At 37.4% G+C, this 105679-nt stretch carries 102 protein-coding genes, 4 pseudogenes and 1 riboswitch (1 of these 107 running past the window's edge); of the genes and pseudogenes, 27 read left to right on the top strand and 79 right to left on the bottom strand.

Annotated features, from left to right (window positions below; all coding sequences use genetic code 11):
* Window positions 1-120: 120 nt before the first annotated feature.
* The 4 genes from AC3WR0_RS08975 to AC3WR0_RS08960 form a co-directional block, all read right to left on the bottom strand.
* Window positions 121-1140 carry an STAS domain-containing protein gene (locus AC3WR0_RS08975; protein ID WP_492551984.1) on the bottom strand — a complete coding sequence of 340 codons (1020 nt, stop codon included), beginning with the start codon at window positions 1138-1140 and terminating at the stop codon, window positions 121-123.
* A gap of 146 nt (window positions 1141-1286) precedes the next feature.
* A complete protein-coding gene (locus AC3WR0_RS08970; protein ID WP_492551983.1) occupies window positions 1287-1496 on the bottom strand; it encodes a hypothetical protein in 210 nt (69 codons plus the stop codon).
* A 321-nt stretch (window positions 1497-1817) separates the two neighbouring features.
* Window positions 1818-3410, bottom strand: coding sequence for a long-chain-fatty-acid--CoA ligase (locus tag AC3WR0_RS08965; RefSeq protein WP_492551982.1), 1593 nt, complete (start codon window positions 3408-3410; stop codon window positions 1818-1820).
* Between the two features lie 650 nt (window positions 3411-4060).
* Window positions 4061-5620, bottom strand: a complete 1560-nt coding sequence (locus AC3WR0_RS08960) for an acetate--CoA ligase (RefSeq protein ID WP_492551981.1) — start codon at window positions 5618-5620, stop codon at window positions 4061-4063.
* A 559-nt stretch (window positions 5621-6179) separates the two neighbouring features.
* On the opposite strand from AC3WR0_RS08960, the gene AC3WR0_RS08955 reads away from it, so the two are divergent.
* Window positions 6180-6716: a GNAT family N-acetyltransferase gene (locus AC3WR0_RS08955; RefSeq protein ID WP_492551980.1), complete on the top strand. Its 537-nt coding sequence runs from the start codon at window positions 6180-6182 to the stop codon at window positions 6714-6716.
* Window positions 6717-6838: 122 nt separating this feature from the next.
* On the top strand, window positions 6839-7636 hold the full coding sequence (locus AC3WR0_RS08950) for a DUF2935 domain-containing protein (protein ID WP_492551979.1): 798 nt from the start codon (window positions 6839-6841) through the stop codon (window positions 7634-7636).
* A gap of 45 nt (window positions 7637-7681) precedes the next feature.
* Here AC3WR0_RS08950 and AC3WR0_RS08945 read toward each other — a convergent pair whose 3' ends face one another.
* Window positions 7682-8563, bottom strand: coding sequence for a sulfite exporter TauE/SafE family protein (locus AC3WR0_RS08945; protein ID WP_492551978.1), 882 nt, complete (start codon window positions 8561-8563; stop codon window positions 7682-7684).
* 170 nt (window positions 8564-8733) lie between these two features.
* On the opposite strand from AC3WR0_RS08945, the gene AC3WR0_RS08940 reads away from it, so the two are divergent.
* Window positions 8734-9153, top strand: a complete 420-nt coding sequence (locus AC3WR0_RS08940; RefSeq protein ID WP_492551977.1) for an RrF2 family transcriptional regulator — start codon at window positions 8734-8736, stop codon at window positions 9151-9153.
* Window positions 9154-9189: 36 nt separating this feature from the next.
* On the opposite strand, the gene AC3WR0_RS08935 is transcribed toward AC3WR0_RS08940, so the two are convergent.
* Together AC3WR0_RS08935 and AC3WR0_RS08930 are read right to left on the bottom strand one after the other, a co-directional pair.
* Entirely contained in the window at window positions 9190-10302 is a 1113-nt protein-coding gene (locus tag AC3WR0_RS08935; RefSeq protein ID WP_492551976.1) for a DUF4179 domain-containing protein, read from the bottom strand.
* An 11-nt stretch (window positions 10303-10313) separates the two neighbouring features.
* The gene (locus tag AC3WR0_RS08930) at window positions 10314-10826 is read right to left on the bottom strand and encodes an RNA polymerase sigma factor (protein WP_492551975.1); all 513 of its coding nucleotides are present in this window, start codon (window positions 10824-10826) and stop codon (window positions 10314-10316) included.
* A 178-nt stretch (window positions 10827-11004) separates the two neighbouring features.
* Between AC3WR0_RS08930 and AC3WR0_RS08925 the strand changes: the two genes are divergently transcribed.
* Entirely contained in the window at window positions 11005-11220 is a 216-nt protein-coding gene (locus AC3WR0_RS08925; protein ID WP_492551974.1) for a hypothetical protein, read from the top strand.
* A 96-nt stretch (window positions 11221-11316) separates the two neighbouring features.
* On the opposite strand, the gene AC3WR0_RS08920 is transcribed toward AC3WR0_RS08925, so the two are convergent.
* The 3 genes from AC3WR0_RS08920 to AC3WR0_RS08910 all read right to left on the bottom strand — a co-directional run bounded on the left by AC3WR0_RS08920 (window position 11317) and on the right by AC3WR0_RS08910 (window position 13798).
* Window positions 11317-12465 (bottom strand): cation:proton antiporter, encoded by a 1149-nt coding sequence (locus tag AC3WR0_RS08920; RefSeq protein ID WP_492551973.1) that lies wholly within the window; start codon window positions 12463-12465, stop codon window positions 11317-11319.
* Window positions 12466-12977: 512 nt separating this feature from the next.
* The gene (locus AC3WR0_RS08915) at window positions 12978-13334 is read right to left on the bottom strand and encodes a hypothetical protein (protein ID WP_492551972.1); all 357 of its coding nucleotides are present in this window, start codon (window positions 13332-13334) and stop codon (window positions 12978-12980) included.
* A 140-nt stretch (window positions 13335-13474) separates the two neighbouring features.
* Window positions 13475-13798, bottom strand: coding sequence for a hypothetical protein (locus AC3WR0_RS08910; protein WP_492551971.1), 324 nt, complete (start codon window positions 13796-13798; stop codon window positions 13475-13477).
* Between the two features lie 162 nt (window positions 13799-13960).
* Between AC3WR0_RS08910 and AC3WR0_RS08905 the strand changes: the two genes are divergently transcribed.
* Window positions 13961-14440, top strand: coding sequence for a CBO0543 family protein (locus AC3WR0_RS08905; RefSeq protein ID WP_492551970.1), 480 nt, complete (start codon window positions 13961-13963; stop codon window positions 14438-14440).
* A gap of 8 nt (window positions 14441-14448) precedes the next feature.
* Here AC3WR0_RS08905 and AC3WR0_RS08900 read toward each other — a convergent pair whose 3' ends face one another.
* From AC3WR0_RS08900 to AC3WR0_RS08885, 4 genes are all read right to left on the bottom strand, one after another.
* The gene (locus AC3WR0_RS08900; protein WP_492551969.1) at window positions 14449-14760 is read right to left on the bottom strand and encodes a hypothetical protein; all 312 of its coding nucleotides are present in this window, start codon (window positions 14758-14760) and stop codon (window positions 14449-14451) included.
* 350 nt (window positions 14761-15110) lie between these two features.
* The gene (locus tag AC3WR0_RS08895) at window positions 15111-16076 is read right to left on the bottom strand and encodes a phosphotransferase enzyme family protein (protein WP_492551968.1); all 966 of its coding nucleotides are present in this window, start codon (window positions 16074-16076) and stop codon (window positions 15111-15113) included.
* Window positions 16077-16426: 350 nt separating this feature from the next.
* Window positions 16427-17236, bottom strand: a complete 810-nt coding sequence (locus AC3WR0_RS08890) for a phosphotransferase (RefSeq protein ID WP_492551967.1) — start codon at window positions 17234-17236, stop codon at window positions 16427-16429.
* A gap of 162 nt (window positions 17237-17398) precedes the next feature.
* The gene (locus AC3WR0_RS08885) at window positions 17399-17641 is read right to left on the bottom strand and encodes a hypothetical protein (protein WP_492551966.1); all 243 of its coding nucleotides are present in this window, start codon (window positions 17639-17641) and stop codon (window positions 17399-17401) included.
* Between the two features lie 244 nt (window positions 17642-17885).
* On the opposite strand from AC3WR0_RS08885, the gene AC3WR0_RS08880 reads away from it, so the two are divergent.
* Window positions 17886-18077, top strand: coding sequence for a hypothetical protein (locus AC3WR0_RS08880; protein ID WP_492551965.1), 192 nt, complete (start codon window positions 17886-17888; stop codon window positions 18075-18077).
* Here the strand turns inward: AC3WR0_RS08880 and AC3WR0_RS08875 are convergent.
* A complete protein-coding gene (locus tag AC3WR0_RS08875; RefSeq protein WP_492551964.1) occupies window positions 18074-18463 on the bottom strand; it encodes a hypothetical protein in 390 nt (129 codons plus the stop codon). The two genes, AC3WR0_RS08880 and AC3WR0_RS08875, sit on opposite strands and share 4 nt — an antisense overlap.
* Window positions 18464-18580: 117 nt before the next feature.
* Window positions 18581-18665, bottom strand: a riboswitch (cyclic di-GMP riboswitch).
* Window positions 18666-18995: 330 nt separating this feature from the next.
* Between AC3WR0_RS08875 and AC3WR0_RS08870 the strand changes: the two genes are divergently transcribed.
* Window positions 18996-21497 carry a hypothetical protein gene (locus AC3WR0_RS08870; protein ID WP_492551963.1) on the top strand — a complete coding sequence of 834 codons (2502 nt, stop codon included), beginning with the start codon at window positions 18996-18998 and terminating at the stop codon, window positions 21495-21497.
* Window positions 21498-22385: 888 nt separating this feature from the next.
* Window positions 22386-23246 (top strand): DUF3231 family protein, encoded by an 861-nt coding sequence (locus AC3WR0_RS08865; protein WP_492551962.1) that lies wholly within the window; start codon window positions 22386-22388, stop codon window positions 23244-23246.
* Window positions 23247-23331: 85 nt separating this feature from the next.
* On the opposite strand, the gene AC3WR0_RS08860 is transcribed toward AC3WR0_RS08865, so the two are convergent.
* Together AC3WR0_RS08860 and AC3WR0_RS08855 are read right to left on the bottom strand one after the other, a co-directional pair.
* Entirely contained in the window at window positions 23332-24309 is a 978-nt protein-coding gene (locus tag AC3WR0_RS08860; protein ID WP_492551961.1) for an alpha/beta hydrolase, read from the bottom strand.
* Between the two features lie 76 nt (window positions 24310-24385).
* Window positions 24386-24508, bottom strand: a complete 123-nt coding sequence (locus AC3WR0_RS08855) for a hypothetical protein (RefSeq protein ID WP_275940693.1) — start codon at window positions 24506-24508, stop codon at window positions 24386-24388.
* A gap of 401 nt (window positions 24509-24909) precedes the next feature.
* On the opposite strand from AC3WR0_RS08855, the gene AC3WR0_RS08850 reads away from it, so the two are divergent.
* Entirely contained in the window at window positions 24910-26391 is a 1482-nt protein-coding gene (locus AC3WR0_RS08850) for a M1 family metallopeptidase (protein WP_492551960.1), read from the top strand.
* 33 nt (window positions 26392-26424) lie between these two features.
* Here AC3WR0_RS08850 and AC3WR0_RS08845 read toward each other — a convergent pair whose 3' ends face one another.
* On the bottom strand, window positions 26425-26967 hold the full coding sequence (locus AC3WR0_RS08845; RefSeq protein WP_492551959.1) for a GNAT family N-acetyltransferase: 543 nt from the start codon (window positions 26965-26967) through the stop codon (window positions 26425-26427).
* Window positions 26968-27293: 326 nt separating this feature from the next.
* Between AC3WR0_RS08845 and AC3WR0_RS08840 the strand changes: the two genes are divergently transcribed.
* From AC3WR0_RS08840 to AC3WR0_RS08830, 3 genes are all read left to right on the top strand, one after another.
* Window positions 27294-27407: a peroxiredoxin family protein gene (locus AC3WR0_RS08840; RefSeq protein WP_492551958.1), complete on the top strand. Its 114-nt coding sequence runs from the start codon at window positions 27294-27296 to the stop codon at window positions 27405-27407.
* A 15-nt stretch (window positions 27408-27422) separates the two neighbouring features.
* A complete protein-coding gene (locus tag AC3WR0_RS08835; protein WP_492551991.1) occupies window positions 27423-28067 on the top strand; it encodes a thioredoxin family protein in 645 nt (214 codons plus the stop codon).
* Between the two features lie 398 nt (window positions 28068-28465).
* Window positions 28466-28648 carry a YolD-like family protein gene (locus AC3WR0_RS08830; RefSeq protein ID WP_492551957.1) on the top strand — a complete coding sequence of 61 codons (183 nt, stop codon included), beginning with the start codon at window positions 28466-28468 and terminating at the stop codon, window positions 28646-28648.
* 481 nt (window positions 28649-29129) lie between these two features.
* On the opposite strand, the gene AC3WR0_RS08825 is transcribed toward AC3WR0_RS08830, so the two are convergent.
* Complete coding sequence (locus AC3WR0_RS08825) at window positions 29130-29258, bottom strand: FbpB family small basic protein (protein WP_492551956.1); 129 nt, start codon at window positions 29256-29258, stop codon at window positions 29130-29132.
* A 224-nt stretch (window positions 29259-29482) separates the two neighbouring features.
* Between AC3WR0_RS08825 and AC3WR0_RS08820 the strand changes: the two genes are divergently transcribed.
* The 3 genes from AC3WR0_RS08820 (at window position 29483) to AC3WR0_RS08810 (ending at window position 32948) form a co-directional block, all read left to right on the top strand.
* Window positions 29483-30007: a CBO0543 family protein gene (locus tag AC3WR0_RS08820; protein ID WP_492551955.1), complete on the top strand. Its 525-nt coding sequence runs from the start codon at window positions 29483-29485 to the stop codon at window positions 30005-30007.
* Between the two features lie 91 nt (window positions 30008-30098).
* Window positions 30099-30647 carry a DUF3231 family protein gene (locus AC3WR0_RS08815; protein WP_492551954.1) on the top strand — a complete coding sequence of 183 codons (549 nt, stop codon included), beginning with the start codon at window positions 30099-30101 and terminating at the stop codon, window positions 30645-30647.
* A gap of 627 nt (window positions 30648-31274) precedes the next feature.
* The gene (locus AC3WR0_RS08810; RefSeq protein WP_492551953.1) at window positions 31275-32948 is read left to right on the top strand and encodes a ribonuclease J; all 1674 of its coding nucleotides are present in this window, start codon (window positions 31275-31277) and stop codon (window positions 32946-32948) included.
* Between the two features lie 349 nt (window positions 32949-33297).
* Here the strand turns inward: AC3WR0_RS08810 and AC3WR0_RS08805 are convergent, their stop codons facing one another.
* Window positions 33298-33441, bottom strand: coding sequence for a hypothetical protein (locus AC3WR0_RS08805; protein WP_492551952.1), 144 nt, complete (start codon window positions 33439-33441; stop codon window positions 33298-33300).
* A 154-nt stretch (window positions 33442-33595) separates the two neighbouring features.
* On the opposite strand from AC3WR0_RS08805, the gene AC3WR0_RS08800 reads away from it, so the two are divergent.
* Complete coding sequence (locus AC3WR0_RS08800; RefSeq protein ID WP_492551951.1) at window positions 33596-34450, top strand: STAS domain-containing protein; 855 nt, start codon at window positions 33596-33598, stop codon at window positions 34448-34450.
* Between the two features lie 36 nt (window positions 34451-34486).
* Here AC3WR0_RS08800 and AC3WR0_RS08795 read toward each other — a convergent pair whose 3' ends face one another.
* From AC3WR0_RS08795 to AC3WR0_RS08765, 7 genes are all read right to left on the bottom strand, one after another.
* The gene (locus AC3WR0_RS08795; RefSeq protein WP_492551950.1) at window positions 34487-37411 is read right to left on the bottom strand and encodes an EAL domain-containing protein; all 2925 of its coding nucleotides are present in this window, start codon (window positions 37409-37411) and stop codon (window positions 34487-34489) included.
* Window positions 37412-37710: 299 nt separating this feature from the next.
* Complete coding sequence (locus AC3WR0_RS08790) at window positions 37711-37848, bottom strand: hypothetical protein (RefSeq protein ID WP_492551949.1); 138 nt, start codon at window positions 37846-37848, stop codon at window positions 37711-37713.
* 11 nt (window positions 37849-37859) lie between these two features.
* Complete coding sequence (locus tag AC3WR0_RS08785; RefSeq protein WP_492551948.1) at window positions 37860-38093, bottom strand: hypothetical protein; 234 nt, start codon at window positions 38091-38093, stop codon at window positions 37860-37862.
* Between the two features lie 90 nt (window positions 38094-38183).
* Window positions 38184-38474 (bottom strand): DUF5316 domain-containing protein, encoded by a 291-nt coding sequence (locus tag AC3WR0_RS08780; protein WP_492551947.1) that lies wholly within the window; start codon window positions 38472-38474, stop codon window positions 38184-38186.
* Window positions 38475-38773: 299 nt separating this feature from the next.
* Window positions 38774-40282 carry an ATP-binding protein gene (locus AC3WR0_RS08775; RefSeq protein WP_492551946.1) on the bottom strand — a complete coding sequence of 503 codons (1509 nt, stop codon included), beginning with the start codon at window positions 40280-40282 and terminating at the stop codon, window positions 38774-38776.
* Window positions 40283-40620: 338 nt separating this feature from the next.
* Window positions 40621-40950 carry a hypothetical protein gene (locus AC3WR0_RS08770; protein ID WP_492551945.1) on the bottom strand — a complete coding sequence of 110 codons (330 nt, stop codon included), beginning with the start codon at window positions 40948-40950 and terminating at the stop codon, window positions 40621-40623.
* A 172-nt stretch (window positions 40951-41122) separates the two neighbouring features.
* Window positions 41123-42079, bottom strand: a complete 957-nt coding sequence (locus tag AC3WR0_RS08765; protein ID WP_492551944.1) for an acetamidase/formamidase family protein — start codon at window positions 42077-42079, stop codon at window positions 41123-41125.
* A gap of 317 nt (window positions 42080-42396) precedes the next feature.
* Between AC3WR0_RS08765 and AC3WR0_RS08760 the strand changes: the two are divergent.
* Window positions 42397-43077: pseudogene (locus tag AC3WR0_RS08760) on the top strand (ABC transporter permease); the annotation flags it as partial.
* A 138-nt stretch (window positions 43078-43215) separates the two neighbouring features.
* Here AC3WR0_RS08760 and AC3WR0_RS08755 read toward each other — a convergent pair.
* Both AC3WR0_RS08755 and AC3WR0_RS08750 read right to left on the bottom strand, forming a co-directional pair.
* Window positions 43216-44568, bottom strand: coding sequence for a sensor histidine kinase (locus AC3WR0_RS08755; RefSeq protein ID WP_492551943.1), 1353 nt, complete (start codon window positions 44566-44568; stop codon window positions 43216-43218).
* Window positions 44546-45259, bottom strand: a complete 714-nt coding sequence (locus AC3WR0_RS08750) for a response regulator transcription factor (RefSeq protein WP_492551942.1) — start codon at window positions 45257-45259, stop codon at window positions 44546-44548. The genes AC3WR0_RS08755 and AC3WR0_RS08750 overlap by 23 nt, the downstream gene beginning before the upstream one ends.
* 262 nt (window positions 45260-45521) lie before the next feature.
* On the opposite strand from AC3WR0_RS08750, the gene AC3WR0_RS08745 reads away from it, so the two are divergent.
* Window positions 45522-48641: an efflux RND transporter permease subunit gene (locus AC3WR0_RS08745; protein WP_492551941.1), complete on the top strand. Its 3120-nt coding sequence runs from the start codon at window positions 45522-45524 to the stop codon at window positions 48639-48641.
* A gap of 34 nt (window positions 48642-48675) precedes the next feature.
* On the opposite strand, the gene AC3WR0_RS08740 is transcribed toward AC3WR0_RS08745, so the two are convergent.
* The 11 genes from AC3WR0_RS08740 to AC3WR0_RS08690 form a co-directional block, all read right to left on the bottom strand.
* Complete coding sequence (locus AC3WR0_RS08740) at window positions 48676-49173, bottom strand: CBO0543 family protein (RefSeq protein ID WP_492551940.1); 498 nt, start codon at window positions 49171-49173, stop codon at window positions 48676-48678.
* A gap of 122 nt (window positions 49174-49295) precedes the next feature.
* Complete coding sequence (locus AC3WR0_RS08735; protein WP_081679936.1) at window positions 49296-49448, bottom strand: DUF3934 family protein; 153 nt, start codon at window positions 49446-49448, stop codon at window positions 49296-49298.
* Between the two features lie 633 nt (window positions 49449-50081).
* A complete protein-coding gene (locus tag AC3WR0_RS08730) occupies window positions 50082-50651 on the bottom strand; it encodes a nucleotidyltransferase family protein (protein WP_492551939.1) in 570 nt (189 codons plus the stop codon).
* A gap of 64 nt (window positions 50652-50715) precedes the next feature.
* Complete coding sequence (locus AC3WR0_RS08725; protein WP_492551938.1) at window positions 50716-52539, bottom strand: APC family permease; 1824 nt, start codon at window positions 52537-52539, stop codon at window positions 50716-50718.
* 219 nt (window positions 52540-52758) lie between these two features.
* Entirely contained in the window at window positions 52759-53235 is a 477-nt protein-coding gene (locus tag AC3WR0_RS08720) for a spore coat protein (protein ID WP_492551937.1), read from the bottom strand.
* Between the two features lie 48 nt (window positions 53236-53283).
* Complete coding sequence (locus AC3WR0_RS08715; protein ID WP_492551936.1) at window positions 53284-53574, bottom strand: hypothetical protein; 291 nt, start codon at window positions 53572-53574, stop codon at window positions 53284-53286.
* A 218-nt stretch (window positions 53575-53792) separates the two neighbouring features.
* Complete coding sequence (locus AC3WR0_RS08710) at window positions 53793-54815, bottom strand: DUF3231 family protein (RefSeq protein ID WP_492551935.1); 1023 nt, start codon at window positions 54813-54815, stop codon at window positions 53793-53795.
* A 330-nt stretch (window positions 54816-55145) separates the two neighbouring features.
* Window positions 55146-55454, bottom strand: a complete 309-nt coding sequence (locus AC3WR0_RS08705; protein ID WP_492551990.1) for a hypothetical protein — start codon at window positions 55452-55454, stop codon at window positions 55146-55148.
* 193 nt (window positions 55455-55647) lie between these two features.
* Window positions 55648-57054, bottom strand: a complete 1407-nt coding sequence (locus AC3WR0_RS08700) for a S8 family peptidase (RefSeq protein ID WP_492551934.1) — start codon at window positions 57052-57054, stop codon at window positions 55648-55650.
* Between the two features lie 99 nt (window positions 57055-57153).
* Complete coding sequence (locus AC3WR0_RS08695; RefSeq protein ID WP_492551933.1) at window positions 57154-57987, bottom strand: hypothetical protein; 834 nt, start codon at window positions 57985-57987, stop codon at window positions 57154-57156.
* A 300-nt stretch (window positions 57988-58287) separates the two neighbouring features.
* Window positions 58288-58473 carry a type Z 30S ribosomal protein S14 gene (locus AC3WR0_RS08690; RefSeq protein ID WP_027319881.1) on the bottom strand — a complete coding sequence of 62 codons (186 nt, stop codon included), beginning with the start codon at window positions 58471-58473 and terminating at the stop codon, window positions 58288-58290.
* Window positions 58474-58693: 220 nt separating this feature from the next.
* Here AC3WR0_RS08690 and AC3WR0_RS08685 point away from each other — a divergent pair, with 220 nt between their 5' ends.
* The gene (locus AC3WR0_RS08685; protein ID WP_492551932.1) at window positions 58694-58837 is read left to right on the top strand and encodes a hypothetical protein; all 144 of its coding nucleotides are present in this window, start codon (window positions 58694-58696) and stop codon (window positions 58835-58837) included.
* Window positions 58838-58878: 41 nt separating this feature from the next.
* Here AC3WR0_RS08685 and AC3WR0_RS08680 read toward each other — a convergent pair whose 3' ends face one another.
* From AC3WR0_RS08680 to AC3WR0_RS08670, 3 genes and pseudogenes are all read right to left on the bottom strand, one after another.
* Window positions 58879-59457: a GNAT family N-acetyltransferase gene (locus AC3WR0_RS08680; protein WP_492551931.1), complete on the bottom strand. Its 579-nt coding sequence runs from the start codon at window positions 59455-59457 to the stop codon at window positions 58879-58881.
* Between the two features lie 81 nt (window positions 59458-59538).
* Window positions 59539-60018, bottom strand: coding sequence for a hypothetical protein (locus tag AC3WR0_RS08675; protein ID WP_492551930.1), 480 nt, complete (start codon window positions 60016-60018; stop codon window positions 59539-59541).
* A gap of 107 nt (window positions 60019-60125) precedes the next feature.
* Window positions 60126-60407 (bottom strand): annotated as a pseudogene (locus AC3WR0_RS08670) (BCCT family transporter); the annotation flags it as partial.
* A gap of 134 nt (window positions 60408-60541) precedes the next feature.
* Here AC3WR0_RS08670 and AC3WR0_RS08665 point away from each other — a divergent pair.
* Entirely contained in the window at window positions 60542-61324 is a 783-nt protein-coding gene (locus tag AC3WR0_RS08665; protein ID WP_492551929.1) for an aldo/keto reductase, read from the top strand.
* A gap of 326 nt (window positions 61325-61650) precedes the next feature.
* Window positions 61651-61782, top strand: a complete 132-nt coding sequence (locus tag AC3WR0_RS08660; protein ID WP_492551928.1) for a hypothetical protein — start codon at window positions 61651-61653, stop codon at window positions 61780-61782.
* A gap of 70 nt (window positions 61783-61852) precedes the next feature.
* On the opposite strand, the gene AC3WR0_RS08655 is transcribed toward AC3WR0_RS08660, so the two are convergent.
* Window positions 61853-62335 carry a PaaI family thioesterase gene (locus tag AC3WR0_RS08655; protein WP_492551927.1) on the bottom strand — a complete coding sequence of 161 codons (483 nt, stop codon included), beginning with the start codon at window positions 62333-62335 and terminating at the stop codon, window positions 61853-61855.
* Window positions 62336-62729: 394 nt separating this feature from the next.
* Here AC3WR0_RS08655 and AC3WR0_RS08650 point away from each other — a divergent pair, with 394 nt between their 5' ends.
* Entirely contained in the window at window positions 62730-64421 is a 1692-nt protein-coding gene (locus AC3WR0_RS08650; protein ID WP_492551926.1) for a M4 family metallopeptidase, read from the top strand.
* Between the two features lie 69 nt (window positions 64422-64490).
* On the opposite strand, the gene AC3WR0_RS08645 is transcribed toward AC3WR0_RS08650, so the two are convergent.
* On the bottom strand, window positions 64491-65201 hold the full coding sequence (locus AC3WR0_RS08645; RefSeq protein WP_492551925.1) for a nucleotidyltransferase domain-containing protein: 711 nt from the start codon (window positions 65199-65201) through the stop codon (window positions 64491-64493).
* A gap of 455 nt (window positions 65202-65656) precedes the next feature.
* Between AC3WR0_RS08645 and AC3WR0_RS08640 the strand changes: the two genes are divergently transcribed.
* Complete coding sequence (locus tag AC3WR0_RS08640) at window positions 65657-66139, top strand: DUF2231 domain-containing protein (RefSeq protein WP_492551924.1); 483 nt, start codon at window positions 65657-65659, stop codon at window positions 66137-66139.
* A 101-nt stretch (window positions 66140-66240) separates the two neighbouring features.
* Here the strand turns inward: AC3WR0_RS08640 and AC3WR0_RS08635 are convergent, their stop codons facing one another.
* The 19 genes and pseudogenes from AC3WR0_RS08635 to AC3WR0_RS08545 form a co-directional block, all read right to left on the bottom strand.
* On the bottom strand, window positions 66241-67164 hold the full coding sequence (locus AC3WR0_RS08635; RefSeq protein ID WP_492551923.1) for an AEC family transporter: 924 nt from the start codon (window positions 67162-67164) through the stop codon (window positions 66241-66243).
* A 63-nt stretch (window positions 67165-67227) separates the two neighbouring features.
* Window positions 67228-68139 (bottom strand): annotated as a pseudogene (locus tag AC3WR0_RS08630) (citrate:proton symporter); the annotation flags it as partial.
* A 20-nt stretch (window positions 68140-68159) separates the two neighbouring features.
* Window positions 68160-68840: a response regulator gene (locus AC3WR0_RS08625; protein ID WP_492551922.1), complete on the bottom strand. Its 681-nt coding sequence runs from the start codon at window positions 68838-68840 to the stop codon at window positions 68160-68162.
* Window positions 68806-70341 carry an ATP-binding protein gene (locus AC3WR0_RS08620; protein ID WP_492551921.1) on the bottom strand — a complete coding sequence of 512 codons (1536 nt, stop codon included), beginning with the start codon at window positions 70339-70341 and terminating at the stop codon, window positions 68806-68808. Before AC3WR0_RS08620 ends, AC3WR0_RS08625 begins: the two co-directional genes overlap by 35 nt.
* Before the next feature lie 481 nt (window positions 70342-70822).
* Window positions 70823-71611 carry a hypothetical protein gene (locus tag AC3WR0_RS08615; RefSeq protein WP_492551920.1) on the bottom strand — a complete coding sequence of 263 codons (789 nt, stop codon included), beginning with the start codon at window positions 71609-71611 and terminating at the stop codon, window positions 70823-70825.
* Window positions 71612-71842: 231 nt separating this feature from the next.
* Entirely contained in the window at window positions 71843-72025 is a 183-nt protein-coding gene (locus AC3WR0_RS08610; protein ID WP_492551989.1) for a Dabb family protein, read from the bottom strand.
* Window positions 72009-73310 carry a flavin-dependent oxidoreductase gene (locus AC3WR0_RS08605; protein ID WP_492551919.1) on the bottom strand — a complete coding sequence of 434 codons (1302 nt, stop codon included), beginning with the start codon at window positions 73308-73310 and terminating at the stop codon, window positions 72009-72011. Before AC3WR0_RS08605 ends, AC3WR0_RS08610 begins: the two co-directional genes overlap by 17 nt.
* Window positions 73311-73512: 202 nt before the next feature.
* A complete protein-coding gene (locus tag AC3WR0_RS08600) occupies window positions 73513-75213 on the bottom strand; it encodes an NAD-dependent malic enzyme (RefSeq protein WP_492551918.1) in 1701 nt (566 codons plus the stop codon).
* Window positions 75214-75455: 242 nt separating this feature from the next.
* Window positions 75456-76781, bottom strand: coding sequence for a 2-hydroxycarboxylate transporter family protein (locus tag AC3WR0_RS08595; protein ID WP_492551988.1), 1326 nt, complete (start codon window positions 76779-76781; stop codon window positions 75456-75458).
* 139 nt (window positions 76782-76920) lie between these two features.
* On the bottom strand, window positions 76921-77628 hold the full coding sequence (locus AC3WR0_RS08590; protein WP_492551917.1) for a response regulator: 708 nt from the start codon (window positions 77626-77628) through the stop codon (window positions 76921-76923).
* Complete coding sequence (dcuS, locus tag AC3WR0_RS08585; protein ID WP_492551916.1) at window positions 77625-79226, bottom strand: DcuS/MalK family sensor histidine kinase; 1602 nt, start codon at window positions 79224-79226, stop codon at window positions 77625-77627. Before dcuS ends, AC3WR0_RS08590 begins: the two co-directional genes overlap by 4 nt.
* A 190-nt stretch (window positions 79227-79416) precedes the next feature.
* The gene (locus AC3WR0_RS08580; protein WP_492551915.1) at window positions 79417-80169 is read right to left on the bottom strand and encodes a sulfite exporter TauE/SafE family protein; all 753 of its coding nucleotides are present in this window, start codon (window positions 80167-80169) and stop codon (window positions 79417-79419) included.
* A gap of 186 nt (window positions 80170-80355) precedes the next feature.
* Entirely contained in the window at window positions 80356-81231 is an 876-nt protein-coding gene (locus AC3WR0_RS08575) for an RnfABCDGE type electron transport complex subunit D (protein WP_492551914.1), read from the bottom strand.
* A complete protein-coding gene (locus AC3WR0_RS08570; RefSeq protein WP_492551913.1) occupies window positions 81218-82156 on the bottom strand; it encodes an FAD:protein FMN transferase in 939 nt (312 codons plus the stop codon). The genes AC3WR0_RS08575 and AC3WR0_RS08570 overlap by 14 nt, the downstream gene beginning before the upstream one ends.
* Before the next feature lie 16 nt (window positions 82157-82172).
* Window positions 82173-82637 carry an FMN-binding protein gene (locus tag AC3WR0_RS08565; protein WP_492551912.1) on the bottom strand — a complete coding sequence of 155 codons (465 nt, stop codon included), beginning with the start codon at window positions 82635-82637 and terminating at the stop codon, window positions 82173-82175.
* 119 nt (window positions 82638-82756) lie between these two features.
* Window positions 82757-84022 carry a sensor histidine kinase gene (locus tag AC3WR0_RS08560; protein ID WP_492551911.1) on the bottom strand — a complete coding sequence of 422 codons (1266 nt, stop codon included), beginning with the start codon at window positions 84020-84022 and terminating at the stop codon, window positions 82757-82759.
* A complete protein-coding gene (locus AC3WR0_RS08555; protein ID WP_492551910.1) occupies window positions 84006-84698 on the bottom strand; it encodes a response regulator transcription factor in 693 nt (230 codons plus the stop codon). The genes AC3WR0_RS08560 and AC3WR0_RS08555 overlap by 17 nt, the downstream gene beginning before the upstream one ends.
* A gap of 144 nt (window positions 84699-84842) precedes the next feature.
* Window positions 84843-86078 carry an MFS transporter gene (locus AC3WR0_RS08550; RefSeq protein ID WP_492551909.1) on the bottom strand — a complete coding sequence of 412 codons (1236 nt, stop codon included), beginning with the start codon at window positions 86076-86078 and terminating at the stop codon, window positions 84843-84845.
* Window positions 86079-86383: 305 nt separating this feature from the next.
* Complete coding sequence (locus AC3WR0_RS08545) at window positions 86384-88786, bottom strand: beta-glucosidase (RefSeq protein WP_492551908.1); 2403 nt, start codon at window positions 88784-88786, stop codon at window positions 86384-86386.
* Window positions 88787-89095: 309 nt separating this feature from the next.
* On the opposite strand from AC3WR0_RS08545, the gene AC3WR0_RS08540 reads away from it, so the two are divergent.
* Window positions 89096-89272, top strand: coding sequence for a hypothetical protein (locus AC3WR0_RS08540; protein WP_492551907.1), 177 nt, complete (start codon window positions 89096-89098; stop codon window positions 89270-89272).
* Window positions 89273-89750: 478 nt separating this feature from the next.
* Here the strand turns inward: AC3WR0_RS08540 and AC3WR0_RS08535 are convergent, their stop codons facing one another.
* The 14 genes and pseudogenes from AC3WR0_RS08535 to AC3WR0_RS08470 all read right to left on the bottom strand — a co-directional run bounded on the left by AC3WR0_RS08535 (window position 89751) and on the right by AC3WR0_RS08470 (window position 102203).
* The gene (locus AC3WR0_RS08535) at window positions 89751-90584 is read right to left on the bottom strand and encodes a halocarboxylic acid dehydrogenase DehI family protein (protein ID WP_492551906.1); all 834 of its coding nucleotides are present in this window, start codon (window positions 90582-90584) and stop codon (window positions 89751-89753) included.
* 87 nt (window positions 90585-90671) lie between these two features.
* On the bottom strand, window positions 90672-91253 hold the full coding sequence (locus AC3WR0_RS08530; RefSeq protein WP_492551905.1) for a YitT family protein: 582 nt from the start codon (window positions 91251-91253) through the stop codon (window positions 90672-90674).
* Between the two features lie 65 nt (window positions 91254-91318).
* Window positions 91319-92149 (bottom strand): hypothetical protein, encoded by an 831-nt coding sequence (locus tag AC3WR0_RS08525; RefSeq protein ID WP_492551904.1) that lies wholly within the window; start codon window positions 92147-92149, stop codon window positions 91319-91321.
* A 249-nt stretch (window positions 92150-92398) separates the two neighbouring features.
* On the bottom strand, window positions 92399-92542 hold the full coding sequence (locus tag AC3WR0_RS08520; protein WP_492551903.1) for a hypothetical protein: 144 nt from the start codon (window positions 92540-92542) through the stop codon (window positions 92399-92401).
* Between the two features lie 402 nt (window positions 92543-92944).
* A complete protein-coding gene (locus AC3WR0_RS08515) occupies window positions 92945-94084 on the bottom strand; it encodes a DUF2515 domain-containing protein (protein WP_492551902.1) in 1140 nt (379 codons plus the stop codon).
* 181 nt (window positions 94085-94265) lie between these two features.
* Window positions 94266-94748 carry a CBO0543 family protein gene (locus AC3WR0_RS08510; RefSeq protein ID WP_492551901.1) on the bottom strand — a complete coding sequence of 161 codons (483 nt, stop codon included), beginning with the start codon at window positions 94746-94748 and terminating at the stop codon, window positions 94266-94268.
* Complete coding sequence (locus AC3WR0_RS08505; protein ID WP_492551900.1) at window positions 94735-95022, bottom strand: hypothetical protein; 288 nt, start codon at window positions 95020-95022, stop codon at window positions 94735-94737. Before AC3WR0_RS08505 ends, AC3WR0_RS08510 begins: the two co-directional genes overlap by 14 nt.
* Before the next feature lie 376 nt (window positions 95023-95398).
* Window positions 95399-95677 (bottom strand): annotated as a pseudogene (locus tag AC3WR0_RS08500) (YjiH family protein); the annotation flags it as partial.
* Window positions 95678-95684: 7 nt separating this feature from the next.
* Complete coding sequence (locus AC3WR0_RS08495) at window positions 95685-96674, bottom strand: agmatinase family protein (RefSeq protein WP_492551899.1); 990 nt, start codon at window positions 96672-96674, stop codon at window positions 95685-95687.
* Window positions 96616-97944 (bottom strand): imidazolonepropionase, encoded by a 1329-nt coding sequence (gene hutI, locus AC3WR0_RS08490; RefSeq protein WP_492551898.1) that lies wholly within the window; start codon window positions 97942-97944, stop codon window positions 96616-96618. The genes AC3WR0_RS08495 and hutI overlap by 59 nt, the downstream gene beginning before the upstream one ends.
* A gap of 15 nt (window positions 97945-97959) precedes the next feature.
* Entirely contained in the window at window positions 97960-99630 is a 1671-nt protein-coding gene (gene hutU / locus AC3WR0_RS08485; RefSeq protein WP_492551897.1) for a urocanate hydratase, read from the bottom strand.
* A 276-nt stretch (window positions 99631-99906) separates the two neighbouring features.
* On the bottom strand, window positions 99907-100194 hold the full coding sequence (locus tag AC3WR0_RS08480; protein ID WP_492551896.1) for a YciI family protein: 288 nt from the start codon (window positions 100192-100194) through the stop codon (window positions 99907-99909).
* Window positions 100195-100223: 29 nt separating this feature from the next.
* Window positions 100224-100457: a hypothetical protein gene (locus AC3WR0_RS08475; protein ID WP_492551895.1), complete on the bottom strand. Its 234-nt coding sequence runs from the start codon at window positions 100455-100457 to the stop codon at window positions 100224-100226.
* A gap of 231 nt (window positions 100458-100688) precedes the next feature.
* Window positions 100689-102203 carry a helix-turn-helix domain-containing protein gene (locus AC3WR0_RS08470; protein WP_492551894.1) on the bottom strand — a complete coding sequence of 505 codons (1515 nt, stop codon included), beginning with the start codon at window positions 102201-102203 and terminating at the stop codon, window positions 100689-100691.
* A gap of 388 nt (window positions 102204-102591) precedes the next feature.
* On the opposite strand from AC3WR0_RS08470, the gene AC3WR0_RS08465 reads away from it, so the two are divergent.
* Entirely contained in the window at window positions 102592-103317 is a 726-nt protein-coding gene (locus tag AC3WR0_RS08465; protein ID WP_492551893.1) for a ZIP family metal transporter, read from the top strand.
* A gap of 130 nt (window positions 103318-103447) precedes the next feature.
* Here AC3WR0_RS08465 and AC3WR0_RS08460 read toward each other — a convergent pair whose 3' ends face one another.
* Window positions 103448-103690 (bottom strand): hypothetical protein, encoded by a 243-nt coding sequence (locus AC3WR0_RS08460; protein WP_027319908.1) that lies wholly within the window; start codon window positions 103688-103690, stop codon window positions 103448-103450.
* A gap of 293 nt (window positions 103691-103983) precedes the next feature.
* Here AC3WR0_RS08460 and AC3WR0_RS08455 point away from each other — a divergent pair, with 293 nt between their 5' ends.
* Both AC3WR0_RS08455 and AC3WR0_RS08450 read left to right on the top strand, forming a co-directional pair.
* Entirely contained in the window at window positions 103984-104415 is a 432-nt protein-coding gene (locus AC3WR0_RS08455; protein WP_492551892.1) for a MerR family transcriptional regulator, read from the top strand.
* 12 nt (window positions 104416-104427) lie between these two features.
* A protein-coding gene (locus AC3WR0_RS08450; protein ID WP_492551891.1) for a vWA domain-containing protein crosses the window boundary here: on the top strand, window positions 104428-105679 show its 5' portion. It continues 11 nt past the right edge of the window; the window shows 1252 of its 1263 coding nt (coding positions 1-1252); its start codon is at window positions 104428-104430; its stop codon lies beyond the right edge, outside the window.

Genomic DNA, 105679 nt, shown 5'->3' with positions numbered 1-105679 from the left:
CTGGACACCTCGTATCATACCAAGGGGGCTTTTTTTGTTCAAACCTCATTTTGCTTTAATACAGGAATGCTTTCTTAACCATTAAATAAGGTGCCCCTTCTTAAAGGGCACCTTTGTTTTTTATATGATTGCCTTGCCTTCTTGTGCTAGTGCATGATGAATTCCATGCTGCAAATTCTGAAACGTTTCGAAGCGCGAAAGATTTATATTTGATTGCGTAAGGATTATTCCCAGTTCTGCTGAAATCCCCACCAAAATGGTTTGTGTGCCAATCAGTGAGGCCGCAGCGCCGATTTTTTCAATTAGGTTAACAGTATGATGATTAACATCTTTATCTATCCCGGTAAGGTCCAGGACCAGAAAATTCGCCTTATGTTTAGGCAAGTTATTTAGTGTGTTAACAATTAACTCTTCTGAACGATCTTCATCATACTTTCCGATTAGAGGAACCACAACAATTCCTTCAAGAACAGGGATCATAGGGGATGATAGCCTTTTAACCAACTCCACAAGTTCCTTTGTCTTGTTTTCAACCATCTCTTCAAGCTGCCTGATTTGTTCGGATTCTTTTTTTCGGGATAATTCATGGATATTGTTTGAAGCAGTTATATCCGAAGGAAAGTATTCAATTATGCTGTATTCATGGCCATCTAATTGGTGCTGTATAATCTTGTACCAGATATTTGTACCAAAAAGACCGCTAAATACCCCGGCGTAATGAGCTGGAAGATAAGTGGTACCTTTTTTCTTCCTTTGAGCCACGTTAATTTTGTGCTCCCAACTGTCCTTAATATACGCAATGAGTGTTTTTGTTTCAAAATTAAGTTCCTTTATCTCCGTTTTTCCCCAGCCTGCTGAGGCATAAGTGTTTGTTATCATATTGGCAGCTTCGGCTACATCAACATCTTTCATCTTCTCAAAATATTCCCCCACAACGAAACCCTGACGGTAACCAGTAGACTCAAATACTAGGCTGGAAGCTTCTTCCCCTGAAATCTCCTCAATCGTATCAAAAAATGTTTTCATTGCTGAAGTTATCCAAAACAACACAGCATCCTGCTCTTCGAAAAGGAACTTCCCATTCTCCAGGTCCCAAGCGAAATTAAGACCACCCACATTGATATTTTTATTTATGCTCATTATTAATCACCTACGTATTTTATTTATCTTTTTCTATTTCCCATTATTCATAAAGTAACCTTTATTTTCAGTAGGTACCTCTTCTTTATTTTTATTAAGATTATGTTTTTATTTCCCAAACCAAAAGCCCGCCATTTTCGGCAGGCTTAAAATTTATTATTAAGTTGCCTAATCCTTTTTTCTAAACGTGAAATTTCATCTGGTAGTGTTTCTAGCAGCTGATAATATAACTCTGGATTACAGGGGACATCAGGATAAATTTCACGCATAGAACTAATACCCTTTTCCTTTAAGGAAGCCATTCTCTGGCGTGTTTGGGTTAAAGAGGATGTCAAATTTTCTAATAGTGTTGCCACAATTGTTCCTCCTTAATTGCTATCTAAATAACCTTATACCCCTATTTTTATTTTCCTAAACCATTATTTTTTCATTTTTATTTAAATTATTTTTAAGCAGTAATAAGAACAGTGCAAACGCCCGTTCCGCGGAGCAACTACTACCTGAGTAACGGCTTCTCTGAATAGACGACATGCAGCTTTGCTACGGGCTGAACATAAGCTTCTTTGTTCGAACGGTGACGCTGGAGCTAGACAATTTAAAAGGTAAAACTATATCTTATCCATTAAAAAAAGCTGCGCAGATGGCAGCTAGAAAATAGACCTGGTAACATATTCCCTTTAATTAACTCTCTTAGGACCGCTCCAGTACATTTCTCTTAAACGATATTTTTGAAGTTTACCTGTTGCAGTCTTTGGTAAAGATTCAGCAAATTCCACCGCTTTTGGTGCTTTGAAGTGTGCCATTTCCGAGCGGCAAAACTGTATAATCTCTTCTTCTGTAGCATTTAAACCCGATTTTAACACAATGATAGCCAGTGGTACCTCGCCCCATTTTTCATCAGGAATCGCAATGACCGCAGTTTCCAAAACAGCTGGGTGCTTATAAAGAACTCCTTCTACCTCTGTTGAGGAAATATTTTCCCCTCCAGATATAATTAGATCCTTTGCACGATCCCGTATTTCAATAAACCCGTCCGGATGAGTAACTGCCAAATCTCCGGTATGGAACCAGCCATCCCTGATGGCCGCCGCTGTCGTAACGGGGTCCTTATAATAACCTGCCATTACCACATTACCACGTGTAATGATTTCACCAAGTTCTTCCCCGTTCCAAGCTACTTCATCTCCATCCTGATGAACAACCTTTGTTTCTCCATTGAAAGCAAGCTCGATTCCCTGTCTTGCCTTAATAGCTGCTTGTTCTTCTGGTGATTTAGTATTAAATTCAACCTTCCACTCGCAATAAAGAATAAATGGTGAGGTTTCTGTCAGTCCATAAACGTGCATCATATTTAAACCAAGGAGATCCTGCGCTTTTTGAATTAATGCAGCTGCAGGTGGAGCACCAGCGGTTGCCATACGAGGATTTGTCTTAATTTCCATTTCCTTTGCCTTCGGTTCGTTTACCAGCATATTAACGACCGTAGGCGCTCCGCATAAAAGAGAAATGTTCTTCATTTCAAATAGTTCCAAAATAAGAGGAGGATCCACTTTCCTCAAACAAACGTGAGTGCCGCCTGATGCCGTTAACGCCCAAACCCCGCCCCAGCCATTCGCATGAAACATAGGCAAAGTATGAAGATATACATCATCATGATTGACTCCCAAATGATACATGAAATTAGCTGCATTTAAATAATTACTGCGATGAGTCAGCATAACCCCCTTTGGTTTAGAGGTTGTCCCGCTCGTATAATTTAACGTGAGAAGCTGATTTTCATCAATTTCTACCTCAGGCAATTTAACAGTTGCCGGAGTATGCTGAAGAAAGTCTTCGTAGTTTACACCGCTCAAAGTGGTTTTCTGTCCCGGGACTGGGACAATAATAATTTGTTCAAGGGAAATGTTATCCACAATATTTTCTATAGGATCACAAAATTCCTCATCAACGATTAACATCTTTGCATCACTGTGCCGGATGATATACTCCAAATCTCCTGCTGATAGTCGGTAATTCAAAGGTACCATAACCGCTCCCAGCTGGCCGATGCCATAAAAACACTCCAGCATATAATGCGTGTTAGGCAGCATGACAGCTACATGCTCTCCCTTTCCTATTCCAGCATGAAATAAAGCAGCTGAAAGTTGGTCCACTCTCTTTCCAAACTCTTTATATGTAAATTCTTCTTCTCCATCAATAACAGCAATTTTATTCGGGTAATACTTTAGGGCGCGGCGTTTCCAGTCTAAAGGGGTTAATGGGGATAACATATAACCAGCTCCTCTTTATTAGATAATCTCTCATTATTGGTCCTAAACATATTGCTTTTTTTAACGAGGTATTTTCATAAATATTGGCTATGATGTTAAAGCTCATTGTTGGATATGGCTAATTTAAGCGGATTATGCGAGAATCTAGCAGGAAAAGCGGGTCAAGGAAACACCCACAAGTGCAAAACGCTGAGGTTAAGGAAGAATGTTTTAGCCTTGTTCAGCCCTGACAAGCGCAGTCTGGCGCCACCGGTACTAGCTATTCCTGTGCGGTGTAAGGGACTGAGGTGGAAGTCGTTCTTTATTTCAACCTCGCGACTGAAACGTCCTCAAGGGCCCAGGCGCGGAAGTTTGACAGGCTCCCGAACCCTTGAAGAAAGCGCCGGCCTCGGAAATAAACAGGCACAATTAACAGCTCCTAAATAAAATAGTATACTTTCCTTTTTCCTCCTTTTTTTGATAGGTTTTCATTCTGCCATGCTGAGAATCCTGAACAGTATAACAGTCAAACAATGACTTTTCCCTACCACCTTGTATCCAAAAGAACATATATAATTATATATTGACAGAAAATTTTAAAAAGTACAATTCCAATTCTATTTAAAAAAATAAGAGAGCCATTCAGCCCTCTTATTTGTGCATCTATATAATTAAAGGTTGCGTAAATCAATGCGTTTTATTTTTCCGGAATCTGTTTTTGGAAGAGCTTCGATAAATTCAATGATTCTTGGATATTTATATGGAGCAGTTAGTTTTTTAACAAATTGCTGGATCTCTTTAACCAAATGATCATTTCCTGTTATACCATCTTTTAATACCACAAAGGCCTTAACAAGATTACCCCTGACTGGATCTGGAGCAGCTACTACGGCACATTCTTTGACTGCATTATGTTTCATTAATGCTTCTTCTACCTCGAATGGCCCGATGGTATACCCCGAACTAATGATAACATCATCATTTCTGCCCTGGAACCAAAAGTAATTATCCTTATCCTTGGAGGCTCTGTCTCCTGTTAAAAAGAAGTTACCAACATATGCCTCATTCGTCTTTTCTGTATTTTTATAATACAGCTTAAAAAGAGCAGGGAAATCCTTTCGAATCGCGATTGTTCCAATTTCATTAACAGGAAGAGGATTTCCTTCCTGATCAACTACCTCTATAAAGTCTTTTAGCAACGGCTGTCCCATGGAACCAATCTTTTCGGGATCCACATTTAAATTCGCAATAAGCAGTGTGCTTTCTGTCTGTCCATAGCCATCACGAATCTGAATATCAAAAACATTCTTAAAGACATCTATAACCTCCCTGTTCAATGCTTCACCGGCCGAAACAGCCGAATGTAAATTTGAAAGATCAAAGTCTTTAATTTCTTCTAATTTAGCCATCATCCGATACTCAGTGGGTGTACAGCATAGTACATTAATTTTGTTGTTCTGCAGGAGCTGCAAATATTTACGAGGGCTGAACCTTCCATTATAAAGATAGCCCGTTGCACCGGATCCCAGAATGGATAGGAACGGACTCCAGACCCATTTTTGCCAGCCTGGTGCGGCAGTTGCCCAAACGGTATCATCCTCGCTAATATTCAGCCATTTTGAAGCAGCCGTTCTTAAGTGAGCATATCCCCAGCCATGGCTGTGTACCACACCTTTTGGCATTCCGGTTGTTCCTGAAGTATATGCTAGAAAAGCATAATCTTCTTTAGAAGTATCAACGGTATCGAAGGTTTCGGATTTCCCTTCTATAATATCTTCCATTAGCTGCCAGCCTGGAACCACTTCACCAAAAGTAATCTTATGCTCGAGAAATGGCGTTTCTTCTTCTATGTTTTCAAATTCAGTTACAAATGGATGGTAAGCAATAACCGCTCTGGCCTCTGAGTGATTAAGCCTGTAGCTCAAATCCTTAGCACGGAGTAATTCAGAAGCAGCACTGATAACCAACCCTGCTTTTAAGCACGCCAAATAAATGAAATAGGATTCTATGAGGCGGGTTGTCATAACGACTACCCGATCCCCTTTCTTTAGCCCAAGCTCTGTTAATCCATTTGCAAACTGATTGGCCTTTTTAATTAGTTCAGAATATGTAATGGTTAATTTTACTCCTGTGTCAGTTTCAAGAATTAAAGCAGTCTTTTCTGAAAAATAACGATCAATCTCATTTGCAATATTATACTGTTCAGGTGCAATTAAAGTATGTAATTCCAAGTTTGTCATCCTTCTTTTCCTTGAATTTAAATATATTGGTTTCTAAGAGGTGTCCTACTTTATATTTTGTGTAAGAATCCTCAAAGTTAATCCTATTTTAACAGTATAACATCTAGTATTAATACTTGGTACTAATTTGATTTTCGTCTTTCCTATCCCTTCTTATTATTAATAAGAACATAATACTTTGTTCATTCTTTGTTCATAAATATCCTTTAATATTAGTTTTGTTGCTAGGACACAAGCAATGCTTAATCATTTTCCCCCTTTTTTTATATAAAGAGCTAGGCACCTTCTTTGAGGGTGCCTAGTTTTTTGTCCAGATTTGTTAAGCCACGGTTCATTTTACAGAATTCGCTCCCTTTCAGAGGTCTAACTGCCAAGCCTCCTCGCTCTTTTCCCACTGCAGGGTCTTGAAAGTTGTTTTCCGCCAAAAATCACCAGACGAAGTGGAGTTGAACGACTTTCGAGTAGTCTCACTCATTCAAGCCTTTTTCTGAAAAAATTAATCTAGATAGATAAGGAATTTTTCAATAGAATGTTAATTAAAGGAGTAGTGATGAATATGGATTTAAAATATGAAATTATTTCTGACGAGGAAATTGAATCCTGCAGAGATTTGTGCAACGAACTCATGGCTTTTCAAAAGTCAAAGGCATACATAACACCCGAACGTTTTGACAGCATGAATTTTGAATCACGGATGGTACCTTCTGTTAAAAGTGCCCTGCAAAATTACATTGTTATTGTAAAAGATGGGGAGAAAGTAGTTGCTTATGTTTATTCCAATATTTCTCCAAAAGAGGCGTATTCAAATGATTTCGCTACATTTTTTGACCTTTCTTCTGTCAGTAACAACAATGTAGGTTGTTTATCTCAATTTTATATAAAAGATGAGTACAGAAAATATGGAATTGGATCTAAGCTTTTCAACATGTCCATGGATTGGCTGAAGGAATATGATGATGTCGATGATTATTTTATTTTCGTATCAAATGGGAACACAAACGCTCTCGAATTCTATAAAGCAAAAGGCTTTCATGTTAGCCATAATATTTTGGATGGTTTTATCACGGTTTTACGGAAAAAGGCCTAGTGAAGTCCTATCCCTCTTTTAAGAAAATCTATATGAACCTCTCTGTTGTTTGTTCATAAGCAATATGAAAATGTCATAAACATTAGAAGGCTATGTTTTTTTTCAATGAAGGGAGCATAAAAGTGAATGATGTTTTTGAGACAGCTGCAAGAAATGAACATCTTTTCTGGCTTCAAATATTAGGTGATCATTCCCGGTTTATTCTAGAGGCTTTAGCACCCGTTCAGCAGGAGGAGATTAAAAAGGCTTCGATGTTTATCCAGGTATTTGATACCCTTCTCGATCAGGCAAAAACAATGAATCCCATGCAAATAGCGGCATCAGCAGAAGATCAGGTCATAAATCTTAGAGAATTTAAACTTGAATTATTAAGGAAACATCTTGCCGGAAAGATAAAAATTCACCTTTCTCCCACCTTTATCAATCATATGGTAAATGAATTAGAGGAATATGTAAGAATTATCAACTATTTAAAATCCGGGCAAGTTCCCCCTATTTACCATGAACTGCATCATCATCTTCTTTGGCTTATGGACGCTGCTGGTCATTCGGATGCCATTTCAGCCAATTTAGATGCTGTAGAAAAGAGATTAAGAACCAACAGTGATTTATTTACGAAGCAATTTGAGAATTTTTATCTTAAAGCTGTTGAAATGGCAGGTTATTTAAGAACTAATCTGACTGCCTTTCCCGCTTTGGCAAAATTCAATTCGGACATCCAGCTAGAAATAAAGTTATTCCAAAATTTTTTAAATGAAATAGAAGAACTAAGGCTTAGCAAGCAAGCGTTGGGAACATTCGCTCCGTTAATGGCTGACCATATGTTTCGGGAAGAATGTTATTATTTAACGAAGTTAGCACAATCCTCGAATATAGAGATGCCAAACTGTGATCCTTCAAAACCCCGATTACAAGAATAATGAATAAAAGTGCTGGGGACACAAATCCTCAGCACTTGGTTCGTTTTATTCTCCTAAAGGAATACTCTTCATATTTCCTTTTCGTAGCTTTATTACAACATTTACGATCGCAGCCACCCATAGAAGAGATAGGAAGAGATACGTATAAATGCTTGCGGTGTGGGAAATGTTCATTGTGCCAAGAAGTGTTCTTAAATTAGTGATAATAATAATCCCTCCAACCAAAACGCCTAAAAGTTTGGTTGGAATAATCCGGACAAGCCATGCTGCGATTGGAGCAGCGATTATACCGCCGATCATTAACGCAAGCACCCACTGGATATTTATTTCTGACCATCCTAATGTGATAAGGAAGCCTAATGTAGAGGATACTGCAACTGCGAATTCACTCGTATCAACCGACCCGATTACTTTTCGAGGCTCCATGCTGTTGCTCGTAAGTAAGACAGGTGTAGCGATTGGTCCCCAGCCTCCACCTCCAGTTGAATCCATGAAACCTGCAATGAAACCAAGAGGCAGCAGCTGTTTTGCCGAGATGTTTTTTTGAGTCGAAGCAGTTTGTTTGAAAATAAGAAAACGGTAAATGACATAGAAGCCTAATAAAAGGAGAAAAAAAGAAATATAAGGTTTTATCAGGTTCCCCGGTATACTTCCTAAAAAGCAGGCCCCTAGAAAAGCTCCAATGGAACCAGGCAAAATTAATCTTAAAACTACTTGTTTATCAACATTTTTAAATCGCAAATGTGAAACTCCAGACGCCGCAGTTGTAACTACCTCGGCCATATGAACAGATGCTGAAACCACAGCGGGTGCAATCCCATACATAAGCAAAAGCGAGGACGAAGTAACCCCATATGCCATTCCTAAAGAACCATCCACTAACTGTGCCGCGAGGCCAATCAGCGCCAGGACAACCAACCTTCTCAAAGCAAACACTCCTTTTTTATTTACACTTGAATAGAATAGATAAAAGGATTTTTTATATCTGATTGTTGACTAATCTAATCAAGTTTTTAACCTAAATTATGTAAAAAAGGTTGAGTGGGTTCTTTATAACAGTGAAAATAGGCAGTTACCTATATTCCAGGGGGGTTCAAATGAAAATCTCAACTAGAGGAGAGTATGCCTTAAGGGCTTTAATTTATCTCGGCACACGCAAAGAAACCCTTACATCCATTGGAGAAATATCGGAAAAAACTTTGGTTCCTATTCCATACTTAGAACAAATTCTTTTACAGCTTAAGAGAAATAGTTATGTTGAAACCAAGAGAGGTGTAGGTGGAGGGTATAAACTAAGCAAAGAAAATAACGAGGTTGTTATCGGTGAAGTAATCAGGAAATTGGATGGTCCACTTGCACCTATGGGCTGCGTAAGTATTACCTCTTATGAAAGCTGCCCTTTAGAAGCCGCATGTATGCTAAAACCCTTGTGGGCCTTAGTAAGAGATACCATTGCAGAAATGCTGGATCGAACCACCTTAGAGGATTTGATTAAGGGCAGGATAAAGCAGGAATAAACAAAAGGCTGCCAATCCAGGCAGCGTTCCGTTTTTCTACTTATATAGTGGTATCTTTAAATCTTCTCCAACTTCCAATACACAGTCCTTACTGTTTTTTACTGGTTCGAATGTCATGATATATTCGTCTTCTCCACCCTTCACTTCACTCTTACTGAAGATGGGTAGGGCTTTTTCACCGGCCGATCTCACTAGAATACCGGATTTTTTTTCATCAAACGTATAACCATTTTCTTTACTAAATTTCCTAGCAGTTAGGTATTTATTTTCTAATCTGCTCATCACCTTGTACTTCATTCCATTTTCATCCTTAAACATTTTAGTGTCGGAGGCTGTTACAACCACTCTTGTTTCAAGCGGAGAAAACTCTGCCTTTTTTATCGTGTAAGTAATATTTTCAAAATTAAAAGTTTTATTTAATTCTATAGATTCTCTATCTGCCACTGCAGATTGATCCAGAGTAAAACTAACTGGCCACAGTGCTGCCATTCCCTGGGATTTATTTTTTTCATATATAGTTAGGTTTTTTATTTCAAGATGAACATTTTTTCCGGCTAGAGATTTTATTGATTCAAAAGATAAAGCTTCAGAGACTTTGTTTTCTTGAGGGTCATAATGTCTGCTTCCCCAGCCAACACACTTTAATTTCTTATAGCCATCTAAATTAATTGAAGTTTTGCCTTCAAAAATATCCAGATAATAATTTTTTAAATTTGTTTTTTTGCTTTGATAGGTTACTAAGAGCTTAGTTTCCTTATCATCTGTTAAAACACTCTCAAAATGCACCGTAATATCATGGTTTTTATCATAGTACGTCTGATCCAAAGTCTGCCCCAGACCATCACTAAGTGCTGTTTTTAATCCCGTATCGTCAATTTGATCGCTTAAAAATACCTTATTGTATAAATCCCGTATAGATGCCAGCGCCGGAGTAAAGGTAAAGGTACAAACCACAATCAGGCAAACCGCAGCCGCAGCATAAAATCTCCTAAATGTTTTTCTTTTTTGAGGCAGAGGGATTACCCTAGTTGGATAGATACTCTTTGACTTATCTACTTGATGGATTTTACTTTGAATATTATCCCAGACATCCGGCACTTGTACCTCAAAAGCATTATTCAAATGCTTCAATATTTTCTCTTTCTCCATGTGAACCCTCCTTACCTTAGACTTTTCCTTAGTTTTTTCAGAGCACCGTTAAACTTCCAAAGAACTGTTCCTAATGGCATTTCCATGAGTTTTGCAATTTCTCTGTGTTTCATCCCTGAAATCTCTTTTAAAATGACGATCTGTCTCTCCTCACTATTAAGCACTTCTAAATATTTTGAAAAGATCATTTTGTCCAAAGGATCCTCTAAAATATAGTGCACATGCTCAAAGTAGCTATCATCAAATCCTGTAATTTCACACTTCTTTTTTCGATAAAGGTCTAATGCCGTGTTTCTGGATACACTGATCAGCCATGCTTTTATATTAGTGATTTCATGATGCTCCATATGCTGGAAAAGCTTTATAAACACTTCCTGTAATACATCCTCGGCTAATTCAAAATCCCTAAGGATTGATAACGCCATCGCAAACACATGCTTCTTATGTTCGCTGAATATTTTTTTAAACTCTGTTAAGTCATCATTGTATCTTTCATTTGAGTGTTGCAAACTAGTTTGATTCATTTTTCGCCTCCTTCACTAAGTAGACGGCTAAATATCCGTTTTTATTGGTAAAAATTTTATTTTTTCCCAAATAATATTTTAACTTTTAAAAAAACACTATTTCAAATGGAATAGTGTTTCTTTGCTTAGGAATAAAAAACGATTTTAATCAAATCCTATCTTATTGGGAGGTGATAATATGGAAAACCAACAAAACCGTAACCAGCAGGACAACCAAGTGACCGAGGGCATTAAAGAAACGGCAGGTGCCGCTTTCCATGCTGTTCATAGTGCTTTAGAAACAACAGAGAATGTAGCAATGAATACAGTGGATGCTACGGCTAAGGCAGTAAACGCTGCCACTGAAGGTGTGAAAAACATGGTTCCTGATAACTCAAACGATAAAAACGAATAATAATTCTCCTAAAAGGCCGTTTTTAGGCGTTTTTTTTAGGACGATTATTGATCGATACTCCAAAATTAACCACAGGAATTTCCTGTGGTTTCTCTATTAATGATTTATTACTTTCTGCAATTTTGATTGAAAAAATATTTTCATCATTGGAGGAGTAACAATCGTAGTCACTAGCACCACAACGATGATGACAGCAAACAGTTCCTCGCTCAAAAGATTTGATTCTAGGCCAATAGCTGAGATGATTAGAGCAACTTCACCGCGGGAAATCATGGCTGAACCTATCCCAAGAGAACTATTCCACGAGAAACCCGCCGTCTTCGCTCCCAAAGAAGCCCCGATCAGTTTGGTTAATATCGCCAAAATACTTAATAAGACAATAAGTCCTAAGTTTTCCTTAATTCCAGCAAACTCCGCTGTCACTCCAATAGAAGTGAAGAATACCGGAACAAAAATTGAATAACTGATCGTTTCAACCTTTTCGAAAACTTCATGTTTAAACTCCGTTAAACTTATAGCAACACCAGCAATATATGCACCTATTATTGCTGCAACTCCTGTATACTCTGCCAGATAGGCATATATAAAACAGATAATTAATGCTGAAGAAATGACCGTTTCCGAAACCTTTAAAATAGCAAACCTTCTTAAAAACAAAGGTACCAATTTCCATCCAACTACTATAGCTCCAGCAAAAAATAAAAACTTTTTAATAATAACTGTGCTTAAATTGACATCTCCACCAGCAAAACTCATTAAAAATGCCAGGGCAATTACCACCACTACATCATCAATTACAGCAGCACCGAGAATTGTTGTCCCTTCACGGGTTTTAAGCTGATTCATCTCCTTTAGCGCCTGGACACTGATACTTACACTTGTTGCCGAAAGCAATAAACCTAGGAACCAAGACTGAATATCAGACAGGCCTAACATAATTCCAGAGAAATACCCCAGAACCAGCGGTACTATAATACCTCCAAATCCCACCAAGGCTGCTCCTTTTCCTGTATGTTTATATTCACCGATATCAGTCTCTAGCCCAGCGATAAACATTAGCAGTATTACGCCAATTTGACTAAACTCCTCCAGGGTTTTTGTTTCATTAACCAATCCTAATAAAGATGGACCCAGTAAAATGCCAATAAGAAGTTTCCCCAGTACCGATGGCTGCCCAAGTCTTACACTTAAACTCCCTGATATTTTTGAAGCAATTAAAATAATGGCTAATTGAAGTATTATCACGTTAAATATCCTCTCCTTTTTTATTTTTTTGGCTTTGTTAATCTTTTGCCTATTGATTTCCGCTATCGTCGCCCGCTTTCCGCGGGCGTTCAAGCTACTGACTGCAGGAAAAATCAACAATTAGCTTTAACAGACACTACTGTAAAAAAACAAAAAAAACCTGAACACCAAAAGGGCATAAATTCCCCTTGGTGACAGGCTCCTCCGCTTCTTACAATAAATTAAATTTATATTTCTGTTTTAGCATTAGCTTCATTTACGTACAAAAATTAAAAAGGTTTCATAAAAGTAAGAAAAGCGCAAGCGCCCGTTCAGCGACGTATGGACTGGGGCCCGCTTCGACTGAGATAAAGGATACACGAAATGTATAGCATTTCGATGTTGACTTATCGTAGGGAGAAGCGGGATGGACACTAGGCGCTGGGCGCTGGAGCTAGACAAATTAAAAGGTAAAACATTATGCTTTATTAACAAGCAAAAAGAGCTGCCTCTGCAGCCCTCTTAATTTCTTATTAAAACTCACCGTCAAATGGTTGAAATGGAATATTTAATCTGTTTTCAACTGCACGCAAACGTTGATTCACTCTTTGCAGGCGGCGTTCGATCCGTTCAATTTCTCTTGATTGGCGCTCATTTTCTTTTTCCAGCTGATTGACTCTGCGGTTAAGCTGCTGCCATTGCGGTAATTGAAATAGTTGAGATAATTGTTGCTGTCTGTTTGGGTCATACTGTTCTGGCTGTACGAATGAAGTTAAATCATATTGTTGTCCTGGCTGTCCATATGCGTTGTAGCCATATTGCTCAGGCTGAACATATGGGTTAAAGTCAAATTGACCTGTCGGTATCTGATAATTTCCATAGGGATACATCTGGCATCTCTCCTTTTGGGTTAATACCCTATAGATTATGTGCCACTATGGAGTAGGAAACGGCTAATGCCTATTTGTTCACCACTACTCACACTTCCAACGAAAAAAAAGCATCCTTTTAGGACGCCGGTTTAGTTTCATTACTGTTTCTCTTTTATTTGTTCTCGGATCTTTTCAAGCTCTTTCAATGACAATTCACCTAGGGACTTTTTTATCTCTTCCTCGATATGTTTGCGGTTGCTTTCCCGGTATCGGTCCCACCAGTCCCGAAGACCCTCTGTCTTATCCAAAATGTACTCGATATCTATCTCAACTACTTCTTCATCTGATAGATAATTTAATACTGCTCCTAACATGCGTTGGAGATTCTCTTCTCCATTATTATTCTTTTTTTCATTATCAGGAAACAGTTCCTTTACTTTTTCTTCCGAAGTTTCCTCATCTGGGGTATTTTTACGCGGCATTAAACTCCTCCTTACCGAAAATTCCTTTAACTATTCTTTTAGTATTTCCTGAAGATATTTTTGATAACTATATCAGCATAATGGCAATTTAAGGGCAAATAAAAAGTTATTTTTTCAAGGAAACAGGTCAAACTAATGGAAACTGTTTGTGGAGGACTTAAAATGGGGAAAAAGTTTGAAAAAAATATATTAAAATTCCTTTATATACTTGGTATTGCTTTGTTTATAAATTTGATCAGAAAACCCCCTATTAAAGACTGGTTACTTGTATTTTTATTAAAAAGTTTCTATGCTTCATTCCTAGATAATGTTCTAGTTAAAAAGGGATATTTAAAATACCCTGTTAATTTATTTAAAACCTTTGACATAAGTGTTTTATTTAGTTACCTTTTGTTTCCTGTAAGTTGTATCTATTATAATCAAGTAACAAAAAATTCGGGTGTGCCTGGAATTATTTTTAAAGGCCTTCTTTTTAGTGGCCCCTCCGCCATTGTTGAATATTGGATCGAAAAAAACACTAAATTAATTAAATATAAAAGATCCTGGACCTCTATACACAGTTTTATTTCAATCTTCTCCTCTTTCTTAGTGGTCAGAAGTATTATGGCTTTAGTAAGAAAATTGGCAGTAAGACAAGGATGATGATTTTATTATGTTGTTTTTAAAAGGATAAGAACCCGATCATTCTTCAAGGGCATACTGGATAAATTCACAATAAAAAAAGAAATTAAAATAATGATTGTTCCTGCGATCACAAACGGATCTTGATCATTCCTTTTATTTCCATTCTCAAATTCCTGATGAAGCTTCTGGTGTAAAAGTTCATCAGATGGAATCTCAGGTGATTGAGAACCGACAATTCCTCTTCCTCCAAAATAAATTAATTTATGAAGAGGCAAAGCAACTAAGAGTAGTAAAAAGCCAGACAGTAATCCCCATTCACCAATGAAATCAGTATCCATTTTTGTAAGAATCAAAAAAGACAAAATGGTAAGAAAAAATTAAGTACCAAGAATTAAAATAACGCCTAACTTCCACTTTTTTAACATTGTTTTCCCCTCTTGCTCTTCTAAATTTTGCTCATTTAGTCACAGTCTCCCGAATCACCTGAGGATTGGGAATGGATCAGATCACCGACATCAGCTCATCGTAAAGCTGTAAGTAGCCGTATACAGATGCTTATCGAAGTTATTTACAGGCAGTAGCTTTATCGCCCGCGAAAAGAGGGTCTATTTTTACTTTTAAAAACAACAAAGTTTACGAAAAGAGCCTTTACCAAAATCAAAAAAGGAATTGTTTAAGCAATCCCTGTCTAAAACTTGGATGCATCATCTTCTAATTGAGCTGCAAAATGATCTATATTTTTCTGATTTATCCAATTCCTCCCCCAAAGGTCATCATTTTTTAATAAGGTTGCCATAAACCATATTCTTCTTAGAGCAATAAACTTAATTAATACGTCTATATTTTCGCTATTCATACTTCTTTCAGTAAAATAACCATTTAAAAACTTATCCCAGCACTGATTCTCTAAGCTAGGATAGTTCTGTTTCAGGTTCCACCAGAACACTGCAATATCATATGACCGGTACCCAATACCGCAGCAATCAAAGTCGAATGCCTCTATCTTTTGTTCCTCGATATGCATATTAAAATTATGAAAATCGCCATGACAAAATCCGTAATCGAGAGTTTTTATATTGGATAACTCTGCATTAAGATTCGCTTGAAGCCGATTTAAGAAAGACCCTTTTTCCTTCAAAAATGGCTCTAAACGAGAATTTATCAAAGTGAACGGCTGATTTAATAAATGGTCCAGATTTAATTCGAAATTCCTTTTATTATTTGAGCTAAAGGAATCACTAGCTTTATGGATTCTCCCTAAAGCCTTTCCGATTAAAAAACAATTGTCTTCATTAATCTCTGGCCTATCTCCCTTTGAGAAGGTAAACACCACGCCATACCTTGTCCCTTCAGGAGCAGGAATTTCTGTTAACCACTCACCCTCTTTTTTCCTTATAGGTTTAGAAACTGAGAATCCAGATTGAGATAAGTGATTAATGGCATCTAGTTCAAATAAAATATCCGACTTATCCCGCCAGTTATTTCTATAAATACGGAAGATAAATTTATTATTTTCCGTTTCAATGATGTATGTATCATTTAATCCTCTCGTTAAAAACTCACATTTGAGGTTTTTTCCAATCTCATATGAATGCAATAAATCTTCGATTGTATTATTTGTAAATAAGGAGTGTCTTACTTCTATAGTTTTCATCTTTTCCTCCATAAGCTTTAAGTTCTTTTAGTCTTCTAGACGAATACTCTAAATTCCTGCATATTTCATAAGAAGGAAGTGCTGCCCATGACACTGCTCATTCTAGTATCCATGAACTGTTGTTAGCTGGTTATACATGTAAGTAGTTAATACAAAATGGGGAAATAAAGGCGACCACATTACGGGATATACGGGGATTTTGAGATGGCATTAAACTTTCAACAACGTCCAAATTTCAATTAAATTCCATAAGATTGCATATAATTTTTTCATAAATCTACTTTTATCCCAAGATTCACTTATGAAACTAACAAAAAAACACCTTCTCAAAAGGAGGCGTTTACTTTGATTTAACTTTTAATCTCTCTCCGGATTTTTTCTAAAAGGAATTGTTTTTCCTGATCCGGAACTCCTTCAACTAGTCTTGCTGCCATTACCGGAAGCATCCATTCACGTATACTTTTTTCTGAAGTGTTGGTGGCTTTTTTATAAGAGTTTAAATAGGAGCGGGCAAATGCTTTTCTTACCGTTCGAATAATAAGCTTTGTCACTTTTGGCATATCTGGTGGCAAATAAGAATAACGCAAAATCATTAGGGTTCTTGCGACATCTCCACAGGGATTTCCAGAAGCACCGGTCATCCAGTCAAGTATCTTTGGCTTTCCATCCATCAAAATAATATTTTCCGTATGATAATCTCCATGACAGACTTTATGGTCGTCCGGCAGCTGTTTCAAATACTTTAAAATTTCTTCCTTTTCTTTATCGGTTAAAAGGTTGGTGCCAAGGATGTTCCGGGACAGGTATTCCTTTTGCTGTGGTAAATTATTGGTGGCAATAGTATGGTAAGAGGCTTGTAATTCAGCAAAGAGAGCTGCATTTTTCTTTAAAAACAATGGCCGTGAAGATAGAAGTTGTGTAAAACCCTTGCCGGACATTTTTTCATATAAAATGCCCCATTTTTGATTGAATTCGATTAATTCTCCAATTCCAGGAGAAGGTATACCAAGCTGATGGATTACACTGCTGGTTTCATATTCTCTTTTAATAATATCAAAAGGTATCTTTTCATAAAAAAGCTTTAATACCTTATCCCCTTCATCTCTCCATTCATATACTTCTGCAGTATTCCCTCTCCCAATAAGTTTTCCTGCGGACATTTAATTATCTCCCTCTATACTTTTTCACAAGCAAAAAGCGAAGTTCTGTGATTTAATATATTCCTTTAAATTATCACGATTCCTTCAAATGCATCCTAGTAAAAAATAAAAAAAGAGCGACTTTTTTTGGCCACTCTTTCATAACTTATCTATAAGACAGGTTTAAGCTAATACAAGTAATTCCTCAAGCTTTTCACTAGATATTCTTAAAAATGCACTTTTCAGGTTACTCAAACACTCTTGTTTTATATGATCATTACAGACAAAATCAAAACACAGATCATCCAGTAAAATTTGGTAAGCTTCTTTTAAAGAGCCGTTAAAACTTCCAGCTGCCTTCGATTTTTCCAGGGTATTCAATAATTCTCTTTCAAAATATTCTACTGAACCAAATAAAAAAGTCATTAATCTCTTCCTTCCGTTGCTAAGGTTTGGAGAGGATAGGCTTTCTCACTTTGTATAACCAAAACTTTAGTTAGTCAAAGTCAAAATACCTTTCTCTTCAACCTTAATTCTATTTTTGATTTTATTTCGACATTTACTTACAAAAAAATTGTTTATTAGGTTTAGAACATTAATTATCTGGGTAAAACATACCGTTAGTCACTCAGTGTATAAACATCAAAAGATCTTTGGGGGTCATTTTTGTATGAGCAGAAAAGATAAAAGAAGGTATACCGTCACACTAGGCGGGAAAAGCCAAATACAGCAGGCAGTGATCATCGCTTCAAATGAAAAAGACATGTTAAAAATTCTTAGAAAATATTACAATCACTTAATCACTGATGAAAAAGGAAAAGAGACAGGTAACATTTCCTTTTTAGAATCACCATTAGCTTAAATATCTGCCTTTTTTACCGGATTGATTATTGAACCCATGGATTCCAACAAAATCTTTGCATCTGAATTCAAATAACGTAACGCTTCTTTTTTGATCAGCAGTTTTCCTTTATTCTTTATATAAACCTTTAATCCTCTTATATCAAATCTTGTAGCATATGTGTTAATAACGTTTATTTCTCCTAATTCCTGCCGCGTGAGTGTTTCAAAGTCATTATCCATATTGGTTACTAAAAACTCGAATAATTCCCTCGCGTTTCTTTTAAGCTTACTTAAATGCTGATGAAGATTAGGCATATTTGCTTCAATTAGCTTTCTAGCAGTGACAAAATCTGCTTCATCAGCACTTTTATTTATTTTTTCAATTACTTCCATCAAATGGAACATTTAACTCCCCCTCTACACCTGGTCCAAAAGACCTAAATTTATATTTCCAAAAAAAGTCTACCAAAAAGTTTTGGCAGACTGAGAGGTTAAAAAACAGAAGTTTCTTGTCCCGAACTTTTTGGCGGCCCGACGATCATAGTAAGAATACCTTAGACTCGTGGCTTTGCGTCCTTGCCTTTCAACAAGTTTGCCTTTTACAAATATATAATTTCATCATAAAACTTTCTTCCCAAAAATTCAACAATTTTTGACAAATTTCAAATAATTATTTAAATTAATGGAAAAATTTTAATCTATGTAAATAGAACTTATTATTCTTTTCCTATTTCTTCGCTTTGTTCTCTCTTCTTTTTATATAAAATCCCCCTCACTTATACGGACTAAAGTCCCAATTATTTTGTTTTCCTAATATTACGGAAGTCGAAAAAAATTTTTCCAGCTTATCATTATCTGACATAATTTTCAGTTAACAACATATTATAATTCCCCTGTAATCCTTTATATGAGCAAATTAGTTCACAGGGGGAAAAATATGAAGAAGAAAAATCGCAATAAACGAAGCAAAGTAAAACAAATGATACTGGCTGGAGCTCTAGTCACCTCGACTGTATATACAGGATTTGGCGGAAGCCTTATCTCTCCCTTTTCTGCAAAAGCAGAAACAAAAAATGTCCATCCCAGGGATCGCGTTGAACAGGTCAACCATCCTTATAATGTAATGAAAGGAAATCCTGCCCCTCAGGCAACTGGGTCTAACCTTCGTTGGTCTCCACTTGGGCCCGGTCCAATTAATGAACCTTTCCATGGGAAGGTTTTAGCTGATTCTGGACGAGTTGCAAGCATAGCTATCTCGGAAACTTCGGCAGGGAAAACCCTTTATCTTGGCTCGGCTGGCGGTGGTGTTTGGTCCTCAACAAATAATGGAAAAGAATGGAGCCCACTTACAGATAACCAGGCCTCGCTGGCAACTGGAAGTGTTGCTGTAGATCCCAATAACCCAAGTGTTATCTATGCTGGTACGGGTGAACAGCACTTTAGCGGAGATTCACGTTATGGAAAAGGAATTTTGAAGTCAGTAAATAGCGGTAAAACGTGGACGCTTTTTGGAACAGATACTTTCGGGACACAGCATATCGGAAAAGTTGCTGTAGATCCAAGCAATTCTTCTAATGTATGGGTCGCAGCTGATAATGGTCTGTATTTATCAACAGATAACGGCCATAATTATAAAAAAGTTTTTGGCGGTAGTACTACCTCCACTGGAATTGTTCAAAGAGTTACTGATGTTGTTTTGGATGCGAATTCTGCTGGTACTATTTATGTTAGTATGGGACGTTCAGGATTATGGAAGAGCACAGATGGAGGTGCTACATTTAAACAGCTTGGATCACAAACGGATGGCACCGGCCTTCCTAACTGGAACCCTGCTAATGATATGTACTCTGCCTCCATTGCAGTAGTAGAAGGAAAGGATTCTGCTTCAGATACTATCTATACTTCTTATACGAATGGTCCTGGTGCATTGATGGGTCTGTTTGTAAGCCGAGATGGTGGTGCAAATTGGTCGAAAATTAATAATGTACCAGACTATTTTGATAGTAATGTTTCTTACTATGGCTTGCCGAAGACAGGGTCAGGACAGGGCTGGTATGATAACGCCATCGCTGTAGATCCAACAAATCCTAAACATATCATTTTAGGTGGTATTACTCTAGTAGAAACAACTGATGGTGGACAAACCTGGACACAGCTTGATACATTCTTTACAAATAATTATGTGAACAGTACTCACCCGGACCAGCACAGTATTGTTTTTGACTCAAAGGGAAATGCATATATTGGAAACGATGGAGGAATTTTCGAGAAAACCGCCTCAGGAGAATTCTTAGATCTTAATACCAATCTCAGTACAGCCATGTTCTATCCAGGAATGTCGGTTGCCAATGGCGGAAACCTTATTTTAGGGGGAGCGCAGGACAATGGGACAAGCTTATTTACCGGCACAGCAGGAGCTTGGTCTCAAGTAAGAGGCGGTGACGGTGGTGTGGCCTTTATTGACCCAAGAAATACGAGTGTCATGTATTCGGAAACACAATTGGGCAGCATTGCCAAATCAACAGACGGTGGTAAGCTTTGGTATGGCGCTAGACCAACCTACATTGATGAGGCTGAAAAAGAAGATAACGATATAAATGATGAAGATATTGATAGCGATGAAATTTCACTTGTGGATGACACAAAACTCGAGGATGAGGGTGGCGGTATAGAAGATGAGGACGGGGCCTATGTTCCTTTCGTTACTCCTTATGTAGTTTCCTTGGATGCGAACAATTATAGCACCATGCTCATTGGCGCTGATCGTGTTTATAAAAGTGCATCAATTTTAGCTACACAAAACGGAATAGCAAGAAGTTCATTCAACGCAATTAGTCCTGAATTCAAGATAAAACTAAACGGAACCAATATACCTGACGCAATCAATACAATCAGCCAATCAAAAACCAATTCTAAGGTTATTTACGTTGGAACTGCTCATGGACAGGTTTTTGCTACATTTGATGGAGGTGCAAATTGGAGTCCAATCACACCTTATTCTGAAGATACAATGAATAAGCCCGACACAAACGGAAAGGTTTTTGGCATAGCAATAAATCCAGCTAATGATAAAGAAATCACTGTTGTTTACGGAGCCAACGGCTATTATGCTCCTGCAGAAGGCCTTAACAATCACGTATACTTTACATCAGATGCTTCTGAGGCAATTCCTTCTTGGAAAAACCTATCCGCAAAGCTGCCAATCTCCTTTGTAGATTCTGTAGCTTATGTTGGAAACTCAGTAATTATCGGAACTGAGCTAGGAGTTTACATTGCAAAACCTGGAAGCGATAATTGGTTTAATCTTGGACAAGGACTGCCAAACGTACCAGTCACTACAATTGCCGACGCAGGTCAAGGGAAAATAGTAGTTGGAACTTACGGTCGTGGTGCCTACAGTTTACAGCTTCCAAATGATCTTGGAAGTCTATTAAAATAACTTTTATAAATTAATTTGTTTTATGAGGCCAAAATTTGAGGATTTTGGCCTTTCCTTTATTATATCGAAACAAATAAATCTACCCTGCACTTTCCCACAGGATTTTCGGCTGAATTGTTCAAATTAAATTCTCAGTTATTGCGATATAATCAACCTTCATTCCTTCTCCCCTTTTGACCTCATTGTGCAGATCCACAAAATGATTAAAGTAATTTATTTTGAAATTTTGAAAGTTCAATCTCAATATAAAGGAATCCCTTTCCTATTAAACCGTTGATACAGCAATGACTAATGCATCCACTAATTTTTCCGTTAAAAAATGTTTGAATTAGCTGCCCTCCGCCTTCCAGCTAAAATAAAGGTATGAAATTCTCCTGAATAGCCTGTACCTCTGTCAAAAAAAAGAAAAGAGAGCATAAAAAATGCCCTCCTTCATTAATATAACTTCTTAAACTGCCGATGGAGCTGTTAGCATTTCACTAAGTCGAGAGAGTATTCGTTGGAATTCACGAATAAAGTTCATCAATCTGTATAACCTATGCTGGAAATTTAGTTTGTATACAATTAGCTCGATGATCCTTAGAAGTTCCATAACCCTTCACTCCCCATTGAAGTTATATTAGGTGTTATTAACCACCACTCTTTATTCTTCTTTGTTCGTTAAAATATATACTTTTGTCCAGCATAATACATAAAAAAGAAAAGACTTGTAAAAATTACTCTTAGTAAAAAGTTATTTACAGGGAGTGGCAGGAATGACAGAAAAGCCCGCACTATCTGCAAGTGAGCTTGCAACATTATGGATGACTTTTCCAAGAGAAAACCTTTATTTTACGGTTTTTAGAATATCTTATTCCTAATGCAGATGATGAAAAATCCTTAAAGATTTTGACTAAATTATATGGTCACCTTGATAAGTACATAGAGAAAGTAACCACCCTTTTTGAAAATGAAGGCGCTGCTTTACCGATTGCTTTTTCTTCGAAAGATGTTAATGTAAATTCTCCAAAATTATTTGAAAATGGCCTTGATATAATGCTCCTTCGAGAAATAAAACAAATAAGTATGGGCTTATATACGTTAAATATGGGAATGTCCTTCCGGGAAGATATTATTGATATATATAAGGATTTAACTTCAATCACACAGGGATGCTATAAGGATTGCACCCAATATTTATTGGAAAAAGGTATACTTACCAGACCGCCGCACATTCCTATGCCTACTAATTATGAATTTGTGAATGATTTGAATTATTTAAGCGGGTATAATCTGCTTAAAAAAGCAAGACAGATTGATGCTATCGAACTTGCGAACATCCATCACAATATGGAAAGCAATAACGTTGGAATGACTTTAATGTTTGCATTCTCCCAGGTTGCCCTTGATGCGGAAATTAAAAAGTATTTTCATAAAGGAATGGAATTATCGAGGAAAGTATTAAAAGCAAATACGGAATTTCTATTAGAAGACAATATTTCACCAACAGTAACTTCGATAGGAAACGCTACAAATTCAAAGGATAGTCCCTTCTCTGATCGCCTAATGATGTATTTTAATTATATGTTAGGCAATTTTACGCTTGGTGCAAATTCCTTTAGCTTTGCCTTTACATTAAGAAGTGACCTAAAAGTAGAATTTGCCTTACTCGCAAAAGATGTTGTTGATTATATTGATGAGGGTATTAAGCTAATGATTAAGAACAGCTGGTTTGAGAAACCCCCTCAAATTAGTTTATCTGATTCCTAAAAAGGAGAGGTTGTCCATTAACAGACAACCTCTCCTTTTTCAAATTGATTTATAAAAGAAAAAAGACCAATTTGACCTTTTAGTTTTATTTCAATGATTTTTCTAGGGCATGGTCCAGGAATGCCTTCAGCTTCTTCTGATACTCCGCTTCTGAGATTGTGTAAGCCTCCGTATGTCCTGCTCCGTGGACAATCCAAATCTCTTTATAGCTAGAGGTGGCTGCGTCGTAAATTTCGTGTGCCATCTCTGTTGGAACAAGATCATCCTTATCTCCATGAATAATAAACAATGGTAATTTGTTTTTCTTTACACTTGTCAGCGCAGAAGCTTCTCCAAAAGTATATCCTGCTCTTATTTTTGTAATGACGCTTGTGACATCCATAATCGGAAATGCTGGAAGATGATACAGGTATTTTAATTGGTGAGATAATTCAGCCTTAACTGTCGTATAACCGCTATCTTCTATAATACCTTTTACCTCAGGCGGAAGCTTTTCTCCGCTCGTCATAAGGACTGTTGCCGCTCCCATTGAAAAACCATGAAGGAAGATGGCATTTTCTTTTTTTTCATTTATTAAAAAATGAATCCAATTAACATAATCTTTACGTTCATGCCAGCCATAACCAATATAATCTCCTTCACTCATTCCGTGGCCCCTGGCATCTGGTTTTAAAACATCATATCCCAGGTCATAGTAATATTTCGTAATTCCTGGCATTTGTTCGCTGCTGCCTTTATATCCATGCGCTAAGATTACTGCTTTCCCATTCGAATTTTTGTTCTTCAAAAAGCGGGCTTTTAATTTTAATCCATCAAAAGTTTTTATTTCGGCGATTTCAAACTTCTGCTGCCCGGTCCATTTCATAAGTTCTGCCATTTTAACTTGCTCTTCTTCAGTTCCGAGCACACTAGCTGCCACTGCGCTGCTGCCGCCGCCATGCAGCTCTGGTCCCTCCTGGCTTCGGTTGATTGCTATATTATAAAAGTAATTGCCGCCAACTCCAAGGCCAATGACAGCTACTAATACCACAGCGATGCCAGATTTTATCAGTCTCTTTTTCAATTTCATTCCCCTTTGTCTACTTTTCTATCAGATTTAACTCATTTAAAGAATTAGGAACGAAAAAACAGAAGTAAAATTACTTCTGTTCCTGAAGCTCCATTTTTTTAATTAAAAACTCGATCGCTTGCATTTCTTCTCTAGTCAGGTGCTGCCCTATTTCTGGATTCATTAAAATTGTTTTTGCTTGTTCAATAGTCACTTAAATCTCTCCTGTCTTTATATTTCCTATTTTCTATCGGCATAAGTTATCTAATTTTGAGTGTAATTCATCCATTGGCTGTTTAGGTGTCTATTAAGAGAGCGCTTTCAGCTTGTTAGATACTTTTTCAAACTTCTCATTCCTAATACCACTATGTAATTAGCCTTTATTTACTATCACTTCTCCTCTAAAACTCAGTAAATCTAAAATCCTATTTATTTTAACACAACTAATTACTATTTTCGACAATAAATTGCAAATTTCTTACCAGACAAAGGGACTTTCCCCCTAAAAAATAAAGTATTTTGTTGAAACTATTTTTAGAAAAAAGAGCAGATTTTACCAAGGGAATTTATTCCTTTCACCTAATTATTAAGAGAAATGAAAAAGGAGGAAAGATAATGAAAATGAAAAAGCTCTCAAAAATCGCTGCGTCCATAGCCCTTACAGGAAGTTTAGTATTACCGGCCGCTGTTTCAGCTAAGACCATTCCCTTAAACATGTCTAATTTACAAAGCTATGACACAAGCGGTACTATATTTAAAACAAGTGATTCGAGCCTATCAAAAGTAAGCAAAGAAAGAGGTCCGGCAAATCCACAATACAAAATGAATGTTTCTTATGATTCGAGCAAACACCAAGTAACCGGCTCATTAAATGTTGCCTTTGAAAACAATTTGAAAATCGATTTAGATGAGTTATATTTCAATTTATGGGGCAATGCTGACATGTTTACTGAAAATGGCGGAGGAATGGAAGTATCCAATATCAAAGTAAACGGTCAGGAGGCAACCTTTAAAACTAATGGAACAGCCTTACATATTACTGGTGTTTCGGTTAAGAGAGCAGCTCATTCGGATGTTAGTATGGATTTTACTGTAACTCTTCCAAATCAGCAGGACCGTTTTGGATGGTATAAAAACACTGTTTCTCTCGGAAACTGGTTCCCAATTTTATCAGTCTATGATAATGAAGGCTGGAATGTAGATCCTTATTATCCATACGGGGAATCCTTTTATTCCTTAACAGGAGATTTTGATGTCACCGTAACTACTGACAAAAATCAGATCATAGCAGCTTCCGGGACTGAGATAGGCGAGGCAAAGCTGACTGGAAATCTGGCAACACACAGATACAAAGCACATGAGGTTCGTGATTTTGCCATGCAGATGGATCCCGGCTATCATGTTAAATCAGCGAATGTCAACAATACTAAAATCAATGTCTATTATACGGATGAACAGGCTAAATACGCTGATTCCATGCTTGAATCCGGGATTGACAGCGTTTCATTGTTCAGTGGAAAGTTTGGTGAATACCCATGGCCGGAACTAGATATCACTGGAATGGAAGGCTGGTTTGGCGGGATGGAGTATCCTCAATTGGTCATGATTAGTATTCCTAGCTCCAGCCCAAGATCACAAAACTGGGTTAAATCTGTTACCGCACATGAAATCGGCCACCAATGGTTCTACGGTATAATTGGAGATAATGAGTATGATGAGCCTTGGCTTGATGAATCCTTCGCAAGCTTTTCGGCAGCCTTATATGACGGCACACTGGAGCAGCTAAAAACAGCACCGGCAAGTAATCCTTATTATCACTTGTCTTCCCCTGTTTCCGCATTTACCGCCAAGGCCAATGAGGGAGGTATCAACTATTATTATGGAATGATTTATGGATATGGCTCAAGAACCCTTAACGATTTAAGATTAGAACTGGGTGATGAGCAATTCTATCAATCTATGAAGGCTTATTTTCAGGAAATGAAGTTTGGCGTTTCCACAACAGCTGATTTCATGAGAGTCATGCAAGAAACTTCCGGCAAAGACCTAAGTGCGTTCTTTGAAAGCCATCGGGTTTTTGTAAGTGACCAGGAATAATCATGTATTGGCCCCAGTATTTTTACTGGGGCTTTAAATAACATCGTTGACCTTTACTTTCCATATCATATGGTCATACCCTTCGCCCCAATAATCTTTTAACAAATAATCAGGTTCCCCGAATTTCTTTTTCCAAATTTTTTGGGCTTTACGGTATCCGCTATCTAAACAAAACTCCTCGATTCCCTTTTTCTTTAAAGCAAGGAAAATTTCCCTCAATAATAAATTACTTAACCCGTTCCTTTGATAGTCTGGATGAACAAAAACCGTTCCGATCTCTGGGAAACCCCTTAATTCATTATGAGTACAATTCTTAATTAAATTACTTGCTGGTCCATATTCAATGGAACCAATGATAATATCCCCTTCTAAAGCAATCAAAAAATACCGGTTATCCCCTTTACTATTAAAATCACTTTCCAAGTAAGCTTTCTTCGTCTCAATCTCTCCCGCTAAATCTTCCAGATTATCTCCTATTCCTTCTTTAATAAATGTATCGGTTATCACTATTCTAAAAAATTTATTTAATTTTTTAAAATCTGCCATACTTGGTCTTCTGATCTCTATATTTAACACTCCACTTCCCCCTTTAAAACTTAAATATCCTATTTACCAACGTATCTAAGAGATAATATAAAATTGATAAACCCACAACAAAATAAATGAACTTTAGAAGATGACTCCTCCATTTCGTTTTGTCCTCTAAATAAACTTGGAGGAGTGTTAAACAGCCTATAATGAAAATGAAAAAATAGTTAGAGATATCCCCAAGCCTCCATCCTGATTTTTTATCTTTACCATCCGTATTTCTCTATTGAAAGATAAGAACCCTTCCTTATTTAAAGTATTAGATATTTGAAAATTCTAAACTCTGCCTTTAGACTATTACTAGGAGGGATTATATGCTATTAACTAAGATGAAAGATTTTTCTTTTACCAACTTAAATGGAGATATTGTATCTATTAGTGACTTTGAAGGCAAAAACACCTTAATTTTTATGTGGGCTTCCTGGTGACGCTGTCGTGCTCAACTGCCAGGCTGGCAGGATTTTTATGAAAAATATCAGGACCAAGATTTCGAGATTTTGTCCGTTTCCTCTGATTTGCAAGGCGCTGAAGTTGTAAAACCTTATGCAGCGGATACATCATTTACTACTGTTATTGATAAGGATAATTCTCTAGCCAATTATTTTGGATTTAAAATTGTACCAAATGGAATCTTCATCGACAAAGATGGGGTTATACGGTTAATTAAACAAGGGTTCCATGTTACTAACCCCGAACATCTTACAGCTGTGGAGAAATTAATAAACGGGACCGAAGAGACGGTCGTTTTGGACGATGAGTATTATAGTCCTGCTAATCTCGTTATTGACATAGAAAAACAACTAGCAGAAACCAAATTTAAGCTGGGAATGGAATATGTCAATAATGGAAAGAAGGAAGAAGCATTAAAAGAATTAGATGAGGCTCTTCTCCTAGATACCGATAATTTTCTAATTCGAAAGCAGCGATGGTATATCCGTCACCCGGAAAAATTCTCCCCTGCAATTGATATAGAGTGGCAGCAGGAACAAATTAAAAAAGAAAAAGAACAAGAATCCCTTTTAAAGGATGGGTTAATTTGTGGTCCGGAAGGCTGCCTTATTCCCGGAACAAATACTGAGGTCAAATAAAGCAAATATTAATTCAGATGAGCTAAAAAACTATTCCCCAAAATGTGGAATAGTTTTTTAATTATTCTTTGCTCAAATCGATTACCGGAATGATCTTTATAAATCGCATAACGTCCTGGAGGAATATCTATTGGTTCCTTTATAAATCTCAAATTTTTTATATTAGAAAGCTGATATGACTACAGGTGCGATTTATCTTCTCTTTGGTTTACATATCCAACCTTTATGAAGTAATAAGTCTCTAAAATAAAATCATGAACAGATGTTTGAAGATGGGTGAAACGTGGAACATCTGTTCATTAAAGAACTATTTATAAAACTTTTACATTCTCTTCACTTTGACTTAAAAAACTTCCTTTATAATGACATTGTTGAATAAGTATCTTAGGGGGATTTGTATGTACTTAAGAAAGCTAACTAAAGACAGGTATATAACTATTGATTGCTACTCAGATGGTATCTTTCAAACATTTAAAGGCCGCGTACACCAGCTTAATTCCATTGACCAGATTCTTTCGCTAAAAGATGAGAATCATAGGGTGTTTTCAATCCCGCTATCCGGAATTAGAGATATATATTAAGAATTACCCCTTATACTATTCCCACACATACATCCTCTATTTCCTTCCAGCAAAAGCAGCTTAAAATTGAACCAATAAACCCTCCCAATGAATAGGGAGGGTTAAATTTTTATATAGGTTAGCGCTGTTCAAACTTCAATGCACAACAGCCAGGAATGGTATACCCTATACCAGCTGCCCGCGATAAGGAAGTTTGAACAACAGTATTTATTTTATGTTTTTCTTTTAAAAATACAATGAACAAATTAAGAACATTTCTTTAAAAATTATTTCTAAATTATAAATTTGGCTTTTTACCAGGAACTGAAGAGAGAAGATGATTCTTCTACCGCCATTTCCTGTTTTTCTGTTGCTATTAAGATAGTCATTCGCCCTTGAAATATGTAAAGTTTCCTCAATTGATAGGATACCTTGTTAGGGTTCAGCCATTTGAAACCCCTTGAATGGATGCTGCTACATTTTGAACTGATTGAGGAATTTATTATAATGCCTTTTTGGCTATATTTTCTTCAATTTTTCGTTCAATCTTTTCTAACGCCTTTTTATCATTTTCTAAATGAATTTTATTAGCATTTATTAATTCTTTAAAAGTTAAATTACGTTTTCTCATATCGATCCCCTCCTCGTTTCAATTATATAAAAGTAATTTAGTGTAAAGCTTATTAAATGGTTACAATTATTTGAACATTTAGAAAATAAATTCCCTTTCAATATAAAATTTTATTTAATTCGTTTAAATTAAATTCTTTCCTTTATTGTTTAAACCCTTACTGATAATAACAAAATAAAAAGAATTAATAATGGGGGGAATTAAAAATAAATCATACTCCTGGAATGAAAAAATCTTTTTGGAATTTTCAGCATGCTTTTCACCACCGCACAGAGGCTTGGAAACAAGAGGTTTTATTTACCTGGGAATGGTGGCTCGGCATTCTAATATCAGTTCTTCCGTGGCTGCTTTGGTTTTTATTCAGAAAAAAAGATAGTACGGACAGGCTATTATATGCAGGATTATTTGTCGCGCTCATTTCATTAACCCTTGATAATATTGGTGTACAAGTATCCGCCTGGAATTATCTTAAACCCGTTACTCCGGCCATTCCGTCTTATCTCCCGTATGACTTTACTTTATTACCAGTAACAATAATGTTTTTAATTCAGTTTTTTCATAACCGTAATCCCTGGATTATTGGATTTATATTTAGCTTGTTAACTGCTTTTGTGGGGGAGCCTATTTTTAAATGGCTGGGATTCTATTATCCAGTTCATTGGCAAAATTTCTATTCTGTCCCTTTTTACATCGTTATTTATTACTTTGCTTTCAAATTGGCAAAAAGGAAAAAATTTAATGAGCTTTAAATCAGGATATACTTCCTAAAAATTATCTTGCGAATTAAAAGTCCATATTGGGAAATGACTATAAATAATTGATTATTTTAGGAGGGTAAATATGACAAGTGCCTTCGAAGCCATTACTGCGATTTTTAAAAACTTTGTCGATGAAGAACCTAAACCCCCATTACATGTGGGTGAGGTGATGGATTTATGGACAGCTTATACGGCATTTAATGAAGCACATGTACTTTATCAGGTTGGAATCAATACCACCACCGATACTGATTTAAAAAACGCTTTAAAGGATGCCTTTACTTCGAGTGATGATGATACAAAAAAGATTGAAGCATTTCTTATTAAAGAAGGAGTTCCCCTTCCTGCTGTTAGCTCTCCTAAACCACTTTCAGAGTCAGAAGCCATTCCTGAGGGAGTGAAGCTAACAGATATAGAAATTGCTAATTTAATTTCTGTTAAAATAGCGACTTCTATCGAATTTTGTGCACAGGCTATGAGTAAAACAGTAAGGGCGGATGTAGGACTAATGTTCATGGGAGTCCAAATCAATTTATTGAAATATGGTGCTCCTTTTAAGAATCTTATGAAACAACGTGGCTGGTTGAAAATGCCTCCCCCTTATATACCGCCAGGATTACCGGAAAGTTGATCTTTCCGGCTTCTTTGTGCGAAAATACAGAAAACCTGTCTAAAAATGAAGATAAATAATAGAGGGTTTTGTCGCTATTTGCGCTTCCCCCGGAAATAATTTTTTTTAGAAGGAAATAAACCTCATATCCTTCTTTCTGCAGAAACGAATGATAGCATATCTTAAAGTTTTTTATTTTCAAGGTCTTGAGAGACAAAACATCATTCATTCATCAAGAAAGTAGAAAAGATTTATATAAAAAAGCCTTTTTTAAAAGAAAAATATGATTTTTTCACTTAAATATTATAGATTCAGCAAAAATGATTACCTTTTCAAAAGAATTTTCCGCCTTTTTATTGTTTTTGTATGACTTTTTCAACTTAATACACGATTTCTCAAACTAAATGCACGTTTTCTCCAACTAAATGCAAGTTTTCTTTAACTAAATGCACGTTTTTCCTAACTTAATGCACGATTTTTACCAGAAATGCACGAGTCTAGTGCCTTATACCCGTCTTAGAGCGCAATGAGTTTTATGCTTCCCTTTTCTAGGTATATTAAGATCAAACATCTTTAGTCATGGAAGGAATAAACACAATTTCCAAAAGAGATACTAAACCTATCTATTTGGATTTGGGAGGTATTACATTGAGTACCCATGAAAGAACTTTATCGATATTTGCTCTTGGCGGTATAAATGAAATAGGAAAAAATATGTACGTTGTTCAATATGCAGATGATATTTTCATTATTGATTGTGGAGGTAAGTTCCCGGATGAAAGCCTGTTGGGCATTGACTTGATCATTCCGGACATTGCTTACCTTGAGGAAAATCAGGATAAAATACGCGCCCTCATTGTTACTCATGGACACGAAGATCATATCGGGGGCATTCCTTACTTTTTAAAAAAATTAAATGTTCCTATTTATGCTACCCGCTTCACACTCGGTTTAATAGAACTTAAATTAGAAGAGCATAGGCTTACTAGAGATACAAAGTTAATTACCATTAATTCCGAATCAGATCTTGAGTTTGGCCAGATCAAAGTTTCTTTTTTCAAAGTAAGCCATAGTATCCCAGACTGCCTTGGAATTGTTTTCCACACACCTGAGGGAAAGGTTGTTCATACAGGTGACTTTAAATTTGATTTAACACCGGCAAATGACCAATATTCTGATATTCACAAAATGGCTGAGATTGGCAAACAAGGTGTGCTAGCCTTAATATCTGAAAGTACCAACGCTGAGCGTAAAGGTCTCACCCCTTCAGAGCGAATGGTTGGAGACCATGTATACGAGGCATTTGTGAAAGCTGAAGGTAAAATCTTTATCTCTACTTTTGCTTCCAATGTAAATAGAGTACAGCAGGTTGTAGATGCAACGATTAAAACCAACCGGAAACTGGCCCTGCTGGGAAGAAGTATGGTGAATGTAGTTGGAGTCGCTATGGAACGAGGCTATATTAATATTCCTGAAGGTATGCTAATAGATAGCCGAGAAGCAGATAAGCTTCCTCCTGAAAAGGTTGTAATTCTTTGTACAGGAAGCCAGGGAGAGCCAATGGCTGCCCTTTCCCGCCTATCTACCGGAAACTTTCGCGATGTAAACATTTATCCAGGTGATACCGTTATCCTGGCGGCATCCCCAATACCAGGGAATGAACAGGATGTTTCCCGTATCATCGATAACCTTTTCCGCCTCGGTGCCAATGTGATCTATGGATCAGGAAGCACTACTGGAATGCATGTTTCCGGACATGGCTATCAGGAGGACTTAAAGCTGATGCTTACATTTATGCAGCCTAAGTATTTTATTCCGATCCACGGGGAATATCGGATGCTCCACCATCACCAGCTTTTAGCAGAGTCCGTGGGCGTAGAAAAAGGAAACACCTTTATAATTAAAAATGGCGATGTGGTTGATTTTGAAAATGGAAGTGCCCACCAGACACGAAGCATTCCGGCCGGAGACACCTATGTTGACGGAATGGGTGTTGGAGATGTCGGAGAAATTGTTCTGCGTGACCGCAAACAGCTTTCTGAAGATGGAATGGTTGTCATTGTCCTCACATTAAGTAAAAATGACAGAAGAATAATACAAGGACCGGACACCATCACAAGAGGGTTTGTATATGTAAAGGATTCGGAAAATCTAATAAATGATATCAACCGACTGGTTAAGAAAACGGTTAATGACCTTGGAGCAGAGAATGTTCGCCAGTGGAATGTCATCAAGCAAAACATTAAAAAGTCAGTTGGACAATATTTATTTGCCCAAACGAAGAGAAAACCGATGATTCTGCCCATCATCATAGAAATATAAGAAATCGAGTCAGGCATGAAATAAAATGCCTGACTCTTTTCGTATTTATTATTTTGGTGCCACTAAAATTTCTTACCACTAAAACGGATGTAGTCATTCATCTACATCCATCCACTATTTCTACAATAAAAAGATAAAAAAAATCAACCTGACTTTTGAGGTTAAGATCCTCTTCACTATTGATTTCCGCTCACGCCCGCTTTCCACTACAAACAACCTAGCTCAAAATCAATAATGAGCTTTAAAACAGCCAAACAAATAAGACTCCCCTTATGGGAAGTCTTTTATTTTTGCTGAAGGTTCCTAATTTTGAACTCCAGACGATCTATTTCTTGTGGTAAAGATTCAATCAGGCTGTGATATATTTGTCGAGCATCCAAGGATACATCCGGTTAATGAGTTTAACCGCATCAGGACCTCGTTCTTCTAATAGCTTAAGACGCTGTGTCGTTTCCTCAAGTGCTATTTTTAAATTTTCTAATAGGCTTGCCATTGATATATTCCTCCGATTTCACTTCTTTATTATAGAGGCAACTCTACTCTTACATCAATAACAAAAGGCTTCCAATTACCATTTTAATATTAAAAATTAAACATTTTGCCTAAAAAAAGGTTTAACCTCTCCCTCTCCTGGGTACATAGATATGTTGGAAGGAGAAGGTGTAGTTGAAATGTTTAATTTTAGCGAAGTAACGAAAATAATAGAAACCAAAAAAGTAGAATTGGCCGAAAATATTACAAATCTACAACTCATGAAATATCCAGATAAGCTGGGCCCCATTTCTGATATCCTGAAAGAAGAACGTATTAAAGTCATAGGTTTATACGAGGAAATTCTTTTAGATGATCTAGATACTGCCTTAAATAAAATTACACAGTGGGGACAAAATACTGGTGCTTTATGTGCTGAACTTGGAATGTCCATTGACATGGCTCTTGATGAACTTAATTATTATAGAGAAGAAATGTCAAATATGATTTTTGAGGTAACCCAAAAAGATGACATTGACATTAAATCCTATCATCAGGCACAGTTAACCCTTCAGAAATTAATCGATCAGTCAGCTCAAAGCTTCAGTATCGCCTTTGTAGAACATCATAATGAAATGATGAAAAAAGCACGTCAGGAAATTGAGGAATTATCTGTTCCAGTTGTTCCGCTGGAAAAAAAGGTAGCCGTACTCCCTCTGATCGGGACAATTGATACTTACAGAGCAAAGCTACTAATGCAGGAATCATTAGAAAAAAGTTCTAAATTGGGAATTTCTTATTTTATTTTAGATCTTTCTGGGGTTCCTATTGTAGATACGATGGTGGCCAACCAAGTATTTCAGGTAATAGATGCATTAAAATTATTAGGTATAAAGGCAGTTATAAGCGGGATACGCCCAGAAATAGCACAAACCATGGTGGCTCTGGGAATTGATTTTAAAAACATTCAAACCTATTCAACTTTGGAACAAGCATTGCACGAATATAGACGGAATGAAAAAACTTTCTAATGACAAAAGCCAAAGGAAATAATCCTTTGGCTAATTTTAATTTCCTTTGGTGGTTCCGGACTTCAAGTATTTATATCGATCAGCAGTAATCGTATGACATCCTTTTACAGTAGGATGATGGCGTAATTGCAACGATAATTTATTAAGGATAACCGATAAGGCTTGTCTTTCTCCTTCAGTTATCATAAACCGAAGTCCATATTGGTAGATCTTATCTTTAATTTCTTTTACCCATACAACAATTCCATTTACTATTATGATTTCTTCCATAATCTCTGCCTGAAATTGTAGAATGATATCATCACTGGTTGTCAGCCTTATATTCGAAAGGAATCTTAAACCTCCCGGTCCCATATCCTCAATCAGTACTTCAGTATGTCCAAGGTTCATATTTTTCCCTTTAAAAAGAGTAATGGTCATCATGGCACTTAAAGGGTAGGGAAATGGAATACGGAAATATTCCCTTCTATTTATTACTTCATTGTGATTTTCTCCAGCATCACTTATTTCTATATTCCCCTTATTCAACAGCCCTTCAAAAACTGCTATTGGCAGAGGCTTGCTAAATAAATAACCCTGGATTTGGTCACAATTAAACTTTGATAAAACAGCTAATTGCTCCCTCGTCTCAACACCCTCTGCGACCACCTTTAACTTCATTTGGTGAGCTAGCTGGATAATTGTCTGTGCAATTAAGGCATCTTCGGAGCTGCTGGTTATATCCTGGATAAATTGCCTGTCCACTTTTAAGGTGTCTATTTTGTTTTTGAACCTCTTTAGGTAGGATAACGAAGAGTAGCCCTGCCCAAAGTCATCTAATGAAATCTGTACCCCTATTTCTTTAAGCCTATCAAGTGATTCTGAAACAACCTGTTCATTTTGCAAAAGAGAAGTTTCAGTTATTTCAATTTCAAGCCAGTGAGGTTCAAGCTCTGAAGCTAAAATGGATCGTTGAATATTCTCAATAAAATCTGTGTCCATAAACCGTATAGCAGAAACATTAACTGAAATGGGGATCTTTAAAAAGCCGTTTTGATGCCAAAACTTCATTTGTTTACAGACAGTCTCAGGAACCCATTGTTCAATTCTTTTGATAAATCCTGTTTGCTCAGCTAAAGGCAAAAATTCATCCGGGGGTATCAGTCCCCATTCCGGATGGTTCCAGCGAATTAGTGCTTCTGCCCCCAAAATATTTCCTTTTTTATTAACCTTTGGCTGATAGTAAAGCTCTAATTCGTTGTTTTCAATTGCTTTCCTTAAGTCTTTTTCAAGTGAGTAAAGTTTATAAGTATCTATATTTATGGTTGGTGTGTAAATTTGGACATTATTTTTCCCTACCGATTTTGCACGATATAAAGCACCATCTGCTTTACGGAGCAAAGTGATTCTATCGTCCCCATCTTCGGGATAGACACTTATACCAATACTAGCTGTAATATTGATTTCATATTCACTGACATTAAAGGGTTTTTCAAGATTTTCAATTATAAGTTTTCCAGTTTCAACTGCAGCCGCTGGAGGAATGTTGTGGATAAGCAAGATAAATTCATCACCCGCTATACGAGCAATAAAATCAGTTGGCTTAACCGTGCTCTTTAATCTTTCTGCAACATTTTTCAACAGTAAATCACCGATATGGTGACCCAGTGAATCATTGATATATTTGAAACGGTCTAAATCCAGATACAACACGGCAAAATTTAGATTTAAAACCTTTGATAATACAATTAGCTTATCAAGCTTATCCTCTAAAGAGCGAAGATTTGATAAGGAAGTAAGATGATCATGGTAAGCTAGGTAGGCGTTTTGATCCGCAATTAGTTTCTTTTCGGTAATGTCTACAAAAGTACCGATATATGAAACTTTCCCATTTATCTGCGTTCGTGTTCCATGAATTTCGAGGTCGATTGTGGTTCTATAATCTTTAATAAATTTTGCTACAAAGTTCTGTGCCTGACCATTCATCGAAGGTTTCGAAAGCTTTTCATGAACAAATTCAACATCTCCAGGATGAATGACTTCCCATATACTTCTTCCTTCTAAATTTGAATTTCCAAGAATTTTTTTTGCCTCTGGATTGGCATAGATCATTAATTCATCCTGAACAATAAATGCTCCAGCTACAGAGTCCTCCACCAGATGGCGAAATTTAGACTCTGCTTCAATCATTAGAGTTTTTGCCCTGTTTTCTTCTGTTATGTCTTTAGCAATACCGTAAACACCAACCACTGTCCCGTCGATGATAATCGGAAATTTCATTGCTGAAAGCTCCATCAAATCTCCTTTTTTAGTAATGGCAGTAATGTTATATCGTTGAGTCGACCCATTTTTTGCCTCTCTAAAACGGAATATCGCCTCGTTTTTATGAGGTTCATAAATTAAATCTAAAAATGGCTTCGATAATAATTCCTCTTTAGAATAACCAGTTAAATTTGAAAGAGCATAATTACAGTCTGTAAAGTTTCCATCTAAATCGAATGAATAAATCATATCAGGATTAAAATCAAATAGAGATTTATATTGTTGATCCTGAATCTCTAATTCTCTTGATTCAGTTAAATCCTGTATGGTTCCTATTAGTTTAATAGGTTCACCCAAACTATCTACAAGAAAGCGGGCTTTTACCTGGACATATCTAATATCCCCACCTGTAAGGACGATTCGGTAATTCATATTAAAGGGGCGTATTTTCAAACAGAAATCTTGAAATTGATTTAAATATTGCGGCACGTCTTCGGTATGTATAAAAGTAGCAATATATTCATCATGCGTATGTGGTGCTTTGTCGGTTTTAAATATACGGAAAGTTTGTTTCGACCAATAAAGTTTATTATCATTTAAATCAAAATACCAGCTTCCCATATTGCCAACTTCCTGAGCTAAATCCAAACTCTCTGTACTTTTCAGAAGCCCCTCGATTGCCCGCATATCCTCATCATTAGAGAGAATGAATCTTTTCAATTTTTTGCACCTGCCAATTTCCATTAATTTCTTTTAATCTTATCAAATTATTTATTATAGTAAAATAGAAGCTGCAAAAAATTACTTTTGACCTATTTCTATTTTATTAAACACTTATTATGGATTTATAGTTTGGCACTCCTAATAAGAAACTATAGCAATAAACGATTTGTGGGATTTTTCCATAAAAAAATGCACCTAAAAGGTGCGTTTTCAAAATTATTTTTTTATAAGATAAACACCTTTATAGGGAAAGATCTTCCGACAATAATAAGTGATGGAAAACTGATGATATATTTTCATTTAAAAACAACATACAGAATGATTGCCCCTATAACAAGGATACCTCCAATTGTAGGATTCCCATACCAGGTTCGATTCCATCCATCATCCGTATTAATTTGGCTTTTTTCATTGGGTTCCTTTAATTTTGTCATTATTCCCACCCTTATTTTTCATTTATACAAGTTGTGAAGGTAATCAGAAACAAACCAAAAGCAGATAATACCCCACCTCCAACTAAAAAGTTATTTATATAACTTTTAATAATGACTTGATAAAGTGATGGGTCTTCTCTGTTTGCTAACCAAGTTTCAGCAAAAGAAGTTCCAAATGATACGCTGTTAAAAATCATATAAATCCTATAAGTACCTCTATCACGCCTATAAAAATAATCATCCAAAAATGTTCTCTAACCATCAAACACCTCCACCGTGGTCAATAGCTACTATTAGAAATTTTTAGTTTTAGAAAGTAAGGCTGTTTTATCTGTTTATTTTATTAGAAAATAACTAATTGCTGCCATTAAAATACTGGGCAGTCCTATTAATAATATGGAATTCGTTACGAAATATCTTTTGTTTCTATCTTCCACTGATTCAGAATTTAGATTTCTTCCCATCCTATCACCATCAACAAATGCACCCGAAAATAAAGCTCCGATTATGAGACACAATCCTGCAACCGCCCCGGTGATTTTATACAATAAGGTAAAATCGCTTAGAAGCACCGATATAAGAACAGCTGCAACAACTATAGATATCCCAATAAATAGCTTCTTCATCCTCAACACATCCTTATTTTCAATTACATTAAATAAGTCTGATACCTACATCCGCCCTGTTATATTGACCACTTTAAGTTCCTAGTGCTGATTTATTCACACATTTACAAAATGTTCCATTTTATTATATCATCGTCACAATTTTTTGAATACTTTTTCCGCTAAAAAAGGCCCCAAAGCGAGGTCCTAAAAAACTTTTATTCTCCATCCTAATCACTCACCTTGCACCCTTTCTAGGACTAAAGGAAATACCAACTCAAAAAAAGGACAAAAAAATCCTTTAAAATGATTTTAAAGGATTAATTTAATCGATTTGATAGATTTTCAAATGAAAGGATAAATGTTGTTCCCCGATTTGGCTCACTTATAACGTTTATCGTTCCTTTATGATTTTGGATAATCTTAAGACTGACCATCAGCCCTAACCCATTTCCAGTTGGTTTTGTCGTAAAAAATGGTTCTCCCAATTTTTTTACCTGTTCTTCTGTCATTCCAACACCACTATCTTTAATCGTGACATGTATGTTTTGGAATGTTTTCTCAACTGAAATTTGAATTTTTCCGCCTTCTGGCATCGCTTCGATAGCATTTTTTATTAAATTTAAAAATACTTGCTTTAATTGATTTTTTTCTCCAGAAATTATGACTTCTTCTTCAGGAATCTGATATTCGATTGTGACTTTCTTAAGCAGGGCCTCTGGATCAAGGAATTTTATGACACTTCTTAAAATACTTTTTATATCGCAATCACTATAGTAAATGGTATGGGGTTTGGCAAATACCATGAATTCACTTACGATAAAGTTGATTCTTTCAATTTCATCTAATATAGTAGTTGCATATTTATTTCCGTTTTCATCCTCTGATAAAAGCTGCATAAATCCTCGAATGGTGGTTAACGGGTTTCGTATTTCATGTGCAATTCCGGCAGCAAGTTCTCCAATCATGGAAAGTTGCTCTGTTTTTCGCAAGGTATCTTCCGTTTTCTTTTTTTCAGTTATATCATACTGTATGGAAACGTGCCTATAGCGTTTTCCGTTTGCATCCATAAAGGGAACAATAGTTGTATCAAGCCAGTACTTTGTTCCGTCCTTTGCCTGATTGAGGATTTCCCCTTTCCACACTTCTCCCGCTTCTATGATCTGCCAAATTTTTCGAAAAAAGGAAGGCGGATGATAGCCGGTATCGAATAAATCATGTTTTTTTCCAATTAATTCTTCCCGGGTATACTTATATAAATTGCAAAAATTATCATTTACATATGAAATTCTGTCCTCACGGTCTGTAAAGGCAAATATGGTGGCTTCATTTAAAACTCTATCCAAGTCCGCCAATTCTTTAAGTGTCATTTGTAAATTCTGTTTTGATTCATCTAAAGCAAACTTGGTAAATGACAATTCTTCGTTGTAATAATTCATAAGTGTTTTCGAAATCAGCTGGTACAGGTATTCAATTACCTTAATGGTATCAAAAAGGTCACTTATTGATATTCTATTTTCTCGTGCTTCTCTCTCCAACAGATCCATAATGGATTTGCGGGTTAAATAAACAAAATTGATGGATTCTTCAAGGGTCGCGTTGGAATTGATTAAATTAACTCCCAAAAGATCTGAAAAGGTAATCAGATTATTTTTGTTTTTTTCATTTTGGTTAATTAAAAATTCTCCTATAAAGAAAAAGAGATTTTCTCTTGAAAGCCGGAGAGAATCCATTCGGTTATAAATGTTTTTGTCATTAATTGACTGTTTTAGTAAGACACCGCTTAACTCTTTTATTTTCCTGCCAATATACTCTATTTGATCACTCATTTTAGCCCTCGTTCAGTTATCTTTTATTTAACCTATATTAGACAATTTTCACTCTATCTCCTTCTTTTTTCCTAATATTTTAACTTAATGATAAAAAAGTCATCAATTAGAAATATTAACTGAAATGACTTTAGTACAAAAGAAAAAACGCAGCTTTATAACCTTGTTATATACTGCGTACAGAATTATGCGGCCGGCAGAGCCGCTGTCCCCTAATGTCAACAACACCGATGAATATAGCATTTCATTCCAACTTACTTGCTTATAAAACTTTTCCTACTATATCAAGTCAGACACTATCATCCAGGTAACTTACTCACTTTGCTTTTATGATATTTTTAAAAGGGAAAAATAGTTGTATTATGAATCTGAAAATTTAAATACAATGCGCTTGGCGGTGAGATTGCGGAACGTGCATTCATTCCTAAATCTGTGCATTTCTTCCTAAAACCGTGCATTCCGTCTTTGAAAACGTGCATTTCTTCCTTGAAATCGTGCATTTCTTCCTTGAAATCGTGCATTTCTTCCTTGAAACCGTGCATTTCTTTCTCGAAATCGTGCATTTCTTCCTTGAAATCGTGCATTTCCTCTTTGAAATCGTGCATTTCTCTCTCGAAGTCTTGCATTTCTTCATAAAAAGGTGAATTTCCCATTCGTAATTGTTTCAATTCCCCCAAAAGTGTCTTTCTCAAGGGAAGGACTAAGGGAAATATACGATTTTGGGCGTAATTTTTGCTTTTTTTTGTAAAACCTGACGACATTCCTATCCTTTTACTGAGTCTTCCTTCCGTATACAAAAAGAGCCTGAGAAATCTCAAACTCTAAATAAATGAATCTATTTTATTTTTCCTCAATGGAATGTTTTATGGCATCATGTGGCAGAATGGCATGAACACCTTTTACCCTGTTTACCACCTGAGTGATTCTGAGGTCGACGCACACACTTGCCAATGCAGTAGCTTCCGTTTTTTCAAGCTGATACAACTCTTGAATCAGCTCTACCATTCCTTCCAAAGCCGTCGCAGTTGCAATATTTAAATCCTCATCAAAGCCGAATGTAATCCATCCTGCAGGAGTGTTAGCACGTGGCATTTTTAAGGGCAAATCCTCCCTGACAGTTAGTGTCAAATTTACTGTGTCAAAAGGGGCTTCAATCGCCTGTCCAGATACCTCTCCATCGCCTTGTGCAGCATGGCCGTCACCGGCTGAGAATAATCCGCCTTCCACCACAATTGGCAGGTACAGGACACTTCCTTCCACTAGTTCTTTACAATCAATGTTTCCGCCGCAATATCTGGGAGGAATGGTAGAATGGACACCTGGTTCAGCGGGGACAGTCGCCATAACACCCAAAAAAGGGCTAAGCTTAACAGTGAATTGTTGGTCCCGAATCTTTGCTGTTCCAGTCTGGCTTTCCCCATTCAGCTGCCAATTAAGCTTTGTTTCCGCATGTTCTGAAATACCGAGCACATTATTTTGCCAATTGGTTTTTCCGCCAGAACAATTCCAGCCATACCAGCCAGTTTTTAATTCGTTCATTTTCACCTCTAGAGTTAATCCTGGTTTGGCACCCTCGACATAAAAAGGACCAACAACAGGATGACCCCATACTTCTTCTTTCTCTCTTGATTCGTATCTGATTCTTTCGCCATTCTCACTGTTATAGCCCCAACCTATGTCAGTTGTATTAAAAACCACTGAATCACCTGACTGAATAGTGAGGATGGGCTGGTAATCCCGGCTAAATGATCCATGAAGATGCTCATTGCTAATAGTAAATTGATGTGTTTTTGGCATAACAGGCTCCTTAGATTATGTATTGGCTATTCTTTTAATGAATATGTAATAATAATTCTTCAAAAATTGCTATTTTCCTTTTTATTATTTTAGTATATTAGCTGCTAATAAGCTTGAATTTGTGATAAGAAAACTATTAATAATGTTAGTTAAAAATAATATGATTATGTAAACTCTATTTGATTCCTAAACTAGGTTAGTGTCAATCAATTTTGAGGCAGACTGCTTAAGCTTTTCTATAGTAAGCCACTTGATAAAAGATCGAAAATATATCTAACTCACCCTTTTCTCCTTCTCATGTACAAGTATGGGCCAATCACCCTTTAGGGAATGACAGTTCAGGACGAGATAATTTTGCACGCCTATTATATGGTGGACGGATATCCCTGATTGTAGGATTTAGTGCTATGTTATTTACCTTGGTTATTGGCGTCACACTAGGGTCAATAGCTGGATATTATGGAGGAAAAATCAATGCTATTATTATGCGTACAGCGGATATGATTCTTGTTCTTCCATTCCTCGTTCTTGTTCTGACTGTAGTCCCCATTCTGGAAAAGATCAATATTGGAATTTTTGTCTCCATTATTGCGCTTACCTCTTGGCCCAATCTCACCAGGATTATACGGGGAACTTATTTATCACTGAGGGAACAGGAATTTGTACTCGGTGCGCGGGCAATTGGTGCGAGCGATTTCCGTATCATTTTTAAACATTTTATACCGAATGCAATCGGTCCAATTGTTGTAAATGCCTCGCTAATGATGGCCATGTATATTATAGTAGAATCTGCATTAAGCTTTATCGGGTTCGGTATTCCTCAGCCTACAGCCACGTGGGGAAATATGATTTCAGAAGCACAGAGCCTTCGTATTTTGCGTAACAGTCCTGCTGCCTGGATTCCTCCTGGTATGGCTATCCTGCTGACAGTATTGTGTATCAACTTTATCGGTGACGGTCTTCGCGATGCACTTGATCCAAAAAGCAATAAACGATAAACCATAAACCTGCTGAAACCCTCAGCAGGCTTATTTTTATGATAAGCATTGCTTTAATGTTCCAAAATAAACAATGCGCTTTAACATAGACTTGTTATAAAAAACCAATAAAAGAAGAAAGTTTCTCTTAGGCTTATATTATCTTATTGGAAGAAAAAGTTTAACAGTAGTCCCTTCTCCTTCTTTACTGTCTATTCTTATTTCACCTTTGTGCAGATTCATTATACTTTTGGCAATATGCAGTCCCAGCCCCGTCCCACCGGTTTCCCTGCTTCTTGCCTTATCCACACGGTAAAAACGCTCAAAGGTATTATTGATCTCGTCCTCCGGTATTCCAATCCCGTAATCCTTCACAGAAATAGATACATATTGTTCGTTCTTTTCAAGTAAAACATCTATTTTGTCAGTGCTATATTTCATGGCATTGTCTAATAATATGATAATAACCTGTTTGAGCTTTAATTCATCAGCATTGATTATCATTGGAGTATATTCAAAATGAAGGCTTATTTCCCTTCTGTACACATTTTTTAGCTGCTTTAAGATATTCTCGCATAGAGATACCACATTGATTTCCTTTAATTCCAATTCGGTATCTTTCTCCAAAGTAGCTAAGTCAAGAAATGTTTCCGTCATTTTTTGAATTCTCGTTGCTTCTGAATAAATCGCTTCGATTGCTTCGTTTGCCATCTCTTTATCTTCTACGCCATGCCTTCTGAGCAGGTTGGCGTAGCTCTTAATAACAGTAAGCGGTGTTTTTAACTCATGTGATGCATCCGAAACAAATTGTGATTGTCTCGCCATATTTTCCTGAAGCCTATCAATCATATTATTGAATGTTTCAGCCATTGTTTGAAGCTCGTCCTTTGTTTCGTTTTGAATGTTTATCTTTTTAGGGACTCCACTCTTTTGTATTTCTTCCATGGTATTAATCATGCTTGAAATCGGCCTCATTATGATGTTTGCCAGCCATCTTCCTCCTAGAAGAGAAAAAATAGCCGCTAAAATGGTACAAAAACCTAAAATGGCACGAAGCATTTCTTTTCTTGTTTCAAGTCCAGTTAATCGTTCACCAATTTCGAGACTGCTCTTTCCATTTTTCATGGGAATACGAACAACTAAAACTTCCTCCTCCCCCTTTTCTGCAGTAATCAAGCGGGATTGTGATTGTTTTGTTTCCGTGTATTTACCTTTTATTTTTTTTGATAATAATGAATCATTTGATACTTCTAAGGTCTTTTTGTTCCCTGGTTCCATTATTCGAATATAGGAATGAATAGTTAGGTAATCTCTAATTTCTCCCTTCACTTCATCCGAAGCTAGAGCGGCAGGAAGTTCTTTTAAAATATCTGCAGCTTTCTGATATTGCATATCTTCTTCCATATTTAGAGTGGTTTTCATAAACAATAAGAAAACAACAGTATTTATTACAATCATAATGCAGAGCATCCAAACAGTAGTTAAAAGATTAATTTTTGTGGTGATCTTCATCCTGCTTCTCCTTTATTGTAAAACCAATACCTCTTACCGTTGTGATTAATTGAGTGGAAAATCCCTCATCAACTTTTTTTCTTAGGTGTCTTATAAAGACATCTATAACATTAGTTTCTCCTTCATACTCGAATCCCCAAACATTGACTATAATACTTTCTCTTGTCACTACTTTATTTTTATTGATGATTAAATAAACCAGCAGATCATATTCCTTTGGTGTTAACGTAATAGATACCCCGTCTCTTTTCACTTCCCTTGAATCCATGTTTATCATTAAATCCTGAACTGTTAAAAGAGACTCTTCTGCTTGGTGTCCTTCAGTTTTAGATTGATTTCGAATAGCAGCACGAATACGGGCTAGCAGTTCTTCAATTTCAAAGGGCTTTGTTACATAGTCATTCGCCCCATGATCCAGTCCTGCTACTTTATCAAAAGTACTATTACGGGCGGTTAATAGAATGACTGGAGTAACTTTATCTTCTCTTCTTAGCCTTCTCAATACTTCGATACCATTTAACTCAGGAAGCATAACATCCAATAATATAACATCTATTTGTGAATTTAAAGCGGTTTCCAATCCCGCTTTTCCATTATGTTCTACGGAAACCTGGTATCCCTCATACTCTAATTCCACTTTTAGCACCCGAGCTATTTGTACTTCATCCTCGATAACAAGAATATGTGTCATTCCAGCGTTAGCTCCTTCCAAAACTCTATAAAAAGTTTAAACTGTATATCTTTCAATTGAACTCTCTTCAATTTAACACTTTTTAAAATAAAATTTTCCATCTTAATGAATTATTAATCCTTTATTAAGAAAACAAACAAGATGCTTGTATATATTTAGATTACCCAGTTGGGATTGCGTTATCAAACAGCAACTCATAGCTGGCCACCACTATTTAAATGAATGCAACGATTTTAAGTTTTTTAATTTAGGGAGGCACAAAATGAAAAGATTAGTTGAAGGAACCATGCAAAGAGCCATACTTATGATAGTGTGTGTTGTTATTATCCTTGCATGGGGCGGAATTTCCGCATTCCAAATGCAGCGTGACTATTTGCCGGGGATTAACAATACGACCCTTTCTGTTAGTATGAGGGTGCCTGGATATCAGGCTGCTCAAGTAAAGCAGCAGGTAACTGATAATCTTCAAAGTGCCGTTAAAGCAGTAGATGGTTTATCGAATGTTGAAACCACTTCATACGATGGCGGATTATTTATGAGTTTGTATTTTCCGATGAATACAGACATGAAACAAGCAGAGGATCAGGTTAATAAAGCACTTGCCAATGCCGACCTTCCTCAGACGATTACAAGTACTCCTTCTGTAACACGATTAACAACAAGTTCATTTCCAATTTTAACTTATAGTATTTCAAGTAAGAAATTAGATGAACAAACGCTTCGTTCGAATGCCCAGCAGGAAATCGTAAGGCAATTAAAAACAGTTCCTGGTGTAGCTGATGTATCCGTGTTTGGCGGTGCCAAAGATGGTTATGTTTTAACGATTCGTATGAAAGATCTCTTGAAAAATGGATTGACACTTGATGACGTAAATAAATCGTTCTCTTTATCCGTACCATCCATGCCGCAGGGGAATATCATAAACAACCAATTAGCAATTCCTGTTTCATTTGATGGATTAAAGTTAACCCAGCAGCAGATGGAAAACGCAACGATTAAGAATAAAGAAGGTAAAGCGATACCTCTTTCTGCGTTTGGAACCATTACTCATTCTCTAAATGATGTTAAAACCGTTTCCCGGACTAACGGAGCACCTAGTGTCCAATTAAATGTAATTAAAACTCCTTCTGCTAATATTACTGATGTAGCAGAACAGGTAAAAGATCGTGTTTCTCATCTTCATTTAGATACTGTAAATCCTAAAGATGTTTCATTCCAAGTATTGTTAGACCGTGAGAAAGAATTAAACAGTTCACTTTTTGGATTAGTTCGTGAAGGTTTACTCGGCTGTTTATTCTCAATGATATGTGTGTTCTTCTTCTTCCGTAATGTAAGGTCCACACTATTAATTGCAATTTCACTGCCAATTTCACTTCTCGCAACTACAGCCGTTTTAAAAGCTATGGGTATTACCTTAAATATCTTAACTGTTTCAGGCTTGATTGTTGCAATGGGACGTATTGTGGATGACTCAATTGTTATTTTGGACAATATGTACCGCAGACGGGAAGAATCAAAAGGAAAATCAACGCTTTCGCTTCTTGCTTCATCTGTAATCGAAATGATTCCAGCAATATTAGGCTCTACTTTAACCACAATTGCGGTTTATATTCCAATTGCATTCGTGGGAGGCGTAATCAGTGCTTCATACAGCGGTTTTGCCTGGTCTGTTGTTATTGCATTAATCATTTCCTTCTTTGTGGCGATGCTGGTCATCCCTGCTCTTGCTTTTATGGGGTGGAATGGCAGCAATACTACTAAAAAGACTGTCAGACTTGATTCTGCAATGAAGCCAGTTTTGCAATCAGCGTTTAAGCACAAGAAAGCTATGATTATTGTTTCTATTCTGGTATTTTTAGCTGCAGGAATTTATTCTGCTTTTCTTCCAATAAGCTTACTGCCTAGCGGAAAAATTGGACAAATTGCCATAAAGGCTGAATTGCCTAAGGGTAGTACTTTAATTCAAGTGGATTCTGAAGTACAAAAAATTGAAAAAACCTTAAAGGATAATCCTAAGGTAGAGGCGTACTCCTCGAATTTTGGTTCGACCATGACACCGCAAAGTGATGATGTTTTTGACCAGGGTGGCGGCTTTATAACCTACCCAAATGTGGCGAATCTTTCAGTTGTATTGAAAAATGAAAAGGATGCTGATCCTGTAATTAAAGTACTGCAAAAACAGCTTCCTTCGATATCCAAAAACGTTATTTATACTGTTACAAGCCAGAATATTTCGGGTGACGATTCTCAAATGCGCATTTTATTCACTGGTTCAGACCAGGATACATTGGATAAAACGGCACAGCAGGCAAGAAATAAACTATCGAAAATTGCTGATTTAAGCGTAGACGGAAAAGTCGATTTAACAAATGGTTCACCTAAATACAAGGTAACATTTGACCAAAATGCAATCCAGGACAAAGGTGTTAAAGTTCCTGACATTTTAGCAGTGGTTAATCGCTATATATCCCAATCTAAGGATGCAACCATCACGGTTGACCATAAAGCATTACCTGTGGATCAATATTTAGACCAAATTGCTACTGGAACAAATTCTACTATTACTTTAGAGGCAACTGCAAAGGATGTTTTAGGTTCACTTGCAGCTGAAACTTTTAAAGGAAATAATGGAGAAATAGTTCGATTCGATCAACTAGCTAAAATTTCAAAGGATACTTCCCCTTCCACTATTAGTGAAAGAGACGGACAGCCTTTCTCTCTTGTGACAGCTCAGATTACATCTAACGATATTAGCAAAGTATCGAACCAAGCGGACAACGCTTTGAGCAGCATGAAGCTTCCAAAGGATGTAACTTACTCATTAGGCGGAATCTCAGAGCAAGTAAAACAAATGATTTTTGATATGTCTATTGCCGTAGCATTCTCAATTTTATTAGTTTTGCTTATAACTTCTTCTATTTTCAAAGGATGGAGAGCTCCACTTGCTGTTCTGCTAAGCATTCCTCTTGCTTTAAGTGGTGTCATAATTGCACTAATATTATTCCATGGAGAATGGAACCTGGCGGCATTGATCGGAATTCTGATGCTTACAGGAATAGTAGTAACAAATGGTATTGTGTTAATTGATAAAATCGAAAGAAATCGAAAAGAAGGAATGCCTGTTAAAGAAGCTCTATTATCTGGCAGTCTATCAAGGATCAGGCCAATTTTAATGACAGCCGCAGCAACCATTCTAACTCTGTTACCATTAGCTTTTTCCCATAGTGCCGATACCGTCATTTCACAAACGCTTGGTATCGTCGTCATTGGCGGTATGATAACATCTACGATAAATAGCTTTATTATTATCCCAATTATTTACGAGTGGCTGCATAGAAAATATGAAACAAAAGAATTTGATTCCATCAATAGCGCAAGCTAAAAAATGGGCCTGGAGATATTCTCCGGGCCATTTTTTATTTATGTAACTCACTATTCTTTCGTCTTCTTCTGATTAGTTCTATAAACAATCGTGTTATCAGCGACTTAATCGTCAGACTAAGAAAAGAATGATATCCCTTCCATCCGTTTTGCCATTTAATTAAATTTGTTTTTTGTACTGCCCATATTTCAAAAAAGTACATCGGAATAGTAAAGAAAAGCAATTTATAAAGTATTAAAAAAGGTCTGTCCTTTAGGGTATTTTGATTAAAATACACAGTAAATAACGGATAAACCAGGAAATCGAATAGTACATTAATCTTCGTTTTCTGTGAAAATAAGCGTATCGGGTATTTAATTATTTTATACCTTGTGAGAATTTCATCTAAAATGCCATTTGTAATAGCATCAAATAAATAAACAAAAATCCAATCCTTAATGGGACGTTTCCATAAGAAACTCGGTAAGAAAAATATTAACTGGAGGAAAAGTACAGCACTTAGAAAGTATTTTTCAAAATATCCTTTCTTCACCAGAAAAGCCCCCTCTTTTCCTTATGTTCCCCTCTTTTCATGCCGTTTTATGTATAATTCCATCTATTTTATGCATGAGAAAAAAAGCCGCCTATATGGCAGCTTCAATCTCGCTTCGTTATTTAATTGGAATCTTCCTGTCCTGCCGATTGTTTTACTCTTTTACTTACATAAGGTTTCGCACTCTTAGCCTTGTTCGCACCCGTCTTCCAGCGATTCCAGCCCTTTTTTCCAGTTCCTCTGCCCGTTCCGCCTTTACCCTTTGCCGCACTCATATAATACCTCCGTTTATCTATATGTTTTTCTTCAGAAAAATTTGATCACCATATGGGACCTAAATGATAAGATAAGAGAAAAATCTCCATTTAGCCCCTCCGTATACGGAATACTTTTTAGATAACACTCCAATTTGGATTATTCTCTATTATATTTCCAGTAATAACATTTCCTGAATCTAATACTCAGCTCTTTTTTCATTAATGTGGATACCGAACGTTAACATAAATTTGATGCTAGCCAAAACTGAAGCAACTAATTATTTTCACTTTATTTTGCATTACTGCAAAAAGCACCTGCCAGCATTCTGGAAGCTGCCATACCCTTATTCCAAATTTAACTTTGCATATTTTCAGAACGAGTCTATGGATTTATTTATAAAAAGCAGTCTGAAATCCTAAGAAGCTTTCCAGCACCCAACACTTTTGAAATGTCTGTTTTTATATCATACATTCTTTCATAAATATTTACACTGATATTTTAATATGTATTTTTTAAAACCAATAATTCATTATGTTTTTAGCCAGATATTCTGGGGCTCTATGTTCACCAAATATATCCTAAATAAAAAATAGAAAAGGATTCCCCATTTTTCTGGAATCCCTTTTTGTGCAATTTAAGTTGTAAAAATTTTAATCGTGATATACCTTTATCCTTTCCCAAATAGAGCTCCAATCTTTACTTTCAACCCGATTTTCATAAAGTTTCATGCCTTCTATAGTTCCTGAAAAAGATGGAGTGGGTCTCACTTTTAAATGAATGACGTCCCTTATTCCCCAAGGAGCCGCTAAAACAAGATTATCTTTTTCATCGAGATTTACACCTAAAGCTGTAGCAGTCTCCGGAAATTTCGATATCCCATCTACAGAGGAGGAATAGGGTTCCCTATTGTTTATTACATGCATCCTCGCCTGGTTCTTTACCGACCAAGGGACATTGGGAGAAATATTTTTCAACTTCCTCTCCCACTCCTTTTCAGTTGATTCCTTCAGGTTTAAAGGATCATAGTAAATCACATCAACATCAGGCAGAGGTGTCCTTCCATCATAACCGTGAAGAACATCCCAAATCTTTGAACGGACAAACCCTGCACATATCCACCAATCCGGTAAATCCAGGTTTTTTACTGTCTTTAAAATATCCATCATCCATTTATCTTCTATGATCACATGTATAATATCTTCTTCTGTTTTTAATTCCATATATAACACCTCACCTCCCTCGTTCTATTTTAACAATAAAAAGAAGCCTGAATCGGCTCCCAGTTTATTTTTTAAAATGATAAGGAAGAGTTGTAACGATGACATTCCTTTTATATAAGAGATAGGCACGAATCAACAAGCTGGATTGATTATGCAAAAAGTTATGCCAAGGTTTTTTCGGAATAAATTGTGGAATCAGCACGCTTACCCAATAATTTGCCTCACTTGCTTTATTTTCCACAGTATCTATAAATTTTCTCAAGGGTGTAATGATACTTCTATAATGAGAATGCAGGGTTACAAGCCTCACTTCTGGATGCCATTTTTTCCACTTTTCCTCAAACACATGTTCATCTTCCCTTTCAAATGCCACATACACAGCGATAACCTGATCTGTTATCGTCTTTGCATAAGCTATAGACTTTCCTACAGCCTCTGTTATGCCAGAAACCGGGATAATTATTACATTGCCTTCAATTTTAGGAACCACCGCGTCTGGTTTTATTCGCAGCTGTTCTCCCACTGAATCATAGTGCTTCTTAACTTTATGAAAAAATATAACAATGAGGGGCAGGAAAATTAAAACGGGCCATACTTGCGAGAATTTAGTAATAAAGAAAATCATCATAACAATGAAGCTTATGACGGCTCCCACCAGGTTTGCTATCAGCTTAGGAATCCAGCCGCTTGGCTTTTCACGTATCCATTTAACAATCATCCCGGTTTGGGAAAGGGTAAACGGAATAAATACCCCTACCGCGTAAAGAGGGATGAGGTGTTCGGTTCTTCCTTTAAAAATGATAATTAAAACAATAGAGGCAAGAGCCAATGTAATAATTCCGTTTGAATACCCTAAACGGTCCCCTCTCATTGTGAAGATTCGAGCGAAATATTTATCTTTTGCCAGGTTAAAGGCGAGTAATGGAAAGGCCGAGAATCCAGTGTTCGCTGCTAGAACCAAGATAAGGGCAGTCGTTCCCTGAATAAAGTAATAGACAAAATTTCTTCCAAAGGTATCTGAAGCAATTTGTGAAACGACCGTTTCATTCCCTTTCGGCGCCACACCGTAATAGTAGGCTAGGTATGTTATACCTGTGAATAAGATGGCAAGCAAGGTTCCCATAAGAATTAAAGTTTTAGCTGCATTATTGGGAGCAGGATCCTTAAAGTTTGGAATCGCATTAGAAATGGCTTCAACCCCGGTAAGAGCTGAACAGCCAGAAGCAAAGGCTCTTAGCAGCAAAAATAAGGAAATACCCATTACTGGGGTACCAATTCGTGCATGAAGCTTAGGTGAGATATCACCTGTCATGATTTTGTACAAGCCAAACCCAATAAGAAGGACGAGCGCAGCCACAAATAAGTAAACGGGGTATGCCAGCACAGTTGCTGACTCGGTAACCCCTCTTAAATTCAAAATGGTAATACAGATTACCAATACAATCGCAATTAACACCCTATGAGCGTGCAATGACGGAAAAGCGGATGTAATGGCATCGGTACCTGCAGAAACACTTACAGCCACTGTTAATATGTAATCTACCAGCAAGGACCCGCCAGAGATCAATCCGGGATTAACGCCGAGGTTTTCTTTTGAAACCACATATGCTCCGCCTCCGTACGGATAGGAAAAAATAATTTGCCTATAGGAAAGAATTAATGCTGTTAGTAATATTAGCACCCCGATTGCAATAGGAATCGAGTACCAAAATGCAACCGTACTAACTGTCACAAGAACCAGCAATATTTGTTCTGTACCATACGCTACCGACGATAAAGCATCAGAGGAGAGGATTGCCAGTGCTTTTAAAATATTAAGCTTTTGTTCCCCTGCTTCATGTGTTTTTAGTGGACGGCCGATTAATAACCGTTTTATGGAAGAAACCACACTTCTCACCTCAATCCAATGTGCACTTTCTGCTTATATTACCCTTTTTAATAAAATAAAACCGTTGCCAAGCTTTCAAAAAAACTACATACTTCGCAGAGTAATAAACATAATGCTATGGAATCCCTTTAGTCGAATTCGAACTTTTCGTTTCCGATGGGCATAGAATAATAAAAAAAGCTGCCCCTTTCGGAGGCAGCCAGAATAGCTTAAACTTCATTACAGAACGCTGATTCTAACAAGGAGTGCTACAAGGACTTGCAGCAAAACTTGTACGTTTACAACCAGGTCATTATCAGTAGTGGTGATTCTTACACCTCTGGAGTTTTCTACAATTGTTTGCTGACGATTAACTTGTGCATTTTTTATGTTACCAAGAAGCTCTTGGGTTATTCTTTGAGCTCTATCTCCGTCTGCAATAGAAATGCTGATAACTAAAGCAATTGCAGCTTGGATCGCTACTTGAACATTAACTGCTGCTTTGTTGTCAGTTGTACTAATTTCAACATCTGCAGAATCCTTAACTACGATTTGCTCGAAGGATTGCTGGATTGTTTCAATTTTCCCCTGAAGTTCCTGATTAACATCTCCCATATCCATTGGATGTGCAGACTGTGGATCTAAAGCAGTCCATTTTTTGTGTCCACAAGAAGATGATGATGATGATGATGATTCTGCCCAAACACTTTCTTTCATTTTTTCATTCCTCCATATAATTTTTTTAAGGTGGCTTTGTGTGCCAGATTACTCTTTATTGCGTTTTGTTAAGTTTTCTACACTAGCTTGCAGATCCCTTAGTAAACTTTGAAGTTCTTGCTTTTCATGTGCACTAAGTTTTGGCTTTTGAGTGCCGGCGCCGTGCTTTGCAAAAATGTTGCTAACTAAAAGATCAAGACTTCTTTGTGTAATAGAATCTGTCTGAAGAAACGGATTTTGTTCTGTCTTTTGTTCTGTATTTTGATCTGCATTTTGATCTGGATTTTGATTTGTATGCTGATTTCTATTTCGTCTAGGAATAAAATTTCTACCTGCCACATAAACCCCTCCTTTGTTGTTGTTCTGTTTTAGAATATGTCCTATCCAACGTTCGTGTATGGTTGCTTGTACTAGTATAAATGCCTTTTTTCATGGAAATACGTCTAATATGGAATAAAATTTATTGGACAAACACTCAAATAAAAGGTGATGCGACTGTAGGAAATATGGAAGCTCTCGGTTATCTTATAAAAATTAAAAAGCTGCCAAATGGCAGCTTAATTTGTTCTTTCCTTTTTAATAATCTTTTCCCTGTCTGCAAATCCAGGTGGCTGCTCCATCCATCCATGCTCAATTAGCTTGTTTACTCCATCCTCGGCGAACGCCATTGCTCTGGCTAAAAAGGATGAGTAAATGCCTCCTAAATCATGGCGGACACTCATTGAGATCGCCGCGCCATAGGCTGCAATCCCAAGCATTGAGATACTGCTAACCAAGGCTAGCATCAATTGATCGGAATAGGGGGCAGTAGTTGATTTTGTTACATTGGAATCCCAAGTCATTGAAGCAGGGACGTTGCTTTCCTGGAAAATGTCGTGTATTTCATTAAGGATTTTACCACTCATCTGGGACCCTCTGTAAAAATAATCTCTTAACTCGGATTCTTCAGCTACTTGAGCAAAGCCGATTAAAGTGGCTTTCCCTACTTCATTATGAACACTCGTTAAGTATAAATGGCTTACTTCGACTCCCAATAAAGGACGCCTTCTTCCAAAGAAGCCGGTAAGGAAATCCTGTTTTTTAATAAAGTCAACCTCTGTAGGATAGCTCATATATGGAGGCCGAATAAAAACCCCTTTTGATTTCATTAATTCTGTTATTTTTTGATTAATCCCAACTGCCTGATGTATAAATGATTCATATAATTTCCGGATGTCTTCTCGAGCAGAAATAGCTAAGGCTGCTGCATGCGAGGTTAATCCAAATTTACTCATATGCAGCATATATTCCATATAAAACATATCCGAAAAAAGCCTTGGAGCCGATAAATTTACATGATCGTCCACTGGAAAGGCCTTTGGTGTAACTATTTTTTCTTTCGTAAATAAGTCATCTATATCTCGGAGATGTGAGGTAGCAATTTGAATAGTTTCTTTTAAATATGGCACTATTTCCTGGTCTTCTACAGTTTGAAGAAAGTGAGTGAGTATACAAATCACCAAGCTATCATTCATATAGGTATTCCACAGATTTGAAATCTCAGCGGACGTTAAACCCATTTTACTGGCTTCATCTTTCATTGCTTATAACTCCCCTTATAGTAATAAAGATAATAATGGCTTTATTACTATGGATCAAATTACCGTGTTTTATGTACTAAAACAGAGTTCAAGGGCTGTGGTACTATTATTATTAGATATTTATACAAGTCAGAAACCCAGTTGAAAACTAGCAAGCTTTTTATAAAGAGTGAAACTATCGTTTTTCGATAAATCCCGAAAAAGGATAGTAACCAGTAATACTAGACGGATAAACACTAGCTTCAAAACAAGAAACTGTATGTCAAGCTTATGCACGCCCTTTTTGAACAAAAAGAAGCAATGGCAAGTTGGGTTCGCCATTGCTTTTAACTATTGTTTATATTCTGCATTATAGGAATTAGCGCCTGAATGAACGGATAGTAATGTATCAGCATATCCCACAAGCCTGTTTACAATTTCATCTGATATGGCATAAACGAGCCTGTTTACACCATTGTCATGGAGACCTGGATCATCAAAAATTATGGTAGTATTTATAAAAATATGCTTTGTATCATAAAGGTTATAGTGTATGATGGTTTTTCCTGCTGCCCCGCCGGTAACAGGATCCTTGTAGCTCGGTAAAAATATATACCATTCTTCTGCCGTTGGGGATCGAAAATTTTTCGTGAAAGTCATTCCAGCTATTTCGTGTTGAATTTTCTCCTCAAGCTGCGAGTCCCTTAAATCAATAACATTGTCCTCCAATTAGACACCTTCTTTGAGTTGGAAAAGTTCTTGATTTCCTTCCCGAAATTCTGCCGTTTTCTCCCCAGAAATCGTTCCAACTTCCCTAAATTATTATTTTTTCAAAAAACCTAAAAAACCGCTCTTATCTTCTCAAAAAACTCTGCACCCATTCACTTGTTTTTCCCAACGGATATCTTCTTTTGTAGGCATATTGCAGCGCTCCGGCATTATTAATAATTCCGCTGCCGTAGTATGGATCAAAGCCATTCTGCCCAGCTCCTTGTGTAGTCCTTGTTATAACATTTACCACTTCATTGTTTTTTAAATTTGGATCAATGGAACGAATTAATCCTGCAAGAGCAGTAACATGCGGGGCAGCCATTGAAGTACCGGAAAGAGATGCATACTGCCCATTAAAATAAGTACTTGCAATTTCAACGCCAGGTGCTGCAACATCAACATAATTTCCATAATTAGAAAACTCTGCTCTTTTCCCATTCCAGTCGACTGCTGACACACCGACTACTCCAGGATAAGCTGCGGGATAACTAGGCTGATTGGTATTATCGTTTCCGGCCGCACATATAATCACAACATCCTTTTTCTCGGCATAATTAATAGCATCCCTCATTACGGCTGAGTTTTTATAATTGCCCAGGCTTAAATTGATCACATCTGCACCATGATCTGCTGCCCAGCGAACTCCTTTTGCTACATCAAACGAACCGCCCGCGCCTTCTGAATTCAGAACTTTTACAGGCATAATTGGGTTATACCAGGTAATCCCTGCAACACCTTTACGGTTGTTGGTGACTGACGCGATGATTCCCGCAACATGAGTACCATGTCCATTATCATCATCAGCTCTGCTATTATTTTCAATAGCGTTATATCCTTTTGTTAAACGGTGTGCCAGATCTGGATGCGTCAAATCCACACCCGTATCAACTACCGCTATTTTTACATCTTTTGATCCCCGTGTTACTTTCCATCCGCCTTCAGTGCCAATAGCAGGTAAATTCCACTGATAATTAAAGTAATATGTATCATTAATATCATTTTTCAAGTAGATAAAATGTGGTTCAACAAAGGATACATTGTTTTGTTTTTTAAAATAATCAACCATTTCTATTGGTGATTGGCTTTTTGATTTAAAAATATAGGTATGATCCAGTTTTTCCTTTACTATTCCATCGATATCCCTTTGAAAATACCCTAATGTAGTATCGGAAGGCATTTTCTCAAATTCAACAATAACTTCATGGTCATAATAATGGCTTTTATCCTGCTTATTATGATTAATCACCTTAATAGTAGGGTCGGTATTTAATCTCATGGTTAAATTTCTATTATCACTAATGGAATCTACTCTCATGATATTGAAACCCTGCTGCAGGTTTTGGACCTGCATCTGTCTCACACCATCCCTATTATTAGTATAAATTGGACTGGGAGTTGGGCTCACTTGCTGCACGGGCCTGATTGAAGCTGCCGCAAAAGCGCCTACTCCTAAAATGAGAAAAAGAATGATCCACGTTCTTATACGCATGTCTGCACCTCTGTTATCTTGTCATATATCAATAGAATGTTCCTTTCTCCATTAATATATGAATGAGAAAAAGCAGGAGAATTATTCTCCTGCTTCCAGTTAATCTGCCCTTTTTCGGTTTCTATTTAATCCCAATAGTCCTAGTAAACCTAAAAGTCCAAACCAGCTCCAGTTGCGTCCTGCCCCATTTCCGTTTGTATTGTCGGCTCCCAATTGGTTCCCTGTATTTAGCGGGAGAATATCAGCATTATTTGTGGTGCTCATATTTCTTGTTTGTCCAACATCAACTCTGTTACCGTAAGAAATGTACACATGTTGAACGGATGGATTCACTTTCCTCACCTGATCAGCGATTCGCTGGTCCAATGCAGAAGAAGCCTCATGATACGCGTTATTCCTCATCACATTGTCGCCTGCATCATTATCCGGACCCCAATCGTTTGTGCCAACTCCAGTATTTGTAATGGTTTGATTAGGTGTATTGCCCCCGCTTAGATTAGACCCTGAAGGATTGTTATTCCTAATGCCCCAAGAACCAGTATACCGGCCATTATCCCTAACATCTTCAGTATTAGCGCCCATGGCATTTGTTCCTGCATTTGTTCCTGCATTTGTTCCTGCATTTGTCCGATCGTTGGCAAGCTTTACAGAAACATATGCATTATTATTACGGAAATTTACTCGTGCCCTGGTAACTTCTTTTAGGCTCTCCACATTCCGAATTGCCGCTTTTTTCATTTGGCCAAGGGTTTTAGCATTGGTTACGTTATTGTCATTTGTACCATTATTACCGGTTATCTTGTTTGTTACTTTTGTTGTATTCATTCTGTTTGTACCAGTTGTTCCGTTTGTATCGGGAACTCCCGCAGTTGTCCCTGTTCCATTAGTAACAGTTGTAAAAGGACTTCTGTCAACAGACGCCATAGCAGACATACTGCTAAAACCTCCCAAAAAAACTAAACAACCGGCTGACAATTTGATGATAAATCCATTTTTCAATCAAACCACTCCTCCTTAAAAAGTTGTACCCGGTTATTTTTTACCCCAGGAGGAAAGTTATTCGCCTTGGATTTTGGCATTTAAAAATAAGGAATATATTGTTGATTTTTTCTATGCTGATTCTAGCGGAAGGACACAAGAGTCCTCGAAAATGCATTTGTAATTCCGAAAATGCTTTTCAAAATTAAAAAACGCCTGCCCAAATGAGCAGACGTTGAAATCTAAATATATATTTTACCAACTGGCTTTTTTAACGCCAGGTATTTGACCCTTATAGGCTAATTCCCTAAAACAAATACGGCAAAGCTTAAATTTTCGATAAACGGAATGCGGTCGACCGCATCGTTCACAGCGTGTATATTCTTGTACCTGATATTTTGGTGTACGCTTTTGCTTTGCAATCATGGACTTTTTCGCCATAATAAGATACCTCCTTTTTTTATAATGGCAGGAGAATTTTCTATTATAGCCCTAAAAATTAAAACTGTCCATGTATTGAACTAGCTGCAGAAGTACCCCGAACATCCTCTCACCAATAGTGATTACAAGAAGTTCTTTATCCAATTTACAACTGTTTGGTCTGAATAATCCATTTCTAAAATCCCTATCCTAAAAAGATAACATCAGGAGGTGAAGCAAAATGGCAGAAAAAAGACCTGTATCCTACCAGCAAACACTTGGCACAAAGACAGAGAAAATTCAAAAAGAAGCAAGGACTCAAGACCAAAACGATCGTCCTAAGGGCAACAGTCTGGATCAAGCGGATGCGAACTTTCCTGAATAATATTAAAAAAAGCAATCATTTGAACATGATTGCTTCCTTTTTTAATTATCCTTTAAAATATCAGAATCGCTGTTGTTGTTTTCTTCGAACGACAGTACCTCATCAACAGGCTGATACTGTTCCCCGTAAAACTCCACATCTTTGTAGGTATGGATGGTTTCGTAAGTTTTTTTCATTGCATCAAAAATCATTTCTTCAGATTCCTGGTGAGGCGCCCAATATAAAATTTCCATTTCATTAATCTGCTTAGTCGCAAGAGACCTTCTTCTATAGCCAATTGATTGGGCATGTTCAAAGCCCTCTCTCTTGTAAAAACGTAAACGTTTTTCGGTGTCAGTATCTTCATAATTAACCGGTTCAACCTCAAGAATAATCGGCTTTTCTTTTTGCTTCATTTTTTCCATAAGCTTATGTCCCAAGCCCTGGCCTCTGGTAGTGCCGGAAACAATAAGATAATCAATAAATAGAAAGGTATCAAATTCCGCATACATTAGGACATGATTTGGTCCTTCATCCTTATGATATATCTCCGGATGCTCCTGCAGCAAAGCCTCCATATGTTCTTGCGACTTCATTTCCTCAATCGGGAAATATTGATTTAACTTTTCATACCAGTGCATATTTCCGCTCCTTTTACATACTGTGTTTAATCATTTTACCTTACCCTTCACATTACCATTAAAACAGGAAGTGGCATTATCTCAAGAAAACTCTTTAAATGTTCGTCCGTATTTTAACACCAAATAAATCGCTTTACCGTCACTGGGATTATCTTTCCCATAGTCGACAGGAAGTATGGCAAAAAATAAATAATAAAAGGAGAAATAAACCATTTGGTAAAAAAATATATCCTTCGGAAGAACTCCTTTATACACGAGATAATTAATAACCAAGATTGTCACTATATTAAAAATTAATCCCCCTGCATAAATGAGTGCATGTTTCCAACGTTTATCATTATCAATAGCTTCATAAACACAAACAGAGTCTAAAAAATAAAGGAAATGAAAATGAATATGTCCAATTGAAAAAAGCCTTTTTCCTCTTCCAATAACTAAATCACCTTTCCCGCCAAATAGAAAAACAAAAAAAGCGTGCCCTGCCGCATGTATAACTGCGACGATAGGAAATGTGATAAAAAAGGTCCAAAAAAATTTATCAAGATCATTCCAGGAAAACATGTTACTCCCCCTTTCGTATAACCATTACCACAGTCTAGGGGAGTAAAACCTGTAAAATATGGCCACAACATTATTCCTCCTTAAAGGATAAGAGGGGCGTAAAAACCTTATTTTTTAGCAACTAATTTATCTGTCTTCAATGATTTAATGAGAGAAAAAACAATTAAAAGCATAACTATTGTGAATGGAAAGGCCGCAATTATAGACGCTCTTTGAAGAGCCTCTAGCCCCCCTATCCATAACAGAATGGCTGCTGTACCAGATTGAATCAGTCCCCAAACAAATTTAATTTTATTAGAGGGATTCAAGTTTCCGTTAGTCGTTTGCATTCCAAGAACGAATGTGGCCGAGTCGGCAGAAGTAATAAAAAAGGTACTTAGAAATATAAGTTTACAGATGTTTAATCCCAAAAATTGCTTCCTTTTCATTCAGTTTATTATACTGATTTATGTAATGATAAAATGAGGAGGAGATTATTTCGAAAAGCCTGCAGGATACTACAACCCTACATAACGGAGTAAAAATGCCCTGGTTCGGACTTGGTGTTTATAAGGTTCAGGAGGGAGAAGAAGCCCTTCAATCTGTTAAAGCTGCAATTAAAGCCGGTTATAAAGCCATTGATACAGCTGCACTTTATGAAAATGAAGAAAGTGTTGGCCAGGCAATTAAAGAATCTGGCGTTGCTCGTGAAGAACTTTTCATAACTACAAAAGTTTGGAACTCGGATCAACGCAATGATTCTGTTTTGGAAGCATTTGAAACAAGCCTTAAAAAACTTGGACTGGAATATGTTGATTTATATTTGGTCCATTGGCCAGTTAAAGAAAAGTATAAGCAAACTTGGAAGGTTCTCGAACAGCTTTATAAAGAAGGCCGTGTGCGCGCAATTGGTGTGAGCAATTTCAATATCAGCCAATTAGAGGACTTACTAGCAGATGCTGAGATTAAACCAATGGTAAATCAGGTAGAGCTTCATCCGCTTCTATCTCAGCCTGAGCTTCGTGAATATTGCAAGAAACAGGAAATCCAAATTGAAGCATGGGCCCCGCTTGGTCAAGGCAGACTTCTTGAACATTCCGTACTTACAGAAATTGCAGCCCGTTATAATAAATCAACCGCTCAGGTCATTTTGCGCTGGGATTTGCAGAATGAAATTGTTACTATTCCTAAATCCGTAAAAGAACATCGCATTATTGAAAATGCAGACATCTTTGACTTTGAACTATCCGCAAGTGATATAGAAAAAATCAATTCACTAAACGAAAATAAACGTTTTGGGGCCGATCCGGAGACTTTTACTTTTTAGGCTTTTTAATCTTGCCTGTTGGTTTCGCTCTTGGCTCGGTAATTTACATCGCACCAATTTTTGCGAAAGGATATTTGAGGATTTTCGAGGAGTCTCGCGCCTTTTGCTTTAATCAAATTAAGGGTAAATCACCAATTAGATTTAACAACGCAAACTTTTAAAAAAGTAACTCCCCAAACCTGGTTTGGGGAGTTTTTCTATAAATACAGTGAATTTAACTTAATCGTATGAGATTCTATTTCTCATAAACCTTCTTGGATAGGTAAGACAAAGCATCAACATAACACTATTAAAAACAGCCATACTATCAGAGGGAGGTGATTGAAATGGATGAAAAGAGAGAAAGCTTTCCTAACGTTAGCCTTAAGGGAAAACGGCCAATCCAAAAAGGTGACGGAGATAGCGGAGAGATGAGATACGGCGGCCATAACGCTGAAAACAAGAAGAAGCAGAAATAATTTTTTTGAAAATAAAATCAGAATTAAACACGGCATTTTGATCCGTGTCTAATTCTGATCTCATCTTTCATTATTTCTTTAAAAAAGTATCCGGCATTACGACTGCTACAACTTCTCCTCTGGCACAAAGTGCTCCCTCTGCGAATACCTCCGCTGAAACCTTCCACTTTTTCGGGTGGATTTCCTGTACGGTACCTAATGCTTTTAAAGGAACACGATCAGGCGTCGGTTTTAAAAACTCTACATTCAAAGATGCGGTAACAAAGCGCGGCGGCTCGGCACCATCACCAGGATCATGCCCATTCTTCCGGTGAAGGGCCAAAGCTGCTGAACCCGTTCCGTGACAGTCTATTAAGGAAGCAATGATTCCCCCATACACAAATCCCGGAAGTGCCATATGCTTTTCTTCAGGCTGAAAAATAGTAACAGTTTTATCCCCATCCCAGCCAGTTCGAAAATGATGGCCATCTTCATTTAATCGGCCACAGCCATAACACCACGCGAAGTCTTCTGGATATTCATCCTGAATAGCCCTAACTACTTTTTCTTCCACTTTTTTTGCTTCCTCCTTTGTTTACTAAATCATTAAATAACAATTCCATCTATCCATTCGAAATTCCTTTATTTTTGGCTTTGTTATACTTGACTCTTCATTTTCGCTTCGGCACTCGCTTTCCACTCCAATCATCCAGAACAAAATCAACAATATGCTTTAATAAGCTAAGCCTTATTTTTAAAAGGACATGTAAAAAGTCCCTGTTCAACAAATGGAAAATATGCCAAATGTTTGACTTTATTATTCTAGTGATATAACAAAAGCCTCAATTTTCAGAATTCATCTATTTTTCAATTCCCTTTATCCCTTTTCTCCGCTAAACTCTTATTTAGAAACACTAAGTATTTTCGTACATACATACCACATTGATAAATAACAGGGAGTGATATTAATGGAAAAAAAGAAGTATGTTATTCCCATGCTGCTTACTGCAGCCATGTTGGTTAGCCCCCTTGCAAAGTCTCCGGCCCATGCCATCCAGCCTGAAGGAACTGGAAACGGGAAAACACCTAAGGTGACAGTAACAGAAAAAAACACAAACCGTCCTGTATTTGCAAAAGCTGTAACTGGAAAACAGAAGGACACTCAAGATGCTGCTCTTTTTGTTGCTCAGAACAAGGACAAACTATCCCTGAAGAATCCCGAAAAAAATCTTAAGGAAAAGAATAAGGACGTTGATCAGCTTGGTATGACACATGTAAAGCTCCAACAGACCAAGAATGGGGTTCCTGTTGAAGGCGCTGAATTGATTGTCCACTATAACAAGCAGGGTGCTGTCCAAACAGTAAACGGTTATTATAACAATGATCTTGCGGAAAAAGACTTTGATACAACACCAGAAGTTTCTTCTGAAAAAGCTATAGAAACAGCGAAAAAATTTGTTTCCGCTCCAGATGTATTAGAATACGACCCTAAAGCTGAGCTAGTTGTTTATCCAATTGCAGAAAGCGACTATCTAACGTATAAAGTAAACGTAAACTTCCTTGGTGAGCAGCCAGGCAACTGGTTTGTTTATATTGATGCAAAAACCGGAGAAGTATTAGACCAATATAATGGAATTATGGATTCAAGTGAGGATTTTCAGCCCTCTAAAGGATCAGGAATTGGAGTTAAGGGAGAAAATCGTGTATTAAATATTTCCCATAATAACACTGCTGGAACAGGTGAAGGTACCAAGTTCTATCTCGTAGATAAATCACATCCAAATACTGGAGGTTTATATACCTACGATTTTAAAAATCAATGGCGTTCAAGCACTGTTAAACTTCCAGGTGTACTCTTCCAGGCAGACAATGCTTCTTTCCATAGTGACTACGAGCGTGCAGGTGTTGATGCCCACTATAACTCTGAAAAAGTATATGATTACTATTTAAATGAACATAATCGTAATTCAATTGATGGAAAAGGAATGCCTATTATCTCATCTGTCCACTATGGACAGGATTATAACAATGCTTTCTGGAACGGCCAGCAGATGACTTATGGCGATGGTGATGGGAAGTTTATGATTACTCTATCCGCCGGTCTTGATGTGGCTGCCCATGAAATGACACATGGTGTCACAACCAATACCTCTAACCTGCAATATCGCTTCCAATCCGGGGCACTAAACGAAGGTTTCTCTGATATCTTTGGAACATTAATTGACGATGACGATTGGGAAATTGGCGAGGATATCATGGCTCCTGAAGCAGTTGATGGCGGCCGTGACGCTCTCAGAAGCCTGAGCAATCCAAAACGCTTCCCTGTTGGTTCTGCTTATACTGCTTACGGTAATGGCGAAGGAATGTACCCTAATACTATGGGAGAATTTTACGATCTTCCGTTAAACCTAGATAATGGCGGTGTGCATATCAACTCTTCCATCATCAACCATGCTGCTTATCTGACAGGTGAAGAAATTGGCAAACATAAATTGGGCCAGATTTATTACCGGGCTCTAACTGTTTACTTTACCCCTACCTCCAACTTCAGTGACGCTCGAAAAGCATTGCTTCAGGCTGCTACTGATATCTATGGCGCAGACAGTGCCGAATATAAGGCAACTGAGTCTGGATTAACCCAGGTTGGAATTACTCAATAATTATGGTTAAAACCCCCTTCTCGTGCTGTTATCTTACCCCCTTTAACAGCACGGAGGGGTTTTTTAAATTTATTTTCCTATTGAGAAGCCCTCAAACAGCCTCCCGCCAAAAGGCTCTAATATCTTATCAGTTAACTCTATAATTTTGCTCTTCTCCCCCTCTTTATAAAACACGTCAAAGGCTTCCACAAATTCTTCCGCTAATTTTTCATCGTAAAGTTTTAAGGACCTAATCACCCATTTTGATCTTCCAACCCATTTGCCATTGGCTCTAAGAACAAATTCCTGAAGCTGGTCGGCGAGTCTGTTGGCAATAAAAATCTCCTCCGCACGGTTGTCTGAACCAATAAAATCATCAAGCACATCTGTTATAAAATAGCGTCTATTAGGGATCTCATCTGTCCATTTCTCGGGACCTTGTTCCATTATGGATTTGGCTTCTTCTTTTATTGATTCCATTTTACCCTTATCTTTCAAAATCAGGCCTTCTGCAATCATTCTTTGCATGGTTGGCACGCCATCCAAATAATCAATTTGAAAAATATATTTATAGGAGGTTAAGCTGTGTACAAATAGCTCAATTGGCCACCCAAATTCGATAAGAGACTCCCTGTAAGACATGCTAAGGCTATCGTCAAATAAAATGATATCAAGGTCCGACGTTTCGGTTGCCTGACCTCTTACAACACTTCCTGCTAAAAATGCCCCCTCGCAATCGGGAAATCGTTTATTAATAAAACACTTAGCTGCTTCCACCGGCTGTAATCTCTCTGTCCCCATTTTCCCACCTCATTTATTAAAAATTATAATGCACTTTTTAAAGACTAATTTAAACTCGATAATTTTGCTAACCCTCCCCTTTCCTAACATGTCTTACTTATAAGCTTCACTGAAGAGTCTCGGTTAGTCTTTTTACCGCTAGAGTGTCGAGCATATTAATTTATTTGTGACTATTATTTCTGCCGGAAAATTTGGCTCTAAAACTAAAGATATGCTAACTAGCCCTTCGATATTAGAAGGTTCTATTTTGGTTAGAAAAAGAATAAATTTTATTCTTCCTCAACCAGTTTCATACTAAAATATCATCCGGTGAAATAGCCTAACAGCATCTTTCTATAAAAAATTAAGTATAAAAACAGACTTTTTTAAGAGATTTTTAATTAATCAATGGTAAAATTTCCTTTCAAACGGCTTAATGATATGATAATTAAAAATCAGTATTCGGAGGATGATTTATGGTAACGGAAGTATTTTCACATATTCACCCAATTATGGTTCATTTCCCTATTGCACTAATTATTATTGCTACCTGTTATGACTTGTTTTTGACCATTAGCAAACGCAGATTTTCTCCAAAACAAGGCTTCTGGCTTTGGGCTTTTGCTTTTATTAGTGCCTGGATTGCCGTTGGCACAGGTCCAGATCATGATGCCAGAGGAAATACGAATATTTTTGAAGACCACGAGAGGTTAGCGGATATCACGACAATCCTTGCTTTTCTGGTTACAGCATTTAGGGCCTTCTTTATTTTAAAAAAGAAAGAGTTTCTAAAAGCCTCCCTTGTTATCTATTGTATTCTATCTTTAGTAACCTCTGCAGCAATCCTTTCTGTAGGCTACTTTGGCGGGAAAATGGTATATGACCAGGGTGTAGGTGTTAAAATGCACGGAAAATATGTAAATCCTCCAAAACCGGGTAAATACGGTCACGACGATTAATAGAACAAGCGGCATGCCTTCTTCAAAAGGCTGCCGCTTTTATACTTTCTGTATTCTTTTTACCTATTATGGTTGAACAAGAAATATATCTCCAAGACCAGCTAAAATAATATGGCAGAGAGATAAACAACAACAGACACAGTAATCATACTGAATAAAGTGGACATTAATACAGCCTGTGCAGCATAGTCCGGATGATTATCGTATTCCAATGCAAAAAGTGCACTATTTCTCGATGTAGGAAATGAGCTTGCAATAAATAAAGCCTGAGCAGTTGTCCCTTTTAGGTTTAAAGCATAAATAATCATGAAAGCGACAATAGGAGATAGAACAAGACGGCCTAGTAAGCTCAGAATCAATGGGAGTGAGAAGCTTTTTATTTTTATATAGGCACTTTGAGCTCCAAGGGTAATCAGTGCAATGGCAAGAAAAGCATTAGAAGTATTATCAATTGGAGTCCACAAAAACTTGGGAATTTTAATATGAAACAAATGCAAAAAAAGTCCTAACAAAAAAGCATAGATTACTGGATTCTTAAAAAATTCCCTTATCGCCGTCGAATTCGTTGGTTTAGCGGAAACAGAGTTAAATAATCCATAAGTGTAAGTTAGCAAGTTCTGAAAAATCATAACTAAAACCTGTATAGATGCCCCTAACGGATTATGCTGAAACACAAGCTGGCTGACTGGCAAACCAAAGTTCCCTGAATTAACCAGCACTATACTATTTTTAAAAGTCGAAGAAAGTCCATTTTCAAATTTTGCTGTCCGTGATATTAAAGAGCTAAGGATCATAAGCGAAAGACCCTGAAGAACCAAAAATCCCAGAATATGAAAAAGGGTTTTTCCCCCAATATTATTTTCGTATATGTTTGAAAAACTCACACAAGGCATCAGGAAAAAAGTGCTTAATTTTGATAATGTGTTCATATCAAAATGAAATTTACGATGCAAAACTGCACCCACTCCTATCAGGATAAACACAGGAAAAATTACATTTACTAAGATAAGAAAAAATACATTCATAAGCATCTCCTAAATTCAGCACAAAATCCAAATGCCTCTAGAGCATTTGGATTTATATAATGGTTAAATTGGTATGATTGTTAAGATAAGCGCAACTAAAATCATTGCAGCTGTAGAACCACAGGCCCACTTTAGAAAAGAACGCTGTAAGTCTCCAAAGTCCTCTCCCACCATTCCTACAAGTAAGTAGGTGGAAGGAACAAGAGGGCTTAATAAATGAACTGGAAGACCCAGAAGTGAAGCCCTTCCAATCATTGCCGGATCAATTCCATAACCGCTTGCAGCTTTGGCAAGTAAAGGAAGTACTCCGTAGTAAAAAGCATCATTGGACATAAAGAACGTAAACGGTGCACTAATAATTGCTGTGATTAATGCAAAATGTGAACCAAGTGCTGCAGGAATATGAGTTATCATCGTATTGGCCATTGCATCAACCATTTTTGTACCTGAAAGAATACCTGTAAAGATTCCGGCTGCAAATACCATTGAAACAACGGATAGTGCATTATCCGCATAATGCATAATTCGTTCTTTTTGTTCACTTAAATTTGGATAATTTATTGTAATAGCAATAGCAAATCCTATCATAAATAATACGGTTGTCGGAAGAACTTCCTCAATAAGAGCGACTAATAATAGAATTGTTAATAAATAGTTTACGGGAATCAACTTTGGCCGCTTGAGATAAGCATCCTCTGTGGCAGCCGCCATCTCAACCACTGCTCCATTATCTAATTCAGCTACTCCTATCCTTTTACGTTCTTTCCTTCCAAGTACGTAAGACATAAATAATACAAACAATATTCCGCCTGCCATGCTAGGAATTACCGGTGTAAAAATATCTCCCATTTCCAAATGCAGTGCTGTCATTGCTCTTGCCGTCGGACCACCCCATGGAAGAAGATTCATAACACCTGAGGCAGAAACAGCTATACCTGCAAGTACCAAAGGTTTCATTCCGATCAATAAAAAAAGGATGCATATGCATCCTCCTCCTAAATAGGGTAATATTTTCTTTCCGGCCGACCCACAATTCCATATACTACCTCTGTTTTTGCCGCCTGAACAGAAGCTAGATATTCTAAATACCTTCTCGCCGTAATGCGTGAGGCACCAATTTCCTTTCCTACCTCTTCTGCTGAAAGTCCACTGTTTTTAACAAGAAGAACGTTCTTTACTTTCCCTAAAGTAATTTCATCAATTCCTTTTGGCAGTCCTGCATTCCCTGCCTTGTCTATTTTATTTTTTCCGAAGAGAAGGTCTACATATCCCTGGTTAACCTCTTGCTTGGAGGTGAGAAGAGAGTGTTTTCTTATATACTCGCCAATAACTTGTTCAAATCTATCTCTATTCACTGGCTTTATTAAATAATAATCCACACCATATCCAAGTGCCTTTTCAAGAAAAGCTTTATCCGTAGCGGCAGTGACCATGATAATACTAACCTTGGGAAACTGCTCACGGATAATAGGAAGAAGTTCTGTCCCTAAATTATCCGGCATGTATACATCTAGTATTAATAGATCCGGGTTAGATTCTTTTAGTATTTTTAGAGTTTCTTCACCGTTTAATGATTTCCCTATTACGTCTATTTCTTCAAACTTCTCCAGGAATTTTTCATGGATGTCGGCAATACGAAAATCATCCTCTGCGATGGCTGCTTTTATTTTCCCCATTCTCCTCACTCCTTTCATATTCCTTAGGAAGATACACTGTAAAAATGGTACCGTATTCCGGCTGGCTTTGAACTTCAATCATGCCATTCATTTCTGTTACAGCTTCTTCAGCATTAGAAAGGCCAAAGCCCCTTGGTTCATTTCCGGTCTTAGAGGTAAATCCCCTTTCAAACAGATTTGGAAGGTGTTCCTCGCTTATTCCCTTTCCGTTATCTGCAATTTCAAAAATGATATCACTCCCAATATCTGTAACGAAAAATTTCACCTCAGGTGAATTCCGCCCATACACTGCTTCAAATGCATTATCAATTAGGTTTCCAAGTATCACTATTAAGCTAGAAAGCTTAAAATGAGTTGACATTTCTTCTAAATAACTATCAGGATTGATTTCAAACTTAATTTTCTTTTCTGATGCCTTTCCCAGTTTACCCAATAGAATTGCCTGTACCTTTGTATCCTTTATCTGATTGAAAACGATAGAATTTTGAAACCGCAATACTTGTGTTTCAGACTCAATCATCTCTACCGCCTGCTGATATTCCCCTAGCTGGAGCAGTCCTGATAATACATATAATTTATTAGTGAATTCATGTGTTTGAGCACGCAAGTCCTCGGAATAATCTCTTACCTCGGAAATCGTATTTAACATTTGATCTATTTCTGTTTTATCACGGAAAGAGGCCACTACCCCGCTGATTCCCTCTTCATCATAAAGCGGTGTACAATTTACAATTACGGTATTATCCTTCCAGATCATTTGTTTATCAACCTGGGGAGTTCCGGTTCTCAACACTTCATATAAATAGTCGGAGGGGAACAGACCATCTACCTTTAGATGGCGTACTGTACCTTTAATATGTAAAAGTAGTTTCGCTGGCTGGTTCATCATTGTAATGAAACCTTCCTTATTAATGGCAAGAATTCCTTCCTTCACTCCATGGAGAACAGCATTCTTTTCCTTATAAAGCGCGGCTATTTCATATGGCTCCAGTCCCAACGTATCTTTACGGATATTCCTGGCAAGTAAGGTACTTCCCAAAAGCGATATTAACAAGGCAAAGAGGGAAACGAAGATTACTTTAATGACATTTTTGGTAATTTGCTCGTTTACATCTTCAAGAAGAAAACCAACAGAAACAATACCAATTATTTTCCCCTGTTTATCAAATACAGGTGATTTGCCTCTTATTGAAGGTCCAAGCGAACCCTTTGCTTTTGAAACATAGTACTTACCATCACGAAGAGCTTTTTCATTATCCCCGCCCTTCATTTTTTTGCCAATCATAGATTCCAAAGGGTGCGAATACCTTGTCCCATCCTTGTTTCCAATAACGACAAATTCAGCCCCTGTTTCCTTCCTGATCTTATCAGCTATTGGCTGAATGGTTTCTGAGGGGGCACTTGTCTGTAACGCATCAATGATTCCGGGAATAAAAGATACTGTTTTTGAAATTTCAAGGGCAAGTCTTTCCTTATTTTCTTCTATTTGCTTGCTTTCCATAAAACTAAAAAACACCGTTAGCAGGAGGATAAGTAATAGACCCAGTAAAAGAACCAGCCCAAAAATTCTGGTTTGCAACGAAATCTTTTTTGCTATCAGACTGAATCCCTCCCTGTACTTTCTTCTAAAATCCATTATACCTTTTCGTAAAAATTTATGAGAATACTATTCTTCTAATGGGCAATTTAAATAACTTTGCTCCGTTATTATTACAATGTAAAGGAGCATTAAACACAGAGATAAGCCGTCGAATTTTCTTCTGTCCGAATGGGGGTCCATTCGGACTCCTTTCTTATTAACTAGTGATTATCTGTCCGAATTAAGCGTCTATTCGGACTGCTTTCTTATTGACTAGTGCTTGCCTGTCCAAATCATGGTTCATTTTACCAAGCTAGGCTCCTTGATAAATGCAAACGAACAAAATTGTTTGGTTAAACAGCTGAAAAAACACGTAAGCCAATAGCTTCGTGTTTTTAAACGCTTATTCATTAACATCTTTTCTAAAAGAGTCATATTCCGTTTTTATATATTGAAAGATTGCTGCATGACCGCCATGATCAGGATGTGATGCTTTTAGTAAGTTTTTATATCCTGCTAAAACTTCTTTATCTGATGCTGTTTTAGAAAGACCTAGCTTCTGACGATAATTCATTGTTTTCGGAGCTGGAGGTACAGAATATTTCTTTTCAGTCTCTCGTTTTCTTCCACCAGAGCCTTTTAATTTTAAAAGTTCATTTCGTAATTGTATATTTTCCTTTAGCAGATTTCTTGATTCCTGCTCTAAATTATTGTTCTCTTTCTGAAGGCTGGCAATTTCTTTATTTAATTTTTCTCTTTGCTGGGTTAAGGTATTGACGGAGTTCCTATGCAGTTTTTCAATACCATCAATATGCTCCTCCTGGGCTTTAATTTTAGCCTTAAGCAGAAGGATGATCTTCTCTTGATCTGTTGGACTATTAGTCTTTAAGTCTTTCGTATTTGATTTATTTGGTATGTATTCGGTTTTACTGTTTCCTGTTCCAACCTTTTGAATCCTGCCTTCGCTCAGCCAGCGTCGGACAATTTGGGTACTAGAAGACTCATCAAATCCAGCGGCTTTTAATAAATTGAAAGCCTGGTCTGTATTGTCAAGTATGTATCCTGCCTTCCGAATACCGTTAGCTTCATATGTTATCTTTCTTTCACGAAGCAAACGCCTTACTGTTTTAATACCAGTTTCTTCTTTAACTCCAGCATCCCTTAACAAATCAAAAGCTTCATCTGTGTTCATTTTTTAGTCCTCCTTTCCCTCTTAACCATCTAAGCAGGCGATGGGACATATAATCACTACTTCTTTATTATAATAAACGAGACTGCCTATTAAGTGAATGGATATTAAAGACTAAGATGGTATTTTCAAACTAGTCGCCAGCCATTAAATTATTAAAGGAGAGGATGCTGAACACAAATTACAAACACACCAAAACGCGTTTAAGCATTAAAGTAATGGGCTAAAAAAATACTACTTAATATCAAAATCCACAATGATAATATCTTCAAGACCAATCTCTTTTAAATAAGTGAAGACCGCCTGATGTGAAGGATGTGGACCATAGTTTTCCAATGAAGATCTATCTTCAAAGCGTACCCTTACTCCCATCTCAAACCCTTGGCTCCTCGATGAAAAATTAAAGCCCTGCTGAATATCGACAATACCCGGAATTTCTTCTTTTAATTGTAATGTCCTTATTTAATTTTTGACGGTCAAAGCCAGCTATTTGCTTATATTTATTTGATATATCTTCGAGTTCTTTAAGAGAAATAACATCTTCTAAATGCTCAAATCCATTTGGGGCTCTTTCTTCTACGATTTGCATAACAACCTCAGGGCCATTTTTTCTGTTTGCCATGACGATATTTGAGGTAGGTGCAAGTCTTGCAGCCTCGTAAGCCTTCAATGCCAGTTCCGGATCAGACTGTTCCATAATTGCCTCACCTAATGCATCAGCATCAAGAATAGCCTGTGAAGCCCCATTCGATCCAATTGGATACATAGGATGCGCAGCATCTCCAAGCAATGTAACCCGGCCAAACGTCCATTGAGGAAGGGGATCGCGGTCAACCATGGGGAATTCATATACAGCATTCGTTTCTTCAATAAGTTTAGGAACATTAAGCCAGCCAAAATCCCATGCATCAAAATAAGGAGCAAATTTTTCTTTTTCGATTTTACGATTCCAATCAGCCCGTGAAGGCATTTCATTTGGAACAGTGAGTTCCGCAATCCAATTGACCAGAGAGCGTCCTGTTTGTGCTGTGTCTGGACATACTGGGTAAGCTACAAATTTTTGATCCTGATATCCTGCCATTATCATTGATTTAGCCGTAAGAAAAGGATCTGATTCCGTAATTCCGCGCCATAAAATCCGTCCGCTGAATTTTGGAAGTCCCTCATCTGGATAATAAAACTTCCTGACAGCTGAATGTATTCCATCTGCGGCAATCAAGATGTCTGCACTATAAGTTCCAAGGGTTTCCCCCGTTTTACGGTTTTCAAATTGAGCCATGACTGAATTTCCAAATGTTTGAAAGGATTTTAAATGATGCCCTGTAAAAACTATATGTTCTCCTAATTGTTCTTTAACAGCCTTCAGCAAAAGCATTTGAAGGCGTCCCCGGTGAATGGAATATTGCGGCCAATGATAACCTGCACCTATTCCTCTAGGTTCCTGCCAAATTTTCTGGCCGAATTTATTTACATACATGAGTTCTGCTGTTGGGAGGCCCGTTTTTTCCAGCTCCTCAGCCAATCCTAATTCTGTCAAAACTTTAACTGCATGAGGTAGTAAATTGATACCAACACCAAGTGCTTTTATTGTCTCTACACTTTCAAATAAACGCACTGACACGCCAATGCGGTGAAGTTTAATAGCAGTCACCAGCCCACCAATTCCACCACCAACTATAATTGCCGTTTTCACTTTTGACACAATAATCACTCCATAAGATGTGGATTTTAAATATAGGTTTATTTTTTAATTATTGCAATAAATTAAATGGATTACAACCATACAGATTGAATGAAGGGATATATTTCATAACTCTGTTGCTTTTTAAAAAATATCATTTTTTACAAAAAAAGGAAAAAGAAAAAGGCCTGCTCCTGCAAGCCCTTATCTTTCTAATCCTCTATTACATTGCTATACTTGTAATTTCTTTATATTCCGGCTTCCACATAGAATTTTCTACTGCTCTTTCTACATCAGAAATATTTGCTTTTGCAATTCCTTCTGCTATAGCTGTCTTTGCCACTTCAATAGCAACTATTTTTGAAACTTCCTCTAACTGATTAACAGAAGGAAGCAAAGAGGCTCCAAGGATTGTGCTGTCGGACAATTTGGCAACAGCATTTGCAGCAGCCGAAAGCATACCTTTTGAGATAACATCTGCTTTTGCCACTATCGCTCCCAGACCTAAGCCCGGAAAGACAAATGCATTGTTTGACTGTCCAATCTCGTAGGAAACACCATTATATTCAACACTTTCAAACGGGCTTCCTGTCGCAATTAAGGCTTTACCTTCTGTCCATTTTATTAAATCCGCAGGTACTGCCTCTGCTAACGGAGTTGGGTTGGACATTGGCATAATAATAGGACGCTCAACATGTTTTGCCATTTCTTTGATCACTTCCTCAGAAAAGGCACCTGCTTGTCCGGAAGTTCCAATAAGGATAGTTGGTTTAACTCTCTTTACGACTTCTAATAATGGGATAATACCATCTTCATTCCTATCCCAATCTTTAACTTCTTCTGCTTTCCTTGTATAAGGCATTTGAAATTTCAGGACATCTGAAATATCGTCTGTTAACAAACCACGGTAGTCAACAGCCCAAAAATGATCGTATGCCACTTCTTTCGAAACACCTTCTAAAAACATAGCCTCTGCAATTTGATCAGCATTCCCAATGCCAGCAGCCCCAGGACCAAAAACAACGATTCTCTGATCTTTCAGAGGGACACCAGTAACCTGTAAGGCCGACATTACCGCTGCTAAGGTAACCGCACCCGTACCCTGAATATCATCATTAAAAGTGAGGATTTTTTCTCCGTATTTCTCAATAATATTGCGGGCATTAACATTACCAAGATCTTCCCAATGAAGTAATACTTCAGGGAAGAAATTTTTTAATGTCTTGACAAACAATTCGATAAAATCATCATATCGCTTTCCGCGAACGCGGCCGAACTTATTTCCAATATATAATGGATCATTAATTAAATCCTGATTATTAGTTCCGACATCCAGCACAACAGGAAGTACACGGCTTGGATCTATGCCAGCAGCAGCTGTATATACAGCCAATTTACCAATGGCAATGTTAATGCCTCCAATTCCCTGATCCCCAATTCCCAGGATACTTTCGGAATCAGTCACGACAATTAAATCAATGCCGTCTTTTGGCTTTCCTAAATTTTTAAAAGCCATTTCCATTCCTTTCGTATCTTCAATAGATAAATAGAGGCCACCAGGACGGCGATATTCGTGTGAATACTTCTGAATCGCTTCACCGACCGTTGGAGTGTAGATAATGGGAAGCATTTCACTTAAATGATCCTTAAGCAATCGGTAAAACAGGACAACATTACGGTTATATAAATCATAAAGAAGACCATTTTTCCGAATGTTGCTAGTTTGAGCGGAGTATTGCTCATATGCTCTTTCAGCTTGTTCCTCAAGGCTGAGAACCTGAGTAGGCAATAAACCGTGTAAACCAAGCTGCTCTCTTTCACGTTTTGAGAAAGCAACACCCTTATTCATAAAAGGGTTGGAAAGAAGATCTCTTCCTTTTAAAGTTGTTTCAACTGCATTTGTTGTCATCACAGACGATGTCATGAAGCTTTCCCTCTTTCTATTAATTATGTTAAGAGTTCTATTTTAATTTTTTAAAGTAATCTTTGGACATACCTTCTAAATGTTAGTAAACTTTTATTTATTTCTCAAGGCTTTTAAATTAATTTATCATTTTTGTAATTAAAAAAAGTAAGCAACCGGGCTGCTTACTTTTTTTTGTCTGTGTTTAATTTCCGTTATTGCTGGACCAATCAAAAATAAGCTTTAATACTGATTTTTTTATTTTAATGAAGCATTTTTAATAAGATTATTGCTAAAATCACTGTTGAGGCACCGCCAATTCTGGTAGATACCTGAGCGAATGGCATCAAAGACATACGTCCTGAAGCGGAAAGGATTGCTACGTCACCAGTTCCTCCTAAACCACTATGGCAGCCAGTCACAATGGCAGAGTCAACTGGATACATTTTTAGAAGCTTTCCAACAAAATAACCGGAAGCAATCATAGCAATGACAACCGCCGCACAAGTAATGACATATCCAGGCGTTACAATTTTCACAACATCTTTAAGAGGAATGTAAAGCATTCCAAGTCCGACCATTAATGGCCATGTCAAACTGGAGGATACAAATTTATATAATTGATGAGCACCTTGCTCCATTTTAGCAGGCATGATTTTTACCGACTTAACCAAAGCCGCTGCAATAATCATTAATACTGGTCCTGGAATTCCCAGAAATTTATTACCCAGACCGCCAAGAATAAAGAAACTGCAGGCGATTAGCAATCCGGCTCCCATTAATGGGAAGTCGATTGGTTTATTAATGGATGCTTCCTGGTCAATTTTATCTCCGCCTTTTGCCTTAACCAGAACACCTCTGCCAGTCAGTTCCGGTTTTTTGTCGCCCAGACGAGATAACATGCCTGCACATATAATCGCAAAAATATTACCGATAACAGCCGCGGGTATTAACTGACCAACGAAGCTTTCAGAAGCATTACCCAATACCTGGGAATATCCCAATGAAAGAGGTAATATACCTTCTCCAATACCCCCTCCGATAATTGGCACAACAATATAGAATAAAGTATGTTTCATGTCATATCCAAATAAAAGACCTACAAGTACGCCGGCAACTACAGCGGCCAGGGTACCGAAAATTAGGGGTACAAACATGCGTGTAAATCCCTGAATTAATACTTTGCGGTTCATACCAAGAATACTTCCTACTACCAGAGTAGAAATATAAAGATAAAGAAAGTTCGAAGTCTTCATTAACTGAGTTACTGCGTTTATACCGGCTGGATTAATTCCATGTGTAAAAACCAAAATGGATGGAATCATTAGCGACAGAATCGCCGGTCCGCCGATATCTTTTAAAATGGGAATTCTCATTCCCAGGTCCCCAAGTAAAATACCCATTACAATAATAACAGCGAAGCCGCCAATCATATCAGCAGGCAGCTGATTGTATACTGAGGCCGTGTAAATTACTAGCGCCAAAATTACATATAGCGGAAGTGGAACTACCCCTATCTTTATTTGACCTATTTTCTGTAAAAATCCTACTTTCTTTTCTTCTTCAGGAAGAACTGAAAGGGGTTTCATTTTAACTGCTGGTTCCATTTTTATTTCCTCCCATCCTTTGTTCCCCATTATCATAATCTAGCAAAAAGCGCTTTCATAGATTTTGTAAGTTTAATCATTCTTTTTGAAACTAAAAAAAGTAAGCAGTTTCAGAAACTGCTTACAGAAAGTTTTTAATTAAATGTTCCTTATATTTATTATACATATGCTGATAAACAGGCCTTCCAATGGTTCCATAAATGACTTTAACGTCGAGAATACCTACATCCTTTAAAAAATTTAAATATTTTCTGGCAGAAACCCTTGAGACTCCCACTATGTGTGCTATTTCATCCGTAGAAAACGGACCTTCCTTTATCTCTTGAATAGCCTCCCAAATTTGTTTTAAAGTATCCTTCGTTAACCCCTTCGGAAGCTCCTCAATAACAGCAGATTCATCCTTTCTTAAAAGGAGACTGTCGAGTTCCTTCTGGCTGACCACTTCCTGATTGTGAATGAACTTGTTTTGCTCCTGGTAAGAAACTAGTGCGTCATTAAAACGTTCAAATTCAAATGGTTTTATTAAATAATCAAAAACTCCGTATCTTAGAGCCTTTTTTATCCGATTCATATCTGAAGCAGCAGAAATAATAATGACATCAACTTCCATTTCATTTTTTCGAAGATATGTTAATAGTTCCAAACCCAGCTGGCCGGGCATAAATATATCCAGCAAAATGAGGTCAATATCTATTTCTTTTAACATATTCATCGCTTCTTGTACCGACTTGGCTGAAGCAGCCAGTTTAAATCCATCTACCTGTGATAGGTATCTTTTGTTTATTTCAGCAACCATCGGGTCATCTTCCACAATCATGACTTTGATCATACCTCTCCCCCCTTTGCTTTATATGGTATATACACAGCAAAATTTGTTCCCTTTCCCGGTTTAGAAGAAATAATAAGTTCCCCTTCCAGTTTATCAACAGCCTGTGTTACTAGATATAATCCATAACCTCTATTTTCCCCTTTTGTAGAGAATCCTTTTTCTGTAATTCTGTTTTGAGTTTCCTTATTCATACCGATTCCAGTGTCCCTTACTTCTATGGTCAAAATGTCATCCGCATAATCAAATGCAAGGTTTACTTTTTTACTTGAAGTATGGGATATAGCTTCCAGTGCATTTTCGATCAGGTTGCCTATTATGGTAATTAACTCATGTGTTGTTTCATCATTAGCAGGCTGAGGTAGTTTATTAGAACATTCTACTGCTAGATCTGCGCCCGATTCACGTGCTGAACTTAATTTTCCTATTAAAAAACCTGCCAATACAGGGTCCTGTATTTTTTTAGTTACGGAGTCCATTTCGTTTTCTCTGCGGTCAACCGTTTCATTGATATATTTTACAAGTTTATCAAATTGTTTCATATGTGCCAGCCCCAAAATAACATGAAGCTTATTCATAAATTCATGAGCCTGCGCACGAAGAGCATCAGCATAATTCCGTACGCCTGTAAGTTGTTCTGCCAGCAGCTGTACTTCTGTTTTATCCCTGAAGGTAGCAATGGCTCCCACAAGCTGATTATCGACCACAACAGGAACACGATTGACCAGAATAATTACGCCATTCAGATTTTGTTCTTCATCCAGCTCTGTTTTCCCCGATTCTAAAATGCTGCTTAATCTTGTTTCTGCTAAATAATTCTCTATTTTTAACCCCTGGGGATTTCCTTTCAAACCTGCCTTTTGAAAAATCTTTTGGGCAGCACGGTTTACCAGCGTAATTTTCCCTTTCTGGTCAACAGCAATAATCCCTTCACGTACGGACTGCAGCATGGCGCTGCGTTCTTCAAGCAATTTGGAGATAGCGAAAGGTTCCAGACCGAGAAGAATTTTCTTTATATATCTGGCTAAAACCAAGGCTCCTATAATACCTATCAGAGTTCCTATTAAAGTACCGAGAACCATACCCATCCGGCTTTTATAAACAGCTTTTGTGACGGTTTCAAGGGAAATACCGACAGCAACAGCCCCTATCTGCCTGCCTTCAAAGTCCTTAACAGGAGTAAAGGTACGCATCGAGGGTCCGAGGGTTCCTTTTGAAACCGAAGCATATTCTTTTCCCTTTAGGACTGGTCCCTCATCTCCCCCGCGAAAGTGCTTTCCAACTTCCTTTGATTCCGGATGCGACAACCGAATCCCATTCATATCCATTACTACCACAAAATTCACATGGGTTACCTTTCTGATTTGGTTGGCAAAAATCTGTACATCAGCTTTATCCCTTTTTCCGCTTAAAGCATCTTTTACGGTTCGACTGTGAGATACCATTCTCGCCACGTCAAAGGCTTTTTCCTTCTGCCCCTCCTCTGTGCTGGAGGTCACTCTTTGACTAATAAGTAAATCTGTAATCCCCAGTGATAAAGCAACAACAATACAAACAAAAATTATAATAATGGCTTGTAAGCTTAATCGGCCTTTTTTCATTTTATCCTCCACATTTTCAATGATATTAGTATTTACATAAGCATTGCTGTTCATTTCCAAAATTAAAATGGCTCTTCGCAAACCAAGTTGTTTATAAAGTTTCTTCAAATTGCAACAATTTCTAATAAAAAAGCCATAAAAAAGACTGCAAAGCCTTTTCAAAAAAGAGCCCTGCAGCCTGTAAATTTATTTACCTAATCAGCAAAATCGCTCCAGCCATTAGAGGTGTCAGCACCATGGCACTTTTTAAAATACCCACCGGTACAAAGTTAGTAAACTTAGCACCTATATAAGAGCCAATCATTGTCCCTGCCAATACCTGAACTAATAGTATAAAGTTAAAATAGCCTTCAAAATAATAACCCGTTCCTCCTGCTAAGGCGATTGGGAGAATAACAAGCATGGTTGTCCCAATAGACTTTTGCACAGAGAGTCCTATAATAACAATCAATCCCAGCTGAATAAAAGGAGCAGAGCCAATCCCAAATGTACCGGATAAAATACCTGAAGCAATACCTACAAGAGCTGACTTCAGTAATAGAATTCCATTGGAAGCCTTCCTTCCAGCATCGTTGTCCGTTATTTTTTTCACTATAAATAAACGAATGACAAGCATAACTGCTGATAAAAACAGCATACCTGCTGTTAGCCAATGTAAGGAATCAACCGGAATTACACCTGCAATTTTCGATCCCAAATAGGCTGTAAAAGCTCCAAAGAGGCCCACTGTGACCCCTGTTTTTACATCAATGTTCCCCTGTCGGTAATGACTGTAAGCCCCTGACAGTGCGGTGAACACCATGGCTGCCAGTGAGGTGCCAAGAGCTGTATGAATTGGCACATTAAACAGGACCGTTAAAATCGCAATAATAAAGCCGGAACCTCCGGCACCAATAAATCCTAATAACAATCCTAAAAATAACATGGTTAATGTTATCGCCATGTCCATCCCCCCAAAAAAACCGTAAATTTCCTTATGAATCTATTTTTTTATTCTTTATACCTCCTATTATAAAGATTGCTATTTAAAATAACTGATTTTGTAATTAAAAAAAGTATAGGAATTAACCCTATACCTTGCATTTTAATAGATTTTGATAAACTTTTGCTAAAAAACTTTCCATAATTATCAGCCTTTTACCTTTGCCACTCTGTAGGTCTTGTATGCTTTCCAGCCGTTTGCCGCCAACAAACCAATTAATAAAAAGGCCAGCCCACCAAATAGTAAATAACTAATTACACTTATTACTGCTGCAATTATTCCAAATTTTATTTGGTCTGAATTTTTTGCAGGTGAAGTTGGGGGATCTGTCACCATAAAGAAGGCTAAAAATAAAACAGAGTTAATAAAAGGATTACGCAGAACATCAAAAATATCTCTATATTTCATTAAAGCCAGAATTAGACAAATAGTGAAGTATGTCCCCAAAAAACTAAATACTTGAGGGAATTTATTAACCTTATGGGTTATAAAATAGCCGCCAATAAACAAAAATAGGATAGACCAGGCAGGAAGTAAAGAAAATCCTCCCCACCAGCTTTGTCCACTATCAAAAAATAAAATGGCCAGGAAGAGGCCAAATGCAGCAGGGTTAAAAATCGGCTTTTTTCTAACGCGCAAGAAATGTTTCGATAAAATGGCCGCCACGGCGGTCAAAACTGTCTCATACCAAGGAACAGCTGAGCTTAATACCAATCCAATTATTAGACCTGTAAGTATGGAACCGCTCGGTGTTTTAATTTTTGGATACCTTCGAAATGCCAATCCTATATCTACCGCAACCGCGGCTGTTACTGCAAATGCCGTGTTGATGATACCTCTCATATCGAGAGTTCCTGCCGTTCCTATGAACAAAATACCAAGTAAGATAACGATTAAAATGTTTTTCGGCGTTTTAATGAGGCTAGGTTTTGCATTTCGCTTAATACGGGTTTCCTTTTCTTCGTAAATAACATAGCCATGAGGTGTGTTTAAATATTTTCTTTCCGGTTTATTTACTGGCATTTAGATGACCCTCCATTTCCTTAGTCATCCATAGCTTCCTGTCAGGGGACAGCAAAAGCCCGGCAAGTCCGTTCTCCTCTAACAGTTCAATACCCTTCTTCTCTCCTAAAATAAATGCTGCAGTTGATAAAGTATCGGCCATCATAGCAAAAGGAGCTACTACCGTACTGCTAATTATTTTTGTTTCAGATTTACCAGACTTAGGGTTTAGAAGATGATGTGTTTTTTCATCATTTGGACTAACTCTTTCATAACTACCGGATGTGCAAACCGCCTTATCCGAAACTTCCACTACTCCTATTATATTGTCTTTGTTAAATGGACATCGGATGCCAATTTTCCACGGCCTTCCTTGTTCATTCTTCCCGCCAGCAAAAATATCGCCCCCTGCCTCTATATAAAATCCTTCGTAAATTCGTAAAACATTGGCTGCTAAATCTATGGCAAAACCTTTTGCTACGGCACCGAGATCAATAATGAGTGGTTTCATTAGTGTAACGGTTTTGTTTTTATCATCAAATATAATATCTTTATAGGAAACAGAGGGTGAAGGGGCAATAGTGGATTTCACCGTATTACGGGTTAAATAATGTCGGTTAAACCCTTTCGATTCCAAAACCTGCCCAATAGAGGGATCAAACATTCCACCGGTTATTTCCGCAACCTTACAAGCATAACGAACAGCTTGATATAATATTTCACTTACCTTCACCTGTTCACCTACATTATTAAGGAGCTGCATTACTTCACTTTGATCACTGAACCTGCTGCAAATTTCTTCTACCTTTTGAAAAGTTTTAAACGCTCTATTTATATTGTAATTAACCTCTGAATAAGGCTTTTCGGTTACCACTTTAATAGAAATTATCGTACCCATATATAATCTGGTCTTAATGTAACTAGTTTTTTCTTTTACGGTTTGCACTTTTTTCTTCCTCCCTTTAAATTTTAGCCTGCTGTAATGCTTGTTCTACTGCAGTCTGAAAATCCTCTGTACTCCTTGTGGCCCCCGAAACAATATCTACATTTGGGCTTTGCCGCATAATAACCTCATTTGGAAGATCCTCAATATAAGACTCTGAATAGTGTGTATCACAATTTTTAATTTCTACTTTTGTTATATGATCATTATGAAGTGTAACAGCTACTTCAACGGAACCAATGTGGTTAAAACCCTGTCCTGTGAAGGTACCATCTTTATATGTTTTGGCCGGTGCCTGTTGAGTCTGATTTTTCATTTCTGGTATCGGCCTAATGCTTTTATCAGCAGCTTTTATGCTGTTTTTGTTGATTTCAGGATGTGTCAATGCTGGGTCAGCTGAATCCGTAACATAAAAACCAGCAAGGTACACAGCACCTATCGCTGCCGAACATAATGTCATTAATTTAGGTCCCATTTTAGCCATATTGTTTTTCCTCCTATCCTTTGCCCTTTACTTTACTTAAAGATTTTTAAAAAACTTTTAAAAACAAAATAAAAAAATTATTTTTTTATTTAACAGATCCCAAATTAAAAAACTCACCTTTAGGTGAGTTTAGCTAAATGATTCTTTATGGGAAGTATTATAGTAAACCTGCTTCCTTCATGGAGCCTGCTTTCTGCATATATTTGCCCTCCGTGAGCCTCTGCAATCCATTTGGCAATGGACAAACCAAGCCCGGTTCCACCAGTTTCTTTTGTTCTATCCTTATCACTTCGGTAAAAACGATCAAATATAAAAGGTAAATCTTTTTCAGGTATCCCGCTCCCTGTATCTTCTATGTTTATTCTCAGGCTGCTGCCATCCTTTTTAGAAGTAATTAATAATTGCCCACCCGACATAGTGTATTTTAAAGCATTATCCATTAAAATGATCAACAACTGATGAATTCGTGCTTTGTCACCAAAATAAAGGATATTGTCTTCTATATCGTTATTCATTTTAATACCCTTAATATCAGCAATCGGCCCAAACTGCTCCACTACATTTCGAAGCAGCTCATCTATTAAAAATGCTTCCGGATTAATAAGCTGTTCGTTTGAGTCTGCTCTTGCCAAGGTCAGTAAGTCCCCAATCAGCCGGCTAAGGCGTTTGACCTCAGCCAGCCCTTTAAATATTGTCGTACTTTCTTGTTCAATTGTATTTGCAGGATGCCGAAAAAGCAGTTCCAAATGTGTTTGTATAACGGCAAGCGGGGTCCGGAGTTCGTGAGAAGCGTCACCTACAAACTGAGCTTGCTTTTCCCACGACCTTTCAATTGGAACTAGCGCTCTATTCGCTAAAAACAAACCAACAAAAAAGGATAACAGCAGTCCAAATGCACATCCCACTCCAATTAATATCAGCAGTCTTTGAAGAACACTTACTTCGGGGTCAATATTATAAACGAGTTGAACATTTACAGCTGCTGGGTAGCTTTTAAGTTCCTGTCCCTGTATGGGATGTGTAAGAATCCGATAGGAGTGACCATTAACTGTTTGTGTATGAATCTTTTTATCTTTTACCTTTGGCATTAAAGAAGAAATCTCATTTTTCAAAAAAGCATTCTTTGGCTCACTAAACAGGAAGTTTCCGTTATTACCCCAGAGTAAATATGAAACCTTTCTTTCTGATTCTCTTTCGTTTTCATCAGTAAATTCATCATTGCTATTATGAAGAAGGAAATCCTCCTTATGTCTTAATTTATCATCAATGGTGGCAAAGGAAATTTTATGCATATATAAATAAAGACTAATACCCAAAATACTTAAGATAAAAAAGAAAACGAGAGTAAAAAGTGAAACGAGTTGGATTTTAGTTTTCCGGAACAATGAATTCATCTCCTTTTAGCATGAACCCAATTCCTCGTACTGTTCTAATCCAGTGATCTATATGAAACGGAGCCAGCTTTTTGCGAAGATGGTGTACATATACATCAACAACACTTAATCCTGCTTCAGAATTAAATCCCCAAATTCGATTAAAAATTTGATCCCGAAGCAAAATTTGTTCCTTGTTGAGTATGAAAAATTCCAATAATGAATATTCCTTTACTGTTAAATTTAACTTTTTACTATGAATATAGCCATCGTGCTCAATGCTGTTTATTTTTAAAGGACCATATTCCAATTCAGTATCTGTCTGATCCCCTTTTCCGCGCAGTAGAACCCGTATTCGAGCTAAAAGTTCAGGTCCGGCAAACGGCTTAATCAAATAATCATCTGCTCCTAAATCCAATCCCAAAACCCTATCCTTGACACTATCCTTTGCCGTCAAAAGTAAAATAGGTGTCCTAATCGATTCATTTCTCAAAGTCTTTACTATCGAGAAACCATCCATCTCCGGAAGCATTATATCAAGTATGATTACATCATAAATACTCTGCTTAGCAAGTAAGAGTCCATCATATCCATTTAAAGCAGTGTCAACATCATAATTTTCTTCATTTAATATTTTAAAAATCCCTTCTACCAAGGGTTTTTCATCGTCAACTATTAATATTTTCATGCCTTCCTCCGGTACTGCTGATTAATTGTTCCTTTTATATCATAACCCTCTATTTTTAAAAAATTATTAAGAAATCAATTAGTCAAACTCTGAAGGGTTAAGTGATAGCAAAAAAAGCGGCAGATACAGCTTTTGGAAGGCAGATTAACTAGCTTTTTCTATTGATATATTTTTTGCTTCCCTGCGCATTAACTCTATTATCAAAAAAATACTCAAAGTAAAAGCCAGAATCATTAATATAAACGGAAGCCTTGGGTCAGCCGTGTAGGCCCAGCCTCCAATTATCCCTGCTGGAGAGATAAAAAGAAGTACTAGTACTTGAAGAATAGAAAACATCTTGGCACGATGTTCATCGTCTATAGAATTGGCCACAACCGTTTCAAGATAAGGACTGGCAATAATACTTCCTGCCGCATTAAGCATAGTACTTAGGATAACAGGAGTCATTTCACCAGGAGAAATAACAATAAGCATCACTTTTGCCAAGATGGCGAGCGCAAAACCCAATATGATATATTTACGAGCTTTGTTCTCTTTAAAACGTGGAATGACTAAAAACATTAGACCAAGCATGGCAACGGATGAGACTGCCGGAAATATGGCAATAAATGAATCTTTAATTCTCAAAGCCTCCACCAGATAAATCGATAGATATGTATTTTGAAGTGTAGCCTGGAAATTGAATAGAATATAAACTCCGAAGACAATCATCAATAAAGGATTTTTAAAAATGCTTTTAATGGTAAAGAGATATTCCTGAAAATTATCCTTTAAATTAATTGTCTTGCTTTCTTCTCGTTTTCGGATCCCAATCTCCGTTTCATGTGTGGAGAAATTACGTCCAATAAACATAAGAGTTACACTTACTCCGAAAAGAATATACATAATCCTCATCGCAGGAACCAAGGTAAAATGATTAACAAGCAAACCGCCTAGGGGAGCAAATAATCCTCCGATGACACCAATAAGCTGAATAACTCTGAAAACAATGGAGCGGTCCTTAGGGCTAGTATCCTCAACCAATAAACAGTACCAGGCGGTATTAGGAACCCTTAGGAAACTATTAATAACAGCGGCAATCAGAAAATACCAGAAATTTTGTGATACTGCCCATATCAATGCAGCAAGACTCCATCCTAAAAGATCGTAATAAAGAAGTGCCCTCCGCCTGCCCATTCGATCAGTAAGATAACCGCTTATAAAAGACGTGAAAAGCTGAAGTATAAGACCTATTGAGGTAATCAAACCAATTTCCCTCTCGTTGACCCCCAATTCGAACATATAGACAGATGTATACATCGACAGCATACTGTATGGCAGGATAAACATTGGTTCGTAGACCAAACAGCCCCTGGCATTTCCCTGAATTCTTTTAAACATAATTACCTCCTGTTATACCGCTTCTCGATGATATCAATCAGCCTAATTATTTAAATATAATATCACGATTATGAATATTCTGGTTACACACTTAATATTTCTACCTTAAATTTTTATTTTGTTAGAGATACATAAAAATGATAAAAAGCCCTCAAATGAGGGCTTAAAACTTGCTTGCTATATAAAGGGAGAAGGTATATAGACCCTTATCACGCATGTCTGGTCTCCCGCCTTGCTTCAGTTTCATTCCACTTATGACTCATATTCCCTAATGATAAGCTCCATCGTTATAATTAGACTTTTCTTTAATACTGCAGTCTTTCGAAACTAACTTTAGGAGCAAGTGCATCATTTACTTTTTCGATAACCATATCATGATCGACCGTAAATGTTGCAGTTCCCTTTATTTTCTCAGAAGACGAACCTACCTTAACTGAATAAGTGCCTTTTTCTAGAATCCATGAAGATGATTCTTCATCGAAGGACGCCAGATCCTTGGCATTAAGATTGAATTGAAGCAACTGACGCTGATGTGGTTTCAATTCCTTTGTTTTGCCAAATGCTTTAAGCTCAACTGCAGGTTTTTCAAGCTTTCCATTTGGTGCGGATACATAGACCTGAACTACTTCCCTACCCGGAATTTCCCCGGTGTTCTCAACCATGGCACTGACAGAAACCGTGTCCTTAAATTTTTTTCCCTCGCTGATATTTACATGATTAATGTTAAAATCAGTGTAAGATAATCCGTAGCCAAACTCATAGGCTGGCTTTACTCCAAATGTTGTATTATAACGATACCCCACATAAATATCTTCCTTATAGGATACTTGAGTAGGATTTCCTTCTGGGGTTCCAGGGAAGTTGTTTGCCGATGATATATCGCTGTATTTTACAGGGAAAGTAGTTGCCAGTCTGCCGGATGGGTTAATTTTCCCGGATAATACGTCAGCAACGGCATTACCAGCTTCCTGGCCAGGCTGCCATGCTAAAAGAATGGAGTCTACCTTATCTCTCCAGCTTGCTACTTCAATTGGTCCCCCAATGTTAAGGACCACCGCTACCTTTTTCCCCTGCTTATGAAATTCTTCTGATACTCTTGTGACCATATCTTGTTCTGCATCACTTAATAGATAATCGCCTTTTTCAACTCTACGGTCAGTGCCTTCTCCAGAATTTCGTCCAATAACGATCAAGCCAAAATCACTTTGTTTCGATGCATCAGTAATTTCGTTTTGGTCTAATGACTTTTCAGGAATTGCAGGAGTTAACTTGCCAAAATCTTCTCCCCAAGGACTAGGTTTAATTTTATATTGGTCCTGCTGGCGCAAAGAATTGATATAAGTTTTATAGGTATTAAATAAATTTTGATTTATTTGGTATCCTTCAGCCTTTAAACCATCCGCAATAGAGACAGTGTAGGCGGCATTTACATCTCCGCTGCCGGTACCTCCCTTGATGGTTTCAATTTGCGTATTACCAAAAAGTGAAACCTTATTGCTTTTCTTTATCGGAAGGGCAATTCCATTATTTTTTAATAGTACCATTCCTTCTGCTGCCGCTTTTCTCGCTACTTCAGCATGTGCTTTTAAATCTGGTGTATCCGTATTTTGATAATTTTTAAAATCTGGAGTCTGAATAACAATCTGGAGTATATTCTTGATATTGCGGTCAAGAACTTTTTCATCCAGCCTTCCCTCTTCTACCGCAGCCTTAATCTTGTCAGATTGCTGCGAAGTACCTGGCATGATCATGTCATTGCCAGCCTTCATTTGTTCTACTGGATCTGTTCCGGCAAACCAGTCAGTCATTACAAAGCCCTTATAACCCCAATCTTTTCTTAAAACGGTTGTTAAGAGATCCTCATTTTGTGAGGCTGAGGTTCCATTTATCTTGTTATATGAACTCATTACGGACCATGGATTGGATTCTTTGACTGCAATTTCAAATCCTTTGAGATAAATCTCTCTCAATGCTCTTTGTGATACAACTGTATCTACAGACGTCCGGTTTGTTTCCTGATTGTTTGCTGCAAAATGTTTTATTGTAGCTCCAACACCATTAGATTGGACTCCATTTACCACTGCTGCAGTAATTTTTCCGGATATTAAAGGATCCTCTGAATAATATTCAAAGTTTCTTCCGTTCAATAAATTCCTCTGAATATTTAAGGCAGGTGCCAATAATAGATCCACACCGTATTCTTTTACTTCATTTCCCTGTGCCCTGCCTACTGCTTCTGCAGTTGCAGTATCCCAAGTAGATGCCAATGCAGTAGCTATTGGGAATGCTGTTGCATAATATGTCTGTTCTGTATCAGGTCTTGTTGGGCGGATTCTTAATCCCGCCGGACCATCGGCAAATCTTAATTCCGGAATGCCTAAACGCGGAATTCCATATGTACCTCCTACGGCCCCAGTTACCTCAAATGGCCCTCTCGTAAATCCTGGCATTCCAACGCCTACAACAAATTTTGCTTTTTCATATAAAGACATGGCCTTAATGACACTTTCTATAGAAGCTTCATCGGTTAAATAAGGTGATACGGATTGGCTTCCAATAGTTTGTGTTTGTCCTGATTTTGCAGTAATTTGTGAATTTGGATTCTGTGCAGAAGCAATGTCAAAGGTGAGTCCTGAAAGAATTAAAGAGGTAGTGAGAGTAGCGGTTAACATTTGTAAATTTTTCTTTCGTTTCATTTTCTTCAGCATGGTATAACCCCTTCCATTTCTATTTAATTAAGCGCTTTCAACTTAAATTTACATCATTTAGAATTTTTAATTTTTTAAAAATACAGGATTATATTGCGAATTCCTTCATTATTTTGCGTTAGGTAATGCCCTTAATCTTGGTTAGTTCAATAGTCATGTTGGAATTTGTCGGAGGAATAATAGAAATGACTCTTGAAATTAAAAATGGGCAAATTAATCTAGATAAATACAAATTAATGCTTTTACCAATATGCTGTTCCAACCTTTAATCGTTTAGTAGAGGCAGGAGCGGAGAATGTTCATTTTTCATTGTTTGATAAAGTAATAGATAGAACAGGCTTATATAAAGAAGCGGATGGGTTCCCTTACGACTACAATGGCCATTGGTCGTGGATTTATGTATTCAACAACAATCCAGCTGAAATAATCAATGGTAAAACAACAACTATTATGGAAATGCTGGCAGCACAGTCGCTAAGTAAATAATTGTATTAGAAAAACTTGGCATTCGCCAAGTCCTTTTTGGCGGATGCCTTAGTTTTGCTTATGCGTTCAGAATTTATGGATATAAATTCTGATTAGCTAAAAAAAGCTATAACTCCCCTTTTGGTGAGTTATAGCTTTTCTCTTTTTATTTAAATTCTAAAGGTGTTTCAATCAAAATTTCTATGGAACCCAATGTCCTGGAATGCATAGGCGCTTGCTGAAGCAGCAAGCCCTCCTTGGACTATTTTTTACAGTTATATAGGCAAGCATCGCTGCTCTTATAGAGATTATTGCTAGTGCCTTTGCCGTTTCTCGTAAATTGGCAATGCTAAGTTAATTCCTCATAAGCACTTTGGGATACCGGGTTCTGTTCAAAAGCATAAGCTTGTTTACGCTGTCGTTTTATTTACATCGATTAACGCTGGTTTTTACAAAAGAAACATACGAACCTCCTTAAATATGGTTTTTTTTTCGATTATTATAGAGAAACAGTTAGCCGTCTAATAAATTCAGTCTCTATTATCAGGCCAGGCAAAAAGTTTTGAAAGTATGAAACTAGGCCCATAATTCCGGCAATGTCTGCTGGTGTGAAATCTTTTTCTAATTGTGCTCTATTTATTGTAACAGGATAAGGCATTTGTTTATGTGCTAGCTGGATGGCGCTTTTTTTTATTTGCTCTTGAGTTTTCAGATATTCTTCCGTTCCAACATACTTCTTCAGCTGGCTCCAAATACTTTCCAAAAACTCTGGATATTTTGCATAAACTCTATAATCACTGGCGATGTCAAAAACATGATTTTTTTTCATGATACTTAAATAAAGTTTTTGGACTGCAGGTGAAGCTTCAGACCATTTAACCATCTGAACCTTTGGCAGGTTAATCTCTATACCGGGACTTATAAATCCCCAAACCTTTTTTCCTCCATCAATCGGCCGATAGCCTAAACTCTCAGCCCATGCACTCGTAATGATACTAAGCTTTGGATTTACATATTGAAAAATGAAGATTTCCTTTTTTATTTGGTGTATCATACTGGAGTCAAGATGGAACTGCCCTTTGTGAAAAGGGTGAATAGGTAAGCTAATTTGCGGATATCTTATCGAATTGGCCGTTTTCTCCATATTAATCGTTAAAAAACTTTCCCGTACTTCAGTCCAGGCCATTTTTAAAAATTCGGGATAATTCGCCAATGCTCTAAAAATAAAATTAACAACAGGGACTTTTAAGACCTGCTTAATATCATGATAGACCTCTTTTAATTCCCCAGCAGCTTCCTCTTCATAAATTTCCGGGATGCCAAAGTCGCTCACTGATCTTCCCCTTTTCTTTATTTGTATTCCATAGCTTTATCCGATTTTGTTTTCTTCGAAAGAATAAAAAAACAGCTTGCGATCTTATTAACTATATAGTTTGATACTTTTTATCGAGGTTATGATAATGGTCATACTTCCAACTATACTAACAATTAGCATCGAGTATAAAAGCCTTTCATCTCTTAAGATTACCGCTCCAAATCCAATAATGAGTGTGTCCAATATAAGCACCGCCACACCTACATTGATGGAAAGCATCTTTGAAACCATTAATGCCAGTAAATCAATTCCTCCCGGGCTAATATGTTCTCTCAGCATAAAGCCTACACCTATTCCAATAGTTGTCCCCCCAAAGAGGACACTTATTAAAACAGGTAAATTGATCATATGCTGAACGGGAGTCAACAATCCTACAATAATACTGGAAACAGTTATCCCCATTATTCCATTTAGAAAATAATTCTTATCATACATACCTGCAAAAATAAAAACCGGGAAGTTTAAGCATGTAAAAGTGATGGCAAGTTTAAATCCAAGCAAATAATGCAGTATTAAACTAACACCCCAGAAACCGCCATTTATAAGATGGATAGGAATAATAAATCCATTTATACCAATGCCAATTAATATACTAGCAAAAACGGTTATTACTGCTTTTCTTAACATTTCATCATCCCTTGTCCATTCCTTTTTAAATTTATATGGACAAACAAATCATATATGCCTTTTCATCAGTCCGATTCAGAAGTCCCATCAATAGGGATTTCAACAGCTGAACTTTCAAATTCCTCTTCTTTTAGATCTTCATTTTCTTCCTCCAGGTCTTCTGAAGAAGAAGCGGTATTTCCAGGTAAAGGAACACTTCCATAGGTAGCTCCAATATTTAAAGCCCCCCCTAAATCCTTTATTCCTACGGTTCCTATATTATTATTCAGCTCGTATTTTTCCAAAAAGAACTTATCAATATATATATCTTTGGTTACAAACTGTGCCTTGCTTTGTGTCTGGCTGTCAACGCCCTTATGAATAGCTGCTATTTCTTCCTGAGTGGCCTCCAAACGGCGTAGAATATTAATCTGCATCTGATTCACTAGGGTAAGGCTCGTCTCAAGCATCGTGTATTTTTTAAACAGATCAGCCATTTGAGTATCTGTTTGAGACGATGACTCTGATTCAAACACATCGGATCTTTGATTCTTTTCTTCCATTACAGAATGAATGATTCGTTTCATCCTATCTATTTCGGCAGTATGTTTTTTTATCTGTTCTTCCATTACTGTTTGATTCTTTTCTTCGATAAAAGAATGAATGATTTGTTTCATCCTATCTATTTCAGCATTTTGCTTATTGATTTGGTTTTCCATTAACCTAATTTTTTGGTTTTCATTTTGCTCTTTCATTCTTTTTGTCTCGAAACGGTCTTTTAGGGTGAGCAGAGGGCCAAGCTTATCTTCCATTTTTAAAAGGCGGCTTAGATGTACTTCCAAGGTATTTACTCTTCGTACTATCCTTTCATATTCATCTTTTTCAGGTTCTTCAGTACCTTTTTTGAAAATACCCATCCACAGCCCCCCTTCATGTAAAAATTTCAGCTTATTCTATTTATATTTTTCTAACGTGGTTTCATAACTAAAATGCTAGAGCTATTTTAAAGCAATCAGTCCTAATGATTTTTTAAGCAAAGAATAATTACGATAATATCAACAAGACTAATAAATAAAACTTCTTATCGTTTTTTATAACCCTCTCATCAGATTCTAAAAATGAAAAACCATCCTAAAGGATAGGATGGTTTTGGTACCTTTGTATGGTTATTCCATATCTTCGGTTATTGCTGCACCATCTTGATGAGGTGTTGGTACTTCTGAAAGATGAATGGTATGGTTGTTTTCTTTTTCAATCTCGTATGAGTTACTTTTAAAATGCTTTTGATCTGGATCCTTTTGATTTTTCATGTTGATCGTTCCTTTCCTGATAATTTCTTGCTAAACAAATTGTGTCCTGATTCGAAAAGGATTAATCAACTATTCGATTTTGTGATTTAAATATTATGAAAGGAATAAAGAATAGAAAAGAAAAAAACAGAGCCTGCCGCTGTATACAAGTGATTCCAGTTCGCAGTCTTTCTGAGATAATTTCACCTGCTGCTATCAGCAAACTTAATATTATATGCCGATCTGGTGGTTAAGCAGATACATCATTATTAGGGTAGGAAGGAGTATATGATTGAAGGCAATATTCATCGTAATTATCTTAGAAAGTGATCTCATCGGGAACTTAAATATTTTCGCTCCCAATGTGTCAGATCTAGATAGGTGCTAAGCTGCGAGGATAGAATGATAGTAGGAGCATAAGTTTTATTCCCATATAGATAAAGCTTTTTTTGCGAGTGAGGCAAGTTCAAGCATTTCAAGCGTTTTACAGTAATCATTTTTAATCTCTCCATCAAGCATTTCATTTTCTTCCATGAAGTAGTCAGCTATATTCCATTCATTAAACCAGTCTCCTATTTCCGCCTCTTCATTCTTTACATTTTTCCAGGCTGTTTGAAGATTAGGACTGTAAATTTTATTGGCACCAGGCCGAAGCTGACACGATTGAAGCCTGAGCTGATAAGGAAATCCCGGCATACCTTCGTTTGTATTATTGTAAATATGAGGCCAGTAATCCTTTCTTGAACCTGTATGTGGATGTTGTTTTGCCCATTTCCTTACCTCTTCCATTCTGGTTTTATCCTGAAATAAAATTTGATACAGCCTTTTACCCAGCAAAATTCTTTCATGAAGAGAATCAAAGTGATGAACTGTTTTACCAATAAGGTACTTTTGTCCATATGGAAAAAGAATATGGTTAAAGGAGAGCAAATCCTGTAGTTTAAACTCAAGCTTATTAAACACTTGATTTTTAAAAACAGAATGCTGAACAACTCGTTTCTCTATATAGTTTTGTTCATTAATAATAAGACCAATCGTCAAAAGGTTTGTTTTCTTATATTTCCAGAAATAATCCCAAACTGTTTCCATAAAAGTGGATACGCCTAAGTGGGGCAATAAATAAAACAGGGGTTTACTGCTTCTTAAGCTTTCCTCATAAAGCAAAAGCTGTGGAAAAGCATCCTGGAATATAAGCCAATTTCCCCTCTCCAAAAAGTCAAAAAAAGACTTAATTTCCCTATTAGATAATAATCTTGTTAAAAATTCTCCTTTAAGATCTGTCATGTTCCAGCCGCCATTTCGGGAAACCATATGTGCTAGTAACGCCCAATGGACCTCTGGATGTCGCTCATAAAACTGTAAGTAAGACTTGGTTCTAGTAACATTATTTAAATTTTGCTCATTCGTTTGCACTCTAATCTTTTCAAGTAAAAGTTTATCTGAAGGCTTCAAACTTAGAGTTATTTTCTCCTGTTTAACCTTAATTTTTAGCTCTTCCCCGATTATCTCATAAGGGAGCTTTTCCCGTTTCCGTAATAAAAATATGATAACAACCCCTTTCACCATCTCCCCCATTTAAACATGTGATAGTTAGATAAAACGATAATATATAAATAACCAGGAGGAATGGGAAGTCATACTTATAATTTATTAGGACTCATTAAATAACATGATTAATCGATTATTTTCGAAAAAAAAATAAGACTGCCTGGGCAGTCAGTAAATAAATTTTTTAACGATATGGCTATCTAAAAACTTTATAAGGGACATCAAACGTAAACCAAAGAAATAATATGACTGCCACGGAAAATATCCAGGCGGCCAAAGGTTTTCGATAATGTATTCTCAGAATCGTAAACATAACAAAATTAAATAAGATAGACCAATAAATACTCCAGCCATGATAATAACGAATTAAATGTGTCTTTCTGTCAATCAGCTCATTTACAAAGTATATAAGGACCCAAAAAGTTATATATAATACCTTTTTAATTTTACCTTTATCCGGAAACTTGGATAAGTAGACAGCGGTTGTTGCAGGGTATTTTATCAGCATGACCGATAAAGATACATGAGCATTCACCAATCCTATTTCCTTGTCAAAACCCTGGGGTGTGTACTTCCACATTGGATAGATATCCGATAAAAAATAAGATAAATAAAGTCCCCTAGAACGAAAAAAAGATATGTAGGATAATATTTTGACCAGTTTTTTAAATTTCCCCATTTAAATAAAATAAATAACCAAACAAACGAATAAATTGCATTCCACATAAAATGGCACCTACTTTCACACAAATAGTATGTACCATTTTTTTCCTTATTATAGCAGGACTTTTATCGTGTTTATAATACATAAAAACTGTTCCCGGGAGAACAGTTACTTTTCCAGCGTAGTTTGCTTTAACTCTAAAATATGAAAAGTTTCTATCGCTAGTAGTATTGAAACAACCGTAAAAGCGAAATAAAGGAAAGCCCATTTTTTCTTTTTTAAGATCCATTGCTCTATCCCTATAAAGAGCCAGACAAAGCCTATATTAATTTGACAAAGTCCATTATAAAAAAAGTCCACGCTGTTATTTCTTAACGAGCAAGCTGATAACACTATAAAAGATATAAAAAATATCATTTGAATAATTACTAAAGATTTTACTCTATTTTTAAAAATCGCCAACCTCACCATTCTCACCTCAGTTCCTGTATCGTACCCCTAATTTATTAAAGAAAGAGCTCCTTTGAATACCTTACAGTATCGATTTATTCCCACCTAAAGCTATCGAATACACATTTATTCTATAAGTTTCCATAAAAATCCTCTAGGAAAAGTTTTAATACCAAAGAAAAAACCTGCTTCCAATCGGAAACAGGTTTTTTCGATTACAATAATAAATACGCAATTGGAGCCGTGATTACTATTGTTAAGACCACTCTTTCAAACCAGATTACAACCAACTGGCGTATGCTAAGCGGGATTTCTGTCGATACAATACAAGGTACAACAGCTGAGAAAAAAATGATGGATGAAACGGCTACTACGGCGATGACAAACCGAGTAACGAGGGCTGCTTTTGACACAAGCAATGCAGGCAGGAACATTTCGGCTATTGAAACAGCACTCGCCTTGGATGCTAAAAGCGGATCAGGAAGCCTCCTTAATTCCTTTCTATCTCAGCCTTAATCCCGTTAGAAAGGTTAAAAACACATGTGTTCCAAGCTTTACTGTTTGCTGGACAAGCGAATCCCGTAAAGGATCGAGACAAACGATATCCATCGCTTTAACCTTTGGATGCCTGCCGGCTGCCAATACCCCTTCCAGCATCTCCTGTGTTGTCATGCCCCCCGGCGTTGAGGCCGGTACCCCCGGAGCATATGCAATATCGAGCACATCCATATCAACCGTTAAATAAATGATATCCACCTCATTCGAAAGCTCAATAAGACACTGTTTTACCGTTTCTTCTATCCCCTTTTTCCTCACCTCCCGCAATGTAAAATAATTGACTCCTTTTTCATCTGCGTATTTCTTTAAGTCCTTTGTATTAAAAAAACCATGAAGCCCAATATTGTAAATGTCACTGCCTTTGACAATCCCGCTTTCAATCAAATTCCTCATTGGTGTTCCATTAGACGGGCCATTATCAGCAAGACTTCTTAAGTCAAAATGGGTATCAAACTGAAGAATTCCAATTCTTTTATCAGGGGCCGCTTTGTGCATTCCTTTAACCATCATGGAAGTAATCGAATGATCGCCGCCTATTGCACAAATCATTGAGTTTTTAAAATGGGAGTGAAGATCCGCCGAAGCTTCCCGTACATTTTCATGGCATTTTCCTATATCCGTTACATGCATGGGCACATCCCCTGCATCCAGAGCCTTCATTTCAGATAAATCTATATCAAAATCAAGATTATAGGTTGCAAAGCCTTTCCAAGCCCTTCGAAAAGCTTCGGGAAACTCAGAAGCTCCCGAAGCGCTGATCGATGATCGTGACAAGGGAACTCCAACCAGAACAACATCAGCATCTTGGCTGTTTTCATGGGTGTAATCGGCCAGAGGCTCAATCCATTCATGAACTTTCGCTATATCTCCCTGCTCAGGCCTTATCCAAGAAAAATTGGGAGGCACTAGTTTTGGATAAAGAAAGTTCTTCAATCAAATTCCCTCCTTTGACTACCACCCGGCCATTTTTAACAACTGTATCGACATGATTGACCCCGTATAAGTATTGCAGCTTCATGTAGTTTGGAACGTCGAAAATAGTCACATCTGCTTTCTTTCCCACTTCCAAACTGCCGATTGTTTCCGCACGGTTAATCGCATGTGCCGCATTAATGGTAGCGGCCGCAAGAACTTCTGCCGGTGTCATGCCCATTTTGAGGCAGCCAAGATTCATAATAAAAGGCAGTGAAACAGTAGGAGATGAACCAGGATTGCAATCAGTTGATAATGCTACAGCCACTCCTTTATCGATCATTTTTCTCCCATTTGCTGACTCTGCCATTAAAAAATATGCTGTTCCAGGGAGCAATACTGCTACTACTCCTTTTTCTGCCATTGCCTCTATTCCTTTATCGGAAGCCCTTAACAAGTGGTCTGCAGAAATCGCCGCAATTTCTGCTGCAATCTCTGCTCCTTCATAAGGTTCAATCTCGTCAGCATGAATTTTCGGAGTTAACCCATATGTTTTTCCAGCCTCTAAAATCTTTTTGGACTGTTCTGGTGTAAAAACCCCTTTTTCGCAAAAGACATCATTAAACTCCGCCAGCCTAAGTTCTGCCACCTTAGGAATCATCTCGTTGATAAGGTGATCTACAAACTGATCAGGGTTCTCTTTATATTCTCTCGGAACGGCATGAGCGCCCATAAACGTAGAAACCACATCAACCGAATGCTTCTCGTGAAGATCCTTAGCTACCTCCAGCTGCTTCAGCTCGGTTTCCCATTCCATACCATAGCCGCTTTTCGCCTCAACTGTTGTTACACCATGCAGGAGAAATTGATTAAGTCTCTGATAGCTTTCATGAAAAAGCTCTTCATGGGATGCTTTCTGCGTTCTTGTAGTGGTTGCATAAATTCCGCCGCCGCTATTCATAATTTCCATGTATGTTGCACCTTGAAGCCTCATGTTAAATTCATTCTCGCGGCTTCCGGCATAAACAAGATGGGTATGTGGATCAACCAGGCCAGGAGTCACAAGCTTCCCAGCCGCATCAATGACTTCCGCTTCAGTCAATCGATTTTTATAGATTTCAAAAAGTTCTTTATCTGTCCCGACTGCTTCAATCATGCCATTTTCAATCCAAATACTTCCGTTTTCAATAATGCCGAGCTCGGACATTTGCTCTTTTTTAAGGGGACTTTGTGAGCTTTCCTTTAAAGTCACAAGCTGTGACGCGTTTCTTATAAAAATTGGCTTATTCATACCTTTTGCCCCCTCTTATTCCTGATTGAGCATCGGGATATGGATGCCTTTTTCCTTTGCTGTTTTGATAGCCAGGTCATATCCTGCATCAGCATGACGGACAACGCCCATGCCAGGATCGGTAGTCAGCACTCTTTGGAGGCGTATCTCAGCTTCCTTCGTTCCGTCTGCCACAATAACCATACCTGCATGCAGCGAATAACCCATTCCCACTCCGCCACCGTGATGAACGGAAACCCAGCTTGCCCCTCCAACGGCATTGATCATCGCATTTAAAATAGGCCAGTCTGCTACAGCATCACTGCCATCCCTCATTGCCTCAGTTTCTCTGTTTGGTGATGCAACCGAACCTGCATCAAGATGGTCACGGCCAATAACGATTGGGGCATCCAATTCTCCTGATGCTACCATATCATTGATTATCTTTCCGAACCTTGCCCGATCGCCATATCCAAGCCAGCAAATCCTTGCAGGGAGACCTTGGAAACTGATTTTCTCACCAGCCATTCGAATCCATTTGCAAAGCGCTTCGTTATCTTTAAATTCCTTTAGCAATACTGCATCGATTTTACGAATATCCTCAGGGTTTCCTGAAAGCGCCACCCAGCGGAAAGGCCCCTTTCCTTCACAGAACTGCGGACGAATATACGCTGGGACAAAACCAGGGAAATTAAATGCATTTTCTACACCCTGATCCTTTGCGACCTGGCGAATATTGTTGCCGTAATCGAACGTGACCGCTCCCTTCTCCTGCATGACCACCATAGACCTGACATGGTTTGCCATACTTTCCTTTGAAAGGCCTACATATTGAGCCGGATCCTCTTTTCTAAGGACAAGCGCTTTCTCCAAAGAGTAGCCCTCAGGAATATAGCCATTTAAAGGATCGTGAGCAGAAGTTTGATCTGTCAGGACATCAGGTATAAATCCTTGCATTATCATTTGTGGTAAAACTTCAGCTACATTACCAAGCAAGCCGATAGACAAAGCTTTTCCTGCTTTCTTTGCTTCCTGCGCCATCCGAATCGCTTCTTCAAGACTGTTTGTTTTTACATCAAGGTAAGCGGTTTCAATTCTCCGGTCAATCCTTGATTCATCCACTTCAATAGCCAAACAAACACCCTCATTCATTGTTACAGCAAGAGGCTGGGCACCGCCCATTCCACCAAGACCTGCTGTCAATGTAATCGTGTGCTTGAGTGTTCCTCCAAATTCCAGGCGGGCAAGCTCTGCAAATGTCTCATACGTTCCCTGTACAATGCCCTGGCTTCCTATATAGATCCAGCTTCCTGCTGTCATTTGCCCGTACATCATCAATCCTTTTTTATCGAGCTCATGAAAATGCTCCCAATTGGCCCAAGCTGGTACAAGGTTTGAATTGGCAAGCAACACCCTTGGCGCGTCAGCATGAGATTTAAAAACAGCAACCGGCTTCCCCGATTGAATGAGCAGCGTTTCATCATTTTCTAATTGAAGGAGCTCTTTTACAATGGCATCGTAAGCCTCCCAATTACGGGCAGCTTTCCCGATACCTCCGTACACCACCAGGTCTTCAGGTCTTTCAGCTACATCTTCATTAAGATTGTTCATTAGCATCCTTAGTGCCGCTTCCTGAATCCATCCTTTTGCGTGTAAATCCTTACCTTTATAATTTTTCACTACTCGCTTGTTCGTATCAGTCGCCATGTTTCCACTCCCTATCTGTATAAGAAAGTATTTATAGAATTATAATAAAGGCTAAATATTCAGAAAAATATTAACTGGAACTTAGAAATACTACAAAATTTTTAGATAATTGAAGCGAAACTCTGCAAAGAAATATAAAAAAATATAATATTTTTAGATTAAGAAAATATCTTTATACTCAACCAATAGCTGCAGAGGATTTTGAAATGTTTTCGCTATATGATTGGCACTAAAAAAAAGAGAACAGCTGAATTTACTGTTCTCTTGTGACAACTATTATTGTATTAATGAAACACGATACGGATGTAACACAGCTTTCATTATTCCAGCTGCCACTGACGGGTCTTTTTCCATAATGTCACGTGCTGACTCCAAAGATCCTGCCCTAAAAACCACAATACCGAATGCACCATCAAGACAAGGGCCTGCCAGGATCAGTTTTCCTTCAGACAACAGGTCTTTAAGATATTGAAAGTGAGCACTCATAATTTCTGTTTCATCTTGTGTCATCGTCTCCATAAAATCGTTTCGGACAGGTTCTATCAAATATACGAATTCTTCCATCATGCATTTCTCCCTTTCGCAAAAATGATTTAGCCTTTTTTCCATACCATGGTCATGAATACTAACCAAACAAAAACAGGAATGGTCATTATCCATAAAGAATAAATAGCTTTATAGGTTTTCACATTAACCTTTAAAAAGCGATCAACTATGAAATACAGTAATGCAGCAAAAAAGCTAATCCATAATAAAATCAAACCAAATAACATATGTAAAATGAAGGAAAATAAAACTTCTACTCTTTTGTTCGTTCTTTTTTCCATCCATTTGCCTATTAAATCACTTATATAAGAGGTTTAACTGCCATAAATTAGAATAACAGGAACAGTAAACATAAGATAGATGGGGACAGACTCTACGAACTGCCATATATAGTTTCTGACAGTACTTATTTCTACTCCTGAGCTTGGGAATAAAAGGGCGAGAAGTAAACCGTACAGTGTACCGGTTATTGCTCCGGCATCATTTTTCTTAATAAACTCTCTATCTTATCCTCATCGTATATCATTGCGTCCCTCCATTCCATTTAAATAGAGATGCTTTTTCATTCTAAAATCCCTTGGTGTAACACCCTCCATTTCCTTAAAGCTACTGCTGAAGTAATTGGTATTTTGATAGCCCACTAGTAAAGAAACTTCTTTTACAGGCTTTCTCGTTTCAATTAGCAGTCTCTTAGCTTCCTTCATTCTGATCCCACTCAATGCCTCTGAGAAACTTTTTCCAGTGCGCGACATGATAAGATGGCTTAGATATGAGGGATTTCTTTCTACAAAGAGAGCAACGTCCTCAAGGCGAAGGTTACTTTTTGAAAAATTAGTTTCCATAAAAGAAATCGCCCGCTCAACAGGATCAAACTTAATTTCATTGAAACTCGCTTTCGCCCCTTCAAAGATATCCTGGACGAAGAGAACCAGGTTTTGGACAGTCCTGTAAAGAACGGAGTCGTATAAAATAGAATCGAAAATATAACGATATTCCTTTTCATGTTCCACTTTGTCATTAAGATTGAAGGTCTTCATAAATCTTCTGATTTGAGCAAGGATGCTGGTCAGCCTAATTCGTACAATTCCTGGATCAGGAAATGGCTCTTCGAGATCAAGAAATTCTGTATAAAGCCATGTTTTTATTTTTTCTATATCAAATTTCGATAGCATATCTACCCATTCCCTTTGTTCCGGTGGCGTGAGGAATGGATCTAAATGCTCCCAGCCTGGTTCTTTTTCAAAAGATAAAATTTGCCGATAGCCCTTGTAGTATGTAAATTGAAGCATCTTTCTGATTTGGATGTATTTTTTCCGAAGGGTTGTCGTTTGGCTAATTCCATTATTAACGACAATAGCCAGTGATTCTGAATTTGATTCTTCCCAGGTGCTCATGGCCTTTAGGCATTGTTCTATTACATTCTCGCATTTTTTTTCGAATAAAAGGATCACCATATCACTTAATGGAAAAATACCGTATATTTCCTTAAAGGGAAAGACAGATAAAAAAGAAGAAAGGGTGCGGACTTCCTCTGAATTCTCTGTTTGAAAAGCTGCTATGCGGGAATTATTTTCCTTTCCTTGATCAATAAAAAGCTCCTCATAAGAGAAGTCATGACTCTGGCTACTGAGGTGGTAATCAGAATTATTCTCTCTGGCCAATTTGCGGGAAGCTTTTTGAAAAGCAGTTTTTATCTTGACTGAAGAGAACGGTTTGATCATTAAATCCATTGCCTGAAGGTCAATAGCCGAACTTGCCATTTCAAAGGTTGCTTCGGTACTGGTTAATAGAAGAATAGGTTCATATATTTGAATCAAATCACGAAAGATTTTCCCATTTTCTTTTGATATCATATCCAGCTCCATCACAACGACTTCCGGTGACTGATTTTCAAATTGACTTTTGAATTCCCCGAAATCTGCTGCCAAAAATATCTCCTTTACGGGGATGGACGATGTTTTTAAAAGCCATTTAAGTCCTTCACGCTCATTCAAATCCCGATCCGCAATCAGCCATTTCCCTTCCATCTCTTCCCCTCCAATCATTTTGATATAGAGTTCTTCGTTTTTTGATTTTTTCCTGTTACAACAGATTTACCTTGAGAAGCATTGCCGCATCAGTATCTTCCCCATTGGTTCTAATCTAGAGTTAAAGTTAAAGTAATCTGATTTTTCAAGATACTAAACCTTTGGCTACACACGATCTGATGTTAGAGAAATTAGCTGCCTCACTTTTTCTCTTCTCTAAGGCGCTGATAAATTTTACTGTTGATTTTCCCTCGTTGCCACTCGCTTTCCTTAAGCCCTGCCCGCTTTTTTGAAGACATTAAAGCTATTTCCGCGGATATTCTCTAATGAAATTCTAACGTTTATTCAAAAACGTTTCGGGTAGTTGTTTATAAAAGGAGAGATCTTAATGTTGTCTGCGGCAATGTGGGGTGCGATTGCAGGCTCTGCGGTACTTTTAGGTGCCTTAGTGTCAATGTTTTTCTCCATCCCTAAAAAAATGATTGGTTATATCATGGCATTCGGTACAGGAGTTTTAATTGGTGCCGCCTCTTATGAACTGCTTGGCGATGCAGTTAAAGACGGAGGAATTACACCAACAAGTATCGGATTTATATCAGGTGCTGTGGTTTTTACCATTTTCGATTTTATAGTCTCAAAAAATGGCGCCTTTCATAGAAAACGTTCCGCCCAGAAAGCTGCGGAAGGTGGAGGACTTGCCATTTTTATCGGGACAATTATGGATGCTATTCCCGAATCTATTATGATAGGTGCCAGCTTACTTGAAAAATCCGTAAGCCTCCTATTGGTTATAGCTATTTTTATAAGTAATATTCCTGAAGGTTTATCCAGTACAGTTGGAATGAAAGCCAGCGGATACTCAAAGAAAAAGATTTTCCTTCTTTGGATAGGGGTACTCGCTATCTCCACCCTTGCAGCCTGGGGAGGATATTTCTTTTTAAATGGTGCTTCCGAGAATGTCATGTCTGGCATAGCTGCTTTTGCAGGAGGAGGAATTATCGCCATGATCGCTTCCACAATGATGCCGGAAGCTTATGAAGACAGCGGCCCAATGACAGGTTTAATAGCTGCTCTCGGTCTTTTAGCATCATTAATCCTTGATCATTTTTCTTAATAAAGACTCCTTAAAGGAAGAAAATTCTTTAAGGAGTTTTTTAAAGGACTTTAAAATTATATTCACCATCGAATACAAAACACCTTTTTTCTCCATTTAAAAAGGCGCCATGAATGGCAGCCTATTAAAGTCAACAGCAGGTTTTATGCTGATTTTGACGAATTCTTTCCTGTATTCCTTTTAAAAAAGATGTCCAGTACAGCTGACGGCTCCCCTGTTTTTGTTCGTCCACCTTTTCTAAAAGCATCCGGCCCTCATTATTACCGTTTTTCCAAAATAAATAGATTTCTTGATTACTTTCCTCCCAGCCTATTTTCACGTTAGAATCCTTGTTTAAAATATTCTCTACCTTTGAAATGAAACCCATTTCCATATTGAATCACCTATTCTTATATTGTTAATCTATTTGTATTATACAATGAATTTGACAGCGCTTACAGTCCTTTTTTTTCCAATTCAACTCAACTTATGTTTAGATTTTCGCTCTAATCAACTTAGATCAAATCAACAATATGCTTTAACACAGCTCCTTTTAAAAAATTGTCTCTAAATCGTTATTTCTAAAATTGGAGTTTCTCTCACATTCTGGAATCTTATAGTTGACGGTTTCATCTCCTTACAGTACACTGTAACTATAACAGTAAACTGTAACTAGGAGGGTTGTTGATGGGATTCACAGCCCAGGAGATTGTTGAGCAGCTTCAAAGCGAAGGTGACACAGAAGCAACATTGCGTATGGTTCGGTACTATACCCAAATTGGAATGGTACCTGATTTAGAGCTTATCGGTAACAGGCGTATGTATACTGAAAGGCACCTAGATTTTTTCAGGGCAATTCGGACGATGAGCAAAACAGGAAAAAAACTTGCCGAGATACAAAAAGAACTTCAGGTAATGGAACCTGAACGAATCAAAAGGATAGGCCACCAAATGCCTAATTTCACTCCAGAAAAGCTTTTTGAAGCCATTTCCTATGAACCGGCAGAAATGGAACAAATTGAATTGCATGCGGAGGTCATTCTGCAAATCCATTCAAATTATGATGCTAAAAAGAAAGAAAAGATTGTAGCAGCAGTAAAAAAAATTATTGAAGAATAGGGAGAGATTGTAATGCTGACTTACAAATGGGCAAAGAATAAAATGGAACACATTGAAGGCTTAAATCATTTAAGTGTTGAAATAACACCGCCTGCCCCTCCATCCATTGAAAACAAACCGGTTGCTATCCTGCTCGTTATAGACCGTTCAGGCAGCATGGACGGTTCGGCGGAGGATTCCAGGATAGCTGAAGGTTCGGCCAGCAAGTTGGATTTTGTTAAAAACGCATCTGAAAAGCTCGTCGATATGATGCGTGACGGAGACCAAATTGGTATTGTTTCTTTTGACCATATTGCCCGCATCGAGTATCCGCTCTCCCCCATCACTAGAAACGAACGGTTTATTATCAAAGATCGAATTCGTGCTATGGATACTGGTGGGACAACGAATGTCAGTGACGGTTTGGAGCAGGCATATAGGCAAATTTCGAAAGCCCTTCTAAAAACACATCATGTTAAAATGATTCTTCTAAGTGACGGCGAGGCAAATGAAGGCATAACAGAAATTGAAGATCTTGCTACTATTGTAAAAGGCTATCGAAACGGCGGAAGCAGCATTTCAACCATTGGTGTTGGCACTGACTATAACAGTTTCTTTATGGAAAGCATCGCAACAAGCTCTGGCGCAATATTTTACCATTTGAATTCTATGAAAAAACTTGAAAGCATCCTTACTGCAGAACTTCAAACTCTTGCTTCTCTGACTATGAAAAGCGCAAAGCTATCCATCCAGCTTCCGGAAGGTCTTCAGAGAAGCAGCAACCTAAACGACTATACCGAAGACGCTAACGGTACTATTTACATTGGTAATGTGTTTGAGGAACAGGAAATAATCATTGAATTTTTTACAGATGAAAAAGGCACAAAAACAGGTTCGAAAAATATGACTCTCACTTTGGAGTTCACCGATCACGAAGGAACTAAAAATCAGCAAAGCACCCAGCTTACTCTTCCGCTTGTTGAAGATTCAGAAATGGATGATGTCCAAATTAATCATGACGTAGTCAAAAGTGTCCAGCTCCTCATGGAATCGAAAGTCAAACGTGAAGCCATCCGCCATTTTGAGGATCATAATTTCGAGGCGGTTCACTCTATCGATACAAGTTCGTTTGAAAAGCTTTCTAGCAGCTATGATTTTGAAATAAAGGAAAGTATGATGGAAATTGAAGAACTAAAAGAGACACTTTCACATGATATAAAACAAGAAGAACGAAGCCTTATAAAAGATGTCTACGCCAGCAACCTGCAGGCATCCCGGAGAAAGC

The organism is Neobacillus sp. FW104-15D2, from assembly GCF_058790155.1.
Note: the sequence above shows the minus strand (reverse complement) of the source record. Positions and strands in the feature narration are given on the sequence as shown.

What these genes read in the sequence shown, in the direction of transcription:
- AC3WR0_RS08710 (WP_492551935.1), bottom strand. Translation starts at nt 54,815, where the DNA reads ATGAAAGATGAAGCCAGTAAAATGGGTTTAACGTCCGCTGAGATTTCA.
- AC3WR0_RS08595 (WP_492551988.1), bottom strand. Translation starts at nt 76,781, where the DNA reads ATGAAACCCCTTTCAGTTCTTCCTGAAGAAGAAAAGAAAGTAGGATTT.
- AC3WR0_RS08695 (WP_492551933.1), bottom strand. Translation starts at nt 57,987, where the DNA reads ATGTCTGCTATGGCGTCTGTTGACAGAAGTCCTTTTACAACTGTTACT.
- AC3WR0_RS08660 (WP_492551928.1), top strand. Translation starts at nt 61,651, where the DNA reads ATGGATGAAAAGAGAGAAAGCTTTCCTAACGTTAGCCTTAAGGGAAAA.
- AC3WR0_RS08870 (WP_492551963.1), top strand. Translation starts at nt 18,996, where the DNA reads ATGAAGAAGAAAAATCGCAATAAACGAAGCAAAGTAAAACAAATGATA.
- AC3WR0_RS08840 (WP_492551958.1), top strand. Translation starts at nt 27,294, where the DNA reads ATGCTATTAACTAAGATGAAAGATTTTTCTTTTACCAACTTAAATGGA.
- AC3WR0_RS08690 (WP_027319881.1), bottom strand. Translation starts at nt 58,473, where the DNA reads ATGGCGAAAAAGTCCATGATTGCAAAGCAAAAGCGTACACCAAAATAT.
- AC3WR0_RS08905 (WP_492551970.1), top strand. Translation starts at nt 13,961, where the DNA reads ATGGGGAAAAAGTTTGAAAAAAATATATTAAAATTCCTTTATATACTT.
- AC3WR0_RS08900 (WP_492551969.1), bottom strand. Translation starts at nt 14,760, where the DNA reads ATGGATACTGATTTCATTGGTGAATGGGGATTACTGTCTGGCTTTTTA.
- AC3WR0_RS08925 (WP_492551974.1), top strand. Translation starts at nt 11,005, where the DNA reads ATGGAAAACCAACAAAACCGTAACCAGCAGGACAACCAAGTGACCGAG.
- AC3WR0_RS08505 (WP_492551900.1), bottom strand. Translation starts at nt 95,022, where the DNA reads ATGGATCTTAAAAAAGAAAAAATGGGCTTTCCTTTATTTCGCTTTTAC.
- AC3WR0_RS08550 (WP_492551909.1), bottom strand. Translation starts at nt 86,078, where the DNA reads ATGTTTAAAAGAATTCAGGGAAATGCCAGGGGCTGTTTGGTCTACGAA.
- AC3WR0_RS08680 (WP_492551931.1), bottom strand. Translation starts at nt 59,457, where the DNA reads ATGCACTGGTATGAAAAGTTAAATCAATATTTCCCGATTGAGGAAATG.
- AC3WR0_RS08700 (WP_492551934.1), bottom strand. Translation starts at nt 57,054, where the DNA reads ATGCGTATAAGAACGTGGATCATTCTTTTTCTCATTTTAGGAGTAGGC.
- AC3WR0_RS08780 (WP_492551947.1), bottom strand. Translation starts at nt 38,474, where the DNA reads ATGAAGAAGCTATTTATTGGGATATCTATAGTTGTTGCAGCTGTTCTT.
- hutI (WP_492551898.1), bottom strand. Translation starts at nt 97,944, where the DNA reads ATGAATAAGCCAATTTTTATAAGAAACGCGTCACAGCTTGTGACTTTA.
- AC3WR0_RS08765 (WP_492551944.1), bottom strand. Translation starts at nt 42,079, where the DNA reads ATGCCAAAAACACATCAATTTACTATTAGCAATGAGCATCTTCATGGA.
- AC3WR0_RS08575 (WP_492551914.1), bottom strand. Translation starts at nt 81,231, where the DNA reads ATGCCAGTAAATAAACCGGAAAGAAAATATTTAAACACACCTCATGGC.
- AC3WR0_RS08650 (WP_492551926.1), top strand. Translation starts at nt 62,730, where the DNA reads ATGGAAAAAAAGAAGTATGTTATTCCCATGCTGCTTACTGCAGCCATG.
- AC3WR0_RS08565 (WP_492551912.1), bottom strand. Translation starts at nt 82,637, where the DNA reads ATGGCTAAAATGGGACCTAAATTAATGACATTATGTTCGGCAGCGATA.
- AC3WR0_RS08480 (WP_492551896.1), bottom strand. Translation starts at nt 100,194, where the DNA reads ATGGAAGAATTCGTATATTTGATAGAACCTGTCCGAAACGATTTTATG.
- AC3WR0_RS08940 (WP_492551977.1), top strand. Translation starts at nt 8,734, where the DNA reads ATGAAAATCTCAACTAGAGGAGAGTATGCCTTAAGGGCTTTAATTTAT.
- AC3WR0_RS08615 (WP_492551920.1), bottom strand. Translation starts at nt 71,611, where the DNA reads ATGAACACAGATGAAGCTTTTGATTTGTTAAGGGATGCTGGAGTTAAA.
- AC3WR0_RS08750 (WP_492551942.1), bottom strand. Translation starts at nt 45,259, where the DNA reads ATGACACATATTCTTGTTATCGAGGATGAAGTACAAATAGCTCGGGTG.
- AC3WR0_RS08915 (WP_492551972.1), bottom strand. Translation starts at nt 13,334, where the DNA reads ATGTATCCCTATGGAAATTATCAGATACCGACAGGTCAATTTGACTTT.
- AC3WR0_RS08975 (WP_492551984.1), bottom strand. Translation starts at nt 1,140, where the DNA reads ATGAGCATAAATAAAAATATCAATGTGGGTGGTCTTAATTTCGCTTGG.
- AC3WR0_RS08890 (WP_492551967.1), bottom strand. Translation starts at nt 17,236, where the DNA reads ATGTCCGCAGGAAAACTTATTGGGAGAGGGAATACTGCAGAAGTATAT.
- AC3WR0_RS08965 (WP_492551982.1), bottom strand. Translation starts at nt 3,410, where the DNA reads ATGTTATCCCCATTAACCCCTTTAGACTGGAAACGCCGCGCCCTAAAG.
- AC3WR0_RS08555 (WP_492551910.1), bottom strand. Translation starts at nt 84,698, where the DNA reads ATGAAAATATTAATAGTTGACGATGAAAAACCCTTGGTAGAAGGGATT.
- AC3WR0_RS08685 (WP_492551932.1), top strand. Translation starts at nt 58,694, where the DNA reads ATGGCAGAAAAAAGACCTGTATCCTACCAGCAAACACTTGGCACAAAG.
- AC3WR0_RS08475 (WP_492551895.1), bottom strand. Translation starts at nt 100,457, where the DNA reads ATGGAAAAAAGAACGAACAAAAGAGTAGAAGTTTTATTTTCCTTCATT.
- AC3WR0_RS08720 (WP_492551937.1), bottom strand. Translation starts at nt 53,235, where the DNA reads ATGAAAGAAAGTGTTTGGGCAGAATCATCATCATCATCATCATCTTCT.
- AC3WR0_RS08640 (WP_492551924.1), top strand. Translation starts at nt 65,657, where the DNA reads ATGGTAACGGAAGTATTTTCACATATTCACCCAATTATGGTTCATTTC.
- AC3WR0_RS08470 (WP_492551894.1), bottom strand. Translation starts at nt 102,203, where the DNA reads ATGGAAGGGAAATGGCTGATTGCGGATCGGGATTTGAATGAGCGTGAA.
- AC3WR0_RS08895 (WP_492551968.1), bottom strand. Translation starts at nt 16,076, where the DNA reads ATGAAAACTATAGAAGTAAGACACTCCTTATTTACAAATAATACAATC.
- AC3WR0_RS08510 (WP_492551901.1), bottom strand. Translation starts at nt 94,748, where the DNA reads ATGGGGAAATTTAAAAAACTGGTCAAAATATTATCCTACATATCTTTT.
- AC3WR0_RS08745 (WP_492551941.1), top strand. Translation starts at nt 45,522, where the DNA reads ATGAAAAGATTAGTTGAAGGAACCATGCAAAGAGCCATACTTATGATA.
- AC3WR0_RS08635 (WP_492551923.1), bottom strand. Translation starts at nt 67,164, where the DNA reads ATGAATGTATTTTTTCTTATCTTAGTAAATGTAATTTTTCCTGTGTTT.
- AC3WR0_RS08675 (WP_492551930.1), bottom strand. Translation starts at nt 60,018, where the DNA reads ATGTTTTCCTGGAATGATCTTGATAAATTTTTTTGGACCTTTTTTATC.
- AC3WR0_RS08910 (WP_492551971.1), bottom strand. Translation starts at nt 13,798, where the DNA reads ATGCCGCGTAAAAATACCCCAGATGAGGAAACTTCGGAAGAAAAAGTA.
- AC3WR0_RS08735 (WP_081679936.1), bottom strand. Translation starts at nt 49,448, where the DNA reads ATGAGTGCGGCAAAGGGTAAAGGCGGAACGGGCAGAGGAACTGGAAAA.
- AC3WR0_RS08525 (WP_492551904.1), bottom strand. Translation starts at nt 92,149, where the DNA reads ATGGGTATTTTCAAAAAAGGTACTGAAGAACCTGAAAAAGATGAATAT.
- AC3WR0_RS08625 (WP_492551922.1), bottom strand. Translation starts at nt 68,840, where the DNA reads ATGGGGAAAATAAAAGCAGCCATCGCAGAGGATGATTTTCGTATTGCC.
- AC3WR0_RS08875 (WP_492551964.1), bottom strand. Translation starts at nt 18,463, where the DNA reads ATGTTCCATTTGATGGAAGTAATTGAAAAAATAAATAAAAGTGCTGAT.
- AC3WR0_RS08705 (WP_492551990.1), bottom strand. Translation starts at nt 55,454, where the DNA reads ATGACTTTCACGAAAAATTTTCGATCCCCAACGGCAGAAGAATGGTAT.
- AC3WR0_RS08465 (WP_492551893.1), top strand. Translation starts at nt 102,592, where the DNA reads ATGTTGTCTGCGGCAATGTGGGGTGCGATTGCAGGCTCTGCGGTACTT.
- AC3WR0_RS08790 (WP_492551949.1), bottom strand. Translation starts at nt 37,848, where the DNA reads ATGACAAAATTAAAGGAACCCAATGAAAAAAGCCAAATTAATACGGAT.
- AC3WR0_RS08830 (WP_492551957.1), top strand. Translation starts at nt 28,466, where the DNA reads ATGTACTTAAGAAAGCTAACTAAAGACAGGTATATAACTATTGATTGC.
- AC3WR0_RS08775 (WP_492551946.1), bottom strand. Translation starts at nt 40,282, where the DNA reads ATGAGTGATCAAATAGAGTATATTGGCAGGAAAATAAAAGAGTTAAGC.
- AC3WR0_RS08955 (WP_492551980.1), top strand. Translation starts at nt 6,180, where the DNA reads ATGAATATGGATTTAAAATATGAAATTATTTCTGACGAGGAAATTGAA.
- AC3WR0_RS08665 (WP_492551929.1), top strand. Translation starts at nt 60,542, where the DNA reads ATGCCCTGGTTCGGACTTGGTGTTTATAAGGTTCAGGAGGGAGAAGAA.
- AC3WR0_RS08580 (WP_492551915.1), bottom strand. Translation starts at nt 80,169, where the DNA reads ATGGCGATAACATTAACCATGTTATTTTTAGGATTGTTATTAGGATTT.
- AC3WR0_RS08520 (WP_492551903.1), bottom strand. Translation starts at nt 92,542, where the DNA reads ATGAAAAATCAAAAGGATCCAGATCAAAAGCATTTTAAAAGTAACTCA.
- AC3WR0_RS08600 (WP_492551918.1), bottom strand. Translation starts at nt 75,213, where the DNA reads ATGACATCGTCTGTGATGACAACAAATGCAGTTGAAACAACTTTAAAA.
- AC3WR0_RS08850 (WP_492551960.1), top strand. Translation starts at nt 24,910, where the DNA reads ATGAAAATGAAAAAGCTCTCAAAAATCGCTGCGTCCATAGCCCTTACA.
- AC3WR0_RS08815 (WP_492551954.1), top strand. Translation starts at nt 30,099, where the DNA reads ATGACAAGTGCCTTCGAAGCCATTACTGCGATTTTTAAAAACTTTGTC.
- AC3WR0_RS08530 (WP_492551905.1), bottom strand. Translation starts at nt 91,253, where the DNA reads ATGTTAAGAAAAGCAGTAATAACCGTTTTTGCTAGTATATTAATTGGC.
- dcuS (WP_492551916.1), bottom strand. Translation starts at nt 79,226, where the DNA reads ATGAAAAAAGGCCGATTAAGCTTACAAGCCATTATTATAATTTTTGTT.
- AC3WR0_RS08935 (WP_492551976.1), bottom strand. Translation starts at nt 10,302, where the DNA reads ATGGAGAAAGAGAAAATATTGAAGCATTTGAATAATGCTTTTGAGGTA.
- hutU (WP_492551897.1), bottom strand. Translation starts at nt 99,630, where the DNA reads ATGGCGACTGATACGAACAAGCGAGTAGTGAAAAATTATAAAGGTAAG.
- AC3WR0_RS08645 (WP_492551925.1), bottom strand. Translation starts at nt 65,201, where the DNA reads ATGGGGACAGAGAGATTACAGCCGGTGGAAGCAGCTAAGTGTTTTATT.
- AC3WR0_RS08590 (WP_492551917.1), bottom strand. Translation starts at nt 77,628, where the DNA reads ATGATCAAAGTCATGATTGTGGAAGATGACCCGATGGTTGCTGAAATA.
- AC3WR0_RS08820 (WP_492551955.1), top strand. Translation starts at nt 29,483, where the DNA reads ATGAAAAAATCTTTTTGGAATTTTCAGCATGCTTTTCACCACCGCACA.
- AC3WR0_RS08620 (WP_492551921.1), bottom strand. Translation starts at nt 70,341, where the DNA reads ATGGAAAGCAAGCAAATAGAAGAAAATAAGGAAAGACTTGCCCTTGAA.
- AC3WR0_RS08545 (WP_492551908.1), bottom strand. Translation starts at nt 88,786, where the DNA reads ATGCTGAAGAAAATGAAACGAAAGAAAAATTTACAAATGTTAACCGCT.
- AC3WR0_RS08460 (WP_027319908.1), bottom strand. Translation starts at nt 103,690, where the DNA reads ATGGAAATGGGTTTCATTTCAAAGGTAGAGAATATTTTAAACAAGGAT.
- AC3WR0_RS08880 (WP_492551965.1), top strand. Translation starts at nt 17,886, where the DNA reads ATGAGCAGAAAAGATAAAAGAAGGTATACCGTCACACTAGGCGGGAAA.
- AC3WR0_RS08755 (WP_492551943.1), bottom strand. Translation starts at nt 44,568, where the DNA reads ATGAAGATCACCACAAAAATTAATCTTTTAACTACTGTTTGGATGCTC.
- AC3WR0_RS08930 (WP_492551975.1), bottom strand. Translation starts at nt 10,826, where the DNA reads ATGAATCAAACTAGTTTGCAACACTCAAATGAAAGATACAATGATGAC.
- AC3WR0_RS08885 (WP_492551966.1), bottom strand. Translation starts at nt 17,641, where the DNA reads ATGACTTTTTTATTTGGTTCAGTAGAATATTTTGAAAGAGAATTATTG.
- AC3WR0_RS08805 (WP_492551952.1), bottom strand. Translation starts at nt 33,441, where the DNA reads ATGGCAAGCCTATTAGAAAATTTAAAAATAGCACTTGAGGAAACGACA.
- AC3WR0_RS08825 (WP_492551956.1), bottom strand. Translation starts at nt 29,258, where the DNA reads ATGAGAAAACGTAATTTAACTTTTAAAGAATTAATAAATGCTAATAAA.
- AC3WR0_RS08730 (WP_492551939.1), bottom strand. Translation starts at nt 50,651, where the DNA reads ATGGAATTAAAAACAGAAGAAGATATTATACATGTGATCATAGAAGAT.
- AC3WR0_RS08455 (WP_492551892.1), top strand. Translation starts at nt 103,984, where the DNA reads ATGGGATTCACAGCCCAGGAGATTGTTGAGCAGCTTCAAAGCGAAGGT.